We start from the raw sequence: 115,343 nt of genomic DNA, 5'->3' as shown, positions 1-115,343 counted from the left end.
ATCGCGTCAAAATGGTGCTCGATCGCGCGGACGACCAAGACCGCTATATCCCGTCGGTCGACCGGATGATGGTGTCGGCCGCCGACGTGTTCGGGGCGGATCTGGTCGGGGTGATTCTGACGGGGATGGGGCACGACGGGCGTCTCGGGATGGCCAAGATCAAACAACGGGGCGGGTTCACGATTGCGGAGTCCGAGGAAACCGCCGTGGTATTTGGTATGCCGCATGAGGCCATTCTCGAGGGGGTGGTCGACGTGGTTGCGCCGCTTCACGGGATCGTCGACCAAATTGTCAGGCACGTGACGGCGGGCGTTCGCCGATAAGGACGGGTGGCCCGCGTCTTGCGGGCTTCAACAGCCCGGTGCTATACTCCGGGCGCGCGAAAGGGTGACGGCATATGGAGAAGGACAAAGAGCCCGAGATCTTTCGTCGAGCGGATGAATTCCTGGGGGTCTTTCACAAAGGCATCGAGTTTACGAACGACCTGTTGAAGGAAAACGAGCGACTCCGGTTCGCGTTGGCACAGCTGACGGAGCAGCTCAAGGCCGCCCAAAAGGGCTCGCCGTCGACCGAGCTTTCCCGGTTGCGGCAGCAGCTCGAGGAACTGACCGCCGAACGAGAAGCCCTGCTGAACCGGTACAAGCTGGTGGAGGAGGAGAACAAGGATTTCGCCAGTCGATACGTGGAGGTCGAGGAAGAGAACAACAACTTGGCCAACTTGTACGTCGCCAGTTATCAACTGCACTCCACGATGGACCTCAAAGAGGTGTTGCGGATCGTCAGTGAGATCATTCTCAACCTGATTGGATCCGACCACTTTGCCATTCTGATCCGAGACGACGAGGAACCGGTGCTCAACGTCGTCGCCGCGGAGACGATGGACCCCAAGGTGAAGAAAATTGCGATCGGCCAGGGCACCATCGGCCGCGTCGCCCAGACCGGCGATGTCTTCGTGCAGCCCGACTTGGAGCACGCGAAGGTCGGTTCGCCGGATCATCCCATCGTGTGCATTCCGTTGAAGATACACGGCAGCATGATCGGCGTGATCGCCATCTTCGACCTGTTCGAACAGAAAAAGAAGCGGTTGACGCGGGTGGACCACGAGTTGTTTTCGATGATGGCGGGGCACGCGGCGACCGCGATCTTCAGCGCCATGCTCTACACGAGGTCCCAGCGCTCACTCTCGACCATCAAGGGTTTTCTTGGCCTGATGAAAAACAAGGCGGCCTGATCCCATGCCGTTGCCACTCGGTCGGTCCACGTGGGCTCCCCGGTTCGGGGCGCGCGAGCCACGGGCCCGCGCGGCGCGGCGACGGGCGGGTTGGCCGCGCCCCTGGTAAGGAGGAGACGGGGATGGCTGGCTACTCATTTCTGGTTGTCGAGGATTCGCCGACGATGCGGCAGCTGGTCTCGTTCAGCCTGAAACGGATCAAGGGGGCGAAGATCGTCGAGGCCACGGACGGGGTCGATGCGCTGAAGAAGCTGTCGGAACAGCCCTTTCACCTCATCGTGGCGGACATCAACATGCCGTTGATGGACGGCCTCAAGCTTCTGAGCATCGTTAGGAAGGAACCCGCGTATAACCAAATTCCCGTCATCATCGTCACCACCGAAGGGGCCGACGCGGACCGCGAAAAAGGTCTGCAACTCGGCGCGAATGCATACATTCCCAAGCCGATTCAAACGAACGCGCTGCTCAAAACCGTTCGGGAGCTGTTGAAGATCGAGGAATGAGAGCGACGGGGTGAAAGCCGCGGTCGTCGTCTTCCCGGGGTCCAACTGCGACCGAGATTGTGAACACGTGCTGGGACGCGTGGTGGGCGCTTCGGTGCGGATGGTCTGGCACCGCGAGGCCGTGCTGCCGCCCGTTGACCTCGCGGTGCTCCCCGGCGGGTTTTCCTACGGCGACTATTTGCGGACGGGCGCCTTGGCGGCCTGCTCCCCGATCATGGAAGCGGTCAGGCGGCACGCGCAGCGCGGGGGCTTGGTCCTCGGCATCTGCAACGGCTTTCAGATCCTCGTCGAGTCGGGCTTGCTCCCCGGGGCGCTGTTGCGCAACGCCTCGCTCAAGTTCATTTGTCGGACGGTCGGGGTCCGCGTCGAGCGAAGCGATACGCCGTTTACGACTCGCTACGCCGTGGGCCAAGTGCTGCGCCTCCCGATCGCTCACGCCGACGGCGCTTATTGGGCCGATCCCGTGACGTTGAGTCGCTTGAAGGACGGCGGCCAAATCGTCTTCCGCTACGCTCCGCTCGGGGGCGGAGACGCCAACCCCAACGGATCGGTCGACGCGATCGCCGGAATCTGCAACGAATCCCGTAACGTATTGGGAATGATGCCCCACCCCGAACGCGCGTCGGAGTCCGAGCTGGGTAGCCGAGACGGACGCCCGTTGTTCGAATCCGCGCTGGACGCGCTCTGCGGAGCCGCGTAGCTCCGCGTCGTCATCCATGCCGCCGGAACCCTTGCTTGCGGAACCGCTCGATCCCTCTCTCCTGGCCCGACACGGGCTCACGGCCGACGAGTACGCGAGGTTCAGGGAACGACTGGGCCGGGCGCCGACGCTGGTTGAACTCGGCATCGTCTCCGTCATGTGGAGCGAGCACTGCAGCTATAAGAGCTCGCGGGTGCACCTCAAGCGGCTGCCCACCACCGGGGAGGAGGTCGTGCAGGGGCCCGGCGAAAACGCCGGCGCCGTGGACATCGGCGACGGGCTGGCCGCGGTGTTCAAGATGGAGAGCCACAACCATCCCTCCTTCATCGAGCCCTACCAGGGCGCGGCCACCGGGGTGGGGGGTATTCTGCGCGACGTCTTTACGATGGGGGCCAGACCGATCGCGCTGTTGGACTCCTTGCGATTCGGTCCATTGGAAGAGCCGCGCAACCGCTACCTGTTCGAACGCGTGGTCGCGGGCATTGCCGGCTACGGCAACTGCGTGGGCGTCCCGACCGTCGGGGGGGAGGTGGCGATCCAGGAGTTGTATCGGTCGAATCCACTCGTCAACGTGTTTTGTCTAGGCCTCGCTCCCAAGGACCGGCTGTTCCGGGGCCGCGCCGCCGGCGTGGGCAACCCCGTGATTTATTTCGGGGCCAAGACCGGGCGCGACGGGATTCACGGCGCCACCATGGCCTCCGAGGCGTTTGGGGACGCAGCGTCCGAGAAACGCCCGATGGTACAGGTCGGCGATCCGTTCATGGAGAAACTGCTGATCGAGGCGTGTCTGGAGCTGATGAGCGAGGACCTCATCATCGGCATTCAAGACATGGGGGCCGCCGGTCTGACCAGTTCCTCGTGCGAGATGGCGGGCAGGGCCGGGACGGGGGTGGATATCGACGTGTCGCTCGTGCCGACGCGCGAGGCGGGCATGACGCCCTACGAGGTCATGCTGTCCGAATCCCAGGAGCGGATGCTGTTGGTCGCCAAGCCGGGGTGCGAAGGTCGCGTACGGTCGGTTTGCGAGAAGTGGGGACTCGACGTGGCGGTGATCGGGCGCGTCACCGACACCCGCCGTCTGGCCGTGCGCTGCGGGGAGGCGGTCGTGGCCGATCTGCCGATCGAGTTGGTGACGGACGAGGCCCCCAGCTACGACCGTGCGATCGCGCCCCCCGCGTATCTGGACGCGCTGCAGGGGCTGTCATCCGAAACACTGCCGATCCCGTCGTCATACGTCGAGACGCTGCTTTCCGTGCTCGCGTCACCGACCATTGCCAGCAAAGCGTGGGTGTACCGCCAATATGATCACATGGTGGGGACCAACACGGTCGTGCTTCCCGGCTCCGACGCCGCGGTGCTGCGGATCAAGGGCACTGAAACCGCCCTCGCAATCAGCGTCGACGGCAACAGCCGGTACTGCATGCTCAACCCCTATGTGGGCGGAATGATCGCGGTCGCGGAAGCGTGCCGCAATGTGGTGTGCAGCGGGGCGCGCCCCCTGGGCGCCACCGATTGCCTCAACTTCGGGAACCCGGAACGATCCGACGTGATGTGGCAGTTTGCCCTGGTCATCGACGGCATGGCCGAGGCCTGTCGCGCGTTCGGGGTGCCGGTCGTCAGCGGCAACGTGAGTTTCTACAACGAAACGCGGGGCATCAGCATCTATCCCACGCCGATCATCGGGGTGGTGGGAAAGGCTCCTGCCGCGCGCGTGACCACGCAAGCGTTCCAAGCGCCGGGACGCGCCGTCATCCTGCTCGGGGAGACCAAAGACGAACTGGGCGGGTCCGAGTACCTCGCCGTGATTCACCATCGCGAACAGGGCCTTCCGCCGGAATTGGTCCTCGACACGGAGCTTGCGCTGTACCGGTGCCTGCTCGAACTCACGGGTGCTGGTCTGGTAGAATCGGCTCACGACTGTTCCGAAGGGGGGCTGGCCGTGGCGCTGGTCGAGTGCTGCATCGCATCCGACGCCCCCGTGGGGGTCCAGGCGGCCCTGGGCAATCCTCAGGGCCTGCGGACCGACGCGGTGCTCTTCAGCGAAAGCCAGTCGCGAGTGCTGGTCTCGGTCAAATCCGAAGACGTCGCCCGCGTGCTCGATGCGGCCGAGCGATGGGGCGTCGTGGCGGCGCGGATCGGCGAGACAGGGGGAGATCGGCTGTCGATCACGGTTGAGGGAGAGAAGGTCGTGGACGTGGGGCTCGACGCCGTCCGCTCGGCCTGGTCGGATGGGCTCGCCCGTCAACTGGAGAGGTCCCCGTGCGTATCGACCTGACGCCCTTCGACAAGCTTCACGAAGAGTGCGGCATCTTCGGCGTGTACGGCCATCCCGAGGCGGCCAACCTCACCTACCTCGGTCTCCACGCCTTGCAACACCGCGGGCAGGAGGGCAGCGGCATCGTGTCCTCAGACGGCCGCAACTTCTACGTCGAGAAGGGTCCCGGTCTGGTCCTCGATGTGTTCGACAAGGCCCGCATGGCGAGGCTGCCCGGCCACATGGCGATCGGCCACAATCGATACTCCACCGCCGGCGGGTCGCACGAAAAGAACCTGCAACCGTTCCTGGTGAACTTCACCCGCGGTCACCTTGCGTTGGCGCACAACGGCAATCTCGTCAACGCGCAAGGGCTGCGCGGCGAGCTCGAGGCGTACGGGGCGATTTTTCAATCCACCACCGACAGCGAGGTGATCATCCACCTGATCGCTCACTCCCGACAGGATGCCATCCTCGCGCGTGTCGTGGACGCCTTGAGCAAGGTCAAAGGCGCGTTCAGTCTGTTGTTCCTCTCCTCCGAGGGGATCGTGGCGGTGCGGGACCCCTTCGGGTTCCGTCCCTTGTCGCTGGGACGACTCCGGGAAGGCTGGGTGGTGTCGTCGGAGTCGGTGGCCTTCAATCTCGTGGAAGCCGACTACGTGCGCGACATCGAGCCCGGAGAACTGGTGGTGATCAACGATCGGGGCGTCACCTCGTTCCATCCGTTTTCAGCCACGCCGCAGGCTCAGTGTGTGTTCGAACACGTCTACTTTTCCCGCCCCGACAGTCGCGTATTCGGGCACAATGTCTACTCGGTTCGCAAGCGGAACGGGATCAGGCTGGCGAAGGAGGCGCCGGTTGCGGCGGACGTCGTCATCCCGGTTCCGGATTCAGGCATTCCGGCGGCGATCGGGTTTTCCGAAGGTTCGGCGGTGCCGTTCGAAGAGGGGTTGGTCCGAAGCCACTATATCGGGAGAACCTTTATCGAGCCGCAAGACTCGATCCGGCACTTCGGGGTGCGCATCAAACTGAGTCCGATTCGTGAGGTGCTGGAAGGAAGGCGGGTGGTGGTGGTGGACGACTCGTTGGTGCGGGGCACGACGAGCCGGAAGCTGTTGAAAATGCTGCGCAGCGCGGGCGCGAAAGAGGTGCACCTGCGGATCGCCTCGCCTCCGATCATTTCGCCGTGTTTTTATGGGATCGACACGCCGACCCGCCAGGAGCTGATCGCCACCTCCCACACGGTAGAGGAGACCCGCAAGTACATCGGCGCCGACAGCCTGGCGTACCTGAGCCGCGCGGGATTGTTTGCCGCGTTTGGCTCCGAGGAGGCCGACGGAAACTCGTTTTGTGACGCCTGCTTCACCGGCCAGTACCCGGTCCCGTTTACTAAGGAAGAACTCGTTCAACTCGGGCTGTTCTGAACCGCACCCTCTCTAAAGGGTTCAAGAAGCTGAAAACTTGTATCGGTCCTTGACAGCCCGGTAAGGGCTCCGTTATGATCACGTCCGCCACGCGGGAAGTCACCGATGGGTGTTGAGAAGCGCCATTTTCACAGTCGAGAGGTCCGGGAAATCGTCGGTCTCAGCCGGAGGCAGATGCAGTACTGGGATCGTACCGGATTGGTGACCCCGGCGCATCGCACGCAGGGAGGCCATGCGCGCTACACGTTCGAGGATCTGGTCGCGTACAAAACCGCCAAGAAACTGCTCGATGCGGGCGTCTCGCTGCAGCGGATCAGGAAGGTCATGGTCAGGCTCCGCGAGATCTTGCCCACGATCAAGCGGCCGTTGGTGGAACTCACACTGGTGGCCACGGGTGACGTGGTCCTGGTCTTCTACGAACGGACCGTGTTCGAGGCCATCACGGGACAGGAATGGCTGCTGGATATCGGGGACGTCCAGCGCGATGTGGACCGCTGGCAACGACGGGTGGGCGAGATTCGCCGCTTGCGGCGGCGCTCCGCACCGGGTGCGCCGTCCCCGCCGGAGACCGCGGCCCACCAAGGCTGACCGGGCTTCATGCAGCGGCGTCTCGAAGACGTCTCCCACTTCTTCTTCGATCAACGAGGTTCCCAATCAACTCCCAAGCCCTTGTCGCGGGCGGCTGAGCACGCCGAGCGCGGGCCGCGCATCATCCACCTCGCGAGTCTGGGAGATGAGTTCACCGCGGCGATCATCGTCGCGGGCCTCGCCGTCGGTGCGACCCGCCTGGGTCGGCGGGTGCTGGTGGCAGAGACCCACGAGCAGCCCTTTGGGATCACGTTTGGCTTCGGTGTCCCCAGACGAGGGGACGGCTCGCTTGTTGTCGAAGCCGCCTCCGGCCTCTGGGTCACGCCCGTTCCGTTACTCGGGGCCAAACGCCCGGGGGTGCTCGTTGATCCGCAGGCGTCGGCCCAATGGCGGACGCGGGCTACCCAGGTCGACGTGGTACTGGTGCACGTCAACTACCGCGACGGCAGCTTACGGACCCCCGGGATGCCCATCCCGGATGAATTCTTGGTCATAGCCGGCGACGGGGAGCCGGACGCGCCGCGTCACTCCTACCGCGCGATCAAACGGGCGGTGTCGTCGAATCCTTCGGTGGAATTGGGGCTCGTCGCGATTGGTGAGCAGGACCAAAGTTCGGGGCGGGCGCGCGACACGCTCGTCCGAGCCGTGGCGACGTTTCTGGGACGGCCGTGCCCTGTGGTGGGATCGGTCCCGCGCGTTTCGGCGTTGCCCCACGCATTTATTTCAGGCGGGGTGTTGCGCGACGGGGACGACATCGCTCATGCGGTGAGGACAATCGCGCGACGCTGGACGGCCCCTGATGCCCAATCCCGCCCGCTGGCGGTCACCAGCAGCAGGTACTCCGCGAGCGCCGTGCCCGCCGGAAGCGGCCGTGCGCAGGAGCGGCTCCGCGACGGGGCCGGGTAGTGTCCACCGTGCTTTCACCCTCCACGTTGCGACTCACCGGACCGCCTGCCGTCGGGGATCTGATGGGGCTGGCCGCCGCAGGCAACCCGTTCCTGTCACGAGAAGACATCGTGGGCCGCGACGTGGTGACCGACCGAATCGGACTGCTGGTTGCCGAGCGGGCTTCCGCGACGACGCTGCTGTACCTGTGGACGCGCCCGATCGACGACGTGTCGCCGTGGATGGCGCATGCCGCACAGTGGTTCGAGCGGTATCCGGATTGGCGAAGGGCCCATGAGCTGGCTGAGGCGGTGGCTCCGATCCGTGTGGTCCTCGCGGCCCCGGACATGAAACCGAGTGTACGGGGTGCGTTCCGCCTGGTCTCCTGTCCCGTGACATTGTCCCGGTACGTGTACGGCGAGCTCGGCGGCAGGGCGGTGTTGGGGTGGGAGACGGGCACCGAAACCACCGGGCAATCGCTTGCAGGGACCGTCGCCGCCGCGCCGCATGCCGAGGGACGCGGGGAGCTTCACGATCCAGGGGACCTCACGCCGGACGAGGTGGCGTTTTTCCTCAGGGGCTGACGCGGGCCGCTGGTCGCAGCGTCGCCTCGTCAGGACACGGGAATCGCGGTCTGGTTTCCGCCCTGTCGCCTCGCCATCGCCAACATTTCGTCGGCTCGCAGCAGGAGCGCGGCTGCATCGTTTCCGTGCGTGGGGAAGCACACCCCGCCAAGGCTGGCGGTCAACTGGATGGCCTGTTGTTCAGCGACGAAGGTGTGGTCAGCCACGCGGGTACGGATCCGCTCGCCGATCTGCAGTGCGTTGTGGATTTCGGTGTTGAGTAGGAGGATCGAGAGCGTTCGCTCCTCCGCCAATCCGATCACGTCGGTTTCGCGAATGGTTTCCCGCACGATGTCGGCGACCGCACAGACGACCGCGCGGGCAATCGGGTCGTCCTGGTCGATCCTCAGGTGACAGAGGGAAAAGAAATGGGAATAGCGAATTGCGCGACGGGTCTCCATTCCCAATAGGTAGTGGTACGTCTCTTGATCAACGGGTACTGTCGCCGCCCCAAACATGGTAGGTCCTCCCTGGTCTCACCATGTGATCCGTTCGCGCCGCCCACCGCCTGGACTATCCATCGTTGTTGAGATCGTATTTTTTGATCTTGTAGAGGAGAGCTTTATAGCTGATCTGCAAAAGTTCCGCGGCGCGTTTTCTGTTCCAGTGGGTCTGGTAAAGGATATTGCGAATCAGGTCCCGTTCCGCTTGACTGGCGGCCTCCTTGCCCACGCTCTTCAATGAATACGTCGACGTGGGCGACGCGCCGCCGCTTGAAGCGACCGGTGCGGGTTTTGCCGGTGGCGTCGGCGAGGGCAAGGGCACGTCTTCTTGCGGAGGCGGCTTGGCCAGCACCACGTCCTCGTTGTCGAGCACGACGATCCGTTTGACGATGTTCTCCAGTTCCCTCACGTTTCCGGGCCAATCGTATTCGTAAAAGCGTTGAAGGGTGCTCTCCGAGAGCCGCTGGTACGTCTTGTTGTATTGGTGGTTGAATTTTTCCAGAAAGTATTCCACAAGGTATGAAATTTCCTCTTTCCGTTCCCTCAACGGCGGGAGATGAACGGAAACGACGTTGATCCGATAGAAAAGGTCCTCCCGAAACGTGCCCTCGGCCACGGCCTTCTCCAGGTTTTTGTTGGTTGCGGCGAGCACGCGCGTGTCGACTTTGACGTCTGTTTCGCCTCCGACGCGGGAGAATTCCCCGTCTTGGAGGACCTGGAGGAGCTTGGCCTGCAGGCCCGGGCTGATCTCACCGATTTCATCGAGAAAAATCGTCCCGTGATTGGCGAATTCAAACTTCCCCGGTTTTCTCCTCAGAGCTCCCGTGAATGCGCCTTTTTCGTAGCCAAAGAGCTCGCTTTCGAGCAGACCCTCCGGGAGCGCTGCGCAGAGGACCTTGATGAACGGTTTATCCTTTCGGAGTGAACGAGCATACAAAGTTCGCGCCACCAGTTCTTTCCCGGTTCCGCTTTCTCCACGAATGAGCACCTTGATGTTCGTGGGAGCGACCTGGTTGATGATCATCATGATCTCTTTCATCTTGGGACTCAGGCCCAAAAGGTGCCCATAGTCGCTCTGATTCCGGAGATCGTCGTGGCCCAGCGAGCGCTCCAACGGGCTGGAGAGCCCCGTCGCCTCCATAATCCGTTGGCTCAGGGCCGTCAGGTCAAGTGGCTCGGCAAGAACCTTGAGTTTCGGCGAGACGGCGATGGAGTTCTGCAGGGGTATATGCTCGTGACCCAGTATGAGTATGATTGCCAAATCGGACTGAAGGCGATGAAGCGCGGTGAGGAGCTCGACCAAATTCGTCGGTTTTTTGACACTATGTACGATCGCCAGCAAGGGGCGGGTGTGGCGAACCTGTTGGATCAGGTCTAGTTCGTCCGACGCGCGGGTCAGCGCCAAGCTCAACGGACTCAACAGGCCCTGGATGACACCGACCAGTTCTTCGTCAGCCCAGATCGTGACATGTCCGTGATGGATCGGGTCTATCATCGAGGACTAGGTTGGATTTTCAGCAGAAACCGCGAAGGCGATTTTCTTCATATGGTATATATTGGGGATTTTTAGGCTGACAAGTATCACTTTTGGAACGTAGCAGAGGGGTGAGAGTGTTGTCAAGGAAAAATATTTCCTGATAAAGAAAGAGCCCCCGGATACCTGGTATCCGGGGGCTCTTCGACGAGAGGAAAGAGGAAAAGCTAGCCGCCGATATTGACCATGGCTTTCAGCATCTTCTCTTCCGAGAACTTGTCGAGATCATGGGCTTGCGGCTTGATGCCCAGGACCTGGTCGAACAACAGGTCCAAGTCCTCGTCACTGCAGTTGTTCCGAAGCGCGTCGAGAAAATCAACCTCGATTGCCGAGAACAGGCACGGTCGAATCTTGCCGTCAGCAGTCAAGCGCACGCGATTACACTTCTCGCAGAAGTGATTGTCGCTGATCGCGGTGATGAATCCCACGACCCCTTTGGCCCCATCAAGGTGGTAGTTCTTGGACGGGCCGTCGGATTCTTTCTCGGTGACCGGGAGCAATTCGCCGAGCTCCCGTGAAATCCGCTCCTTGATCTCAGCCACCGGAATGTACTTGCTCCTCCAGTCCTCGTAATCATTGACCGGCATGTACTCGATGAAGCGGATATCGTAGGGCTTGTCGATCGTCATCTTGGCGAAGTCCACGGCTTCCATATCATTGACGCCATTCTGAAGCACCACGTTGATCTTTAGGGGATTGAGGCCTACGCGCTCCGCCTCTTCGATGCCTTCCCACACTTTCCAAAACACGTGTCCCCGCGTGATTTCTTCGAACTTTTTCGGATCGAGCGAGTCGAGGCTGATGTTGACGCGTTGGAGGCCCGCGTCTTTCAAGCCTTGCGCGTACTTTTTCAGTAACACCGCGTTGGTGGTGAGGGCGATTTCACGGATACCCTCGATCGCGTTGATTCCTGCGACAAAGTCCACCACCCCGTCACGGACGAGCGGTTCGCCGCCCGTGATCCGGACCTTATAAAGACCGCGTTTGGCCGCGACTCGCACCAACCGGAAGATCTCGTCGTAGGTGAGCAGGCTGTTGCGGTCCATCCACTCGAATCCCCACGCCGGCATGCAGTACGTGCACCGTAGGTTGCAGCGATCCGTGATCGAGATCCGCATATAACTGATCTTGCGGTTGAAGTTGTCGCGCAAAATGGCAAACTCTTGCTCAGACTCGCTGACGGCTGCCTGCTGAAGCGCTTTCTCGATCATGGTCCCTCCCTTGCTCTATGGGACTGGAGGCCGCGGCGGCCTCGACAGTCAATCTACGTCGACAATACGCGCCGGTGTCGGTTAAGGATGTTCGACCACCCAGACCTCGCCTTGGGTGGTTTCTTCCCGCTTCCAGATCGGTGTAATCCGCTTCAATTCATCGATGCACCACTCGCAGGCGCGGAACGCGTCTTTGCGATGTTCCGCGGCGACGACGATCAGCACGATGTTTTCGCCGGTTTCGATGCGTCCGACCCGATGGATGATGCTTGCCTCGATGATGTCATAGTCCTGGAGGGCGCGTTCGCGGATTTCGTTCAGCCGCTTTTCCGCCATTCCCGGGTAGTATTCGAAATCGATCCGGTTGATGTCGCGTCCTTTGGAGAAATCCCGGGCGGTCCCCAGGAAGGTCACAATCCCTCCCACACGTTTGGACCGCTCTTTGATTCTGTTGACCTCGTCTTCGACCGAGAAGTCGTCTTCCTGAATTCGGACCCACTCCAGAGTCGAACCGGTTTCCTTAGGGACCATTCCGCACCTCACCTCGGGTTAGAGTTGTCCGCCGGCAAATGGGGGAAGGAACGCCACCTCGTCGCCGTCGGAAATGAGCGTTTCCTCTTGGGCGATTTCTTGGTTCACCGCAACCAACGTGCGTCCTTCTCGGAGCGTGACTCGAAGCGATGGAATCTCTTGTTCGAGCCGGTCGAGAAGCTCCTTCAGCGTGGTGTGGCCGTTCACGTCAACACGCATCGTGTCTTGCCCCACCAGCTTCTTGAGAACTGCGAAAAATCTGACTGTAATCACTCGCTACTCATTCTCGGGTCTGACAACGGTTAAGCAAGTCAGATGCCACTGCAAAAGGGACTTAAAAAACGTGGATATTAGCGAAATTCCGCAAAGTCAGGTCCGGTGAATGTACCACAGTCGAGAAAAAAGAGAAAAAGTATTCCGTGCTTTTCTATCGGGCACGGTCTGTTGCTGGGGTTTGACTCGTTGTTCGAGGACTGCTATAACCGACCCGCTGTTGCTCGACGTCACTGAATAAACCTCTTTGCCAATCGGTATACCCTGTAAACCGAGCTGGCACCGATTTATTCCTGATTGCGTTGAGCAAAACCACTGGACAGGCCGTACGAGTAGACTTTCGGGTATAAGTCTTGCTTCTTTTACGTTGACCCTGTTGCGAACGGGCGAGCCAAGAGCTGCAGGAACAAATCCTTTCACCCAAGAGAGGGCAGATGGCCGAGAATGACCTCACCCACTTCAACGCCGATGGTCGGGCGCGCATGGTGGACGTCAGCGAGAAAAACGAAACGGATCGAACCGCAGTGGCCGAGGGCACCGTATACATGCTGCCCGCCACCTTTGAGCGCATTCGCGCCGGACAGATCAAGAAGGGGGATGTCTTGGCGGTCGCGCAGGTCGCCGGAATCATGGGCGCCAAACGCACCCCCGACATTATCCCCATGTGCCACCCGCTGTTGTTGACCGGCGTGGACATTTCGTTCACCGAACATTCCGAACCGAACGCCAACGGACAGAGTGCGATCACCGTGACGGCATCCGTCAAAGTTCACGGGCAAACCGGCGTGGAGATGGAAGCGCTCACCGCAGTGTCCGTCGCGCTGCTGACAATCTACGACATGTGCAAGGCCATCGACAAGGGGATGACGTTCGGCGAGGTGGGTCTCCTCAAGAAGACCGGCGGGAAATCGGGTACGTTCATCGCGCCGTCCCGCGGCGAGCGCGCCCGCGCGGCCCGGTAACGCATGGCGTCCTCGATTATCCTGGCCAACCGCCTCTCAAAGGTCTATCCCGGGGGCAAGACCGCCCTGGCCGACATGGATCTCGCGGTCTCGGAGGGGGAGATCCTGGGGTTTCTGGGGCCGAATGGCGCGGGAAAGACCTCCACCATCAAGATTCTGACCACCCTGAGTCGGCCGTCCGGCGGGAGCGCCTCCGTGGCCGGGTTTGACGTGGTCCGAGAGGGCGCCGCGGTCCGCCGAGCGATCGGATATGTGGCGCAAGAAGCCGGTGTTGATTACTTTCTGACCGGACGCGAAAATCTGACGCTGCAGGGCCGCCTCTACCACCTCGATTCCAACACCATTGCCGACCGGACCAATGAACTGCTGGAGCTTTTTGATCTGAAATCCGTGGCCGACCAACTCGTGTCTTCGTACTCGGGCGGCACCAAACGGAAACTCGACATCGCGACCGCGCTCCTGCACCACCCACGCGTGTTGTTTCTCGATGAGCCGACGTTGGGGCTTGATCTGCAGTCCCGGCACGCGCTCTGGGAGTATATTCGCCGACTGAATACGTCCCACGGAATGACCATTTTTCTGACCACGCACTACTTGGAGGAAGCCGACAAGTTGTCGCACCGCGTCGCGATCGTCGACCAGGGGGGACTCAAGGTCGTGGGGTCTCCCGACACGCTCAAAGACGGAGTCGGTGGTGACGCGATCCGCCTGACCTTTGAGTCCGGGTCCCCGAGCCCTCCGGTGTGGCAAACCCTGAAGGCTCATCCCCTGGTCAAGGACGTGGTCGCCGAGGGAGAAAGTCTCCACGTGGTCGTCAAGGAAGGCCGTGAGGCGTTGCCCAAGCTGCTGCCGGCGCTGGATGCGGTCAACGCGGGGATCCGCTCGATCACGGTGTCGCGGCCCAGCCTCGACGACGTGTTCCTCAAGTACACCGGAAAGGCGTTTGCGGCGGAGGATTCGTCCAACGGAGCGGCGTGGTGGACCAAGTGGCAGCAGGGCGGCGGGTCGTGGGGCAAGCAGTGGGCGTCTTCGGAGTCCGAGACCGCCGAATCCGGGGGCGAGCGCGACGATCAGGCGCCGCAGACGTCGCACGCCGCGTCCGAGGCCCCGGGAGCCGCAGGATCGGCCCAGAATGGCCGGGATTCCGGCAAGGGTGACTGGAAACAATGGGCGGACAAGGGCCAGGCTGGAGGACAAGGGGTTTCGCCCGAGGGGTGGTCCCAGGAGTCCTGGAAGGACAAGGCGTTACCGTGACCGCCGCATTCGCCGACACGTGGTTTCTCTTCCTCAAGTATTCGCGCATCACCCTGCGGATGCCGATGTGGACGTTGTTCGGTCTCGTCCAGCCGCTGATCTGGCTGGTGATCTTCGGTCAGCTCTTCTCGCACTTTGCTCGGATGGCCGGGTTTCCCGCCACCAGCTATCTGGACTTCTTGGCGCCCGGTATCGTGGTGATGACCGTGTTGTTCGGTTCGTCGTGGTCGGGGGTGAATCTCTTGCGGGAAATTACCTTCGGGACGATCGAAAAGATGATGGTGACGGCGGTCAACCGACCGGCGATCGTCTTGAGCCGAGTGCTCCACAACGGGGTGTTGGTGGTTTTACAGGTCGCGATCGTGCTGGCGGTGGCGGCCGCGCTGGGCGCGAACATCGACATGAGCGGTCCCAGCCTGCTCGTGTTGCTGGCGACGGTGTTCGGCATGGGACTCGGTTTCGCGAGTCTGTCCAACGGGATTGCGCTCAAGTTGCGGCGCGAGGAACCCCTCGTGGTGGCGGGCAACATGATGACGCTCCCGTTGATGTTCTTTACTTCGGCGTTTATCCCCAAAGTGTTCATGCCGGGGTGGATCGCCGCGATCGCGTCGGTCAACCCGGTTCACTACAGCGTGGAGGCTGCGCGGACCTTGCTGACGGGACAACGCTGGGACGCTGATTTCGGGCTCGCGATCGGGGTCGTGGCGGCGTTTTGCGCGGCGTCGCTTGCGTGGTCCATGTGGCTCTTTATGCGCGAACGGGCGTAAGGCGAGGACGATGGCTCCGGTTTGGTCAACGACCCTTCGCCCCGACACCATGATCGGCCAGCCCCTGGAAAAATCCGACCGCGAACGCGCCACCATGCGCGATCGCAAAGCCCTCCGGGGGAGCGTGCTGTTTTGTCGTCACGGCGCCACGGATTATCACCCGGATCGGTTCTATGAAGAGGGAGAAGGGCCGTCGCTCAATGCGGATGGATTGGCGCAAGCCGAAGCGCTTGGCCGGTGGTTCGCGCGAGGGCCGATTCCGGTTGAAGCGGTCTACGTGAGTCCGACGTTCAGAACGCGCCAAACGGTCGCTCCGGTTGAGCGGGTCCTGGGTTTGCGGGCGACGCCGCTGCCTGAAGTGGCCGAACGCAGCATGGGGCGATGGAACGGGCGGTTGGTGGACGAGGTGAAACGCCAAGACCCGGAGGAGTGGAACCGTTGGAAGGCGGACCCGCTCGGATTTGCTCCGCCGGATGGCGAATCGCTCGCCGTGTTCGGGCGTCGCGTCGACACGGCGCTGAATGACCTGATGAGCCGCCACGCCGGCGGAGGCGTTGTGATCGTCACACACGTCGGGACGATTCGCGCCGCGTTGTGTGCCGCGCTCGGGTGTCCGCTGGAGCAGGGCAAGCGGTTCGTCATCGAACCCGGCAGCGTCACGCGGGTGGATTACACGACCAGTTGGCCGAACTTGGTGTTCATGGGCATTCAACCAACGTAACGCGGGAAGACCCGCGGAGCATTCACACGAGGAGGTGTCACCATGTGTAACACGCACAGCAATGGTCATGCGCACGGAGTTCGCAGCGATTTGGACAAAGCCGCCGCCGATCTCCGTGACGATTTGGTCGAGGAACTCAAGCTCATCAACAAGTACGAGGCGCAAATCCCGGTGATCGCCAGCGAGGATTTCCCCGGCGTAGACGATGTGGTGCACGTGTTGGGGCATATCCGTGACGAGCATAAACACGCGGTGGCGACCTTGGTGGAGTTCCTCTCCAAGATGGATGCCGGGCAGAAGGCTGCCGCGGGCCACGGTCACGAAGAAGAACACGCGCACGGGTCCGACCACGGGCATCACCACTGACGGGACTCGCCGCGCGGCGGCCACCCAGAAAAGCATCGGCAGGTCCGGAGGGGCGTTCACGCGAACGCCCCTCCGTGCGACGGACGGGAGATTGGCAAGGAGGCGGGCACACGCATGGTTGACCGATTGTATTGGGGATGGTGGATGGTGGTGGCGCTGGTGATCGCCGAGGGTGCCTTGCGCGAGGCGGGGGCCGTTCCCGCGTTCACCAGGAAGTTCGATATGGACTGCAGTTACTGCCACAGCGTTCCTCCGGCATTGAACGACTTTGGCGAAGCCTTTCGCGCTCACGGGTACCGCATGGCGGGCCTGGAGGAACGCCTCCCGGAAGAACTCCGCGATCAGGTGCGGAAAGAGGAGCCTGAGGATCTCCCACCGTCGTATTGGCCGCTGAGCGCCCGGGTGGTGGCGGGGTACGGGTATACCTCGCAGGACCACCAAGACACTGACCGAGGGGAGGCGAAGATTCAGACCCGGACCTCAGGGATCGAGCGGTTCGACCTCATGATGGGTGGCCTGCTAACCGAGACGGTGAATTTCTACGTGAAGTATCTCCCCGCCGTGACGAACGTGGCGTTGGGGCCGGCGGAGGGGCAGGACGGGGAGCTGGAATCCGCCTGGATACGGTTCAACGATCTGTCGCCGGGGGGCGTCCCGCTCAATGTCAAGCTGGGAGAGTTCGAACTCGACGTGCCTCTGTCCAGTGCCCGACGGCTCTCATTGTCAGACTATCCGATCTACCGATATTTCCCGGAAGGCAGCTCGGCCGCCGACGATCCCGAGACAACGCTGGACTGGAGCGCCAGCCAGTTGGGCGCGGAAGCGTCCGGACAGGCCCCTTGGGGGCTGGCGTATTCGCTGGCCCTGATCAACGGGACCAACGGAAACGCCGACAGCAACAAGGCCTTCGACTTCTACCTGCGGGTCGCCAAACCCTTGAACGAGCACCGGGTCGGTCTGTTTACCTACCTGGGCACGGCTTCGACCGATTTTCAGTTCACGCCGGCCGGTGACCCGATCGAAGGCACGGGGCTGGCGAATCAGACCTTCTACCGGATGGGCGCGGACGGTCAGTGGCTCGCGGCGCCGCCCCTCAGACTCTTCGCGCTCGCGCTCTACGGGAGCGACAGCTCCGGGCTGTTCAACGGGAGCGATCCTCAGACCGCCACGTTTATCGGGGGATTCTTGGAGGCGCGGTACGATCTCTTGCAGGATTGGAGCACCATGCTCGTCTTTCGCTACGATATCATCCGAAATTTGGATCAGGGGGACGCGACGACCGACCAGAAGACGGGCGACCTCGACGGAACGACCGTCGCGGCGCGATACCGCATGTTTGAGACCAGCCGCTTGGCGCTCCTCTTTCACGGAGAATACAGCCACGTCAAGACCAAACTGACCAGTGTGGACGGAAACGACCAGACCGAGAACCGACTGACCCTGGCGTTCGATCTGATGCTGTAGCATATGGAGACCGGATGATGAAGTTCTCGCGATCGAGTATACTGTGCGCTATTGTCGCGGGGGCGTGGGTGACCGCGACCGCCGTGGCGGACGACGTGTCCCTGACGATCCTGAGCCCGACGGACGGTGCCGTCATCGAGACGTCAAGTATCCCGATCGAGACGCGGTTCGTGCGAGGAACGGTGGGCGATCATCTGCACATCTATGTCGACGGGAAGTTCGCGAAGACCACCAAACGGCAAACTATGACGCTGTGGGATGTGCGAGACGGGGAACGCACCATCGAAGTGCGGGCCGCGAGCCGGGAGAAGGACGAGAAGGGGGTTGAGCACAAAGAACTGGGCGTCAATGCCAGTGTCAAGGTGTTGGTCAGGACCAAAGAGGCGAAACAGGCGCCGGCCGCCTCCGGGATGATCCGGTAGGACCGGGCGCGCCGAACGCTGGCTTGATTCGCTGCTTCGTGATTGAGGAGGCGTGATGGCGAACACGAGAAAGAAGAAACCGGCTCGTCGGCAAGGCCCGGCGCGCAAGCACCAGCTAACGAAAGCGCTCGATCCGATGACGGTCGCTCGCGTGAGTTCCGCGTACTGGCACTCCAAAGTGCTCCACGTGGCGAACCGTCTGGACGTGTTTAACCGCCTGGCGGGCAAGGCCTTGTCCGCGGGTGAACTCGCCCGTGAGACCGGGGCGGACGAGCGAGGGTTGGACATCCTCTTGATCGCCGCGACTTCGTTGGGATTCCTGGAACGCCTGAGTGGGCGATACCGCAACAGCCCGCTCGCGAATACGTTTCTGGTCAAGACCAGTCCGCGGTACCAAGGCGGGATCGTCTCGATGTTCGAGAGTTGGTATCCGACGTGGGATAAGCTGTACGACGCGGTGGTCACCGGTAAGCCGCCGGTTCAGAAGCCGCACGACCAGGGAGAAGAGGCGACGCGCACCTACATCTACGGGATGCACTATCGCGGGGTGGCGCAGGCGCAACTCCTGGCGAAGAAAATTTCTCTCAAAGGCCGCTCGCACTTGGTGGATATTGCGGGTGGGCCCGGGACGTTCTCCATCATGTTCTGCAAACAGAACAAAGGATTGTCAGCCACCGTGATCGACCAGCCGCAAACGTTGGCGGTGACGAGGGAGATCATCACATCGCACGAGATGACCGGCCGCGTCCACACCAAGCCCGGCGACTACCTCAACGAGGCGTTCGGCAGCGGATATGACGCGGCATTGCTGTCGTCGATGCTCAATCAGGAATCACCCGCGGTGGTGCAAGACATCTTCCGGAAGACCCATCAGGCGCTTGCACCCGGGGGGCTCGTGATCGTGCAGGATCAAATGCTCAACGACAACAAGTCCGGCCCGGTGTTGTCGGCGATGATCGGAGTCAATCAACTACTTCATACACCCGGGGGATCCGCCCACTCGGGCCAGGAAGTCGCCGAGTGGATGGTCGCGGTAGGGTTCAGCAAGATCAGACGAGTTGCGATGCCCGCCCCGAGTCCATTCACGGTGCTCACGGGGGTGAAACCGTCGTAAGGTCCGGTTGTCCACACCACACTTGAGGGATAGGGGATGAGACGAGTCAGTCTGCGCGCTGGGTTCATGGCGCTCGGGGTGATCGCCGTCGTGTGTGCCACGGCCATCGCCGCCGAGCCCGAACTGACGGGTCTTGACGTGATGAAAAAGACCCGAGAGCTGTACTTGGCGAACGACCAGTTGTCCACGGTCACGTTGCGCAAGATCGACAAGCGGGGCGACGAGCAAAAGATCGTGACCAAACGCTACTGGAAGGCCTATGGCGGCAAGGACGGGTTCGAGAGCAAAACCCTGTTCGTCACGGAGTTCCCGCCGGATCAGCGCGGCGTCGGATTTCTGATCTGGGATTACCACAAGGCCGGTCAGGCCGACGACTTGCGCCTCTACCTGCCGAGTTTGAAGCAAGTCCGGCGCATGACGACCCGCGAGCAGGACGACGCGTTCATGGGGTCCGACCTGACGTTCGCGGACCTCGGACAGCGCGAGCTCGATGAAGACACCCACACGCTCTTGAGGACCGAGCGGTGCGGGGCGACGCCGTGTTACGTGGTCCAGAGCGTTCCCAAGGACCAGGAAAGCCTGTACGGCAAGAAACTCACGTGGGTCCCTGTCACGGACTTTACCCCGCTGCGCATCGACTACTACGACCGAAAAGGCGATCTGCTCAAAACGCAGGCGATTGAATGGCAGCGTCCCAACAACGTCTGGGCGTGGAAACGCGCCGAGGTCAAAAACGTCCAAACCTCACACAAAACTCTGTTCGAGATCAGCGATCTGCGAAACAACGTGGGGCTGAGCGACGACGAGTTTAGTGAGCGTATTCTCAAGACTGGTCCCCGTCGGTAGCGCCAGTTTTCCCCGCAGATCGCCCACGGCCGACAGGCCAGGAAAGATCCGGGCCGTGGGCGCCCGCTGTCGGCCGTCAACCGCACGCGATGATCCGTCCTCGCCGGGGAATGCCGGGGGGTATCCCGCGGTCTGGATGATGGGTCCATGAGACGAGCGATCGAATTCGTCGTCCGCCACCCCTGGTGGGTGCTGCTGGCAACGGCCGTCTTCACGTCGGTCCTGGCCGTTCAGATGCTGAAGGTGCGAATGGTCATCGATCCGAAGACCATCTTGCCCCAGCAGCACCCGTACGTCCAACTCAACAACGTGATCGAAGAGGTGTTCGGCGGAAGCCGCGTGGTGGTGGTGGGCGTCGTGCCCAAGCAGGGCGACGTCTTCACGCCGCAGCATCTGGCGACGATCAAGGCCCTCACCGAAGAAGTCAAAACGATTCCCGGCATCAAGGAGGAAAACGTCGTCAGCCTCGCGGACCGGAAGGTCAAATTCGTGACCGCCGACGGGGAATCGATCAAAGTCGAACGTCTCATGCCCGAGGTGCCGCAGACGGCCGAAGAGGCGGAGGCGTTTCGCCGTCGGGTGATGTCCAATGATTTATACGTCAACAGCCTGGTTTCGGCCGACGGGCGCGCCGCCGCGATCATCACGGACTTTCGCGAGTGGGTGCCCACCTGGAAGGAGAACCAGCAGGCGTCGGCTTCGCCGCAGGATTGGCCCAAGAATCCGGAAGACTGGGCGAGCGAGTCATGGTTCGGGGGAAGCCGCGGCGCCATCCATACCGCGTATGGGTTTCGCATCGGGGACGAGGAGATTCGCCGGGCGCTCCAGGAGGTGACCGCTCGCGTCGCGGGCGACGATGTGGACATCCATCTCGGGGGGTTGCCGGTGGCGCTGTCCTACCTGGAAGCGGATTCGAAACGCATCGTCTACCTCTTTCCGCTCTCGTTGGTGGTCATGATGGTCGTCCTCTACTGGGCGTTCCGCAGCCTGCAGGGGATGGTGCTGCCGCTGGTCACCGCCTTGATCTCGGTGGTATGGGCGCTCGGCCTCATGGGGACGTTTCGCATCCCGATGGATCCGTTCAACACCATGACGCCGATCCTGATCATGGCGATCGCCGCGGGGCACGCGATCCAGATCTTGAAACGGTACTACGAGGAACTCGCCGCGGGACGTGACAACCGTGCGGCGGTGGTGGAGGCGACCACCAAGATGGCGCCGGTGATGATCACCGCCGGGTTGGTCGCGGCGGCGAGCTTTGCCTCGTTGGTAACGTTCCATCTCAAGACGTTCCGCGCGTTCGGTCTCCTCACCGCGTTTGGCATCATCAGCGCGTTGGTGCTGGAACTCACCTTCATTCCCGCGCTGCGCTCGCTGATGCGCGCTCCGTCCGCCACCAAGGCCGCTCGCGACGGGCTGGACCGGCTGTTGGGCGGCCTGGCGGCCCTGGTGACGGGCGCCCGACGCGGATGGGTGGCCGTCGGCGTGCTGGTGGTGGCGGTGGTCGGGGCGGTGGGGGCGTCGCGGGTGGTGGTCAACAACAGCCTCAAGGAACAGTTTTTCGAATCGACCGCGCTGCGGATCGATGAACGGGCACTGAACACCCACTTCGGGGGGACCTCGACGTTTTACGTCATGGTCGAGGGCCGTCAGCCCGATGTCCTCAAACAGCCGGAGGTCGTGGCCGCCATCGGGGATCTGGAGAAACGCATCGCCCAAGTGCCGGGCGTCGGCAAGACCGAATCGTTCGTGGACTATCTGCGCAAGATGAACCGGACGTTCCACGGCGATCAGGAGGAATTCGACCGGATTCCCACGACCGAAGGAGAGGTGTCCAACTTCTTGTTCCTGTACTCCATTTCCGGCAATCCCGCGGATTTTGCGAGACTCATCGACTACCGCTATCGCCGGGCCGTGATCTGGGCCTTCCTCAAGAGCGATTCCACGGCGCTGGCCGAGCAACTCATCGCCGTGGTGGACTCCCAGCGTACGGCGTTCGATCGGTTGGGGGTCACGGTGGGAGTCGCGGGGAGTTCCCCGGTCACGGTGGCGCTCAACCGCACCATGGTGGACGGGAAGTTGCGCAACATCGTGCAGATCGGGGCGATCATCTTCGTGGCATCCGCCGTGGTGCTGCGTTCGGCGGTGGGCGCCTGTTTGGTCCTGCTGCCCTTGGGGCTCGCGGTGTTGATCAACTTCGCCGTCATGGGCTTCGGCGGCGTGACGCTCGGCATCGGCACCGCGGCGATTTCCGCGATGGCGGTCGGCATGGGCGCGGACTACGCCATCTACTTTCTCTTTCGGTTGCGGGAGGAGTACCGCTCGGCGGGCGGGTTCGGCGACCTGTCCTTGGACGGGGCGCTGCGTTCCGCGATTACGACGTCGGGCAAGGCGATCTGCTACGTGGCGGTGGCGATCTCCGCAGGGTATCTAACGCTGCCGTTTTCCGGCTACTACTTGCACATGGAAGGCGTCCTCGTGCCCATCGCCATGGCCACGAGCGCATTGGGCGCCTTGATCATTCTTCCGCTGCTGATCGCGGGGCTCCAGCCCGGCTTCATCGTCGGGTCGCGCGTCGGCAAACCGCTTGTGGCTCAAGGTTGACGGGCCCGTTCTGAGGGGCCTCCGGGTCCGGTTGATGAGCCACGTACGGCGCACGCGGACGGGTCGGTCCCTGCTGGCCGCGGCGATCGCGGTCTGCGTGGGGTGCATGGCACCTGTGGCAACCGCCCAAGACGTACCGCCTCCTCCTGCGGAAGAAGCGGGCGACATCATGAGCGAGGAACCGCAGCTCTCACCCGAGGACATCGTGGAACCAACCGACAACGCGCCGCCGGAGGGCGAGACCGTCTCCCCCACGGAGAGCGAGACCATGGCCCCCCCGGAGGGCGAGACTATCGCCCCCCCATCCCCATCGGAGAGCAGCGAGCCTGCCCCCTCAGAGCCTGTGGCGCCGGCGCAAACCGAGGAACCCCCGTTGTCTGGGGAGGCCCCGAGCCAGGTTGAACCGGCACCGGTGCAACCAATGATCCCGTTGGCGGCGCCTGATGCAGCGCCTCCAGCCGGCCCGACCGGCGACAGTACCCAGGCTGCGCAGCCCGTGGCGCCGCCTCCGCCGTCAGGGCCGCCCCCGGTTGCGCCGTCCGCCACGCCCTGGTCGTTCGCCCTTACCGCCGGGTACTACTACCCGAGGCTCGGAACCTTGAATCGCGTCCTGCAGGACACGAGTATCACGTTCATGCAGGACCCGAATTTTCTGCTCCCGCGCAACACGGAGTTTCCCTTCGAACAACGGAACCTGGCGGTTGAGGGGATTGAGGGCGGTCCGGTCTACGGGGTGGACACGTTTTACAACACCGGCGGCCCCCACTCGTTCGGGCTGTCGTTCTCCAGTTGGCGCGGTGAAACCATCGCGCAAGACACGATCAGCGTGTTGCTCCGCTCCAATATCGAGCCGGTTCCCGCCCCGCGGAGCGCGCGGTACAACCTCATTCTTGACCAGATCTTTCTCGAGTGGCGGTACCACCTGTTTCGCACGCCCGAGGGGAAGGGCCTCTATGTCAACGCCGGCCTGGTGGGAATCACGGTCGCGTACTTTACCATGGATGCGCTCGTCAACGTGATTGACCCCAATGATCAGGTACATTTCGCGTCCATCAGCTCGGACGAATCATTCGGATGGGGCTACACCACGCGGTTCGGCATTGGCGGGGACTACCCACTCACCTCGTGGCTGTCCATCGGGGGGCGAGCCAACTACGTTCTGGGAAACATCCGCGAAATGGAGGTGACGCGGCATTTCTCGGCCGGCTTCCCGCAATTCCCGGTCCCGAATCCGCTGCAGATTCGTCCTGGCGTTCCCTTGCCCCAGCTCTTCTTCACGCCGCGCGAGGGTACGACGGTCTCATACGCCACGGTGACCACGACCGGAGACATCCAAGAAGAGGCGGGAACTCAGAGGGCATTGACCCTTGAACTGTCTGGCTGGGAGGGGCTGATAGAGCTCGCCGTGCACTTTTGAGGGGGAAAAGATTTTCTCATCTTCGCCCCCAGAACGGGTTTTCTGGTCCTGTGGACGCCTCCATGAGCGGCCACTCAGATCCGAAACAGGTCATTTCCTGTGGAATTCTCGGAGGATTCGCCGTGAAATATGCTGGCCTATTCATTGCAAATGAATCTCACCCGGCGCGGTTGCCGATCCTATGAACAGGTTCAGGGAATCTACCGTTGCGGGGCTGATCAGCCTCGTCGGCGTCACGATGTTCGGGACGGTGCCCAATTCCTACGGTCAGCAAATCATCACCTTGAATTTGAGCAATCAAGCGAACGCCAATATGGCCACGTTGCGGGGATTCGACCCCACGATCATCACGGGGCCGTCCGATCCGTTTCCGGACACCTCCAACCCGTTTGCGCCGAACCCGTTCGGCGATTGCTCGAGCAGCCAGTTCGGGTGCGGGGTCCCGTCCGGCAGCAGCGCGGAGGAGATCCTTCAGAACTGCGACACGGGCGGAGCCACGAGCCCGCCGTTTTCCGTGACGTCCTGCACGCCCCTGACCTTGTCGCGGGTCAACGAGCTGGGCGTCGCGTTCCAGAGCTTGGAAAATGGGTTGTTGTCTCGACTGAGTACTGAGACCACCGCGTGCCAGGCCATCGGTCCCTCCAGCCTCGCGAATCGCTGCACCGAGATCGAGTACCGTTTTTCGCAGAACGTGGCGGAAAAAGGCCAAGCCTTCGATATGAGCTTCAGCGTCCGCTCGCTGACCGACGCGGACGGGAATCCGATCGGGAGCCAGGGGACGTATAGCCAGACGTTGGTGGAAGACGGGGTGACGTCCACGTGCGGGGGGACCTTTTCATTCGACGGAAACACCGCGGATGCGAACGGCGACGGCCGTCCGGACGGGCTGACGTTAAACGGTCCCGCGCACCAGTGCTAGAAAGGCAAACACGTTCAAGCGTTCAACAAAGGCAAACAGGTTCAATGGTTCAAGAAGTGCTTGAACATTTGAACCCCCTGAACTCTTGAACGTGTTTTCAAAAAAACCGGCTTCAACCGGGGCATAGGCCCCGTGATCTTATCGCAGGAAGGGGGGTGATCAAGAATGCGGAAGCACATGAAGCAGGGCCTCTTCCCATGGGGGGAAGGGGAACAATCAAGAAAGGTACATGCGATGGCAAAACACGGTAGATTTATGGTGTTAGGCCTGGCGGTCCTGGGGCTCGCGTTGGTGGCGACGCCTGCAATGGCCGCCAACCTGTTCACCATCAATGAGACAACTACTACTGGTGTCGCCGGCAGTGAGCTGTTCGTGCCCACGTTCGTTTCCATGGCCGACTCGACCGGAATCGGCGGCACGTTCACCACCGGCGGCATCTACATTCCCTACATGGGAACGATGACGACGTGTACGTCGCTTATCGGTAGCGATAACGGCAACTGCTCGGGCTGGGGTTCGGCGTCGATCGTGGCGTGGGCGAACGGGATCTACTACGATCCGCGGTTCGGCACGCCCTTCATCCCGCCGTCCGGCGATCACCACCGGACCGGTTATCGGATGATGATGCAACCGTCGTTCTCAGCCGGCCAGTGGAACTCGGGTTTCGCATCGTTGGCCGAAACATTCCCGTTCTTCCCTGAAGTCGGGCGGCCGGGCGCCAGCGGTGACATCGGATTGGCGATGGCCAACGCGTCGTTCGAATCCGGTCTGGTCGGGATACTGGCCTTCCTCGACGGCCATGGTGAGCCGCTCACCACCGGGAAATTCCCCCGGTACTGGCCGCACGACCGAGAGGCTTGGGTCGACACCCTGATGGTCAAGTACACCGCGGGTGGCGGGACGGTTGGCGTCGATGCCGACGCGTTCTCGCAGAGCCTGCGGTCTGCAACCGGCTTTGCGCGGAACGCCACCATGCTTCGGTGGCGCGCCATGAGCAATCTGGACGGGGCGTTTTCGGCGAATCCCACTGGGCCCTCTAACGGGTGCGGTGGCAGCGGGTGGTGCGAGTTTTACGTGACCGAGGACGGCGCCGGCAACGTGCACCTGTTTGTGGTCAAGGGTGCCGACGGCGACACGGACACGGCGGACGCCGGGGCTGTGGAAATCACGCAGTCGACGCGTCTTGACTCGATCGGGGCCGTCAATAACTTCGGCGTACTTCTCACGGTGAAGACGCTGAGCAACTTGGCGAAGCTCCCGTTCGTGATCGACGATCGGCTGGCGCAGTACTCGACGGAAGCCGGGTTGCCCGGCGACTTCGATCAGCAGCTGCTCCAGCAGTTCCGAGTGGTCAGCGGTCCGAACGTCCACTCGGAGGAAGGCGCAGATCCCTATGCGTGGGTCATTTGTGGGACCCGCGGAACCCTGTACGGTGAAGACGATTGCGCGGACAACGATCCGGACGGCAATGGCATCCCCAACGGGGCCATTGACTCGGCCGGAAACTTCTTCGCGATCGTGTACGTGCCGAACGGGGTGTACGAACTCGGCGAAAGCCCGTTCACCCGTTTCGGCCGCGATCTGAACCCGCGGCGTCTGGGCAACACCTTGTACCCGCAAGGGTACACGGACAGCCTGGATCCGGATACCACGCAGAACGCAGCTGCCTACGTGGAGTGCACTGCCCCCGGCGCTGCCCAAGACACCGTCCACCCGACCAGCACTTGCGAGTCGGATCCTGGTGCGGACGGTGCGTACGGGACGTCCGACGACGGCACGATCTACTACAAAGAGGCGCTTGAGAACGGCCTCCGCGGGTGGATCCGTGAGACCAACGGTCATACCTTCAGCTTCCTGGGGGCGGACACCGATGGCACTCACAACGGCGCCAGCCCGGCCAACTTCGGGTTGACCCAGCTCGTCGAGCAAATCGAGGTGACGCAAGGGGCTCTCCTATCCTGCTTGGGCTGCAGTCCGCATGACCTGCCCGTTGACCAGGATACGGTGACCTACACGTTCAACTGGCCCGGTCTGCCGGCGATCACGCCGTTACCGCATCCACCGGCCACCGGTACCACGGTCATTCCGGTTCTGCCGTAAGAGGACTGGAAACCGCAGCAACACAGGGGAAGCCCAGCAATGGGCTTCCCCTTTTTTTGCCCGCAACGCGCCTCTTGACGCGGTCCGGCCTGTTCCGCGGGAAGGGCGGCCCACCGGACTGGCGTCTTCTCCCCGCTGTGTTACCTTCTCCTCTTTCGTGTGAAATCCCTCTATTTTGAGGACCTTGGAACGGAATGAACCGGTCTCGGCGAGGGTCAACCGGAGGGGACGGCGGATGGTGACTGGTTGGCCATGCAAAACCTGAGCGGCGCCAGGCGCGCGCGGCTCGGGCCGGCGCCGCTGTGCGCGGTGCTGCTGGTGACCATGGCCGCAGGATGGGGAGGCTCCGCATACGCACAGGTCCAGACGGCCCAGGAAGCTGTCCAGGAAGGCGTCACGCTGTTCCAGGAGGGCCGCATTCCGGAAGCGATAGACCGGCTGCAGCGAGCCGGGGAGGCGTATCCCTCGGAGCCGTTGGTGTGGATGGTGCTCGGGCAGGTCTACGAAGCCGCCCGCCGGCCGCAGGACGCGATTCCCCTTTATCGCCGAGTCATTGAGCTGGCTCCGCAATCCGAGGACGCCACGCGCGCCGCGGCCCGCCTCGGCCAGTTGGGTCGCGATCGCGAAACCTACGAGGCTGCCCAGCGGGACTTTCAGTTCGCGGTCCAGGCGCTGACCGCCCAAGACCTCCCGACCGCCGAAGCGAATTTTCGGAAAGTGCTGGATCGCATTCCCGCTCACCTGCCGAGTCTCTTGTTTCTGGGCAACATCGCCGAGCAAGGCGGACGCGACGACGAAGCCCGGTCGCGATGGGAAGCGGCGGTGGCGATCGATCCCACGTTTTATCCCGCGCAGGTCAGCTTGGGGCGTTTGTACGAGCGGCACGGCCGAGTGGCGGACGCCGCCTCGGCGTACCGAGCGGCCGTCGACACCAAGGTCGCGCATCCCGACGTGCAGTTTGCGGCGCGCCGCCTCACCCAGGTGGGTGCCTCGCCCGAACAGGCGCTCCAGGTCCGCCAGTGGATGGAGCAGGCGGCCGACTCCGCCAGGGCCGGTCGCGCCGAGGACACCAAGCAGGCCTTCGAGCGGGTGTTGTCGGTGCTGCCGAACCACGCGGCCGCCAACTTCGGCCTGGGACTCATGACGGCCAAACGCGGCCAGACCATTGATGCGGCGCGGATGTTGAAGAACGGGTTGGAGGGAGATCCCGACTACTACCCGGCCTTGTTCCTGCTGGCCGAGATCGAAGCGGGGCAAGGACAGTTCGAACAAGCGCTGGAGCATTACAAACGGGTGGTGGAACTGGTCGGGCCGCGTCGCGAAGGGATCGAAGCCCGTCGCCGATTGCCAAGACTGGAGGAAGCGATCACCGAGCTCAAGGCTCTGAGGTTCGGCCTGGCGATCGAGGCGCGCAAGTCGTTCGACGAGGGGATCGAGGCATTTCAGACGCAAGACTATGAAGCGGCGTTCAAGGCCTTTGGCCGGGCCGCGGTGCTGGACGACAAGAACCCCTACTACGTCTTCAATCGGGGGCTGGCGGCGTTCAACCTCGGCAACAACTTGGTCGCCGCGCAGTCATTCGAGCGCGTTCTCCAATTGGCGCCCACGTTCGGCCTGGCCCACTTTTGGTTGGGTGTGATGTTCCAGACCAGCGCGGAGCAAGCGCGGGACGGCGGCAACTTGCTGGAAGCGCAGGCGGAGTACAAGGCCACCGTGGAAAAACTCGGACTGGCGATCACGCACGGTGAGGGAGCCTGGTACCTCGAGGAGGCGCAGACCCGGCGAGCGGCGAGCGAAGACTTTCTGAACCGCTTCCAGGAAGGCCAGGGGTATCTCCTGGTCGGCGGCGTGTTGGTCGTGCAGAATCGGTTGGATGAGGCGCTCGCCGTCTTCGACGCCTCGGCGAAGCGGTTCCCATACGACTACCAACCGCTTCTGAACATCGGCGCTATCCTCACCGATCGCAAAGAGTACGACCAGGCCCAGGCGGCCCTCGAACACGCGGCGAAAGTCAACCCCAAATCACCGAAACCGTATCTCCAGATGGGGTTTCTGTTCGAAGTACAAGAACGACGGGACGACGCCATCGCCGCGTACGAGAAGGTCATCGCGTTGGCGCCCGAGGCGCCCGAGCCCCACGCCTCCCTCGGGACCGTGTTGCTGCAGAGCGATCGATCCGCGGAGGCCACGCGGGAATTCGAAAAAGCCGTCGAGCTCTCAGGCGGGACGTCCACCCCCATCGTGCACTGGAACCTCGCGTTCCTGTACGGCCAGGAAGGCCGAAACTACGAGGCCCTTCGGCAGTACCGCGTCACGCGGGATCTGCTGGCCGGGCGGACCGAGCCCGAGGCGGTGGACCTGCGGCGAGCTTCAGAGGACAACATCGCCGCGTTGGAGGAGCGTCTGCGGGTGTATCGGTTCACCTTGAGGGCAACGCCCTGGGCCTACGACAGCAATATCGGTTCGGCCCGCACGAACCCCATAGGCGAGGCGTACAGCCAGATCGGCGGCACGGTCGCGTATTGGATGATCAACGAGCCTCAGCTCAGACTTCGCGGGACATTGGATCACACGCAAACGTACTACCTGCTTTTTCGCCAGGTGGTGGATACCTCTACGGGGTTGGGGGCTTCGCTGGACTACACGCTCACCCCGGTCGTCGACGTCAGCGGATCGTACCGATGGTCCTACGGCCACGGCAGCGACGGGCCCCAGGTGACGAGCCAGTCGTTCAACACGTCGGTGACCAAGCGCGGGCAGTTGCCCTCGGGGTTGACGTTGGGGTTGTCGTACGGGCTGTCGAACGGGTTGGGAGGGAGCACGACTCGAACGTCGACCTTGGGCTATTCGGTGTCGCTGAGTCAGACGCTCGGGCCGGCCGGGACACTCGCCACGAGTTTCTCGGCCTCCTCAAACGATTCCAATCGCGACGACCAGGTCAGTCAGTCCAAGAGTATCGGCTTGGTCTACAGTCGCAGGCTCTGGGGGGCGGTGGGCGCGAGCTTCACGTACAGCCTGGGCCTTCTAGATTTCGTCAATCCCACCCGCGAGACGATCGTGCGGGGTGATCAACCGGTCTCGAGTTTGGTCTTCCGCCAGGCGACGTCAAAGACCTACGGGTTGGACTTCAGCTACACGTTTCGCAACGACCTGGTCATTTCCATTGGGATGAACCTCCTTGAGAGCGAATCGAACTTTTCGCTCGACCGCTCGGAGGATCTCAACGAACTGCTCAACAATCTGGTGCAAGCGGCGGGCAGCTTCAGTAAGCGGACAATGGCGGTGTCGGTCAGCAAAACGTTCTGACCGGTGGGTCGGGTGAAGGGGGAGCGTTCGATCGGTTTCGGTGCGTTCGTCGCGGTGCTGGGAATCATGCTGGCCGCCTCGCCGACATGGGCCCAGGAGGCGGGAGACGAAGGGCCTCGGCCCTCGTGGCGGGATAACCTGACGCTCAACGGGTATCTGCGGAACGAGACCGCATTCCGCCTGAGCCAGCCCGCGGCCCTGGTCAAAGTGCTCAACATTTTTAACCTCGAGCCGCGCTACACTTTTGGCCCGCGGGCGCAGCTCAGCGCGCGGATCCGCGCGTATTACGACGTGGCGTACGACCTGGTGGACATCGACACCATCAGTCCGCGCAAAGGGCCGGAATCCGTGCTGTCCGGGGATATTGATACCCCGGAAGAGGTCAGTCGGGTCCAGATCAACAATGTCCGCGACGTGGAAATCCGAAAGTACGGGATCGAACTCAGAGAATTCTATCTGGACCTGCACTTTCGGATTCTGGACATCCGCGCCGGTCGCCAAATCGTCCGCTGGGGAGTGGTGGAGGGCGCCCGGGTTACCGATGAGATCAATCCCCTTGATTTTCATGAATTTATCCTGCGCGACGTGAACGACCGCTACATTCCGCTTTGGATGATCAAAACCGACCTGTATCTGGGCGAGACCACGCTGGAAGGCATTTGGATTCCGGATATTCGGACACACGAGCCCGCGGCTCGGGAAAGCGAGTGGGAACAATTTCGCTTCCTCGAAGGGATGGAAGTGCCCGCCAATACGGTCGAAAATAGTGAATGGGCGCTCCGCGTTTCCCGGCTGTTCGGAGGGTGGGATCTCTCTGCCAGCTATTTCTCGACCTGGGACGACTTTCCCGTGGCCTTCCGCAACGTGGAGGGGTTGGGCGTCTTCGGGGAGGACCCCACCCTCAACACCTTTCCCCGCGTCGGGCGCCTGCACATTTACGGCGCAACGCTCTCGAAAAGCCTGGGGCGTACCATCCTGAACGCCGAGGCCGCGTGGGTCGAGGGCAAGTACTTCGGCACCCGGTTGGGGCGAGTGACCGACACCCAGGGCGAGGAAGTCACCCTGTTCGGCGAGGTCCAAAAGGACTACCTGAAATACGCGGTTGGCGTCGACTTCTCTCTGTTGACGACGGAGTGGTCGTTCCAAGTGCTCCAACACCGTATCCCCGAGTGGGAGCCGGCCATGATCCCGGATCAGGTCGACACGGTGTACGGCGGATTTGCCCGGAAAGGGCTGCTACACGACCGGATGATTGTCCAGGCACTGGTCCTGTTCTTCCAGAACGACGTGGAGTGGCTGATCCGGCCGCGGATGGAGTATGCCGTGACGGAGCGGGTCAAACTCAGCACCGGCCTGGATATCCTGCTGGGCAGCATCTCCGACGCTGACCCCGGGGAGGAACCAACGCCCGGGGAATTTCATTTCGTCGGCTTTTTCAACAATCACTCTCGGGTCTATGTGGAACTACAGTACAGCTTCTGAGGGGAGAATGAGGCGCGTTGCACTGACGACACGTGTTCGCACTGCGGGCGTGATGCTGCTGGGAGGGGTGCTCGCTGCCTGCGGCAGCGAAGATTTTCCGGGCGCTCCGAGCGGCTCTGGAACTTTGAACGTTCCCTATGTAACCACGTACAATTTCGGGTTTCAGGTGCGATTTGATCCAGTCCTGGGCGTGGAAGGAAACCTTCAGATCATTTCGGGCGGCGACCTGATCAACCTGATTTCCGCGGCGAATATCACGCGACTTCCCGGCACCGGCGTCATTTCCGGAACCGTCTACGATACGACGGACACTACAGCGGGCAACGTGGTGCTGGCCGCTACCGACGTCAATGGACGCGGGATCGGCCAGTTCTTTTATAACAGCCTCGGCGGCACGCCGGACTTCGTTCAGACGCGGGGCACCACCACGTTGGGCGGATTTACGGCCTTCAACGTCGCGCCCGGCGAGGTTTTTCTCAAAGCCGTGGCCGGCGGCCGCGGCGGCACCCGCCTCCTGGCGTTTCCCGACGAAGTTTCGTTGGGCACCGTCACCATCACCCCGGTCGTGGTTCCGGTCATCGGCGTGGTCGGTCAGATTACCAACGACGCTGGCGGCGCGATTACCGGAAGCCCGATCGGGGTCGAGGTGGTCGGACAGCGCTTGAGCGAGGCCGTGAACTGTGCGGACGAGAGTCCGACTCAAGACCGCGTGGACGCCCCGGCGGTTGAGCGGGGCACCGTCGGATTTCGCTTCTGCGTGGCGTCGGAAGGGGACTACTACGCGCGGTTGAGCGGCGACTCGTTCGTCCCCACCTATCAGTTTTTCGACGCCAACAGCTCGGAGCTCACCGCGCTCCAGACCGCAGAGCTCACCGAGTTCATGACCATCCAAACCCGCGACGGACTGGACGCTGCGGCGCGCGTCGCGGGGACCACCTGGGATACCACCAAGGGAGTCTTGGCCGGCCAGGTCCGCTATGGAGCCGGCGCTCCACGGCGCAATGCGATCGTTCGCATCACCGACGACGACGGGAGGACGCTGGTCGGCCCCGGCTTAGGAGCCCTGGTGTACATGGACGAGACCGGTCGTCCGGCCATCCGCGAGTCGACCGGTCCGGGCGGGCGCTTCGTGGCGTTGAATCTGCCGATCCCCGCGTCCAAGACGATATACGTCACCACCACCGTTGAAGAGGCGACCGCGGGGGTGCCGGTTCGATACGTCAACACGTCCATCGTCCCCATGATCCCCAACGCCGTGACCTTCCACAACATCGATACCCTGCTCCTGCCCACACCGATCACCGGAGAGGACCAGTTTGCGTCCTATTTTACGGGCCCGGTGTCAGGACGCGTGATGAGGGAGGACGGGCTGGGACCCGTGGCGAACGCGCGCATCACGCCGCTCGGTGTGCCCATCGCGGAACTGCCCCCTCCGCAACAGACGCAGGTCTTCGTCGCCAGCGCCGAGGGTCGCTACTTCGTTTCGATCAATGGGAACGCGGCAGCAACCACGCCCTTGCTGCAATCGAGCACCTACCTCGTCAAAGTCGAGGGACCCACGCCGGGCGAGTACCTGCCCACGTATCAGCGCGTGACGACCGGGACATCGGAGGTCGACGCCGCGACCAACCAGTTCAGAGATCATGTCCAGAACTTGGTGGCTGTGACCAGCCAGGCGATCGATCAAATCCAGCAGAGCGTGAACCTGGCGCCGGAGGACCGGAACCCTGACCTCGGGATTCTGTTGGGAACCGCGGTCGACGTCTCCTCGGGCCAACCGGCCGGCGGGACCTCGATCCGTCTGACACCGGTGGATGGAAGCGACGCGAGCCAGGCGTCCGGGCAGACCCCTTTGATCTACTATTTCGACTTCGGCGGCGTGCCCCGCCGCGACCTCACGGCGACCACGCAGGACGGCCGATTCATCGTCTTCAATGCCCCGCTCGGCACGGTATCGCTCGATGTGACGTCGCCGGAAGACACGGGAAACGTCCTCGCGGACAGCCGCGCCGGCGGGGTCACGTACGTGACCCTCGATGTGAACAACTCGCCGCCGCGATCGGTGGACGTGTCCGGAACATTCGCTCCGCTCACCGGCCAGTCGCTAGGGAGCGGGGGAATCACCCTCAGCGTGGCGGGTGGAGACCCGCTGCCCATCCGCCAGGAGTGTCCACCGAACACGTTCGAGCGCGGCGGCGTCTGCTACAGCGATCCCGAGAACCTGCTGGGTCTCACGGGTAAGGTGGATGTTCCGTGCGATCAGCAAGAGGTGTACGGGCCCTACCGGGTGGAGCAGGACGGGTACTGCCAACTTCGCTACCAGTCCGCGTCGGCCGCAGGGCTGCTCACGGTTCCGCTGGGGTCGTGGCAGGACAATGTGCTGAAAACTTCTGGACCAGGACTCATGGACACCTATACCTTCGGCGTGCGGACCACGGATCGCGCGGTGAACGGCCTGTTTGTGGGCGCGGTGGAGACGGGCGCGATGACCGACCTGGCCAGGGCCGCGAGCGTGACCCGCGGCGACGGCACGGCCGTGATCTGGGGTCAGACCACCACCGCGAGCCTGGGCGAGGTGGATGAGAACGGCGACCCTGTGCCTTTGACGTGTGCGAACCCGGCGTGGACCGAGCTGCCTGACAACTCCGTGGTGGGATGTAACAAGATCGGGACCCCGGGTGCGTTTGTGACAGGATCCTTCAACGACGATACCTTCCGCGACCTGGCGATCATCGATACGGCGACGCAGAAGGTGACGATCTGGCTCAATACCGGGGATGAGGCGTTCGTTTTGGCCCAGGAGGTCGTGAGGGACTCAACCTGCAGGGTGGAGCAACGCGGTTGTGGGGTCGAGGGAGGACCGCTGGCGCTGCTGGTGGTCGACTATACCCGCGACGGCGTGTCGGATCTGGTCGTGCTCAACCGGGACTCCGTGAGCATCTCGCTCTTGGAGGGGCGCGGCCGGGGCCAATTCGTGTTCGGCGGAAGCCTCGTGGTCGACGACGTGGGTCGGACGCCCACCGCCATGGCCGCCGCGGATTTCAACCGCGATCAGATCCCCGATCTCATGATCACCGACGCCTCCGGCACGGTGGGATTTCTGTTGGGCACCGGAGGCGGATTCAAGACCCCGGCGCCGGGTATCGACGTGGGAGAGCAGCCTCGGGCGATCCTGTCGGGGCAATTGGATTTCGACGGCATCCCGGACCTGGTCTTCGTGAACAGCGACTCGATCTCGGTGATGCAACAAGTCGGCGTGACCAACCGGCTGACCCAATACCGTCGTCCCAGCGGGGCGACTCCTGACTTCAGCGCGGCCGCCATCGGCGACGTGGACGGCGACGGATTCAACGACGTCGTCGTGGCTGATCGCGCAGCCGGTGATCCAAAGATTTGGGTCTTCGTGAACAGCGTCATCGGCGACCAGCTGTTCCTGCCGCCCACGTCGCTCCAGGCGGGCCAGAGTCCCGCCGCGGTGGCCACGATCGACCTCAACGGCGACCGCACGCTTGATCTGGTGGTGCTGAACGGGGGCGACGGCACCGTGATGTACCTTGAGGCCGACGGTGTGGGCGGATTTAGTCTGCCGCTGCTGTTGCCGGTCGGAGGGCAGCCGGCCGCGCTGGTCATGGACGACGTCACGGGCGACGGCAAGGTCGACGCCGTGCTCGCTGATCCCGGTACGGGGTCGGGGCGGATGGTGATCCTCCCGCAAACCACCAGGCCGGTAGACGGAATTGCCGTCGCCGCGGTTCAGGCCGATGGCCAGGCGGTCGGCGACGTGGTCTACCTCGACGACCAGGGCACGGCCCCGGTTGCGACCACGGTCACCGGCCAGTCCGGCAAGTTTGCGATTTTCAACGTCCCGCCGGGTCCGATCTGGCTGCGCCTGCTCAACGGGGGACTCGGCAGTCGGTTCCTGCAGGCGTACGCGGATGCAGTGACCAATACCACATTCCCGGTGATCAAGGGACAGACCACCACCACGACCATCAGCGGGTTCACCGCTGACGCTGTGCTGCGTCCGGTCGGCGAGGTCCAGATCCGCTTCCTGGGCACCCAACGCGCCACCAGCTCCAACCCCATCGTTTACGACAGCGACGGCAACGCGGTCGGCGGGGCGAACTACGCGGCGATCGTCGAGGCGAACAGCGACTACGTCATCAAACTCAGCAAGTAGCCGCGCGTTGGAGCGGGTCGGGGAAGGCATGAGCGAACGCGTAGCTGTCGGCTCGATACGCGGTCGGCTGCCGATTCTGGTCCTGCTGCTTGCGGTGTTGGTGGCTCACGGCGGCGCTCTTCGGGCTGGTTTCCTTTACGATGATTATCACCTGATCGCGGAAAACCCCGCGGTGCTCACGCACGCCTGGGGGTTGATCTGGACCTCGTCGGAGGCCGCAAGCCGCGATCCTCAGGGTCGCGGATTTCGGCCGGCGACGCTCTCGTCCTACGCAATCGATCACGTGGTGGGTGGGGGGCGACCGGCCGTGTACCACGCGACCCAGGTCGTCCTTCACGCGGCCGTGGTCTGGCTCGTGTACCTGGTTGCGATGGCTCTGGGGTTGTCGCCAGGCTGGGCCGCGGCCAGCGCCCTCATGGCGGCGCTTCATCCCGTTCAGACCGAGGCGGTCCACTATCTGAGTGCGCGGTCCTCGGTCCTCAGCACGCTCTGGCTGCTCGCTTCGTTCTGCGCGTACCTGCGTTGGCGCGAACAGGAAACGAGCCGTCGTACGTGGCGAGCATTGAGCCTCGGATTTCTCGCCTTGGCGGTGCTCAGCAAGGAAAGCGCGGTGATGGGCCTCGTGTGGTTCGTCGCGTATGAACGTCTGGTCGCGGCCGCGACTCTGGCAGAGAGCGTTCGGCGGTTGGGTCTTCACGCCGCGACCGCGGTTCTTAGCGTCGCGCCTGCGGTCTTGGCGGTCAACCACGCAGTTTCCGGGGCGTTCGTTTCCACGGACATGGCCTTGGCCACGGGGCTGGTATTGCTCGGCCGGCACCTGTGGGACTGGGTCGTGCTGTTCGGGGTCGAACCGGTTTCTCCGCAGCCTTGGGTCGGGTGGGACCAGCCTGTGGTGTGGGGCGCCGCGGCCCTGATCGGGGGGGTGTGCGGTGTTGGGTATGCCTTCCGGCAACGGCTTCCGCTTGTTGCCTGGGGCATCGCTACGGGTGTCAGCGCTCTCCTCCCCGTGATGGCGTTGCCGTTTGTGACGAACGTGGCGTTGTTTCAGCCCCACCGCGGGTATCAGGCCACGGTGGGGCTGGCGGTGGCCGTGGTCGCCGCAGCAGAGGCCCTGGCGCGGCGCGTGCCCGCGATGGTCCGATCAGCGGCGGCGCAGCGATGGCTGCGGAAAGCGGCGTGGACGCTGGGCGGAGCGGTCGTGGTGGCGCTGGTGATCACGAACGCGCAGGCCGGACGCGCCTGGCGCGACGAAGTGGGATTCTGGACTGCGGCGGTGGATAAATATCCGAGCAAAGCGGCGTATCATCAAAGCCTGGGCGCTGCCCGGCTGCGAGCGAGTGACGCCTCGGGAGCGGTCGAGGCTTTGACCGCGGCGTCGAGGCTCGACCCGCTGCTGCCTCGGGTCGATTTCAATCTGGGATTGGGATATGCCAAACTGGGTCGGTATGCGGAAGCGGTCGCGGCCTATGAACGGGCGGTCGGGCGGGATCCCACTGACGTGAAGGCGCTCGCAAATCTTGGGGCGCTCTATGAACGCAGCGGCGCCATGGACCGCGCCGCGCGTGTTTACCGTGCGGCGCTGGCGGTCAGCCCCGGTTTGGTCGCGGTCCAGGCTCGGCTTAACGCGTTGTCCGAACCACGATGACCGCTCCACCATCAGCGTGGCGAAGTCGCGGCCGGATCAAGACGGCCGTCATTCTAATCAGTCTTGCTGCGGCTGTCGCCGTTGCGCACGGAGGAGCTATCCACGGCCAGTTTCACTACGACGACCAGTTTGTGGTCGTTGAGAACACCGCCGTGCATCGCTGGCAGCCTGCGAGCTACTTTGCGACGCCCCACGCCGTGAACGACGGCGGCCAGAAAGCGTGGGTGGGAGGCAATCGACCTCTCACGGTGCTATCGTTAGCGCTCAACTACCAAGTGGGGGGACTCGATCCTCGGGGGTATCTACTGGTCAATCTGGTCCTCCACGGCCTGATCTCGTGGCTGATCTTCCTGACTGGACGGGAGCTTCTTGGTGAGGCGCGATGGGCTGCTGTCGCAGCCGTGGTGTTTGCGCTTCACCCGGTGAACGCTGAAGCGGTCAACTACGTCACCGCGAGGTCCTCGCTTTTGGCCACGGTGTTTTCATTGGCCGCGTTCTGGGCGATGCTCCGCGATAGCAGGCGCGGGAAGGGAGTCGGGTGGCTGATGGTCGGCCTGGCGGCGTTCTGCGGCGCGATGCTCAGCAAAGAATCCGCCGTGGCGTTGGTCATTCCGATCACGGCCTACTGGTGGCTTGCCCCGCGATTCGGCGACATCGGTGGGCGTGCTACCACGCCGATTGCCAGTCGGCGGGCCATCCGGGTGGTGCTGGCAAGCAGCCTTGCCGCACTCTGTTACGTGGTGTGGTGGGAACTGATGATCGCACCTGGGGTGAGCGCAGGGCTGCCGGCTGCGCGTCCGGTCTGGACCCTGCTGGAGATCGTTGGACGCTCGCTCGCGCTTTGGTTATGGCCCTGGCCCCTGGGTCTGGAACACCCCTTGACGTTTCTTGTACGTTTCGACGCCTGGCTTGCCGTGTGGTTGGTGGTTTGCGCCGTCGGTTTGGCCGGTCTGGGTGTGCTCGCGGTCAGGCGTGCCCCATTTGTCGCGTGGTTGCTGTCGTGGGTCATCGCGGGATTCGCTCCGCTTGCACCTCTCCCTTGGCTGACCACCGTCGCGTTGCTCCAGGAACACCGATTGAGTATGCCGGCCGTGGCGTTGTCATGGCTGACCGCGGCCGCCATCAGGAGCGGGTGGGGATGGCTCGCACAGGTGCGACCGGTCGGCTGGATGATACGTTGGGCGTTGGTGGGCGTTGGGGTGATAGTGGCGGCGGGGGCGATAAGCCTTGATCGGGCACGATCGGGCGTCTGGAACGACGATCGGCGACTGTGGGAGGAAGCGGTCAGTCGGTCGCCCTACAACCCCCTAGCGAGAATGAACTTGGGCGCCGCATATATGGAAAGTGGGGAGTTTGATCGTGCGGAGGCTGAATTTCGCGCGATTGCGGCGATCGATCCCACCTACTCGCGAGCCTACTACAACCTCGGACTGCTTGCCCTCAAGCGGCACCAACACGGTATCGAGGTTGGCACGGACGCCAGGCCGCGCCTTATCGAAGCGGCCGCCGCGTTCCGGCAGGCGGTCGCCGTGAGCCCCGAGCAGGCCAATGCCCATGCGGCGTTGGGGCGGGTCGAAATCCTACTCGGGGACGTGGCGAGCGGTGAGCGGTCTTTGCGGGCGGCGTTGGCCCTCAATCCCAACCATCGGTCTGCTCTGAACGATCTTGCCAGCGTGTACATGATTCGCCGCGACTGGTCGCGCGCGCTGGAAGTGCTGACTCTCCTGCGGCAGCAGGACGATTCGCTCGACGCAGCGTATCTTCGCGGTGTCGCACTCGTGGGCCTGGGCCGCAGGCCCGAAGGTGAAGCGGTGCTGCGGAACGTCCTGACTCGTCTCGCATCGGATTCGCGGTCCGAGCTGTACCGAAACGGGATCAATCGTCTCCTGCTGGGAGGCGAGCCGTGAACGACGCTGGATCGTCGGCACCCCGTCCGTCGGGCCGCGCGGCACAAGGGGCGAGGCGTTGCCATAGCCTGGGCGGGATATTGCGCGCAGCGCCGGAAATACGTCATCCCTCCGGGCCGATTCAACGTCCGGGCTCTAGGATGAGCCATCGAAAGATAGAAAAGACAGTGGCCGCGCTCATCGTGTTGGGTACGCTCGTGTGGACCGCGCACGGCGGCGCGCTCCCGGGCGCATTTCACTACGACGATTTCTACGCGTTCGTTCAGAATCCGGCGGTCAAAACATGGCATCCGCTCCGGTATTTCACCTCCACGGACGCGGAACTCAACATGTTCAACACCGCGTCGTACCGGCCCTTGACCGTGTGGTCGTTTTCCGCGACGTATCGACTGGCCGGGATGGAGCCGTCATCCTTTTTGATCGTCAACATGGTGCTTCACGGCGGCGCGTCTTGGCTCGTGTTCCTGATCGGCCGGCTGGTGCTCGGCGACGCGCGGTGGGCATTGGTGGCGGGAGCCCTCTACGCGATTCATCCCATCAACGCGGAGGCCGTCAACTATGCGGTGACGCGTGCGTCGTTGTTGTCCACGGTCTTCTGTTTGACATCGGCCTGGGCGTTCATTCGGTACGCGGAGCACAAGGGCGGTCGGGGGTTGGTGTTCGTGGGGTTGGCCGCGTTCGCGGGCGGCCTGTTGAGCAAGGAGTCGGCGGTGGCGCTGGTCGCTCCGCTTCTGGCGTATGCGTGGCTGCGGCCGACGCCCGCCGTGGAGGAGGGCATCGCCTCGCGCGCGACCAGAGCCGCCGTGGTTTACGCGGTGCTGGCCGCACTCTACGTGGCGTTCTGGAGGGTGCTGACCTCCGGAGTAACGAATCCTCCGACGCCTTCGGTGCATCCGGCGTGGACCTTCCTGGAAATGCTGGGGCGCTCATTGGCGCTGTGGATCTGGCCCTGGCCCCTCGGGCTCGATCACCCGCTGACGTTCCTGTCGACATTCCACGACGGGCTCGCCGTTGCACTCGTCACCGGAGTCGTCGGGCTTGCCGTCGCCATTGTCTGGCTGAAGCCGCGAGCGCCGGTGGCTGCTTGGGGACTCGTGTGGGCGGTTGCCGGACTGGCCCCGCTGGCTCCGCTGCCGTGGTTGACCACGATCGGATTGTTGCAGGAACAACGCATGGGTTTTTCGGCGGCGGGCCTATCGTGGACGACGGCCGTGCTGGTACGGGAACTCTGGATGGCCGCGGGAAGGCAGCACGCTGCGAGGTGGCTCCGGGCGACAATAGCTTGCGCCGGTGTCGCGCTGACGGTCCTCGCCGTGGCGATAGACCGGGGGCGCTCCGCGGTGTGGAACGACGACCGCCGACTGTGGGCCGAAGTGGTCGAACGATCGCCGGATAACCTCGTCGCACGCATCAACCTGGGCTCGGCCTATATGATGCACCGCGAATATGAGCGCGCCAAGGCGGAGTTTGAAGAGATCCTTGCGCTGGTGCCCAGTTATCACCGCGCCTATTACAACCTCGGTCTGCTTGCGCTGCGCCAGAACCGGACGGACGAAGCGGCTGCGGCGTTCCAGCGCGCGGTCCATCTCAACCCCCAGGACGCCGACGCACAGGCGAATTTGGGGATCCTGGCGCTCCGCGCCGGCGACACCCGCACGGCGGAAGCGGTCTTTCGCATCGCGCTCGAGATCAACCCGACACAACGCGATGCCCTGAACAACTTGGCGACGATCTATCTGCAACGGCGTGAGTTCGCCCTGGCCCTCGACCTGGTGACCGAAGCCCTGCGTCGCGACCCCGAGTTTCTGGAGGCGACGTACAACCAAGGGGTGGCGCTCGCCGGTTTGGGCCGGCACGCCGAGGCCGCGGCGGTTCTGCGCGACATGCGCGGACGGTTGCCGCCCGATCCCGCCTTTGATCGGTATCGGACCGCCATCGACCATCTGCTCGCCGGAGGTGCGCCGTGACGGTGCGGCAGTGGGCGGCTGCCGCGGCGCTTGGCGGGGCGGTCGTGGCCGCGCACGGCGGGGCGGTCAAGGGCGAGTTTCACTACGACGACCTGTCCGTGGTCGTGAACAACCCCGCGGTACGGTCGTGGCAGCCATCTCGCATGTTCACGGGAGGCGACGCGGTCAATAGCGAGCGCGACGCCGCGATCTACCGACCGTTGATGGCGCTATCGCTCGCGGTGAATCACGTCGTGTCGGGGCTCGACCCGTCCGGATATTTGGCCACGAATCTCGCGCTGCATGTCCTTGCCGCATGGTTGATCGTCCTGATCGGCTACGAGGTGTGGGACGACAAACGCTGGGCGTGGTGTGCCGGGCTGGTGTTTGCGCTGCACCCGGTCAATGCCGAATCCGTCAACTACGTGACCGCGCGCTCGTCGCTGCTCTCGACGATTTTCGCGCTCGCGGCGACGTGGGCGTATATCCGGTACGTCGAATCGAAGGGCGGGCCGGCGATGGGCGTCCTCGCGCTCGCCGCATTCGTGGCGGCCATGCTGAGCAAAGAGTCGGCGGTTGTCGTGGTCGCGCCGCTGGCGGCATACGGCTGGTTTCGATCGCGCGCGTCACGCGCCCAGGCGAATCTTGCGCGCGCCCGCCGAGCCGCGCTGGCTTTCGGCGCGATGGCGGTGTTGTATGTGGCGTTTTGGCGGATCATGACGGCCGGAGGGGTCGCTGCGCCCGGGCCGCCCTCCGACCGTCCGGCGTGGACCTTCGCGGAGCTGGCGGGGCGATCGCTGGCGCTCTGGGTCTGGCCGTGGCCGTTGGGGCTGGACCATCCGCTCACGTTCCTGACGCGGTTTGACGGGGAGCTGGCCGCGGTGCTCGTGCTCGGCGCGGTGGGATTCGTCGTCGCCTTCGTCGCGCTCTCCCGGCGCGTGCCCGTCGCGGCGTGGGGCCTGTTGTGGGCGCTTGTCGGGTTGGCTCCGCTGGCGCCGCTGCCGTGGTTGACCACGGTGGCGCTGTTCCAAGAACATCGCATCGGATTTTCGGCGGCCGGTCTCTCGCTGGCCACGGCGGCATTGGCTCGCGAGATCTGGACGGGAGTCGCAAGCTGGCACGCCGCTGTGGTCATTCGACGGTTCCTCGCCGGCATCGGAGCGGTTCTCGTCGTGGCCGCCGTGGCGGTGGACCGAGCGCGTTCGGCGGTGTGGAACGATGATCGGCGACTGTGGGCTGAAGTGGTCGAACGATCGCCGGATAACCTGCTCGCGCGCATCAACCTGGGGTCGGCCTACATGATGCACCGGGAATACGGGCGCGCGAAGGCGGTGTTTGAAGAGGTCCTCGTGCTGGTTCCGAGCTATTACCGCGCCCACTACAACCTCGGCCTGCTGGCGCTTCGTCAGAACCTGACGGACGAGGCGACTGCGGCGTTCCAGCGCGCGGTCCATCTCAACCCCCAGGACGCCGACGCACAGGCGAATTTGGGGATCCTGGCGCTCCGCGCCGGCGACACCCGCACGGCGGAAGCCCTGTTTCGGATCGCACTCGATCTCAACCCGACGCAACGCGACGCCCTCAATAACCTGGCGACGATTCATCTGCAACGGCGCGAGTTCGCCGTGGCCCTCGACCTGGTGACCGCAGCCCTGCGCCGCGACCCCGAGTTTCTGGAGGCGTCGTACAACCAAGGGGTGGCGCTCGCGGGTTTGGGGCGGCACGCCGAGGCCGCTGTGGTTCTGCGCGACATGCGCGGACGGTTGCCGCCAGGTCCCGCTTTTGACCGGTATCGGACCGCCATCGACCATCTGCTCGCCGGGGGCGCGCCGTGACGATCCGTCCCTGGGTGGTGGCGGTCGGGCTGATGGCCGTGGTGGCGGCCGCACACGGCGGGGCCGCCAAAGGTGGGTTCCACTATGACGACAAGATTTCCATCACCGAAAACTTGGCGATTCGGAAATGGCAGCCCTGGTTCTACCTGACGTCCCCGCTTGCCGCGTCTTCAGAACCAGGGGTGGCGGGGTATCGCCCGCTGACCGTGGCCAGTTTCGCACTCAACTACGCGGCCGGGGGGCTCAAGCCGGCGGGATACCTGGCGGCCAATCTCCTGCTGCATTTTGTAGCGTCGTGGCTCGTGTTCGTGGTGGGGCGCCGGCTGCTTCACGATGATCGATGGGCCGCGCTGGCGGCCTTGGTGTACGCGGTCCACCCGGTGAACGCCGAAGCCGTGAACTACGCAGTGGCGCGCTCGTCGCTCTTAGCGGTGTGCGGGGCGTTGATCGCGTGCTGGGCGTTTCTGCGTCGCGAAACCGGCGGCGGACGGGCGTGGACCGTCGTGGGAGCCGCCGCGTTTCTTTCCGCTCTGTTCAGCAAAGAGTCGGCGGTCGCCGTGCTCGTACCCTTCTTCACGTACCATCTCGTGATCTCATCCCACGAGTCGGTGCCATCCTCAAGACCGTTTCCGGACACATGGCGGCGCAGCCTGGTGGCGGTGGCGCCCTACCTCGTCGTCTTCGCCGGGTACTTCGCCCTCTGGTGGAACGTGGCCGGCAGCCTGGCAGAGGAGGTCGGGCGCCCCGCGCTCTTTCCCGCATGGACCTTGCTCGAAATGATGCTCCGTTCCTTGCTGCTCTTGGTATGGCCGTACCCGCTGAGCCTGGATCACCCGTTGGTGTTTGCCACGCGGTTCCACGCGGTCACCGCGGCTTGGCTCGTTGCGGGATTCCTTGTCCTCCTCGCCGCCGTGGTCGCGTGTTGGCGTAGACAGCCGCTGGTGTCTTGGTGTCTGCTCTGGGCGGTTGCGGGATTGGCGCCGTTGGCCCCCTTGCCGTGGATGACCGTTAAAGGGTTGATGCAGGAAAATCGTCTGGCGTTTTCCGCGGTCGCGCTGGCCTGGTTGGCCGCGATCGCGGTGCGTGAGGCGCGGGCTGCATGGGGTCGCGTGGCCCCGGGATTGCAGTCTGCACTGGTTCGTCGGACCGTCGAAGGCGTCGCGATAGTGGGAGGCGTCGTGGTGTTGGCCTTGGCTGTGACCGTTGACCGCGCCAGGTCCGCGGTGTGGGCGGACGACGTGCGGTTGTGGCAGGAGGTGGTGGCGCGATCACCCGAGAGTCGCGCCGCCCACATTAATCTCGGGGTCGGGTACATGACGCGCAACGACTACGAGCGCGCCGAGGAGGCGTTTCGTCGCGCGGTGACGATCGCACCGAATGATGCGTTTCCGTATTACGTGCTGGGTACGTTGGCGTATCGCCGCGAGCAGTACGATCAGGCGAGGTGGCTGTTCCTCAAGACCGCGAGCCTCGCGCCCGAGTATGCCAAGACGTACCGGATGTTGGGGATCATCGCACTCAAGCAGAATCGAGATGACGACGCCGCGGGATTCCTTCGCCACGCGCTGGATCTCGACCCCAGGGACGCGGCGGCGTTGGCCAATTTGGGACTGTTGGCTCAGCGCGCGGGCGATGATGCGGCCGCGGCGCAGTTGTACCACGACACCTTGACGCTCGATCCCGATCAGTCGCTGGCGCGGAATAACTTGGGCACGTTGTACCTCAAACATCAACGATGGGCCGAGGCGCTCGAACAGTTCAGCGAGGTGCTCGACCGAACTCCGGACGACCACGACGCCGCACTCAACCGCGCCGTGGCGCTGTACGAGATGGGGCGACGCGAGGAGGCGCGGGCCGCGCTGGAGACCCTCCTGACCCGCCTGCCGCCGGAGCCCAGTTTTGACGCGCACCGTCGCGGCGCCACGCTCATCCTGAGCCGGCTCACCCGGTGAAGCCGATCACGCTGCTGGGGGCCGTATTTTTTCTGTCCGGCGCCGCCGGGCTGGTGTACCAGGTCGTGTGGGGGCGATTGCTGGTACTGGTGTTCGGGTCGACCACCATCGCGGTGACCACCGTGCTCGCCGTGTTCATGGGTGGCCTCGCGCTCGGCGGCGCGCTCGGCGGACGCTTCGTAGGCCGCATTCGCCGCCCGTTGGTGGCGTATGCCGCGATCGAAGTAGGGGTCGGCGCCTATGCGCTGGCGATCCCGTGGCTGCTCGCCGCCGTGGTGCCGGTGTATCAGACGCTGTGGCGACACGTGGCCGAGTCGTCGGTGCTGGTCCTGGGGGCGCGGCTGGTGTTGGTGGCGGCGATCCTCGCGATCCCCACGGTGCTCATGGGCGCAACCCTGCCGGTGATCAGCCGTGCCGCGGCGGCGGGCGCCGCATGGTTCGTCACTCGCGCGGCCGCGCTGTACGCGGCCAACACTGCCGGCGCCATCGCCGGGGCCGTAGGGACCGGGTTTGTGCTCCTGCCCGCGTTCGGCGTGCGACAAACGATCTACATCGCGGCCGGCAGCAATCTCGCAGCGGCGACCGCCGCGTGGATGCTGGCGCGTCGCGGACCGTTCGTCGAGTCGGAGGCCTCGTCACCGACGGCCGACGCATCAGCGCCCATCGCTCCCCACATCCAGCGCCGCGTCGCCCTGACGCTGGCGATCTCCGGGGCGGCCGCGTTGGTCAACGAGGTGGTGTGGTCGCGCGCGCTGAGCCTGGTACTGGGCTCCTCGGTCTACGCGTTCTCCGCCATGCTGGCCACGTTTCTCACCGGGCTCGCGTCCGGCGCCGCGTTCGGGACTTGGCTCGTTCGGCGCGTCGTGCCCCGCACGGCGCTGCTCGGGGCGGTTCAACTCGGGGTGGCCGTTGCGTCGCTGGCCACCCTGGCGCTGTTGGGCCAGTTGCCCTTTGCGTTGATCGCCGCGGTGCGTTCGCTGCGCGGGCTCGGCCCGGACGTGATGTCGGCTGCGCAGTTCGCGCTCTCGTTCCTGGTGATGTTTGCGCCGACGTTTGGGTTCGGCGTGATCTTTCCGGTCGCCCTGCACCTGGTGGCGAATGATCCCCGCGCCATCGGCGCTTCGGTGGGCCGCTTGTACGCGATCAACACGGCGGGCGCCATTGCCGGCGCCGTGCTCGCCGGGTTTGCGCTCGTCCCGTTTCTGGGAGTTCGCGCGAGCCTGCTGGCCGCGGTGGCGGCGTGTCTCTTGCTGGGCGTCTGGCTCATCGTCGGCGATCGTTCGATTCCGCGCCGGTTCGCGCTCTGGGGGTCGCTCGCGGCGGCCGCCGTGGTCGTGGTCACCGCGACCAGCCTGCCGCCGTGGAGCGCGACCCTCATGTCGTCCGGGGTGTACTGGAACCTCCCGCGGTTTCTTGCGGTCGCGGAGCGAGAGGGCGTAGACGGCGTCAAAGCCAGACTCGGCCACGGACAGGCCCTCTATGAACGCGAGGGGCTGACGGCGACGGTCGTGGTGACGCGCAGCGACGAGGAGGGACGCCTGCTGACGATCAACGGCCGCACCGAGTCCGGCGACCCGTTCATGAGGACCCAGGTCGCGATCGGCCACTGGCCGCTGTGGTTTGCGCGCTCCGCGGATCGCGTGCTCGTGATCGGGCTGGGGAGCGGCGCGACCACGGGCTCCGTGTTGCGCTACCCGGTGGGACAAGTGGACGTCGTGGAGTTGGAACGAGCCGTCATCGAGGCCTCGCGCGAGTTCGAACCCGAGAACGGCAGTCCGTTGGCGGATCCTCGCGTCCGCGTGTGGCCCGAGGACGGCCGGAATTTTCTTCTGCTCTCGCCCCATCGCTACGACGTGATCATTTCCCAGCCGTCGTTGCCCTGGGTGGCGGGAGCCGCGACGCTGTTTACCGAGGAGTTCTTCGCGCTCGCGGCGTCGCGCCTTCAACCCGGAGGCGTGTTCGGGCAATGGGTGACCGCGGACGCGATGGGACCCGAGGATCTCCGTGCCGTGCTGGCGGCGTTCGCGCGGTCATTCCCGTTTTTCGTGGTGGTGGAACCCACGCCCGGCGACGTCTTTTTCGTGGGATCGGCGTCGCCCCTGGCTCTGGATCGCGCCCGGGTGGCCGCGGCATTGTCGGAGCCCCAGACCGGACCGGATCTGGCCCGCGTCGATTTTCGCTCCGAGAACGACCTCTACGCCACGCTGGTCGGCCACCACGGAACCATCGCGAGGTTGCTCAACGGCGCGGTGCCCAATCGCGACGACAACGTGGCGGTGGAGTTTTCGGGTCCGGTCGCGTTCGCGCAGATCCTCCAGGGGCGCCGCAGCGATCCGCTGGCGTGGTTGCGGGGAGGATCGGGGCGATGAGGCCGTTAACGGCTTCGCCGCGCGGTGGCGCATGCAGCCGGCGCAGGGGATGGGTGGGTAACGCTCGTCTGGCGGAACGAAACCACCGCGGGGCGGTTTCCCGAAGTAGAGGTGGCGATGATTCTTGATCCGCCGCAGCGACGGGCGGAACAGAAACGGGTCCTGGCAACGGTGGTGCTGGTGCTTCCGTTGGTCCTCGCCATCTACGCCAACGGACTTCGGGGGCCCTTTCAGTTCGACGATCGGCATGCGATCGTGGAAAATACCGCGTTGCGCGCAGCGGTCGTTGATTCGACGTGGTGGGGGCCGCGCGCAGGGACGATAGGAGCCGGTCACTACCGGCCGCTCACGTTTGTGACTTACGCGATGAATATCCGACTCGGTGGGCTGGATCCCTTTGGATTCCATCTCGCCAATGTGGTGCTGCATTGGGCCTCGACCGCCGCCGTGATGTGGCTGCTCTGGCTCCTCCTCGGGCGGGCGGCGTCCGCCGTCGCGGGAGGGCTGGTGTTCGCGGTGACGCCGGCCAACAGCGAGGCGGTGAACTACCTGGCCGCGCGGTCGTCGCTCCTCGTTGGGCTCTGGGGCGCGGTCGCGGTCGCGTCGTTCGTCCTCTTTCGACGGTCGCAGGCCGCGGGGCGCCGGCGCGCCGCGTTGGCGGCCGGCGCCGGAGCCGTGACCGCGCTGGGATTGGGTCTGGCGAGTAAAGAGACCGCTGTGACGATCCCGCTCGCGTGGATCCTCTACGACGTCGGGTGGTCGCGCGCCGTGCCTCGCCGGGCGCTGTTCCTGCCCTACGCGGTGGTGGGCGCGCTCGGGGCGGGCTACTTTGCGACCACCGGGTACGCCCGCACGCTCTGGGCCGTGCTGTCGGGAGCGCCGACCGGGGACCGCAACGTGTGGGTCAATCTCTGGAGCCAGCTCGCGGCGTTTCCCCTGCACGTGGTGACGTTCGGTTGGCCGTTCTCGCTCACGGTCCTGCACGACGTGCCGGTTCTGGACTCGCCCTGGCGCCCCGCCGTGTTTGCGGGCGCAGGCCTGGCGCTCGCCGGGTTCGCGATGGCGCTGCGCTGGCTGGTCAGGGGTCAGGACGCCCGCAAAGCCGCGGGATTCCTGCTGCTCTGGTGGTTGGTCGCGTTGGTGCCCGCGGTGGTGTATCCGCTACACGTCATGTTTCAGGAGCACCGGGACTACCTACCCTGGATGGGGCTGGCAGGCGCGACCGGGGTGGCTGCCGGAGCGATCTGGGATGGCGCGGCGCGACGGCCGGGCGCGCGATGGGCGCTGGTCAGTGTGGGATTGGTCGCGTTGGCCCTGTCCTCCGCCGCCACGATCGCGCGGAACCCGGTGTGGACGGACGAGTTGCGGTTGTGGACCGACGCGGTGGCCAAGTCACCCGCTCATCCGGTGGTGCGGCTCAACCTCGGTAACGAATACGCGAGGCGTGGCGATGGCAACCGCGCGTTGTCCGAATACCAGGAGGCGATCCGGCTACAGCCAGACTACGGGCTCGCCTACCACAACATCGGCTTGTTGCACGCTGGGCGCGGCGAGTACGTCGAGGCGCGGACGGCCCTGGAACAGGCGGTGGCGTTGACGCCGGATGCCGCCGAGCCGCTCGCGGCGCTGGGGACTGTGTACGACAAGCTGGGCGACGCGGCGCGCGCCGAAGCCGCGCTCACCGCGGCCGGAGCCGCCTTGCAGCGACGGCCTCACCCCCCGGCCGCGCGCCTTGCAGTGGCCGATGCGTTGGCCAAGAGCGCGCGGCCAGGGGAGGCCGCCGCGCACTACCAGGCGGTGCTCGCCCAGGAGCGGTCGCAGCCCTCGTTCCTCTCCGCCAAGGCCTATCTGGGGCTCGGGTATCTTGCCGAGCGCGCGGGACGTCCCGACGAGGCGCTCGCGGCCTATGCCAAGGCCCTCGAAATCAACCCTCGGTTGAACGACGCGCTGTTCAACTCCGCCAACGTGCTGTTGGCCGCGGGGCGGTATCCCGAGGCGACCGCTGCCTACGAACGGGTGCTGTCCAATACCCCGTCGTTCTTCCCGGCGCGGTTCAACCTCGGCCGTCTCTACGAGCGCGACGGGCGGCGTAGCGAGGCCGACCGCGAATACCAGGCGTTTCTTCGTGACGCACCCCCGGGACCGGCCTATGCCGCCGCCCGCGAGTACGCCGCCTCGCGCGTCGCGTCTGGGAGCCGGCTGAACGAACCGTCGGGAGGGGTCCCGTGACGCCGGCAGACCTCCCGCCGCTGGCTTCGGTCATCGTCGTCAACTGGAACGGAGAGAGATGGCTCGGCCCGTGCCTCGACTCGCTGCTCGAACAGAGCTATCCGCGGCTCGAGATCATCGTGGTGGACAATGCGTCAACCGATGGGTCGCTGGGGTTACTCCGCGAGCGATACGGCGGTAAGATCCGTCTCGTCCTCAACAAGGAAAATCTCGGGTTCACGGGAGGGAACAACGCGGGAATCGCCGTGGCGACCGGCGTCTATGTGCTCCTGATCAATAACGACGCGGTCGCCGATCCCGGGTGGGCGGCCGCGCTCGTGCGTGAGGCGGAAGCGGACCCTCTGATCGGAATGTGTGCGTCGAAAATCGTGTTGTTCGACGATCCGACCGTGATCGACAGCGTGGGGCTGCTCTTGGCCCGCGACGGCTTGGGCCGCGGTCGCGGCCGCTTGGAGCGCGATGACGGCCGGTTCGATCGTGCGGTGGACGTCCTGATCCCGAGCGCCTGCGCCGCCCTTTATCGCCGGACCATGCTCGATGGGATCGGGCTGTTCGACGAGCAGTTTTTCATGTACTGCGAAGATGTGGATCTGGGCCTGCGCGGCCGTGTGGCCGGATGGCGCTGTCGCTATGTCCCGGACGCGGTAGTGCGGCATCACTACTCCAAGTCCGCGGGCGGTTATTCTCCTCGCAAGATCTTTCTCGTGGAGCGCAACCGCGTCTGGGTGATGCTCAAATCGTTCCCGTGGCTCCTGGTCGCGGCGTCCCTTCCCTGGACCGCGGTGCGCCTGTGGTGGCACTCGTACGCCGCGTGGCAGGGTCGCGGCGGCGCGGGGCGAGCCGTGGAGGGCGTGCGCCCGCACGCGTTGGTGGCCACGGTCCTGCGCGCGTACCTTGCGGCGCTGGCCGGCGCGGTGGCGGTGCTGCGGCGGCGCCGGGTCCGGACCTCGGTCGTGGAGTTTTTGCGATGGCTCCGCTATCATGGAACCTCCGCGCGCGACGTGGCGATGACGGAGTAAACAAACGGCGTTCAAGTGGGTCAAATGTTCAAATCGTTTACCTTGAACTCTTGAACGGGCTTGAACCTGTTTTGAGGTTAACGTGTATCGTGGCCGTAGCATAGGGGTCGTGATCCCCGCGTACAACGCCGAGCGCTCGATCCGCAAGGTGATCGAGGGCATCCCGTCGTGGGTCGACCGGATCATCGTGGTGGACGACGCGAGCCGGGACAACACGTATCGCGAGGCCCAAAGCTTCCCGGCGACGAACCTCGTGGTCCTCCGCCACGACGTCAACCAAGGGGTGGGTGGGGCCACGATGACGGGGTTTCAACGGGTTTTGGACGAGGGGCTCAAAATCGCGGTCAAGATGGACGCGGACGGGCAGATGGATCCGACGTACCTCCCCACGCTGCTGGACGCGGTCACTGTCCAGGGATACGACTACGCGAAAGGGAACCGATTTCTGCATTCGGCAGAGCTCTCGTCAATGCCGCGATACCGGCTCTTCGGGAATTTTGTCCTCACGTTCCTGACCAAGCTCACGTCCGGCTACTGGAACGTGTTCGACCCTCAGAACGGCTACTTGGCGATTCGGCGGGAGCCGCTCAGCCGGCTGAACTTCGGGCGGATTGCGAAGCGCTACTTTTTCGAGAACGACATCCTGATCCACCTCAACATCCTCAACTACCGCGTCAAGGACGTGCCGATTCCCGCGCTCTACGGCAGCGAGGTGTCGCACCTAAGGGTGTCACACGTGCTCTGGTCATTCCCGGCGTATCTATTTCGTCGGTACTGGTATCGTATATACGAGAAGTACGTGCTGCGGGATTTTTCCCCGATTGCGGTGTTTCTTTTCCTGGGATTGCTGTTCTTCTTTTGGGGCATGGGATTCGGGCTCTACACGTGGTGGCGCTCCGCCACCACTGGTGAGATCGCGACCACCGGGACCGTCATGCTGAGCGTGCTGCCGTTTCTGATAGGATTCGAGTTGCTGCTCCAGGGCGTGATTCTGGACATCCAGGCCACGCCGAAATGACCAGGTCGAGGAGGACGGGGCGGGCGCGTCCGGACGACTCCGTTGTTGCTCTCATGATGCGGTCGCCGCGCATTGCAGGCGGTCGGACCCACCCGGATCCGGGTCGCGCTGGGGCATGGTGGCTCGAGCATCCGAGAACGGGAATTGCCGGTGTCGCCCTGCTTGCGACGATTCTGAGCTGTTACCCGGTGGTGTTCTTTGGCAAGAGCTTCGTGTCGCCGAACAATTCGGCTGTCACCTATCTCTTGTATCCCACGTTCCCGACCCTTCCCGGATATCAGAGTACCGAGGTGGACAACTCGGGCGGCTCCGATCTCGGAGCCATGATGTGGCAGACTCGCTCTTATTCGGCCATCGAGGGCCGCACCTTGCTTGAACATGCCGAATTTCCGTTGTGGAATCGGTACAACTCGTCGGGAACCCCGCTACTAGGCCAGGGTATCTCAATGCTCGGTGACCCGTTGCACCTCATCGTGCTGTCGGCTGGCGGAGCGGCTTGGGCGTGGGATCTCAAGTTCGTGGTCGCCAAGTACCTGTTTGCCTTAGGTGTGGGTCTGATGGTGTTTGCGGCCACGCGCCATGTGGGGGCGTCCCTGCTGATGGCGTTCTCGGCGGTGTTTATCGGTTTCTTTGCCTACCGCTTCAACCACCCCGCCTTTTTTAGTCTCTGTTACGCGCCCTGGATTCTCTATTGTTGGCTCGAGATTGCGCACGCCTCATCAAACCGCTCCAGCATGCGATGGCTCTGCGGTCTCGTAGTGGCAAATTGGATGGAGATCGCTAGCGGCACAGTCAAAGAGGCATACATGCTGTTTGTGTTCTTAAATCTCTGTGGAGTTCTCATCTGGTTTTTCGCGGAAAGCGATCGTCGTATAAAGGTGAAGCAGGGTTTCCAGATTGCCTGTGTGGGCGCGTTGTTTGTCCTGATCAGCGCGCCCATGTGGTTGACGTTCTTGGATTTGCTCGCCCAGTCCTACACGAGCTACAACGCGCCGTCGGTGCGACAGATTTCCCCGGGCCTCATCGTCGGCCTCTTCGACAACGTCTTCTACCGTGAGCTCATGCAATTCAATCCGTCGGCCAATTTCTTCGTTTTGCTCGGGATGGTTTGGTCGTTGGTCCGGTTCAGCGACCTCCGCCGGGAGCGGACCTACCTCGCCGTCGGGGCAAGCGCACTGATCTCCTTTGCCCTTGCATTTGGTCTGGTACCGCCAGGGGTCATCGTAAGCGTGCCGTTCTTAGCCAACGTGACACACGTCGGCAACACCTTTTCCTGCATCCTGATCATCCATCTGTTCGTGCTCGCCGGTTTCGGCCTGGTCGCCCTGGAGGACCGTCTCAAGCGTGAAGGCTGGTGGCGAGATTGGATGGCGAGTCTCTTGATCGTCGGAGTGCTTCTCGGGGTGTTCTTCGGGGCTTCCTCCAGGGTGCCGAAGAGCACCTGGTTTTACGGCTACAGCGCGTCGCTCGCGGCGGCGGTCATCGTGCTCCCCCTTCTCGCGAGGATGATCGCGCTCGGCAGCGCGGCATCCGTGGCCGCGGTGCTGGCGGCGATAGTCGTTCTGGTCGCCGTGCATTGGCGGCACGGTATGCACCTGAGCACCGGGATGACTTCAATCGACGACCACGTGATGAACCCTCAGGTTCGTGTGGACCTCCAGGCGCGGTCGCCAGCCGTGGACTTGATCGCCGCGGACCGGAGTCAGCCGTTTAGGGTCGTGGGATTGTGGCCAACCCTCTATTCCGGCTATCAGGGCGCCATCGGCCTAGAGAGCATTTACGGTGCCGACCCCCTGATCAACCCCTATTACCGGGAATTCATCCATGCGTCGGGGATGGAAGAAATCTGGGATTGGCAGCTGGTTGTCCGTGGTGAGACGCTCGATCGGTTGAAGCCGCTGTACGACTTCCTCAACGTCAAATACTACTTGGGGCCCCTCCCACCAGCGAATTCGCCTTCGGGAACGTTGGATCTCAGAGTCTACCGGAGCGATGCGGTATGGCCGCGCGCGTTCTTCACCACCCGCCTGCTCCGGTACGCGATTGCCTCGGAGTTTCCCGATCTCGTCAGGAAGGCCGACGGGACGCCGTTTGCGGCAATTCAAGACGCGGACCGTCAAGCCAGCCCTGAATGGGACGCGCTGTTAGGCGCTCCGGCTCAGGTGGTTCCTGCGGGCGAATATCGCTTGACGCCCAATACGACCGAATTCACGATCGACGCCCCGACCAAGGGGATAGTGGTCCTTCACGAAGGATATTGGAAGGACGACTTCGAAGCCACGCTAAACGGCAAGGCCGTCCGCTACTTTCGAGTGAATCATGCCTTTAAGGGCGTGTTGGTGGATCGACCTGGGACATACACCGTCAGGTTCAGCTATTGGCCCGACAAACTGACAGAGTCGCTCTGGATGTCCGGAGCGGGTATTGCTTTGCTTACTATTTTGGTCATCTGGCGCAGCAGGTCCGCCAGGGATTCCTAGCGGTCCATCTGCTGAGGAATGACTTCTTCGCACCCGGGGTTGGGGGGTGCGGAAGGAAGGCATCGTGGGAACAATGATTTCCTCATGAGTACTTGTTTATGAACGCGTTTGTGTCTGGTGGGGCGGGTTTCATCGGGAGCCACCTTGTTGCGAGATTGCTGAGCCTAGAATCCTGCGCACAGGTGACCATCTACGATAACTTTTCTTCCGGAAAAATGTGGCACTTGGGAAATCTTGTCGGTCATCCGGCTATGACGGTTGTCAACGCTGATATCAAAGATTTGGCGAAGCTAACGGAGGCGATGACCGGGTCCGATGTGGTATTTCACCTCGCCTCGAATCCCGACATCTCGAAGGCGATAACTCGTCCCGACATCGATTTTTGGGAGGGAACCTATCTGACGCAGAACATTCTTGAAGCGATGCGTGTCAATGGTATTAAGAGGCTCCTGTACACATCGGGAAGCGGGGTGTATGGAGAAGTTGGCTCGGTCCCGGTCGCTGAGGACTATGGGCCGCTCCTGCCGATTTCAACATATGCCGCCAGTAAGCTCGCCGGGGAAGCCTTGATCTGTAGCTACTGCCATATGTTCGACATGCACGCACGAGCATTTCGATTCGCCAACGTTGTTGGGCCGAGGCAAACGCACGGAGTCGTCTACGATTTTATTCGTCGACTGCGCCAGGATCCGACTTTGCTGCGAATCCTTGGCGACGGATCGCAAAGCAAATCATACATCCATGTGGATGATGTTCTCGACGCGGTATTCCTCCAGAACCTGCACTCGACAGGAACTGCTTACGATTGTTTCAACATCGCAACGGATGACTATATAACCGTAAGGGATATTGCGGACCTGGTGGTGCGGGAGATGGGGTTCGCTCCTGACCAAGTGCGATACGAGTTTACAGGGGGCGATCGGGGATGGAAGGGCGACGTCCCAATTGTGCGTTTTGACCTCGCAAAGATCCATCGGCTCGGGTGGCACGCGCGCTATTCCTCTCGTGAGGCGTTACGTCGTGCGATTAATGCGCAGCTTCAGGAGCCAGCATGAAACCCCATGCCGAGTTTGATCAATTTGCGAAGGACTATGATCGCCATCTCAGTTGGCTTCGGCTGACCGGAGAGAATAAGGACTATTACGCGTCGGGACGGGTTCAGTGGCTTTCAAGGGCACTCGCGGCGTTGGGAGTGACCCCCAGGCTTGTGATGGATTTTGGATGCGGTACCGGCGGAAGCGTGGCGCCCCTATTCGACTTGCTGGGATCGGAGAGCGTCGTGGGAGTCGATGTGTCGCCCGCGTCTCTGGACGTTGCGCGGGCAACACATCCAACTCGTGGAACGTTTCTTCATGTCGACAACTACGAGCCGCAAGGGACACTCGACCTCATTCATACGAGCTGTGCATTTCATCATATTCCGCCCAGTGAACGGGAGGGCGCGGCTACTTACCTATACCGGGCCCTCCGCGATGGTGGGGTGCTTGCCTTCTGGGAAAACAATCCTTGGAATCCCATTGTTCGTTTCGCCATGGCGCACGCCGCCATTGATCGGAATGCCGTACCGATCAATCCACGCGCGGCCCAGCGCTTACTGCGATCCGTGGGGTTCAAAGTTTTGTATACGGATTTTGCATTTTTCTTCCCCCGGGCGCTTCAGATCCTCCGAGGGCTTGAATCCGGCATGGCGTTTGTGCCACTCGGAGCGCAATATTGCGTATTCGCCAGGAAACCGTCTGTGAGTGCCAGTCAGGGTATGTGATGGAGGCTATTCTTCAAACGATGGGCGACGGTGACAGGGGCAAGCTGTTGACGGCAGATGGCTATATCCCTCCGGAGTCTCCAGAGATTAGCGTGGTTGTGCCTGCCCTTAATGAAGAGCTCACGGTGGGGGAGTTTGTCGACTGGTGCAAGGAGGGGCTCAAGAAGGCGGGTGTCGTGGGCCAAATCTTGATCGTGGACAGCTCGACGGACAGAACGACCGAGATCGCGCTCGCTCACGGGGCGGAAGTCTTAAAGGTCCCGAAACGCGGTTTGGGAAGAGCATATATCGACGCGATTCCATTCATTCGAGGGCGATACATCCTGATGGGTGATGCAGACCTTACGTATGACTTTCGAGAAATGGATCTGTTCGTGGAGAAGTTCCGAAGTGGTTATGAGTTTATCATGGGATCGCGATTCAAGGGAACAATCGAAAAGGGGGCGATGCCCAAGCTGCATCGCTATTTCGGCACTCCATTGACAACATGGATTTTGAACCGAATCTATGGCAGCAAGTTTTCTGATATTCATTGTGGGATGCGTGGAGCTACGCGCGAAGCCTTCGCCCGCATCAACCTTCAATCCCAGTCCTGGGAATACGCGTCGGAGATGGTTCTGAAAGCCGCACGTCTCAAACTGAATTTGACCGAGGTTCCGGTCAAGTTCTACAAGGACCGTGAGGGCCGTGTCAGCCATCACCGGCGATCGAGTATCTTCTCCCCATGGATTGCCGGATGGATCAATCTCAAAGTCATGTTGGTCTACTCGCCGGACTCGTTCCTCCTGAAGCCTGGATTTGTCCTGTTCGTCCTCGGGACTCTTCTTAGTTTTAGTCTCGTTGGCGGGCCATATAGTGTCGGAGCAATAGGGTTCAATCTACACTGGATGCTTCTAGGAGTGACCTGCGCGACTCTGGGATATAGCTGCGTTCAAATCGGTCTTCTTGCGAGGATGATACACAACCTTCGACCAGTCTTGGGTTCGCGAGTCAAGAGATTTTGGCCCTACGATCTGGGGATTGCCATATCAGCAATTCTTGCGCTCTCCGGGGTGGGGCTCAACCGTGCCTTGATTCAGCAATATCTTGCTCATGGATTGCGCCTTACAGAAATGTCCTACCAGGGGATCTTCGGATTACTGCTGATCATCATCGGTTTTCAAACCTTTTGTTTCACGCTGCTGATCGAGATGGTAAGGCGCGTGTCGTCGAAAACATAGTGGTTATGGAGATGGCAAAGCGAGACCCATACGGCCGACACGGTCTTACATGGGTAGACCGTGTCGGAGTGTTCCTTTCGCGGCGCGCGATCCTTAAGCACATGCCCAGAGCTCATGAGTTGGACATACTGGACTTGGGATGTGGCTATAGAGCGAGCCACTTGACCTCGCTCCGGGATATTCGCGGAAGACTCGTCGGGATAGATTTTCAGATCTGTCCAGAACTTAAAGGCGATTCCCGGTTTAGCTTTCTGGAGGGATCGGTTGAACAGGGAATTGTCAAACTGGAGGCTGAGTCGTTTGACCTCGTCCTTTTCATTTCGGCACTAGAGCATGTGTGGGAACCGGTGCAGGTCCTCGGTGAATGCCAGCGCGTCATGAGACCGGGAGGTGTACTTCTGGTAAATGTCCCAACCTGGCGCGGGAAGGTCTTTCTCGAAGTCTCCGCATTTAAGTTGGGCACGAGTCCAAAGGCTGAAATGGACGATCACAAAATGTACTACGACAAAAGAGACCTATGGCCATTGTTGGTAAGGGCTGGATTCAGGCCTAGTGACATTGTTCTGCGGTACCACAAGTTCGGACTCAATTTGTTCGCGGTTGTCAGGAAACCGCCGCGGAACCTTCAGGGCGATGAGATCGTTGCGGAATCGAGATGAGTCCCCTGCGATAATTTGGAGCGGTACTGGTGGTGCCCGGCGTAAATGGGGCGCTCCGGAATCATCGTCAGAGCGTGCGTGGGAGAAGTTTCAAAATGTCTAAGCGACTGGAGAGGAGCGGTGGGGGACAATGGCCAAAGCAGGTTCCGGTTCTCACGCCCGAGCAATCCAGGATCGCGGATGACTGGATGGAATATTTCTTTCAAGTTAACAAGAACAGATTTTCGGGGGTGATTGACTTCGGCCACAAGTTTGTCGCTCGGAATAGTCGCCCAGGTTTCGTGCGGACGCTGGAAATCGGAGCAGGTCTTGGGGATCAGCTTGCATATGAGGAATTGGATGAGAAGCAGATGGAGCAATATGTGTCCGTTGAGCTACGCAAGAGCATGGCTGGTGTGTTGCAGCGGCGATGGCCAAAAGCGAAGACGATCATTGCTGATTGCCAGGAGCGGCTTCCGTACCCTGATGGCCACTTCGACCGGATTCTGGCCATTCATGTTCTGGAGCACCTCCCGAACCTCCCTGCGTTTCTCGCTGAAGCTGATCGTCTTCTAGACAGACCTTACGGGCAGCTCCTCGTGGTGATTCCTTGCGAAGGTGGCTTGGGCTATTCACTTGGGAGGCGGGTCACCTCGCAGAGGATGTTCGAAAAACGATACAACCGGTCGTATAGACCCTTCATCGAGGCGGAGCATGTCAATAGCGCGCGCGAGGTTCTTCACGAGTTGCGTGGAACGTTTTCTGTTGAGAAAATCTCCTGGTACCCGGTCCAGTTGCCATCGATTCACCTCAATCTGTGCGTCGGCCTTGTTTTGAGACCATACGCAAAGTGACGGTCAGGATTTGTTGTTAATCTATGGAGCCGAGATCGTCTTCGAGGATCCGATATAACGGCCTGGGTGGCCTGAGAGCGAATTGGCGCGAGTCGAAGCCTTTGGTGGGATGTCTATAAAGACTTGCTGTTGAGGACTACTGGGAAGCTATGGGATCGATAGATTGTCTTGCAATCAGGGGCCTCTGAATTGGACCTTCAAAAACCATTCGTTTGGCAACGGTCGAGGGCTGACGGCTCGCGGACTGGGGGGAGTAGTCTCTCTATGACCTTTGCCAGGTTAGTACCGTGTCAGCGGGGTAAGGCGACTTGCAGGAAGTTTCGCGGTAGGCGTTCGGTTGTGAGGTTCTCAAGATGATTATCACCCGTAGCCCCCTACGCATTACTCTGGGTGGGGGCGGTACCGATTTACCGTCATATTACCACCAACACGGCGGATTCTTGATCGCTGCGGCGATTGACAAATACGTTTATGTTACGGTTACGCGACCGTTCAACCCCGGTGTCTTCCTGAAGTATTCGAAGCTTGAACACGTCGAGCACCTGGAGGAGATACAACACCCCACTATTCGTGAGGCGATCCGGATGTTGGGCTTCGAGCCGCTGCAATTGGAGATCACGACACTCGCTGACATTCCGGCCGGCACCGGCTTAGGGTCGTCGGGGAGCTTCACCACCGCGCTGCTGAAGGCGCTGTACGCCCATCGTCGCGGGCTGGTGCATCCCAGCGAGTTGGCCCGACTGGCGTGCGAGATTGAGATCAATCGACTCCAGGAACCGGTCGGCAAGCAGGATCAATACATCGCGGCGTACGGAGGGGTTACCTGCTTCACGTTCCAGCCCGACGAAACGGTGGTGGCCGAACCGCTGCGCATTGGTTCCGAGACGCTCTTCGATCTGGAAGATAACCTCCTGCTGTTCTTTACCGGTTTCTCACGCAGCGCGGGAAGCATTCTGAAGGATCAACACGAACGCACAAAGCAATCCGACCAGGATATGCTCGCGAATCTTCACTACGTGAAGGAACTCGGGCTGCGCAGCAAGGACGCGCTCGAGAGCGGCAAGCCCGCGCTCTTCGGCGAACTGATGCACGAGCATTGGGAGCACAAGAAGAGACGCTCCGGCGGGATGAGCAACCCGCAGATCGACGAGTGGTACCAGCTTGGCCGTGCCAACGGCGCCATCGGTGGGAAACTGGTCGGTGCAGGTGGCGGTGGGTTTCTCATGTTCTACGCCGAGGACCGCAATCGGCTGCGCCACGCGATGGCGCGTGCGGGACTGGACGAAGTGCGTTTTCGCTTCGATTTCGAAGGGACGAAGGTCATCCTGGCGTGACCCTCCCCGTTGCCGTCTTGGCTGGAGGACTGGCGACTCGCCTGAGACCCCTGACCGAGCGCATCCCCAAAGCATTGGTGGATGTGGCGGGCAAGCCCTTCGTCGAGCATCAGTTGGATCTGCTGCGGCGGCACGGCGTGAATCGCGTGGTTCTGTGCGTCGGTCATCTCGGTGAGATGGTGGAAGCCGCCGTGGGAGACGGGAGCCGATGGGGAATCACTGTGCGGTATGCGTACGACGGGGAGAGGCCGTTGGGAACGGGGGGAGCCCTGCGCCAGGCGTTGCCGCTGCTGGGCGAGAGGTTCCTGGTGCTGTACGGCGACTCTTATCTGGACTGCGACTACGCCGCCGTTGAGGCCGCGTTCATCGCGAGCGGAAAACTGGGCTTGATGACCGTGTTTCGGAACGCCGATCGATGGGATCGCAGCAACGTCGTTTTTCGAGATGGCCGCATCGTGCGTCACGACAAGCGGAACCCTGCCCCGGACATGTCGTACATCGATTACGGCCTGGGAGCATTGCAGGCCAAGGCCTTCGACGCCTTTCCTGCGGGCGCAATCGACCTGTCGGCAATCTACGAAGGGTTGATCGCCCGTAATGAGCTGGCGGGTTTCGAGGCGACGCAACGTTTCTATGAGGTCGGATCGCCGTCCGGTCTCGAGGAGACCCGGCGCTACCTATCAGCCAGGGAGCGACCGCGATGACGTACGCGCAACACCACCTGACCGAAGCGGGCAAGATCATCACGATGCTGGATGTCGCCGCGATCGAGCGAATGGCCGATCTTCTGGCCGACCTGCGCGATCACAACGGCCGGCTGTTCTTCCTCGGCGTGGGGGGGAGCGCGGGAAATGCATCCCACGCGGTCAACGACTTCCGCAAGATCGTCGGCATCGAGGCCTATACGCCAACCGACAACGTGTCGGAGTTGACGGCTCGCACCAACGACGACGGATGGGCGAGCGTCTTCGTCGAATGGCTGAAGGTGAGCCGCCTGCAGGCCAAGGATATGCTCTTTGTCTTGTCCGTCGGCGGGGGCAATCTTGAGAAGAACATCAGTCCGAATCTGGTGACGGCCTTGCAGTACGCCAAGCAGGTCGGCGCTCGCGTGGTGGGTGTGGTCGGGCGGGATGGCGGGTATACTGCAAAGGTGGCCGATGCCTGCGTCATCATCCCGACCGTCAATCCCGAGACCGTCACCCCGCACTCCGAGGCGTTCCAGGCGGTCATTTGGCATTTGCTGGTGTCCCACCCCGCCCTCAAGGCGACCCAAACCAAATGGGAATCCACGGCCCGATGAGCCATCGGGCCGTGTTCCTGGATCGTGACGGGGTGCTTAACCGTGCCTTCGTGCGAAACGGGAAACCGTATCCCCCATCCTCGCTCGCAGAGTTGGAGATCTTGCCGGGCGTGCCCGAAGCTCTCGCGCTGCTCCGCGCGGAGGGATTTCAACTCGTGGTGGTGACCAACCAGCCCGACGTCGCCCGCGGAACGCAGACGCGAGAAACGGTCGAGCTGCTTCACGCCGCGCTTCGTGCGAGGCTCCCGCTCGATCGGGTTCTGGTCTGTTACCACGACGACGCCGACCAGTGCGAGTGTCGGAAGCCGGCGCCGGGGTTGTTGCTCGAAGCCGCCCGCGACTTGGGACTGAGCTTGGCGTCGTGCTTCATGGTGGGTGATCGGTGGCGCGATATTGAAGCTGGTCGGCGCGCAGGATGCACCAACGTCTTCGTCGATCACGGGTACGCGGAGCCGCGACCAAAAGACTTTCACGTCCGCGTTGCATCCTTGGCCGAAGCGTCGGAGTGGATACGGACGGCATCCTCACTGAGGGAGGTTCCATGAAAGCGATTGGTGATCTACGGGTCAAGATCTTCGCCGACGGCGCGGACAAGGCCGGCATGCTCGATATGTACGCCAAGCCTTACATCCAGGGATTCACCACCAACCCCACGTTGATGCGTAAGGCCGGGATCTCCGACTACCGCGCCTTCGCGAAGGACATCTTGCAGGCAATTCCAGATCGGCCGATTTCATTCGAGGTCTTTTCAGATGAGTTCGCCGAGATGGAACGGCAGGCGATGGAAATCGCCGGGTGGGGAAAATCGGTCTACGTCAAGATCCCGGTGACAAATACTCGGCGCGAGTCTGCCTATCCCCTGATTGGGCGCCTCTCCCGCTCAGGCGTGAAGCTGAACGTCACCGCGCTGATGACCTTGGATCAGGTTCGTGATGTGGCGGCGCAGATGGCGCCGGGCACGCCTTCCTGCATCTCCGTCTTCGCGGGGCGCGTGGCGGACACGGGACGCGACCCGGTGCCGCTGATGGCCGCGGCGGTGGAATTGCTCAAACCGATTCCCGACGCCGAGTTGATCTGGGCGAGTCCTCGTGAGTTGCTGAATATTTTCCAGGCCGATGCCATCGGTTGCCACATCATCACGGTGACCAACGATATTTTGAAGAAGCTGTCGTTGGTGGGGCACGATCTGAGGGACTTTTCGCTCGACACGGTCAAGATGTTCTATCAAGACGCTCAGCAGGCCGGGTTCCGTCTGTAACCGCAGCGGGCTCCGACCATGCCGGTTGACTACGACCTTCCCGCCGAGGGAATGATCTATCAGCGGGATCAGTACGCGAAAGGCGGGGTGGGCCGGCGCTACTGGGACTACCGGGACGCGCGCATCCTGCGGCATCTGCCCCGCTGCGGGCTAATCCTCGACGCGGGGTGCGGGGAGGGAATCACGCTGGAGCGCTTGGTTCGAGAGCGCGGGGAACGCCGCCTCCTTGGCGTGGACCGATCCGAAGAAAACCGGCAGATCTGCGTGCGCCACGGGCTTCCGGTGATCGGGGGGAGCGTGTTCGAGCTGGGCATCCGGAGCAACAGCGTGGACGCGTGTCTCTTTCTGGAGGTGATCGAGCACCTCGACCATCCCGAGGCAGCGCTCCGGGAATTCGCCCGCGTGCTGAAGGTCGGCGGCTTACTGTTGGTCCTGTTTCCCAACGATCTGGTATTCGCCCTGGCTCGGCTCGCCACCGGCAAGTGGCGGGAAGCCCTCTACGATCCGGGGCACGTCAAGCAGTGGACGCCACGCGAGATGCGGCGCGCCCTCGCGGCAGCCGGGTTTACGGTGGTGGCGGAGGAGAGCCTCCCTTTTCGGTTTTGGCCCATCAGCCTCCACCATTTGGTCGTGGCGAAGCGCCGGGCAGATTGACAGGTGTCCAGCGGGTTTCTATGATGGCTCGAACGCGACCGGACGGGAGACTTCCATTGTGAAAGCACTCATCACCGCAGGCGGCAAAGGGACGCGCCTGCGTCCCATCACGCACACCTCCAACAAACACCTCATCCCGATTGCCAACAAGCCGATGATCGCGTACGCCCTGGAAGCGGTGGCGGACGCTGGCATCCGGGAGGTGGGCATCGTCATCAACCCCGACACCGGCGAGGAGATCCGGCAGGCGCTCGGCGGGGGCGAAGGATGGGGGCTCAAGCTGACATACGTGATGCAGGACGCGCCGCGCGGGCTGGCGCACGTGGTGCGCGTGGCGCAGGACTTCATCGGCAACGACCCCTTCGTGTTCTACTTGGGCGACAACGTGATCGTGGGCGGGATCCGGCAGTTCATCGAAGAGTTTTCGCGCGCGGGGGACCACTGCCGGCTCGTGTTCGCCCGCGTGCGGGACCCGGAGCGGTTCGGCGTGCCGGAATTGCGCAACGGGAAACTGGTCGGCGTCCAAGAGAAGCCCGCTCAACCCAAGAGCGACTTCGCGGTCACCGGGATTTACCTGTACGATCGCCATATCTTCGAGGCCGTCAACGCGATCACCCCGAGCGCGCGCGGCGAACTGGAGATTTCGGATGCCCACCAATACCTGCTGGAACGCGGGTACCGAGTCGGGTACTCCGAGATCACGGGGTGGTGGAAGGATACCGGAAAGCCCGAGGATCTCCTGGAGGCGAATCGGCTCGCGCTCGACAAGATCCGCGAGCAGCCTGAGGCCTTCCGGCCCGGCCAGGTGGACGCCAAGTCCGACATCGCGGGCAAGGTGATCCTGGAGCCCGGCGCGACCGTGATCGCCAGCCAGATTCGCGGCCCCGCGGTCATCGGGCCGGGCACCGTGATCGAGAATTCCTACGTCGGGCCGTTCACGTCGATCGGTGCGGACTGTGTGCTGCGCAACAGCGAAGTCGAGTACAGCATCGTGTTGGAGCGGTGTCGCATCGTCGACGTCCACACCCGGATCGAACGCAGCCTGTTGGGCCGCGAGGTCGAGCTCCTGCGGTGCGTCACCAAACCGATGACCCAGAAATTCATCGTCGGCGATCAGAGCCGCATCGAGCTCACGTGAGGCTACTTGCCAGGGCCGCGGGTGCGGATTCATCGGCGGCCAATTCATCGGGAATATCCTCCGCGCGCCGGCCGATCCGGTCGTCAAGTTCGACGCGCTGACTTAGAGCGGACATGAGGATTTTTCTCACCGGCGCGACGGGCCAGTTGGGGATCGCTCTCCGACACGTGTTGCGCGACCAGGATCTGGTTGCGCCGTCCGAGGCCGAAGCGGACATCACCGACGCGTCGATCGTCGCGCGGATCGCGGATGCGCGGCCCGAGGTCGTGATCCACGCCGCGGCGTACACCGATGTGGACGGCGCTGAATCGAATCCCGATCGGGCCTACGCGGTCAACGCCGACGGGACCCGCAACGTGGCGCAGGGCGCAGCCAAGGTCGGGGCGCGCCTGGTGGCGATCTCGACCGACTACGTGTACGACGGGACCAAGACCACGCCCTACCGTGAGGAGGACCCGGTGGCGCCGCGCTCCGCGTACGGCGCGAGCAAACTGGCGGGCGAGCGCGAAGCGCTGCTCGCCAAACCCGACGCCGTGATCCTGCGCACCGCGTGGCTGTACGGCGAGGGCAAGAACTTCGTGCGCACGATCCTCAGGCTCGCATCCGAGCGGGACGAACTGCGCGTAGTGAGCGATCAGGTCGGCTCGCCCACTGCGGCCGACGACCTCGCTGCGGCCATCCGGTCGTTGCTCGACACTCGGGCTGCCGGCATCTATCACGCGGTCAATAGCGGCTCGTGCTCTTGGCACGAGTTCGCGGTCACGATTCTGGATTTGGCGGGGTACAACCGCCGGGTCGTGCCCATTGCGAGCACCGAGCTGGCACGGCCTGCGCCGCGGCCGGCCTATTCGATCCTCGATTGCACCAAGCTGGCCAGGCTGGGGATTCGCTTGCGCCCGTGGCAAGCGGCGCTCGCGGACTACCTGCGCGCCCAACCGTCCGGCGCGTGAGCCAACGGTGCGGCCGGTCTGCGTCAAGGGCGGAGGCGGGCTCACGGCGTGTTTTGCGTGCGCGGTCCTGGTGTGGGCCGGGGGCTCGCTCGCGCGCGCGGCCGAGATCGCTGAGGCGCCGCTCATCATTCACCAGATCGCGCCTGACCCGGTTGATCCCGACCGGTTCTACGCCATCACCAGCAACATGGGCGTGCTCACCAGCCGCGACGGCGGCCGCCAATGGTCCCACGCGAACCGCGGGCTGCGCAGCTTCACCCACCACGCGCTGATCGCGGTCCTGCCAACGCAAGCCGGCCAGCCGATCCTGCTCGCAGGGGGCTGGGGAGGGGGCGTCTCGATCAGCCGAGACCGCGCTGCGACGTGGAACGAGGTGACCGGCGATCTGGCCAACACCGCGGTGGACGCGCTGGCGGTGGATCCGTCGGACGCCTCGCAGTGGTTCGCGGCCACGTCCACCGGGGTGTTTCGATCCGCGGACGGGGGCGGGCACTGGGAGCCGTTCAGCGAGGGGCTTCCTCCGTTGTCCGAAGCCGTGGGATACAAATCGCTCGCCGTCGAACCGCGACCCAGCGGACGCATCTGGCTGGGCACCGAGGGCGGGCTGTTTCGACGGGGCCTCGGCGCGTCCCGGTGGGCTGCGGACCCTGATCTGGGGTCCGCGCGCGTCACCACCGTGGTGCACGACCCGCGGAACAGCCGGGTCTACGTGGGCACCATCAAACAAGGGATCTACGTGGGCTCGGGCCGCGGCTGGCAGCGCGTCGGCGACCCCGGATGGTTCGTGAGTCGCATCGTGGTTCATCCCCGGGCCGCGTCGCGCGTCTACGCGGCGACCCGCGGCGCGGGGGTCTTCGTGTCGGACGACGCGGGAGCCGTCTGGGCCACGTTGGGCAAGGGCCTGGCCGACGCGGACGTGCGAAGTCTCGCGGTCCACCCCGCGAAACCCTCCCGGCTGGCGGCGGGCACGACCGCGTCCGGGATCTACTATTCCCACGACGGCGGGGCGTCATGGCGCGCCGCCGGCCGCGTCCAACGCCTTACCATGTCGCAGATGATCGCGATGCTCACGCCGGCCGCGCCTCGTCCCGACGCCCCGCCGGTTCCAGCGGCCTTTGCGAAGTGCAATCGCTGTCACGGCTGGACCGACGGGCGACTCAACGCGAAACACACGTATTGGCGCGTGCCGCCGAACGTCCGCAACTGGGGACCCACGGTGGACCGCATGGCCGCTCGCGCGGAGTTGACGGGCGAAGAACGCATGGACCTCACCCGTTTCCTGACCGCATACAGCGGAGCGGCCGCGCCGTGACCGCGGTTCGGTGGCCGGTGGTCGTCACCGTCGCGATCCTGGCGGGCTGCGCGAGCGCTCCGGTGTCGGACACGACCGCCCGGTCGATCATCACGTCGCGCTGCGGCGCCTGCCACGGCGTGACCCTGGATGCCCGCTGCGTGGCCGGGGACTGCGCGGGCCGCAGCCATGCCATTGAACCCAGACCGTGGACGCTGGTGCTGAGTTGGATGCAGGCCATGGGCTGCCCGCTCAGCGCGTCGGAACGCGCCTCGCTCGAAGAGTACTTGATGAGCCGTTACCCCAAGGTCTCGACCATGGAGTGGGAACCGTTGGAGCCGGTGCCCGCGGGGTGGAACGTGGTGGCGCTCAAACCGTTTCGGGATCGGCTGTACGCCGGCATCGAGGGAGCCGGCACCGCGCTCCGATTGGAAGGCCGATCCTGGCGTCCCGTCTTGACGACCGAGGCGTACACCGTGTATGGGTTGGTGTCGTTTCGCGATCGCCTCTTTGCCGGCACGAATCAACCGCGAGCCGAGGTGTGGAGCAGCGCGGACGGCGCGCAGTGGTCGCACGAGGCAACCCTGCCGGCGGAGGAACGCGGCGTCATCGCGCTCGGGGTGTTCGGCGACGCGTTGTACGCGGGCACCACGCGCGGTCGCGTGTACCGGACCACCGACGGCCGGGCCTGGTCCCCGGCAGGCGCGTTGCTGTCGGGCGCGGACAACCAGTTCCCGAACTGGGTGCGGTTTCTCATCCCGTTTGAGGGGAGTCTGTACGCCGGGGTCGAAGGGGCCGGGGTGTTTCGGAGCCCTGACGGCGCCGCTTGGGAGATGGTGCGGTTCCCGTCCGAACCGCGAGTCGGGGTGCGAGCCGCGGTTGCGGCGGGCGCGTTTCTCTACGTGGGGACCACGACCGGTGGAGCCGTGTGGCGCACACGCGACGGCGAGACGTGGGAGCGGGTGTTGGCGGCGGGCGAGTCATCGGGTGTACGCGGGGAGTACGTGGCCTCGCTCGTCGAGGCCGCAGGCGTCCTCTACGCGGCGGTGAACGGACGGGTGCAACGCAGCTCCGACGGGTCGTCGTGGCACGAGGTCGGAGAGCTCACGCCGTTTACGGTGGAAGCGATGCAGGAGTTCGGCGGCGCGCTCTACGCGGGAACCGCGCTGCCTCCGCGCGCCTGGGTGTACCGCAGTCCCCTGTCCGCTCCGGCCGAACGCTCCGGGCCCGGCGCGCCGCGATGAAAGTGCATTGCGAGCGTACTCCTCGCGGCTTGCGGCGGGGTGAGCGAGCAAAACGGAGATCGTGCTTCTTCACCTCCGCAATAGGACTCGCGGCGTGGCTCACCGCGTGTTCGGGCGTGACCCTGCAACCCGGCGCCTCGCGCGAAGCGCCCACGCGCCGGGCCATCGTGGTGACGCAGGTTGCGCTGCACGCGGAGAGGCCGGACACGGTGCTCGCGCTCACGAACTTCAGCGTGGGCCTGCTCAAGAGCGAGGACGCGGGGCGGCATTGGGAGACGGCCAATCGCGGCATACGGAGCTACTCGCTCTACCGGCTGGTGCTCGATCCGCGCAATCCCGATGTGGTGTACGTGGGGGCGGGGGGAGGCGGGCTCTACAAAAGCGTGGACGGAGCGCGATCCTTCGTGGAAAAGAACGACGGGCTGGCCAACACCAATGTCGGGTCGATCGTCCTGCATCCGGAGCATCCCGATCAGGTGTACGTCGTGACCTCGACCGGCGTGTTCATCAGCCGGGACGGGGCGAACACGTGGACGGCGTGGAATCAGGGGGACGACTTTACGCAGAGCCAGCAGTTCCAGGACCTGGTCATTCTTCCCGGTGATCGCGAGACGGCATTGCTGGCGTCCGGTCGCGGCGTGTGGAGACGGCGCGCTACCGAACCCGCGTGGGCGCCGGCTTCCAGCGACCTGACGGGGCGAGCCATCACCGTGCTGACGCGACATCCCGACGGCCGCCGGGTCTTCGCGGCCGCGCTGCGCGACGGGAAAACGCTGCAGGGCGGCGGCCTGTTCGTGAGCGAGGATGCCGGGGCCACGTGGACCCGGTGGGATCAAGACGAGCGGCTCTCGCTCGAGTGGGTTCGGCAGGTGTGGTTCGATCCCGGGGGGCGGTTGGCGTATGCGGCCACCTCGACGTCGGGTGTGCTGCGCAGTACGGACGGCGGGCGGACGTGGGAGCGACGCAGCCACGGGCTCGCGACGCCCGACGTGCGTGCGTTGGCGGTGGATGTTCACCGGCCCCAGCGGGTGTACGCCGGCACCTATGGGAGCGGGGTCTTCGTCTCCCAGGACGGAGGCGCCGGCTGGCGGCCGCTCGACCGGGTTCCGACGCTGGACGCGGATACGATCATTGCGGCGCTGAAGGCCCCTGATCCGACGCGCCGAGCGGTGGGGTTGATTCCTCCTCCGGCGTTTTCGAAGTGTAACGGCTGTCATGGCTGGACGGACCCCGAGCTGAATCAGGCGCCGCGAAGCTTCTGGCTCGTGCCCGCGAACCGGCGGGACTGGGGACCGACCGTGCACCGCATGGCGCCGATTGCGGGTCTCTCACCCAGCGAGGAAGACGAAGTGGAGGAGTTCCTGAACGCCTATTCGTCGCAGAGACAACCGTGACCCGCGTGGCGTCAGTGCCGAGCAGGACGTGGATGCTCGCCGGGTGGGCGGGGGCGGTGTTGCTCTCCGCGTGTGCGGCCCACACGCCCGTGTTGTACGTCGCGGACCGCCAGGCGGACAGCGTGGTGGTGGTCGACCCCGAGACTCGGAAAGTGCTCGCTCGGATCCCCGACATCCCGCGTCCGGCGGACCTGACGGTGTCGCCGGACGGGGGAACCGTCTATGTCGGCGGAGAAGGTCGAATGGTGACGGCGATCCGCTTGCCCGGGCGCAACCTGGATCGGCTGGAGGCGGGTGCGGTGCCGCAGGCCGTGGACGTGTCCCCGGACGGGAGGGCCCTGTTCGTCGCGAACGCCAAAGATAAGACGCTGTCGGTCATCTCCGTCAAGACCGGCGCCTTACTGGCGCGGGCCCGTGTCGGTGCGTTGCCGATCGCGGTGGCTGCGATTCCCCGCCGGCCCGCGGTCTACGTCGTGAACTATTTCTCGGGGACCGTCTCGGTGGTCTCCACCGCCTCGTATCTGGTCGTTGCAACGATTCCGGTCGGCATGTTTCCCGTCGACATCGCGCTGTCCACGGACGGGCGCTTTGCGTACGTCACGAACCAGAGGCCGGGAGCGGTTTCGGTGATCGACGTGGCGCGCGACACCGTCGTGGCCACGGTGGCGGTCGGCCTCAACCCGGTCGGGATCGCGTCGGCGCCGGACGGAGGCACCGTGTATGTGGCGAACAGCGGGGCCGACACGGTGTCGGTCGTCTCGACCGCGACCGATCGCGAGGAGGCGGTGGTTCCGGTGGGACCGTCGCCGTGGCGCGTCAGCGTGGCGCCCGACGGTCGCCGCGTGTACGTCACCCATCGCGAAACGGACCGCATCGCCGTGATCGACTCCGAATCGCGTCAGGTCGTGGCGTGGCTGGAGACGGGCGCCGCCGAGGGTTTGATGGGGATCGTTGTTGCCCCGCGTTGACGCCATCGCCCGGGCGCTGCCCTGGCCCTTGCTCGCGCTGGCAAGCCTCGTCGGCTGCGCCGGACTCGGCCCGGGGGGGAAACCCGGGGACGGTGAAGACGCGCTGCGGATCGGGTCGGAGCTGGTGCTGTCGTCGCGGGCCGCCGACGAGGAGGAGGACCCGGTGCCGTCGTGGAACGGACAACGCTTTCTCGTGGTGTGGCAGACCACGCGCCGGGGGCCGAGCGACGTGTACGGCACGTGGGTGAGTCCCGATCACACCGTTGCGCCGCGCGACGGGTTTCCGATCGGGCAAGGGCCGTCCGACACGCTATTTCCCGACGTGACGTGGGGCGGCGACGTCCACCTCGTCCTGTGGCAAGACCTGCGCAGCCGGCGCAACTGGGAGATCTACGGCACGCGCGTCCGGGCCGACGGGACCGTCCTTGACCCCGACGGGTTGGCGATCGGCGTCGGATCGGGCAATCGCCGCCATCCGCGCGTGGCGTGGAGCGGCCGGGTGTTTCTGGCGGTCTGGATGCAGGAGCGATCAGGGGCCGGTTGGGACATCGTGGCGGCGCGGATCGCGCCGGACGGTCGGGTGCTCGACCCCGAGGGGCTGGTGGTGGGCGGGGGAGACCGGGATCAGACGCGTCCTGCCGTAGCGTGGAACGGCCGCGCCTTCGTGGTGGCGTGGATGGACGCGCGGCGCGGTGAAACCGACATCTCCGCCGCGCGGGTGGATGACGAGGGGCGTGTGTTGGACCCTGAACGCATCGCGGTCTCGCTCGCCGACGGGGAACAGGGGTATCCGGCGGTGGGCGGACTCCGTGGATCCGGCGACAGCCTGGTGGTGTGGGTCGACAAACGAGCCGGGGACACCTTTGCCCTCTACGGAACCACGCTGACCCGGGATGGGGAGGTTACAGAGCCAGGCGGCATACCCCTGTCCTCCGCGCCTCGGTTCCACATGTTTCCCGCGGTGTCGTGCCGGACCGACGATTGCCTGGTGGTGTGGGAAGAAGGGCACCCGTCGTCGAGCGTCGCCACGACCAGGATCACCGACGTGATACGGGACGTGCGGGCGTTGCGGTGGGCGCGCGGCCGGAAGCCGCTCGCCTTCACCGTGGTCCCGGATTCAAAGGGCAACCACTTTACCACCGTGGCGGCTGGCGGTGCTGGCTATCTCGTGGCCTGGAAGGACTACCGGACGGGACGCGCCGAATCTCTGGCCCGGCTCATCGAGCTTCGGTAATGACCGCACATCCGGTGGCCCGAATCTGGGCGTCCGTGGCGGCCGCACTGGGTGCGGCGACGATCCTGGTCGAGGTCGCCTCCGCCGAACCGCTGCTGATCAATCAGATCGCGGTGGCGCCGTCGACCCCGTCGGTGCTCTATGCCGCGGGCCGTCCCGTCGGCATCCTGAAGAGCACGGACCGGGGCCGCACCTGGCTACCTGCGCGCGACGGCATCCTCAACACCAGTGCGTACCACGTGGTGATCCATCCGAAAGACGCCGACGTGGCTTATGTCGGCACGTTCGGCGGCGGCGTCTTTCGCACGCGAAACGGCGGACGATCGTGGGACGCGGTGAGCCACGGGCTCGGGAACACCAATATTCACGCCTTGGCCCTCGATTCCTCGCAGCCCGAACGTTTGGTCGCGTCCACGTCCACCGGCGACGTCTTCCAGACCGTGGACGGCGGCGGCCGTTGGACCCCGTACGGGGAGGGATTGCCCGCCATGGAAGGGGAGGTCTTGGCCGCATTGTTGGTTCGTTCGGGCACGGCCTGGTTGGGACAGGGCACGCTCTTTGCGCGCACTGGGCGGGATGCGGCGTGGCGGGCGACTGGACAGGATCTCAGCCACGCGGCGATCTCGGCGCTGGTCGAGGACGCGCAAGGACGTTTCTACGCCGGCACGCGCCGCCAAGGACTGTTTCGGTCGGATGATCGAGGCCGTAGCTGGGCGCCGCTCGGCAAGGAGTTTGAACGGGGGTGGGTGCGGCTGGTGTTGGCCGGGCCCGCGGGCACGAAACGGTTGTGGGTCAGCGTGTTGCGCCGGGGTTTGTTTCGCAGCAACGACAACGGGGCGACCTGGATGAAGGTGGGGGACGGAATCCCGCCGAAAGATGACGTCGAAGCCTTGGCGGTTGCCCCGACCGATCCTGACCGGCTGTACGCGGGGACGCACGACCACGGGTTGTTCTTGTCGCTCGACGGCGGGCTCCGGTTTCAGCCTCCCGAGCGTGTCTCGCAGGAGCCCGTGGCGAATATCATCGCCTCGTTGGTCGATCGACCCGTGCGCCGGGACCCGGCTTCCACCCCAGCGCCACCGCCTGCGTTCCAGAAGTGTGCGGGGTGTCACGGGTGGACCGATCCGCTGCTGAGCCGGAAACCGACCTACTGGCGGGTAGCTCCGAATCAGCGGGACTGGGCGCCCACGGTCGCTCGGATGGCCCCAGGCGCCGGCCTGACGCCGGACGAACAGCGAGAAGTCGTTGAGTTCCTGACGCGTTACACCACTCTTCCGCGCTAGGCCGCCGTCGCGTTGATGGGTGTCCGATTTCCCGGGTGGATGGTCATGGGGCTGGTCGCGTGTTCAGCCGTCTCGCCCCCGCCCGCGGAATCCCCAACGGGGGACGAGACCATGGGCCGGCTCCGCGCCATGATGGAAACGGCCCGTCCGTCTCCGGTCATCGCGATCGAAGCGGGATGGTTTCTCATGGGATCCCCGCAACTGCCGCCGACGTCGGGTTTGCGAACCCCATACGACAACACCGAAATCCCGCAACGCCGGATCTGGCTCGACCGCTACGTGATCGACCGCGAGGAGGTCAGCGTGGCGAACTACCTGCGGTGGGTCCTCGATGATCTCGGGGGACAGCCCGCGGATCTCCAGTGGCTCGACGGCGCCACCGCTGGTAATGGGGTAACCGACGCCGGCGCGCTTCCGGTTGTCTCCGTCACGTGGTATGAGGCGAACGAGTATTGTCGCTCGCGCGGAGCGCGGCTGCCCACTGAAGCCGAGTGGGAGAAAGCCGCACGGGGAGACGATGGCCGGTTGTTCCCGTGGGGCGACGATCCGCCGGATCACATCCGCGCGGTGTACGCTCGAGCGGTGAGCCCGCCCAAGCCGCCGATGGCCGCGACCGCGACGTTTGAGGCCGGGCAAAGTCCCTACGGTGTGCTCCACATGGCCGGCAACGCGGCCGAGTGGGTTGCGGATTGGAACGGGATCGACTGGTATCGCGGCATGCCGGATCGAAACCCCCAGGGCCCGCCCGTTGGACGCTACAAAGTGGTCCGGGGCGGGTCGTGGCGAAGCGATCCGGTGATGCTCAGAACCGCAACGCGAAGCGCGGCGAGCCCGGACGCACGCCGGGACACCATCGGCTTTCGCTGCGCCGCCTCTCTGGGAGCCCGTCCATGAGTGGTCATCTGCTGCGTTGGCGCGCATGGGGGTGTGGCATTGGGTTGCTATTCGCTTTTCCTCGGGTTATTTTTACCGTTGAGACGACGCATGAGGAATCACATGACCAGCATGACAAAGAAGGTTGCAGGGGCGGCTCTCGCCGCGCTGGCGGTGGGGTGGACCGCAGGGGCAGCCGTTGCGTGGTCGTATGAAATGGCCGACGTCGCGAACGGGGGCACGATCACCGGAACCGTCAGGTTGCGGGGGGATGTGCCCGAGCCCCGCGTATTTCCGATGGTGCTCTACCCGTTCGGGGATTTTTGCAAGAAGATCTCGGACGGCGAGGGCCACGTGGTGCTCAAGGAGTTCAACGTGGATTCCGGCGGGGGCCTCCAGGACGCGGTGGTGGCGGTCCTGAACGTCCAGCGCGGGAAGCCGTTCAAGTCGCGCGACACGGAGCTATTGACCGTGAACTGTATGTTTCACCCGGCCGATGTGCCGGAGAGCGAGCAGTTTGAACTCCACGACGGCCGGTTGACGCACGTCCATCCGCTGGTCACGGTCATGCGGGACGACTCGTGGTTGTCGGTGACGAACCGCGATCCGATCATGCACGCGGCGCAGGTGTATCAGGCGGAAAAGGGCAACCGGGTGCTGAGTTTTCCCATCCCGGTTTCGTACAAGGCTCACAGCGGCTACGTGGACCTCGAGCGCGGCAAGCGGATTGTCCAGATCATCTGCGGCATGCACGAGTACATGCAGACCTGGGCGTGGGTGGCCGAGAACCCGTACTTCGCCAAGGCGCGCAAGGATGGGACGTTCGCCATCGAGAATCTGTCGCCCGGGACGTACTTGGTCGCGGCCTGGCATCCGCACATGGATCCGCTCGTCAAACAAGTCACGGTGCCGGCCAACGGGACCGTCGCCCTCGACTTTGAGCTGGATGCGGCCCAGGTGGTGCGTCCGATCTACGAAACCCAAGCCCAGTTCCGAATCCCGCCGGAACGAGATCCCAACGTCGACCTCCAGGGCTGCGAGGGACCCTACTGCGTCCGCAGGCCGCACGCGCACCACGGCGAATAACGCCCGCGGCCTGGGTTCGTCAGATCCAAGCCGCCAATCGTTCCCACCCGTCACTTTTTGCTTGACAGCCGCTGGTGAATCCAAGTATAAGGAAGCGCTTTTACCTCCGTCGAAAGAAGTAAGCCTTTCGGCTGACCCTGAGGAACAAAGGCTGCCGTCACCCGTAAGCGTAGTTTCATGCCCATCCCCCTCCCTTCTTTTGAAGTAATCCCGTCATCAGCAGGTCACGGTGTGAGAACTCTTCCGCGGCGCGTCTTTCACAGGGTTTCGAGAGGGACTTCCGGCTTGTGTACTGCACTCCGAGCCATGGCGAGTAGCTACGATGTTTGACCGGTGCAAGAACTGGGAAAAGGGGAGGTCTGGTATGGACAGGTTAGGGCGAGTTCTCTGGGCGTTGGGTTTGGGGGTGGTTTTGCTGGTCGGTCAACCGGCCGGGTTGCTGGCGGGTTCGGATGTCGAGGGTGCCCATCACGACCACGACGCCGCTGCCGTGGCGGAGCCGGCAAATGCGGGGTGGGAGGAGAAGTTGAGGGCCCAGATCGAGCGCGAGGACGCGGCCGAGGGACGGGCCGGGCACCGCGATCGGGTCGACGCCGCCATGAAAAAGCTCATGGAAGAGATCGCCAAGGGCAGCGAAGGCCATGCCCAGCACAGCGGCGGTGACGGAGCGTTCGGCGGCATGAGCATGATGCAGCAGATGGACCGGAGCTTCTTTCTGGGGCCCACCGCTGTCAGCGAAAGCGTGACCAGCGGGGGCGCGTGCCCGAAAGAGGCCCCGGTGAAGGACTACGACATTTCCGCCATCAACGTGGAAATCACGCTGAACCAGTGGCTGGACTACCATCCCGGGTACATGTACGTGCTCACCGAGAACGTGGACAAGGTCCGCCAGGAGGAAAAGACCAATCAAGCGGCTCGGGAAAAGGCCGGGTATGATCCGGGCGCGGTGTCGGCCGGACTGCAGACCGACTTGATCCAGCCGTTGAACATCCGAGCCAATCAGGGCGACTGCGTGCGCATCACCTTGCGAAACAAGCTGGACGGCGAGGACGTGAGCCTTCATATCCACGGGTCCAGCACCATCGTGAAGGCGACCGGCGCAGCGGCCACCATCGCCAATCCCGACTCAACGGTCAAAGAGGGTGAGAGCCAGGTGTTCGAATGGTACGTCCGTCCGACCGAGCAAGAGGGAGCGCACGCCTTTCACAGTCACGTCGGGCGTGACCAGGCAAGCCTCGGGATGATCGGCACCTTCATGGTGGAGCCGATGGGTTCCCGCTACCTCGACCCGCTCACCGGGAAAGAGACGAAGAGCGGGTGGCAGGTCATGATCGACGACCCCAAGGGGCCGGACTTCCGTGAATTCGTCATCATCTATCACGAAATCGGCGACGAGTCGTTCCGTCCGCTCAATCGCAGCGGCGAGACGATTCCGCAACGCGATCCCAACACCGACGCGTACCGTCCGTCGGCGCGCGCGATCAACTACCGCAGCGAACCGTTCGGGGTGAACAACCTCGCGCTGCAAGAGAAGTACTTCCATCATGAGGACGAGTCGCTGTCCTATAGTTCGTACACCTTCGGAGACGTTCCCACGACGATTCCGCGGTCGTATATGGGCGATCCGGTCAAGTTCCGCCTGGTGCACGGCGGCGGCGAGGTGTTTCACTCCCACCACCCTCACGGCGGCACGATCCGTTGGCTCCGACAGCCCAAAGCCGACGGAAAGGAGTCGTTCTTGCTCACGGCCGCGCAAGACGGTCCGGTGAAGTATCCCGAAGTCAGGACGACCTCGGACCGCGTGGACGTGCAGGTGATCGGTCCGTCCGAGGTGCTCGATCTGCAGACCGAGTGCGGGTCTGGCCTGTGCCAGCAACTGGCCGGAGACTTTCTGTTCCACTGCCACGTGGCGCACCACTATGTCGCCGGGATGTGGGGGTATTGGCGGGTGTACAACACCTTGCAGACCGGCAACTATCCCAACGTCAGCACGGACATCATGCCTCCCTTGCAAGAACTTCCGGATCGCAAGGGGCGCATGAAGTTACCCGTGACGTCGGACAAATTGGTGGGCAAGACCGCGGATTGGTACGACAAGAAGTGGAATATCACCGCTGCCAAGACGGACTGGTCCAAGCCGACGCCGGACGTGTCGGTCAAGGACTGGGTGAAGATGATGGTCCCTCCGGCCGGTCAGCCCGGGCATACCGCTGACGAGAAGGGGCAAATCACGGCCTACGACGCGACCGTCTGGGATTGGACGTGGGACGGGAACAAGGCGCTGGGCGAACCCGAGGCGACCGGGACGTTCGATTTCCCGAAGTACAAGTCGCCGATGCCTGGGAAGCGGCCGCCCATTCTGTTCGAGGAAAAGACCGGCAAACTGGCCTGGCCGCACTTCAAACCCCACTTCGGCAAACGCGTGCCGTTTGCGCGCCATCATGGCCCGGCCCCGTGGCTCGAACCAATCCACATGGCCAAGGAGAACGGCGCGCTGTCGACCGATCCCGGCGGCAAAGGCGCGGTCGGCGAGGAAACCAACCAGCCGGCCAAACCCGGAGAACACGGCCGGTGGAGCCTCTGTCCCGAGAACGCGGGACGCAAGCAGTACACGATCCACTTCATCCAGACGCCGATTCAACTCAGCAAAGGAATCGGTAAGCAGAAGCCGGTGGTGGATCCCAACGGCCTGCTCTACGTCCTTCACGAGGAGGAGGCCGCGGTGCGGGCCAACCCCGCCGGGGACAAGACGATTCCGCTGGTGTACCGCGCGAGCGTGTACGACTGCGTGGACGTCATCCTGAAGAGCGAGTGGCAGGACAACGACACCACGAACTTCCAGATGTCGAAGATCAACATCCACCCGCACTTCATTCAGTTCGACAACCAAGCCTCGGACGGCGTGATTACCGGCTTCTCGTACGAGCAGGCGGTCCGTCCGTTCACGCAGATGAAGAAGGAGAAGCACAAGGGCCTCCCGACGCCCATGAACGCGGTGCTGACCGAGGACGTCAAAGCCGGGGCCACCAGCATCAAGATCAAGATGGCGGATGGGGCCACGCCGTTCCACGTCGGCAGCGACTTGATGATCGGGGCGGACGAAGTCAAGACCTCGGAGATCCTCTGGGTCAAGGACATCAAGGGCGATACGGTCACGTTCACCGAACCGTTGCGATTCGACCACAAGAAGAACGAGATCGCGACGGTGGAATTCGTCCGGTATCGGATGTGGGTCGACGCGGACATCGGAACCGTGTTCTGGCACGACCACGCGTTCGGCGCCACGACCTGGCCGCACGGCGGCGTGGGGGCGATGATCGTGGAGCCGGTGGGCGCGACGTACCACGATCCCAAGACCGGGGAGCCCATTCGCAGCGGCCCGGTCGCGGACATCCGTTCGACCGAACCCATCGGATACGGCGTGAACGGGAGCTTCCGCGAACTGGTGGTCATGCCGCACGACACGGTTCCCACCACGGCTCAGGTGGTCTCGGAAGGCAACCCGCCCGGCCAGACGTTACAGGTGGCGATCGACGCCGGCCAGACGCTGTCGTTCCAGATGCCGTACGACTTGGACCCCGTCGCAGCGGTCAAGTTGAACGGCGGCACGCACACCACCGGAGGCGGATTCAATTTCCGAGCCGAGTCCGTGGCGCGGCGGCTCAAGAACAACCCTGACCCGTCGTTGATCTTTTCGAGCAAGGCCCACCAAGACCCGAGCACGCCCATGCTGCGCGCGTACCTGGGCGACACCATGGTGTTTCGGTTGCTCCACACCCTGATGAACGAAAGCCACACGTGGCACTTGGCGGGTCACGCGTTCCGCACCGAGCGATACGCGGAGAAATCGGACCTGCGAAACGCCCACCACGTTGGGATTGCGGAGCGGTATGACCTCGTCACGAAGGCCGGCGGGGCTCAACAGATCGCGGGCGATTACCTGCACTACAACGGGCGCGCGTCGCATTTGTCGGAAGGGAGCTGGGGCATCATCCGGGTCTTGGATAAGGCGACTCCTGACCTGCAAAAGCTGCCCGGCCGCTCCGACATCCCCGAGTCTGCGAAGTCTGTCTGTCCGGCGGACGCTCCGGTCAAGACCTTCAACGTGATCGCGGCGGACCGGGCCTTGAAGTTCAACCCCAAGGCCGCCGACGTGATCGAGGTGGACTTCGACCGGAAACTGCAAGTCGCCAACCCGCAAGGCAAGATCTATATGCTCGAGGGTGAAAAGACGAAGGTGGCGACCGGCGGCGAGCAGCCCATGCCGTTGACCCTGCACGTCAACGTCGGGGATTGCGTGAAGGTCAAACTCAAGAACGAGATGAAGGGCAGCCGCGCGTCGTTCAGCGCGGACATGCTGGCGTTCGATCCCAAGGATTCTCACGGCGCCAACGTCGGGAACAACCCCGGCGACCAAACCGTGGGACCCGGTCAGAGCCGCACCTATACGTTTTACGCGCATCCCCAGTATGGGGAGACGGCCGCCCTGGTGTGGGATTGGGGGAATTTCGTGAACAACGTTCGGGACGGCCTGTTCGGCGCCATCGTGGTCGGCCCGCGTGGTTCGAAGTACCGCGACTCCAAGACCGGGGAAGACGTCACGCTCAAGAACGCCTGGCAGGTGGACGTGCTCGTCGATCGGTCCCTTCCCGAGAACAAGGGGCGGTCCGACTATCGCGACGCGTCGTTGTTCTTCCAGGATGAAGACAACATCATCGGCACCTCGTTCATGCCCTACATTCAGCAGATCGCAGGGTTGACCGGGGTCAATTACCGGGTGGAGCCGTGGGCGTACCGCGAGGAAAACGGCTGCGAGTACGGCAACATGTTCACCGCCTGCGTGGCCGACGAAACGGAACCGGCCACGCCGACCATCCGAGCGCACGCAGGGGATCCGGTTCGCATCCGGGTGTTCGGCGCGTTCAACGAACAGAACCAGATCTTCAGCCTGGAGGGCCACGAGTGGCCGTTCAAGCCGGACATGCCCGGCGCGGACATGCTCAGCAGCCTGCAGTTCGGAGGGTCCGAGTACCTCGACGTGTATTTGAAAGAAGGCGCCGGTGGGCCGTTCGCCATTCCCGGCGTGTATGTCTGGCAGAATCATCGGATGCCGTACGCCCAGGCCGGGCAATGGGGATATCTCAGCGTACTGCCGGTCGGCGACAAGAGGATTCTGTCGTTGAACAGCGGCGGAACCGGCGGGCAGACCGCCGAGGTCCCGGCGATTGATCAGCCCGAAGAGTTGTCCGAAGTGAAACCGGAGCCCACTGGACCGGTCTCGATGCTTCGGAAGTGACCGTGGCAGTTTGGTAGGGGAACGTGAAGATCGGGGCAGGATGCCCTTGGCACCTGCCCCGATCTTCGTCTATCTGGTCCCTGGTCGGATCTGACAAAGGGTGTTGTGGTGAACATCTCACTAAAGCAACTGGCAGGCGTGGTCGCGCTCCTTGGCGTGTTCGTGGGATTGCCCCAGGCGTTTGGTTACGAGCCACTTCCCGTCGTCACCGGTGGGGCGATCACGGGGAAGGTGGTGTTGAAGGGCGAGGTTCCCGAGCCCAGAGTGTTTCCGCTCGTGTTGTATCCGTTCGGTCCCTTTTGTCGAAAGATTTCGGACGGGCGAGGCCACATCCTCCTCGAGGAGTTTCTAGTCGCGTCGGACGGAGGACTCCAAGATGCCGTGGTCGCGGTCCAGGGAGTCACAAGGGGAAAACCGTTCGCGCCGATCAAGAACGATTACGTCGTGGTGGATTGTATGTTCCATCCCGCCGACGTCCAGGACGACGAGCAGTTCGCGGTTGGGAAAGAAGGGAGGCTGCGTCACGAACACCCGCTGGTGACCGTGATGCAAAACGACCAGCCCATCACGGTCGTCAATCGGGATCCGATCATCCACAACAGCCAGATCTTCCAGAGCGAACGGGGGAACATCGTGTTGAACTTCCCGCTGCCCGTCTCCACCGAACCGCGCGGGGGGATCGTGCATCTGGAGAAAGGGAAGCGGATCGCGCAGATGATTTGCGGGATGCACGAGTTCATGCAGAGTTGGGGCTACGTGGTCGACAATCCCTATTATGCCAAGACCCGGAGAGGGGGAGAGTTCTCGATCGACCAATTACCGCCCGGGACCTACCGCGTCACTGCCTGGCACCCCCATCTCAAGCCCATTGAGCGTGAGATCACGATCAGGGAAGGGGAGTCGATCGCGCTCACGTTTGAATTCGACGGTCGCGAAGTGATACGACCGCTGTACGAGCGCCAGGAGAAGTTTCGAATCGGCCCCGAAGCGAGACCCCACGATCACCTCGAGCAGTGTGAACCTCCGTACTGCGACCCGGTGAGTGGTGTCCGGCGCTGAGGAGTATTTCCATGACGATCAAAGGATGGTTGGGACCAGGCGTCGCCGCGACGTTGTTGTCGGTGCTGGCGATGGTCGCCCCTGCCGTCGAGGTGAGGGCCTATCAAGAGATCGAGGTCACGGACGGAGGCGTCATTGAAGGGCGGGTGTTCCTCGACGGCCAAGCTCCGCCCGCGCGGATTTTCCACCTGATCTTCTCGCCAAACATCGAGCTCTGTCGCTCGATCTCGGACGGGAAGGGCAACCGCCTGCTCAAGGAATTCCACGTTGACGGCGAAGGAGGATTCGAGGGCGTGGTCGTTGCGGTGGTCGGCGTGGCCAAAGGGAAGCGGTTCGACTACACCCCTGAACTGCGGTTGAGGAATTGTCGCATCGGGCCGTTTGTAACGCCGGTTCGCAACGCCCATCCGATCGTGATTCGGAACGAGGATCCGATCACCCACGACGTTCAAGCGTATTCCATGGCCGACGAATACACCTTTGCGATGTTCAACAAGCCGACGGTCCCGGAGAGCACGGCGGAGAAGAAGATCCGGATGCGAAAAGGCCATTACCTGTTCAAAACCCAGTGCGGAGTGCACGACTTCATGCAGTCCTGGGGAATAGCCGTGGGCAATCCGTATTTCGCCGTGACGACCGCGGATGGTCGCTTCAAGATCTCGGATGTTCCTCCCGGCGTCTACGACGTCGTGGCGTGGCATCCCCACATGAAAGTCCAGGCGCAACAAGTGGCCGTCCCGCCCTCAGGCGGTGTCGGTGTGGATTTTCGGTTCGATGTGGCGGAGGTGAACATCCCTCTCCACGATCTCCAAACGTCATACCGGCTCCAGACCGCGCTCCAACCGCATCACTTGGTCCCGCCATCCGTCGAACTTCAGACGCCCTAACCGGCTGCTGAAAAAGTCCGTCTGCTGCGTTAAATCTGAGGGAGCCTCGGCCGCCTCACCGTCTCGGCGGCGCTCGTAACTTGGCGCCACTTCTTCGTGGCGCCACTCGCCTCACGTACGACCCAGTACGCTCCGGTTTCCTCCTCCCTTGCGGCTTTGCAGCCGGAACTTTTTGAGCAGCCGGCTGCCCTCCCTCTTCCGTTTTTCAGTATCCTGCGAGGCGCCGTCCAAGAAAGGCCATCTGAACGGCTCAACTGTCCGAAGACTCGGACACGCTCCTGCTTGTCGCTGATCTCACTCGAGGTAGGTCGGCCGGCGCTGGGCTTCGCCGGTGAGACGGCGGTACAACTCGTGAAACGCCTCGGTCGTGAGCGTCGGATCTCTGAGCTGTTCAAGTCCTTCCGGGCTGATCGGGATCTGGGACGCCTCGTCGAACGCCGAGGTCCCGATCGCCACGTGGCTCGGGAAAAACCGGTATTGGGGGAGGAGGAATTCGACGCCGCCGTTGTAGGCCACGGCGAGGCGGATCGCGAGCTGGGCGACGGGCGCTGGGACGTCACGACCGATCGCGATATTCTTCGGCGGATGTCCCAACCGGAAGACTTGCGTTCTTAGGCGCGTGACGGACAGGGCCTCGAAATCCCGTTTGATCGCGGGGATGTCGTCACGGTGGTCGGGGGACAGGAAGACTTCGACCAGGATCCCTTTCGGAGCAGCGTCGGGTTGGGCGGTCGTGCCCTCGCTGAGCGCGCGGTCATAGCCTCCCAGAGCGGACACCAACCCCACTATGGCGACGAGCGGCGTGACGCGACCGTTCCGACCCATGTTCCCTCCCTGTCCCAGGAAATAGCCGTGCGGCATTATACCACCCGGTTTTTTGTCTTGAGAAGCGGCGCGTGGTAAGGTGTTCGTGTGACCTTGATGGAGAGCCAGCCGATGGTGCGCAGACTCTGCCGGGGATTGTTCGTCGGGATCGCGCTGTTTGCCGTGCCGTTCGGAGTCGCCGGGGCAACGCCGCAGCCCCGAGAGGTTCCGGCGAACGTCGCCATCCACGATCTGGTGGCGGATCCCGATCGCTACGACGGCAAGCGCGTGGTGGTGACCGGAGTGGTCAGTTCCATCGCGTTCGAGCAGGGGCGGCGAGGGAGCGAGTACGCGGTCATCATGCTGGAGGAAACCGTAACGATCGGTCCGCCGACCGCGTATGCCGTGAAGGTGATCAGCCTGACCATGCCGAGGGTCAGACAGTGCCAACCCGCCTTGGTTCAAGGGGTCTACCATCGCCAAGGCAAACAGGCCGGACGTCCGTATGAGTTCTTCATCGATGCGGACGCCGTTCTGGAGAGCGACCCCTCCGAATCGGGCCGTGCTCCCAGCGAGTGCGACGAGAAGCTGTGACCGGTCGATAGTTCAGGGTCCTGCCGGCCGTCGACGGGCTGGCGGGCATCTACCAGCCTCCGACCCGGTGAGTCATACACCCCGAGTCAGGCGCGTTCAAACGCCCGGGTGGGGTTACTGGAAGGCCCCCATCTTGCGGAACTTTTCGTAGCGGGCGAGCAGCAACTCGTCGGCGGAGCGATCGGACAGTTCGGTCAAGTGACGGGTGAGCGAACGCTTGATGGCGGCCGCGGTCTCCGCTGGCTGGCGGTGAGCGCAGCCGGCCGGTTCTGAGACAATCTCGTCGATGACGCCCATGGTCATCAGGTCTTTGGCCGTCATCTTGAGCGCTTCGGCTGCCTCGGCCGCCTTCTCCGGACTCTTCCACAGAATCGCGGCGCAACCCTCAGGGCTGATGACCGAGTAAATCGAATACTCAAGCATGAGGATGCGGTCGGCCACACCGAGCGCGAGCGCACCGCCGCTCCCTCCCTCGCCGATCACGACCGCGATGATGGGTGTTCGCAGCTCCGCCATCAGCCGCAGGCTGGCGGCAATGGCCTCGGATTGTCCGCGCTCTTCGGCGCCGACCCCGGGGTAGGCGCCGGGCGTGTCGATGAAGGTGATGACGGGGCGCTTGAAGCGCTCGGCGAGCCGCATCAATCGCTGCGCTTTGCGATACCCCTCCGGGTGCGGCATTCCGAAATTCCGTTTGATGCGCTCCCGGACGTTCCGGCCCTTCTGGTGGCCGATGACGATGACCGGCGAGCCGTCGAGACGCCCCACACCGCCCACCACGGCGGCGTCGTCGGCGAACAACCGGTCGCCGTGCAGCTCGACGAAATCCTGGATGAGAAACCCGAGGTAGTCGAGGGTGGTGGGACGGTTGGCGTGGCGCGCGATCTGAAGCGTCTGCATCGGGGTCAGCCGCCCGTAGATGTCGCGCCGAAGTTGCTGGGCTCGCTTGTGCAGCTTCTGGATCTCCTCCTGGGATTTCGGCTGGTCTTTCGACAACCCCTTGAGGCGCTCGATTTTCTCCTCGATCTCGGCGAGCGGACGCTCGAAATCCAGATACTCGCTCATGGGGTCGCCCGCGACGGCATCGTGCGGCGGGTCCGCGCCGAAGAGACCGGGCGTGAGGGGGCGCGATACGGATCGCTGCGGACCGCCGCGGTCCCCTTGCCGAGTCCGGACTCGATCTCGTCGATCAGGGCGCGGGTGGGGTTCACGCGCAGCCCGTCGTCCGCGACGATGGTCGATTCGCGGCGGGATTGGCGCAGCAGCACCCGGAGCCACACCGGATACGAACCGCGGTGGCGTTCCAGGGTGTCTTTGAGCTGTCTAAGCCCGTCACGACTCACGCCGTCGTCGACCACGATCTCCAGGTAGCCTCCCGCCCGCTGGCGCGCGGATTCCAGCGACACGATCCGCGTGGCCTTCAGTTTGATCCCTTTGTCTCCTTTGTCCAGTGTTCCGTCGATCAGCAGCGGTTGATCGGACGCCAACAGCTCGGCGGATGCCGCGTAGAGGTCGGGGAAGACGATCGTTTCCACGCTGCCGCCAAGGTCCTCCACCCGCACGTAGGCCATGCGGTCGCCCTTTTTCGTGGTGGTGACCTTCTGGCTCGCCAGCACGCCCCACACGCGCACGTCGTCTCCGTCGCCCGCGTCGGCCAGGCGATCGGTCGGCGTGACTCCCAGCCGCTCGGCGTCGGGCGCGTAGGGGGCCAGCGGATGGCTCGTGATATAGAATCCCAGCGTCTCCTTCTCGCATCGAGCGAGCGTCGTGTCGTCCCACTCCGGCATGACCGGTTCCGGCGCGGTATCCGCCGGCTCGTGTTCCGTCGACGACCCGAACAATGCGACCTGACCGCTTCGCCGTTCGTCTTGCGATGCCGCAGCGGCCTCCATGGTCCGGTCCAACACCTGCATGAGTTGCGCGCGGCGCGCGCCGGTCGACGCGAAGGACCCGCACTTGATCAAGCTCTCGATCACCCGGCGGTTGACTTTTCGCAGATCCACCTCGCGGCAGAAGTGCGCCAGGGATCGGAACCGGCCGTGGGTGCGCCGCGCTTCGAGGACCGACTCGATCGCGCTGGCCCCGACGTTCTTGATGGCGACCAACCCGAACCGGATCGCGCTGCCCGCAATCGTAAACCCCTCGTTGCTCTCGTTGACGTCGGGCGGCAGGATGGCGATGCCCATGGTGCGACACTCGCCGATGTATTGCACGATCTTGTCCTCATTGCCCATTTCACTGGTCAGCAGCGCGGCCATGAACTCGAGCGGGTGATGGGTTTTGAGGTACGCGGTCTGATACGTGATGAGCGCGTACGCAGCGCTGTGGCTCTTGTTGAACCCGTAACCGGCGAAGTAGGCCATGAGGTCGAAGATCTTCTCGGCTTTCTTGGCGTCCACCCCGTTCTTCGCCGCGCCCGCGATGAAGAGCGCCTTCTGCTTGTCCATTTCTTCGGGAAGCTTCTTGCCCATCGCGCGGCGCAGCAAGTCCGCGTCACCCAGGGAAAACCCGGCCAGGTGATTGGCGATCTTCATCACCTGCTCCTGGTAGACGATGACGCCGTACGTTTCTCTGAGCAAGTCCTCCAACTCGGGAATCTCGTATTGGATCTTGGTCTGCCCGCGCTTGCGTTTGATGAAATCATCCAGCATCCCGCTGCCGATCGGGCCGGGACGGTACAATGCGAGGATCGCGATCAAGTCCTCGAACCGCTCCGGGCGCATCTTGACCAAGAGATCGCGCATGCCCCCGCTCTCCAACTGGAAGATGCCGGTGGTCTGGCCCGTTCCCAGGAGCTCGTAGGTCTTGGCGTCGTCGAGCGGGATGTCGGCGGAGCCGAGCGGAGGCTGCTCCGGCCGTCGGGCGTTGATCATCTTGACCGCGTGATCGATGACGGTCAGTGTGCGCAGCCCCAGGAAGTCGAACTTCACCAGCCCGATCTTCTCGATCTCGGTCATCGCGAACTGGGTGACGACTTCACCGTTGACCCCCCGATACAAGGGGACGTGCTCCGTCAGCGGTTCTTTGGAAATGACGACCCCCGCCGCGTGGGTGGAGGCGTGCCGGGCGAGCCCTTCGAGCGACTTGGCCAGCGCGATCAATTCGCCGATCTTCGGATCCGTGTCCGCGAGCTCTTTGAGCCGGGGCTCCTCGGCGAGCGCGTCCTCCAGCGAAATATTCAACGTGTTGGGCACGAGCTTGGCGACCTTGTCCACCTCGGCGTATGGGATGTCCAACACGCGCCCCACGTCCCGGATCGCGGCCTTGGCCGCCATGGTGCCGAAGGTGATGATTTGCGCGACGTGGTCGGCCCCGTATTTCTGAGTCACGTATTGGATCACCTCCCCCCGCCGATCCATGCAGAAATCCATGTCGATGTCGGGGAGGCTCACGCGCTCGGGGTTCAGGAACCGCTCGAAGATGAGGCCGTAACGGATCGGGTCGATATCGGTGATCTGCAGCGCGTATGCGGCCAAGCTGCCGGCCGCTGAGCCGCGCCCGGGACCCACCGGAATTCCGTGCGTGCGGGCGAAGTTGATGATGTCCCACACGATCAGAAAGTACCCGGCGTATCCCATCGCCGTGATCATGGCCAGCTCATCGCGCAGCCGTATTTCGTACGCCGCGGCGGTCGCCGGATCGTGATGGATGCGGGCGAGGCGTTCCCGAAGCCCCGCGACGGCCAACCGCTCCAAATGCGCGTCGCGCGTCACGCCGTCGGGGACGGCGTAATGCGGGAGGTGAAACGTCTCCAGGTCGAGGACGAGGTTGCACCGCTCCGCGATCGACAGGGTCTGCCGAACCGCGTCGGGTAATTCGTGGAACAGGCTCGTCATGTCCTCGGGCGACTTGACGTAGAGTTCCTCGGTCGAGAACCGCATGCGATTCGGGTCCTGTCGCGTCTTGCCGGTTTGCAGGCAGAGCAACACGTCGTGCGCCTTGGCGTCGTGACGTTCGAGGTAGTGACAATCGTTGGTGGCGACCAGCGGGATGGTGAGCCGGCGGCTGATTTCGACCAGGTCGCGGTTCACCCGCGTCTGTTGTTCGAGCCCGTTTTCCTGGACCTCGATGAAGAAATTGTCCTTGCCGAAGATGTCCTGATACGTGCCCGCGGCTTGGAGGGCTTCTTCTCGCAGGCCTTGGTTGAGCAGAAAGGGAATCTCGCCGCGAAGGCATCCGCTGGTGGCGAGCAGGCCCTTGCTGTGGCGCGCCAACAGCTCCTTGTCGACCCGCGGTTTATAGTAGAAGCCCTCGAGGTGGGCGAGGCTCACGAGCTTCATCAGGTTCTTGTAGCCGACCTCGTCCGCGGCCAAGACGATCAGATGGTAATACGGGGTCTGTTGGCCCGCGCCCTTGGTCTCGAACGAGTCGTCCTGCTCGCCGGCGCCGTCTTTGGTAAAGCGGCTTTGCGGCGCCAGGTACATTTCGCACCCGATGATGGGTTTGACCCCCGCTTTCCTTGCGGCGAGATAAAACTCGATCGCTCCGAAGAGATTGCCGTGGTCGGTCATCGCGATCGCCGGCATCTTGAACGCCGCGGCTTGCCGAACGAGGCGGTCGATGCGATTGGCGCCGTCGAGCAAGCTGTATTGGGTATGGACGTGGAGGTGAACGAACTGGGGGCGGGGCACGCGGTCCTCAAGCGTTGACGGGTCGTTATTGTATCGGGTCGTGCCGGAGAGGTCAACCTGAGAACCGAACGCGACAGAGGGCGCTGGTTCCCGTCATATGCGAGCAAAATGGAAAAAAAATACCGAATTTCGCCCTGAAGCCGAGTCCTGGAGGAGATTCCGATGGCCAGGTCGCTTCTTAACAACCAATCTTCTTTGAAATTCATGCATCTCGGTACCGAGTTTTTGCCGAATCAGATTTGGAGGGTGGTACGGCTGTTGCATTTTTAAACTCCCCCGATCCGAAGAAATGTTTCGGACACCCATGATCCCCGGGGGGGTCTGTCGATCCGGTGAGAAGTGGAGGGCTTCTCACCCCATCGGAGGACCACCCCGGGGAAGGGGCGTGTAACTTGCCCTGTCCGACCGCCTGTGTTATCGTCCCCCGCCGTGACCCCGTGTGAGACCAATCGTGCGGTGGCTCGTGCGTTCATCCGTATGGCCCAGTTGCTCGAGCGCCAGGGCGACAACCCCTATCGTGTGCGGGCGTATCGTCGCGGCGCCGGCTCGGTGTGGGCCTGCCACGAACCGATCGAGCGAGTGGCTTCGCAGGGGCGACTCCAGTCGCTTGCCGGCATTGGTCCTGAGCTGGCCTCTAAGATCAACGAGATCCTCGAGACCGGCACGTTCGCGACGTACGAGGCGCAGGTCCGCCAGGCCGACCCCGAGGTGCAGGCGTTGATCCAGGACGGCCTGCCGCCCGAGGTGGCGCTGTTGGTCGATGCGTACCGCCGACGCGGGGCGATCGACGAACTGCGGGGACTGGCTGCCTCGCATCTGCTGCGGAGTCTTCCCGGCGTGACACGGGCCTCCGAGCGCCAGATTTTGGAATGGATCGACCGCGCCGGCTCCACCCTCGACCGCGGTGCCGCCAGGGTGCCAACCGGGCCGTGACACGGGTCCGGCTTCTTGCCGCGCCGGACGGGGGTGTGATACCGTGAGTGCGGTCCACTGAGGGAATCCGTGGCCTGGTTTCAGAAAAAGGACAAGCGCGAGGCGGACGACGACGGCGAGGGCGACAAGCGGGGCAAACCCTCGGCGGAAGGTCTGTGGGTCAAGTGCAATCATTGCCGGGAGATCATTTACCGCAAGGAGCTCGAGCGAAACCTGCGGGTCTGTCCCAAATGTGACTACCACTTTCCGATCACGGTCGATGAGCGTATTGCCCTCCTGCTGGACGAAGGCAGCTTCAAAGAATGGGACGGGGACCTCGCTCCGACCGACCCGCTCGGGTTCCGCGACACCCAGAAGTACCGCGATCGGCTGAAGGCGGCGCAGGAACAAACCGGGCGCCGCGATGCCCTGATCAGCGGGACCGGGACCATCGAAGGTCAGACCGTTGCCCTCTGCGTCTTTCACTTCGGGTTTATGGGAGGCAGCATGGGCTCGGTCGTGGGCGAGCGGATCGTCCGAGCGGCGGAGCGCGCGGAAGGGAGCCGGCTCGCCCTTATCGTGGTCACGGCCTCTGGCGGGGCGCGCATGCAGGAGGGGATCCTGTCGCTGATGCAGATGGCCAAGACGTCGGCCGCAGTCGGCCGGCTGCAGCGCGCCGGACTGCCCTATATTTCCATCTTGACCGATCCCACCTACGGGGGCGTATCGGCCAGCGTCGCGACGCTGGGGGACATCATCCTGGCCGAACCCAAGGCGCTGATCGGGTTTGCGGGGCCGCGGGTCATCGAGCAAACCATCAAACAACAGTTGCCCGCCGGCTTCCAGCGCGCGGAGTTTCTCCTCGATCACGGGATGATCGACCGGATCGTCGAGCGCAAGAAGATGAAGGCGACGCTCGCCTCGCTCCTCTCCTGCCTGTAGAGCAGCCCGTCCATGAACGGCCATCTGCTGCGTTGCCGCTGCGCTTCCGGTGCTCACGTACGCACACAGTACGCTGCGCTCCGGTTCTCGCGGCGCCTTGCATCTGGCGCGTTCCTGAACGGGCTCGTTTGCAGAATCTAGGACATCTGACCGCATGAGTTACGCTGACACGATCGAGTTCCTCTATCAACTGCAGTGGCATGGGATGCGGATGGATCTGACGCCGGTCTCGCGGCTGCTCGATGCGGTGGGGCGGCCCCACGAGCGTTTCGCCGTCGTGCACGTGGGGGGCACGAACGGAAAGGGATCTACGGCGGCCATGCTGGCGTCGATCCTGCGGGAGGCCGGGTACTCGGTGGGGCTGTACACCTCGCCGCATCTGGTGGACTTCACCGAGCGGATCAGGATCAATGGGCGTCCCATCGATGCCTCGGACGTGGTGGCGCTCGCCGAGGTGCTGCGGGCTGGGATGCCCCATGATGTGGATCCGACGTTTTTTGAGTTCACGACCGCCATGGCGTTTCTGGCTTTTGCCGAGGCTCGCGTCGACATCGCGGTGATCGAAGTCGGGATGGGGGGGCGGCTGGACGCGACCAACGTGGTCCGGCCCGTCGTGTCGGTCATCACCAACGTCGACTTGGACCACGAGCGGTATCTAGGCGACACGGTCGGTGCCATTGCGGAAGAGAAGGCCGGCATCATCAAGCCCGGCGTTCCGCTGGTCACGGCGACCGTGCATGATGAGGCGCTTGCGGTATTGTCCGCACGCGCCGCGGAACGTCGTTCGCCCTTGACCGTGATCGGCCGCCACGTGCGGGCGGAGGGGGCCTCGCCGGCCGCGTTCGCATACCACGGTCTGACCACCCGCGTCGACGGTCTCGCCTGTTCGCTCTTGGGGCGTCATCAACTGACCAACGCAGCCTCGGCGCTGGCGGCGGTGGAGCACGCAAGGGCGCGGGGTGTGCGCATTCAGGTGGAAGCGATCCGGCGTGGACTGGCCGGCGTTCGGTGGGAAGGGCGGCTGGAGGTGATCAAATCCTCTCCGCGGATCGTGGTGGACGGGGCCCACAACGCCGCCGGAGCCGCGGCACTGGCCCAGTTCCTGGAGGGAGAACGCGCGGCCGGACGGATCCGTCGCCTCGTGGTGGTATTCGGCATCCTGGCTGATAAGGATCTGCACGCGATCATCGAGCCGGTGGGCTCGCTAGCCGACGAGGTCGTGCTGACCGAACCCGCGTACCACCGCGCGGCTCCGGTGGAAACTCTGCTCGAGGCGGCGTCCTCCCTTGCCGCGCCCGTTCGCGTGGCGCCCAGCGTGGCGAGCGCGTTGGAGGTGGTTGAGGCGCGCTTGGCACCCGACGACTGGTGCGTGGTTACCGGGTCGCTGTACACGGTGGGGGAAGTGAAGGCGATTTACCAGGGGCGAGGCCAGCTCTCGGTGCTGCGCGGGTAGGAGCCTGTCCATGAGCGGCCATCTGCGGCGTTGCCGGCTGTGCTCCGGTCCTCACGTACGACACAGTACGCTCCGGTCCGGTGCTCGCCGGCGCCTTGCGACCTACCTTCGAGGACTACAATGCTGGAAGTCCCCGAAGGGGGCATATGGCGCGCTCCTGAACAGGCTCCAAACCCGGAATACTCGGACCGTTTTCTGGTGAGGTTGCGCGCTGCGCGTCGGGCGATCCTCGTCGCCACCAGCTTTTTACTGCTCACCCTCGTCCCTCTGCCGTCGGCGGCGCAAGTCCCGGAGCTCGGCGAGCTCAAACGGCTGCAGGAGTCCTTCCAGACCCGTGGGGTTGCCGTTGAAATTTCGGCCGACGAGATGTCCTATTCGCGCGAGCAGGACGTCGTCACCGGGGAGGGCCACGTCCGCCTCAGCCAAGGGACGCTGTCGCTCGAAGCCGATCGCGCCCTGTTATACCGTCGGACCGGGCGCGTGACGGCAACCGGATCTCTCCGTGCGCGCGACGGAGACGACACCTTCCAGGCTGATTCTCTTGATCTCGATCTGACGACGAGGAGCGGGGTCATGACCAACGGCCGGTTCTTCCTCGCTCGCGACCACTACTTTATTACCGGAACCAGGATCGAACGACGGGCGGACGAGAGTTATGTGTTGGAAACCGCCACCATCACGTCCTGCGATGACTCCTCCGAACCCGGCGGTCGGACGCCGTGGAAAATCAAGGCGCGAAAGCTTCGGGTCGAACCCGAGCAGTATCTCACGGCGCGCGACGTGGTGTTCAGCGTGTTCGACGTGCCGGTGATCTACCTCCCGTACATTCTGTGGCCGGTCAAGACCGAGCGCCAGTCCGGGCTGCTGGCTCCAAGCTTGGGGTACAGCACTGCCGAAGGGGTGAAGATCCGCCAGCCGCTCTATATCACCCTGGGTCACAGCCAGGACCTGACAGTGACGCTCGACGAGCGGACGCAGCGCGGAACCGGAGTGGAACTGGAGTACCGCTACAAACTCAGCAGACGCTCCCAAGGTGTGGTGGAGGTCGATTTTTTTCGCGACGACGAGTTGGACCTGGCTCGCCGTCGCGTGGCGATGTCCCAGGTGATCCAGTTCAATGAACGCTTGGAGCTCCGGCTGGCCGGTGAGTATCTGAGCGACGACACCATCCTGAGGGACCTGGCATCGGACACCGCTGATCGCACGAAGCAATTCGTGGAGTCCAACCTGTTCCTGAGCTACCGCGACGCCATCCAATCAGCAACCGGGCTGGTGCGTTTCACGAGGGACTTGGCGAATCCTACCGCCGATGAAACGCAGCTTCTACCCCAGATCGTCTATCGGTTGCCGAGTCTCCGTGTCGCGCGCGCCCCGCTCTTTGTCTCTGCGGAGGGTTCTTACACCAACTTCTGGAGGTACTTCGAAAACGGCGAGGGAACCACCCAGCGGTACGACGCGTTCTCCGTGGCCGTCTGGCGGCAGGACGTCCCCCTGGGGGTGGTGCTCACGCCGCGTGTGGGAGTCCGCGAGACCGCATATCGACAGCAGGACGAGTCTCTGGGGGGAGACGTCACCCGCACCCTCGGCATCGCCGGGCTCGGTGCGGCGTCGCAACTGCGCCGCGTGTTCGCTCCGGATCGGGCCGCAGCGTTGGTTCACACGCTGGAACCGGCGTTGTTGTACACCTATATCGGAAATCCGCACGCGGTCCCGTACCCTCAGTTCGACGAAATCGATTCGATCCAAGAGCAGAATCTGGTGACCGCGACGCTCACGAACCGACTGGTCGCACCGGGTCGCGGGGCGTCGGAGGACGATTGGGAACCCCTCTGGGTGCGATTCACGCAGACCTATCGCCTGGCATACCGACCAGCGGGGGAGGCCTGGTCGGCGTTACGCGGCGAGGCCGCGTTCCGCTCGCGGCGGGTCTTTCAGCTCGACATCGACGCCTTCTTCGACCACGCGTTGAAGACGTTGACGGTCTTTGACACCGAGCTCCACGCTCGCGATCCGCGCTACGGCGATATTGCCGTGGGCCATCGCTCGACGCGGCCCGACGTTCCGCTGGCCCAGAAAGGGGACATCCTGGATCCCCTCGCGCTGGGAGGCCTCGTCACCGACCCCCATCCCGAGATCGACTACTACACCATCTCGGCCCGCGCCTACCTCCCGCTGGGTTTTGAGATCGCCAACAAGACGTACTACAACCGCCAGACCGGGAAGTACACTGAAATCGCCTATGGGCTTCAATACCGGGCGCAGTGTTGGAGTATCACGTTCACCTACCAGGATTTTCCCGACAAAAATGAATTTTCCGTCACGGTGACCCTGCTCGGAGCGACCAGCGTCACCTCCAACGTCATGTCTGACCTGTTCGGCCCTCAACCCACGCGCTGATCCGTCGGGGTTTACCGCGCCGCCGACCAGCGCCCGTGGTTTGCGAGGGCGGCCTTGAGCGCGGCGAGGAGAATGTCGGCCCGCCGCTCGATCGGCAACCTCGTCGACGGGGTCTCCAGGGTGAGGCACGTCGCGATCCCGGCGCGAAAACTGTAGAGTGCCTGCGGCCAGCCGTCAGAAGGCGCGGCCGGCAGCGTGCCGGGATCGAATCTGATGACGCCGCGCTTGGCCGGGAACCCTTCGATGAGCGGGCGCGGGTCGATGGCGACGAACGACGTGACCGCCTCGACCACGTGGTCTCCGACGTACGGCGGCCCCTCGGCGAGCTCGTAGAGGTAGAACCCCTCCCCATCGCTGTCTTCGTGGAGCTCGATCGCGGCATCAAATGCCCCGTGCACGCCGTCCGGCGCGATGCGGGCCTTGATCCACGCCGTCTCCGACGGCGGATGGACCTGATCGAACGTCCGGTTGAGGTCGATGCCGTCGCCGTTCGTGCGGTGATTTCGGGTGAACCCCGTCGGGTTCGCGCACGGGAAGATGGTGACGTCAAACGGTGCCAGGAGAGGCGCCCACTCCCGGGGAGTTTCGAGCAACTGCGTGACCGCTTCTACCCCGGCGGGTTCGTCGCCGTGGATACCGGCGGTAATGGCCACCCGGCGGGGCGTTCGATCAGGGTCGGTGGATGAGATCCGGACCGAGAGTAAGGGCAGCGGTGCGGGGGGTGGCCCGACCGAGCCGAGCACCTCGATCAAGAGGCCCGGCCACCGGGACGCCGCATCCAGCCATCGGGTGTGCCACGCGTCATAGGACCGCGCCGCGTGAGCATCCGGCGCGGGTTCGTTCACGCCTCGCCGATCAGGGTGAGCACGCCGGTGTAGTTGTGCAGGCACGAGCCGTCGGCGGTGGGCCCGATTTCGGCGTAGGTAAAGAAGCCAATGACCGGAAGATCCGCGAACTGGCGGCGAATGATCTCCAGATCGACGTTGGCGTGTCCGTACAGAGCCGTTCCGCGGCCGCAGCAGTTGAAATACACCCCGAAGCCAGGTGGCCGTCCCGAGCACACCCTGGACAGCTCCTCCACCATATTCTCCATGTCGCGACGGGCGTTGGCCGCGTCGCGGACCGTGAAGGAAACCACCTGACCTTCTCGTACCGGCGAGCCCGCGAGCAGAGAGCCCTCGTGCGGGTCCACCCCGTGGATGTTGCGGACGTAGTACTCTCCGGGGAGCAAACACGTCTGACTCGGGTCGCACGGGAATCCCAGCAGGATCATGCTTGCCGCGGTGCGTAGGTCCGTGATGGCCCATTCGCGAAGGAGGTAAGTAAAGACTTCGTAGGCGGGGCGCCCGCCCAGCTCATAGATCACGTTGCCTTCGGCGCGCGTGACGAGCAGCGGGTCCGCGACCGGATGACAGGCGATCGTGTGCCCGATCGCACGGCTCACCCCTCCGGAAAAGAGCGCGCCGCAAACCGAGTCCGAAGCCACCTCGGTGCCGCACCACTGGTAGGTATGCATGTGCGTGCCGTTCTCAGAAGCCCCACCACCCACGGCCGCCACGCCGGGCCACGTCCGGCGAAGCCCGTCGAGAAACGGGCCGGCCTGCAGCGTGAGGGTGTCGGGGAACAGCATCAGGAGGTCACGCGAGGACCTGGTGTTGGCCAACATGCCCGACATCCGCCTGGCGGCGAGCCCTCCCTGTTGGCGAAGCGAGCGGATCAGGAACGGGGTCGCCATCACCGTGTCCGAGGCGAGAACCAAGACCGCGATCGCGGGCTCATCCTCCACTTCGCCGTCGGACGTCACGATCCCCATGGCGCTGCACCCGACCACGTGACGCGTGCGGGTGATTTCCGCGATGCGTTCGAGCATCCGAGGATAGAGGGCGGCGTGGGGGATCGTGGCAAAAACGAGCGCGAAGTCGGCCTGGAACAGACCGGCTCGGGCCATGGCTTCTCGCGCCGCGGCGGTGGCCGCGGAGATGGTGGACTTGTCGATCGAGGCGCCGACGCCAGCTTTGAGCATTACGGTCCGGGACGGAAAGCCCTATCCTAGCAGGTCGGATTCGAGTCTGGCAACGCGACCCGCCCGGTGGTGCTCGCTCGCCGCGCCCAGTTGACAGGACGGAGGCGTTTCTGGTAAATAGACTGACCAGTCGGTTTTATATCCTGTCGTGCGATGATCAGGACGGACATCAGCGAGAAAGGTGAGCGCACGCGGCGGCGAATCATCGATACCGCTCGCGTACTGTTCCACGCCCGTGGATACACCAATACCAGCATGGACGACATCGTGAGGAAGTCCCGCGTAACCAAAGGCAACCTCTACTACTATTTTTCGAGTAAGGAAGCCCTTGGGCACGCGGTGGTGGACGAGACGATCGCGGAACAGTTTGAGGCCGGGCCGGTGCCGACCGACGGCGACCCGGTGCGGCAAATTATCGCCATGTTTCACCGCTCCGAGCGAGCATTGGCTGAGGAGCGGTGCAAGGGCGGGTGTCTGTTCGGCAACTTGGCTTTGGAGGTCTCGGATCTGCATGACGGGCTGCGCCGGAAGCTGGATCGAGCGTTTTCCGCGTGGGAAGAGCGCGTCGCGACCGTATTGGAGTCCGGCGTTCGGGACGGCGTTCTGACTCCCGATCTCGATCCGAAAGCCACGGCCCGGTTCCTGGTGGCGACGTTGGAGGGCGGGATCCTGCTCGCCAAGGTGAAACGAAACGTGGCTGCCCTGAAGGCGTGCACCGCTATGGTGGAGCGTCTGCTGGGGAGCCTGAGGGCGTAGAACACGTATCAGCAGGCGGGAATGACAGAAGCGAAAGATCGCGGTGTCGCGCGCCGGTTTGCACGGCACTGCTCAGCAAAGGCGGGAAGGAGGTGAGAGATATGGAATGCGTTCGGTGCCAGGGATTGATGGTGCCGGATCGTTTCGTCGATCTGGTGGAGAGCGGCGAGGCGGAATTCGGCGGATGGCGGTGTCTGGCGTGCGGAAACATTACTGATCCGGTGATCGTGGCTAACCGCCAACACCGGCCCGCGCCCAAGAGACCTTTGCGCAAGCGCGCGTTTGCGGCGTAAGCCCACCGTGTGGACATGGGGAGGCTGGGGGAGACTGGTCACGCCGGTCGACCCTGGACACACGCTGCGCCGACCGGGTAGAGTGCGGCGCGGGACATTGGAGGCACCCGGGAGGCACCCGCAGGTCTTCACCGAGGAGGGATGCGATGGCCGGAAAGAAGAACGTGGTGTTCGGGTTCTTTTACCTGGTTCTCACGGCGCTGCTCGGACCGTACATGATCGTGACCTACACGGAGCCGCAGCAACTGGCCGCGCAGGCCAACGCCGCCGCCGTCGGTGAGCTGAACCGGTCGGTCGAGGCCGGGATCGATGGGCAGGTGGCCCAGGCGCAGACCGACGCGATCTTGGCGCTCAACCGAAAACTTCAGGCCGGCGAACCAATCGAGGCGATCAAGGGCGGGCCGCACGCGCACGGGAACCTCGAGGCCTTGCTGAACATCGCGGTGGGGATCGTTCTTGGCTTCCTGGTCGTGGGATCCGTCTTCAAAGAGATCATTAGTTGGCTCTTCATCGGCGGAGCCGTTTTTCACTCCGGCATGCTGTATCTCGGAACCGTTTTGGGCCAAGGATGGGCGTGGGCCGTCCTCAACACCGCCGCCGGCCCGCTGATGCTCTTGGCCGGCCTGTTGTTGGCCGGTGTCGCGAGCCTCAAGGGGTTTGAGGCGCAGGGAGCGCGCTGAACGCGAAGCATGATGCACGCCGTCGTCGTCGCGCACACGGGCGGGCCGGAGGTCTTGGTCTGGCGTGAGGTTCCTGTACCGGAACCGGGACCGGGCGAGGTGCGGGTACGACACAGCGCGGTCGGCCTGAACTTTATCGACGTCTACCATCGCCGCGGCCTCTACCCGTTACCGTCCTTTCCCACCGTGTTGGGGGTGGAGGCGGCGGGCAGGGTCGAGGCCGTTGGAGCCGAGGTCAGCGAGCCAGCGGTCGGGGACCGTGTGGTCTACGCGGGTGGCCCGACCGGCGCGTACAGCGAAGCGCGCGTGCTCCCCGCTGAGCGACTCATCAAACTGCCGGACGCAATCGACGATCAACGCGCTGCGGCGATGATGCTCAAGGGCATGACCGCCGAGTACTTGTTGCGGCGGACGTTTCGAGTGGAGCCCGGCCAAACGGTGCTCATTCACGCCGCGGCCGGAGGGGTCGGGGTGATTGCGTGCCAGTGGGCCAAAGCTCTCGGTGCCACCGTGATCGGTACGGTGGGAACCGAGGAGAAGGCCAAGCTCGCCGCCGAACACGGGTGCGACCACCCGATCGTGACGTCCCGCGAGGATTTCGTCGAACGGGTCAAGACGATCACCCGCGGGCGGGGCGTTCCGGTCGTCTACGACTCGGTCGGCAAGGACACCCTGATGCGATCGCTCGACTGTCTGGCCCCTCGCGGGATGATGGTGAGCTTTGGTCAGGCCTCGGGCATGGTGCCGCCGTTGGACATCACGGTGTTGTCCGCCAAAGGCTCGCTGTATCTCACCCGTCCCACCCTCTTCCACTACACGGCCACGCGGGCGGAGCTCCAAACCAGCGCCGCCGCGTTGTTTGACGCGGTTCTGAAGGGCGCGGTGCGCATTACGGTCGGACAGACGTACCCATTGCGCGACGCCGCGCGGGCGCACGCGGACCTGGAAGCGCGCCGCACGGTGGGATCAACGGTGCTCATCCCGTGAACCCGGCCGGCGGGCTTGCTTTCAGAGACCCCCGCCGATATACTGGCCAGCGATTTTCGACACCGCGAGGCCTGCACCGTGGAGGTTGAGGTAGCCCACCATTCGGGATTCTGTTACGGGGTCAAGGAGGCGATCAAGCTCGCCACCGAAACCGCCGAAGGATCGGACCGGCCCACCGTGACCCTGGGCCCATTGATCCACAACCCGCAGGAAATCGACCGGCTCAATCGTGAGTACGGAATCGAGCGCATCGATTCGCTCGACGGACTGACCGACGCGAACGTGGTCATCCGGGCCCACGGCGTGCCGCCCGAGTACTTCGATCGCGCGGCGGCGCAGGACCTCACCGTCGTCGACGCCACGTGTCGGTTCGTCACCGACGTCCAAAATGCGGCGGTCGACTATTGCCGGAAGGGCTACCCGTTGTACGTGGTGGGAGAACCGCGCCACCCTGAGATCATCGGCATCCTGGGGCACGCGAAACGGGCGTACCCGGACGCGGAGATTCATGTCGTCGAGCAGGTGGAGGAGATTCTCGCTCGGAATCCCGAACGGGCGGCGGTGGTGTTCCAGACCACGCACGACTACGCCAAGTACAAGCTCCTGGAGCGGCACATCAAGGAGCGAAAGCTGCCGTGGAAGATCAAGAACACGATCTGCGGCGCGACCAAGAGCAATCAGTACTCCGCCGACGAGCTCGCCAGACGGGTGGACATCATGATCGTCATCGGCGGCAAAAACAGCGGCAACACCCGTCGCCTGATGGAATTGTGCGAGAGCCATACGCAGGCTCGGCACGTCGAGACCGCGGAGGAACTGAACCCCGCGTGGTTCTCCGGCGTCAACAAAGTCGGCGTCACGGCGGGAGCCTCTACTCCGCAATGGGTCGTGGACCAGGTGGTGGAAGCCATCGAGGCGCTGTAGCAGCCGGTTCGGGATCGGCCATCTGCTGCGTTGTCGCTGCGCTTGCTTCGCCAAGCGAGAGGAATGGGCCTCTGACAGCGCCGCAAAGCGGCGCGAAGCGCTTTCCGGTCCTCACGTACGACCCAGTGCTTCGCCAAGCGAGAGGAGTACGGCATCGACAGCGCCAGAGGACGGCGCGAAGCGCTTTACGCTGCGGTCCGGTTCTCGCTCCGCCTTGCATCTCGCCGATCCCGAACCGGCTTCTGTCCGACTACATTCGGACGAACTGGTAGCACCCACAACCTCACGTCATGCTGAGGTCCCTATCCAGAACGACGCGCGTTGCGCTGGTCGCGGCAGGGCTTGTCGCAGGAATCCTACTCACGCTCACGTTGCTCAAGTCGCCGGTGATCTTTGGTCTGCGGGAGGACATGAAGCGGGCGATTCCGCATCAGACCGTTCCATCGGGCGTGGGTGGCCTTTCCGCCGAGGAGTGCGGGGCGTGCCACCGCGAGATCTACGAGGAGTGGAAAACCTCGATTCACGCGCAGGCATTCACCGACCCCTTTTTTCAAGCCTACTGGCGCAAGGATCGGCACATTTGGGTGTGTCTGAACTGCCACGCGCCGTTGCAAAACCAACAACCCACGGTGGTCACGGGGCTCCGCTACGGGCGCATCAATCGGCCCGAAGAGCACGTCAATCCGAACTATGACGAGTCCCTCCAGCACGAGGGGATCACCTGTGCCGTTTGCCACGTGCGCGAAGGCGTCATGATGGGGCCGTTCGACGACGCGGTGGCGCCCCATCCGACCAAGTACGACCCCCGCTACCGCAGCACGGACATTTGCTATACCTGCCACGCGGTGCCGTCGGATCGCTTCCAGTTCTACAATGGAGGCCCCTGCGCCACGTTTATGGAGTACGAGGCGGGGCCGTACAAGGCCAAGGGCTACATCTGTCAAGACTGCCACATGCCCGAGGTCGAGCGGGTCATGGCGGACGGCGGTCCGGTGCGCAAGGGGAGGCGTCACCTCTGGCGGGGCGGGCACGATCCTGAGCAGCTCAAGCGGGCTTTCACCGCAGCGCTGACCGCTGATACGCCGCGCCTGCAGGGAGGCCAGCGGACGCGGTGGACGCTCAGTATGACCAACAGCGGCGCGGGGCACATGTTGCCCACCGGCGATCCGGATCGTTATTTTCTGACCGAAATCGAGGTCCGCGATCGGACGGGTCGTGTGGTGGCCTCACGCAGCCACACCATTCGGCGGTGGATCATCTGGTGGCCGGTGATCTACGAGTACCGCGATACGCGGATTCCTCCGCTGGCGTCCCGTGACCTGACGCTGGACTATACCGTGCCGAAAGCGGACGAGGGACTGACGATTACGGCCCGGGTGTCGTACCGCTTTATGACGGATCGGCAGTATCAGCGCCTGAAGACCAAATACGGTCTCGACGTCGACAAGACGTACGCGTTCACGCTGTACGAGCAGACCGTGCCGCTACGAGCCGGCGAAACCGTGCCTCAGGTCGCACAGGCAACAGACATGGCGTCGTGCACGACGTCCGACCACGGCGCAGGATAGATGGTTCCGGTGAAGATGCTTTCCTGTCACCGGAGTGGTTGGCAGGAGGGTAACGACTGTTCAGGAAGGTCAGATGCAAGGCGCCGGGAGAACCGCACCGCAGCGTACCGGTTCGTACGTGAGGCGAGTGGCGCCACGAAGAAGTGGCGCCAAGCCACGAGCGCCGCCGAGTCGGTGAGGCGGCCGTGGAACCGAAGAGCGGCAACGCCGCAGATGACCTTCCTGGACAGTCGCTAGCGGATCTTGGTGCGGCCGGCGAAACCCGACGTGTAGTCGTGGAAGTAGGCGATTTCTGGCTCCGGATACTTCCAGCAATAGTACCCCTCGCCGTTGTCGAAATCGACGAGCCAGAGGCCTTTGACCTCGCAGCCGAGCTCTATGACTTTTCTGGCCCACTCCCGCACCACACCGGCGTATTCCCCCTCAAGCTCTTGCCGTCTGGGGGTGTCGCCCTTGATGGCGAGCAGCTGGGCCTCCACGATCGCGGCGTCGGTTACGGCTCGCTCGGTGAGCCTGCGGACTTCGGGAAACAGCTCCAGCGCTTGGTCGTAACTAAAGATTTTCGGGGATGGTTCTTCGGATTGCATCGTTTGCAGCCCCTAGACTCGGCGAGCCTAACACAGGATTTCGGGCTGCGGCAAGGCCTTAGCCCGGACTATTCCTGAACCTTCTACTGCACCCGCGGATACGCCGCTGCAACGGGCGGTGCTACGCCATGTGCAAGGAGCCAACCGCCCATCGCACGCGCCTGACGGCGCATGCACATTCTCGTCGCTCAGTCGGTCAACGTACTGAACCGAGTACGCCTCCCTTCTTCCCGACTCCAAGCGCCCGTTGCTACGCCATGTGTAGGGTGCCCAATAGTCCGTTGCCTGCGCCTGCGGCGCAAGCACATTTCGCTGGCGTCTGCGCGGGTTCGTAACGAACGTTCAGGAATAGTCCGGGCTAGCCGCGACGGCTGCGCCGACACTGGATGACCCCGTCCACGCCCTCGATGTTCTGAAAAACCTTGGCGAGGTGAGCGGTGTCTCGCACCTCGACGACGAATTGAAACACGGCCTTCTTTTCATCGGTCGTGGTCACTTCGGCGTGGCTGATGTTTGCGTCGGCGGCGGTGATGGCGGAAGAAATCTTGGCCAACATGCCGGGACGGTCCTGCGTAATCACGGAGATCTTCACGGGATGGGTGGCGACGTCTTTCACGTCCCAGTCGACCTCGACCAACCGATCGCGGTCGTAATCCAGCTCGTCCACGTTGGGACAGTCCGCGGTGTGGATCGAGAGCCCGCGCCCGCGGGTGATGAATCCCAGGATCTTATCCCCCGGCACCGGATTGCAGCACTTGGCGAGGTTAATCATGATGTCGTTGACGCCTTTGATCGTGACGCCGCGTCCCTGTTTTCCGATCGATGTCAGGAGTTTGTCTTTCAGCCCTTCCTTGAGAGCCGGCTCCGGGAGGAGGCGGTTGATGACGTGGTTGAGCGACACGCGGCCGTAACTCAGCGCGACCAGCAGATCGTCGACCGAGGCCAACCCGCTGTCGCTCGCGACTTTGTTGAGGACCTCGGATTTGAATACTTCGACCGGGCTCAGGTGACTTCGCCGCAGTTCGCGCTCGAGCAGGCGTCGGCCGATCTCCAGACTCTGTTTCCGTTCTTCGACCTTGATCCAGTGCTTGATGCGCGTTTTGGCCTTGGGCGTCTTGGCGATCTTGAGCCAGTCTTTGGACGGAACTTGATTCGGGGAGGTCAGAACTTCCACCGTGTCCCCGCTCTTGAGCACGGTCTTGAGCGGAGCAAGCTTGCCGTTGACCTTGGCGCCGGTGCAGCGGTGGCCCACCTCGGTGTGGACCGCGTAGGCCAAGTCGATCGGGGTGGCGCCTTTGACCAACTCGATCACGTCTCCCTTCGGAGTGAAGACGTAGATTTCGTCCGAAAAGAGGTCCATCTTGATCGAGTTGAGGAACTGCCGATTGTCGGTCAGGTCCTGCTGCCATTCCACCAGCTGCCGCAGCCAGGCGAACAACCGGTTGTCCTTCTCGTCGATTTGTCCCTGGTCCTTGTACCGCCAGTGCGCCGCGATCCCTTCTTCCGCGATCCGGTGCATCTCCTCGGTGCGGATCTGGAACTCCACGTGCTCGCCCTGTGGGCCGATCACGGTGGTATGCAGCGATTGATAGAGGTTGGACTTGGGGACGCCGATGTAGTCTTTGAACCGCCCGGGGACCGGCTTCCAGAGGGAGTGGATCATTCCCAGGATACCGTAGCAGGCGATTTTGGTGTCGGTGACGATCCGGATACCGATGAGATCGTAGACCTCCTCGAACGGGATTTCGCGGCGCTCCATCTTGGAGTAGATCCCGTAGAAATGTTTGGGGCGTCCGAACACCTCGCCGGTGAATCCGTATTCCGCCATCGCCGCTTTGACCTTTGCGATCACCGTGTCCACGTAGCGTTGCCGCTCGACGATTTGTTTGGCCACCTTGGAGGCGAGCGTTTGGTACGCTTCCGGTCGCAGGTACCGGAAGCAGAGGTCTTCGAGTTCGTTCTTCATCCACCCGATCCCGAGGCGATTGGCCAGGGGCGCGTAGATTTCCAGCGTTTCGCGCGCAATGCGCTGTTGTTTGTCCGGCCGCAACACTCCCAACGTCCGCATATTGTGGAGGCGATCGGCCAGTTTGATCAGGATCACCCGGATGTCCTCCGCCATGGAGAGGACCATCTTGCGGAAGTTTTCCGCCTGTTTTTCCTCGTGGCTCTTGAAGCGGATCTTCCCGATCTTGGTGACCCCGTCCACGAGCCGCAGCACGTCCGCGCCGAACTCCTGCTCGATGGTCTCGCGCGGGAGGAGCGTGTCCTCGATCGTATCGTGCAAGAGTCCCGCCACGATGGAGGGAACATCCATCTTCAACGCGGTGAGAATTTCCGCGACCGCGAGCGGGTGAAACACGTACGGTTCGCCGGATTTGCGGGTTTGCCCCTCGTGGGCCTTGGCCGAGGCATGGTACGCGCGCACCAGCACATCAATCGAGGCTTGCGGATTGTAAGCCTTGACCTTGGCGACGATGTCCTCGATCGAGACCTTGGTCGGTTCGACCGGCTGGGAAAGCAGCCCGGGCTCAGGAATCATACTTCCATTATATAGATCGCGCGGGGTGGAGTCGAACCAGGCACCTCAGCGGATCGCCGGGACGTCGCCCTGGGGCGAAAACGGACGTTAGACGCGTGGATCGCTGGGGCGCAGGTCCTTCAGGCGGAGCTGGATGCGGTCCTGACCTTGCCAGGTCTCGATGCGTGCGGAGTACGCCAGGTCGATGGGACTCGGATCGGCCGGCAGCAAGTGTCCCAGGCCGAAGCCGATGGCGTCGAAGGTCGCGGCGGTCGAATGGCGGACCAGCAGTTTGAGGTGGTTGTTCCCCACGATGCGGGCGCCGCGCGGCGCGCAGCCTATGGTGGTGAGGAGCGGCTCGGGGTTGCCCATGCCGAACGGCGCGAGCGTGGCGAGCTCGCCAACCAGGGGAAAAGTGACGTCGGCCAACCCGATTTCGTCGTCCAGCGCAAGAGTCGGCTGCGCCGCCTCCGGAGCGAGTCTCGCGGCGACCACGGCTTCGAACCGCTCACGAAACTCGGGAATTCGCTCCACGCGGATCGTGAGCCCCGCCGCGGCGGCGTGTCCGCCGAAGCCCTCGAACAAGGATCGGCACTCCTCCAGCGCCTGGGTGAGGTGGAACCCGGGGATGCTCCGGCCCGACCCCTTGGCGCGGCCGTCCGGGGCGATCGCGATCACGATGGTGGGACGATGCCAGCGATCGACCACCCTGGAGGCGATGATGCCGATCACGCCGGGGTGCCAGGCCTCGTCCGCGATCACGATCGAGCGCGCGCGGTCCAGGGAAATTTCGCGTTCCACCTTGGCGACGGCGCCATCGAGCATGGTTTCCTCGATGCGCCGTCGTTCCTGGTTGGCCGCGTCCAGCTCTCGGGCCGCCTTCATCGCAGTGTCCGCGTCCGTGGTCGTCAGCAGGATCACCCCGGGATGCGCCGCCGCCAGCCGTCCAGCGGCGTTGATCCGCGGACCCAACTGAAAGCCCACGGTGCCCGCGTCCACCGATCTGCGCGAGATGCCGCAGACTTCCTTGAGCGCGGCCACCCCCACGCGGCGCCCCGAGGAGAGCGCGCGCAATCCCTCCACCACCAGGTACCGGTTCTCGCCCCGCAGCGGCGCCACGTCCGCGACGGTTCCCAGCGCCACCAGGTCCAGCACGGACTCGAGTCGCGCGTCGACGCTCGGCAGGCTGCGTCGACGGCCCAGCAAGGCCTGCGCGACCTTGAACGCAATCCCGGCCGCGCACAATACCTTTTCCGGGTACGACGAACCAGGGAGGTGGGGGTTGAGGAGGGCATACGCGGGAGGAATGCGATCCTGCGGCTCGTGGTGGTCGGTCACGATGACGTCGATGCCGAAACCGTTGGCCAACTCGATCGGAGCGTGCGCCGTGGTGCCGCAGTCCGCCGTGATCAGCAGGGAGACGCCTTGCTCGCGCGCGGCCCGCACCCCGGCTTCGGTGAGGCCGTAGCCTTCGGTGAGGCGGTGGGGAATGCGGTAGCTCACCGACGCTCCAAGCCAGGAGAACAGCTCCAGGTAGAGCGCCGTGGCCGTGACGCCGTCGACGTCGTAGTCCCCGGCGATCATGATTCGCTCGCGCGAGCCGACGGCGCGTTCGATACGGTGGATCGCGCGGTCCATGTCCGTGAGCAGATAAGGATCGTGCAGGTCGGCGGCAGAGGGGGCCAGAAAGCGCCGCGCAGCCTCGACCGTATCGATCTGACGATTCGCGAGAATGCGGGCCGTGGTGCGTCGGATGCCAAGGCCGCGCGCGAGGGCGGCGACCACGTCCGGGTTGTGGGGGCGCTGCTGCCAGCGCTTTCTCATGCGGTCCGTCCCTGACTCGCGTTGGCGTCACCATACGCGTGCAGGGGCGGTGCTGTCAACGCCGCGCGCGCCGATTATAATGTCGGATGTCGAACGCGACACCGAGCAGGAGGCAGCCATGAGCGAACGGATCGCAAATCTCATCGGCGGGCAATGGCGGCCCGCGGTATCCGGAGAGACCTTGGAGAGTCGCAATCCCGCGGACAACCAAGAAGTCGTTGCCGTGGCTCCCGCGTCATCGGTTGCGGACGTGGACGCCGCGGTGGCGGCCGCCAAGGCCGCGTTTCCGCGGTGGCGTGCCGTGCCCGCGCCCAAACGTGGGGAACTCCTGTTTCGCGCCGCCGAGCGGCTGGCGGTCGAGAAGGAGGCCCTCGCGCAGATCGTCACCCGCGAGATGGGGAAAGTCCTCGCCGAAGCCAGGGGAGACGTCCAAGAGGCCATCGACATGACGTACTACATGGCGGGCGAGGGGCGTCGACTTGCGGGCGAGACCGTGCCGTCCGAGTTGCCCGACAAGGACGCCAAGAGCATACGCGTGCCGTTGGGCGTCTGCGGCCTGATCACCCCCTGGAACTTTCCGGTGGCGATCCCGTCGTGGAAGATCACCCCCGCGCTGGTGGCCGGGAATACCGTGGTCCTCAAACCCTCGGTCTTCACACCCTTGTGCGCGACGCGGTTCGTCGAGATCCTCCAGAACGCCGGGTTGCCTCCCGGCGTCTTGAACCTGGTGCACGGCCACGGCGAGGGCGTGGGCGACGCGTTGGTCGGGCATCCCGACGTGGCGGTCGTCTCGTTCACCGGCTCGTCGGCGGTCGGAGAGAAGGTGGAGGCGGTCTGCGGCCGACTGCACCGTCCGGTCTGCACCGAGACCGGCGGCAAGAATCCCCTGATCGTGATGGACGACGCGGATCTGGATCTGGCGATCGAAGGTGCGATCTGGGGCGGGTTCGGGACCAGCGGCCAACGCTGCACCGCGGCGAGCCGCGTGATCGTCCACCAGAGGGTGTACGACGCGTTTCTGTCGCGATTCGTGCAGGCGGCCAAGCGGCTGCGACTGGGCCCGGGGCTCGATACGCAGACCGACGTGGGGCCCGTGATCAACGCGGCGCAACAACGCACCGTGCTGGAGTACATCGAGATCGGCAAGAAGGAAGGGGCGAAGCTGCTGTGCGGCGGCCACGCCGCAACCGACGGGCCGCTGGCGAGGGGGCACTTCATCGCGCCGACGATATTCGGCGAGGTGACGCCCACCATGCGGATCGCGCAGGAGGAGATCTTCGGTCCCGTCGTCTCCGTGATCAAGGCGCGAGACCTCGGGCACGCGATCGAGATCGCCAACGGAGTGGCCTACGGTCTGTCCAGCGCGATCTACACCCGAGACGTGAACAACAGCGCGATTGCGGAGCGCGATCTGGATACCGGCATCGTGTACATCAACGCCTCCACCATCGGGGCCGAGATTCAGTTGCCCTTCGGGGGGACGAAAAGAACCGGCCTCGGCCCGCGTGAAGCCGGCGGTCGGGGCGGCGCGTTGGAACTCTACACCAAGTGGAAGGTGATTTATCGAGACTACTCCGGCAAGCTGCAAAAGGCGCAGATCGATACGTGAGCCTGTCCGGGGAACGGGACGCGTTGCCCATCTCTGAAGTCCTCCCCGCGCTGCAGGACGCGCTCGGCAGCGGGACCGTCGCGGTCCTGCAAGCCCCGCCGGGCGCCGGAAAGACCACCCACGTTCCATTGGCCCTCCTGGATGCTCCGTGGCTCAGGACACGGTCCATCCTGATGTTGGAGCCTCGTCGGTTGGCCGCTCGGGCCGCCGCCATCCGCATGGCGCAACTTTTGGGCGAGGTCGTGGGGCAGACCGTGGGGTACCGCATTCGCTTCGAGGCCAAGGTGTCGACCTCCACCCGGGTGGAGGTGCTGACCGAAGGAATCCTGACGCGCCGGCTTCAAACCGATCCCGGGCTCGAGGGCGTGGGGCTGGTGATCTTCGATGAGTTCCATGAACGCCACCTGCACGCGGACCTGGCGCTGGCGTTGTGTCTGGACAGCCAGCGAACCGTGCGCGAGGATCTTCGGCTCCTGGTGATGTCCGCCACGTTGGACAGCGACGCCGTGGCAGGGCTGTTGGGCGGGGCGCCCCTCATCACCGCACGCGGACGACAATTCCCGGTGGACGTCCGATACGCCGCTTCCGATCCCGACGGTCATGTGCCCGACGTGGTGTCGCAGGCGACACTCCGCGCGCTGGAACACGACCGGGGTGATGTGCTGGCGTTCCTGCCCGGCGCGTGGGAAATCCGGCGCACGCAGCACCTCCTGGAGTCGGCGGTGAAGGGCCGGTCCGTGGACGTGTGTCCGCTCTACGGCGATCTTCCCTGGGAAGCGCAGCACCTGGCGATACGGCCCACCAAAGGCGGGCGGCGCAGGGCGGTGCTGGCCACACCCATCGCCGAGACCAGTCTGACCATCGAAGGCGTCGGCGTGGTGATCGATTCGGGTTTCGTGCGCGTTCCCGAGTTCGATGCGCGCACAGGGTTGACGCGCCTGACCACCAAACGCGTCTCGCGGGCATCAGCCGAGCAGCGCGCGGGCCGCGCGGGTCGACTCGGTCCCGGCGTGTGTTACCGCCTGTGGACCGAAGCGACCCAGCGCGGACTCGCGATCCGGCCGATCCCGGAGATCCGGGTCGCGGATCTCGCGCCGCTGGCGCTGGAACTGGCGCTCTGGGGCGTGCGCGACCCCGCGAAACTCTCTTGGTTGGATCCGCCGCCGGGCGGCGCGCTGGCGCAGGCAAGGGAGATGCTCACACAACTCGGGGCTCTGGATGAACGGGGCGTCATCACTGCTGCCGGTCGAGCCATGGCCGCGTTCCCGGTGCATCCACGCCTGGCCCATATGATCGCCGAGGCCGATGTCCGGGGCCGGGGCGGTTTGGCGTGTGATCTGGCGGCCCTCGTGTCGGAACGCGACGTGCTGCGAGGTGACGCGCAGCGGTCGTGTGATCTGGTGGAGCGTTGGGACGCGTTACGTGCATTCCGCGGCAAGGGACGAGGCGGGAGGGCGGGGTCCAAGGCTGAGCCGGACGCGTGCCGGCGGGTTGAGCAAGTCGCGAGCCAGTTCCGCCGGCTGTTGCGGGTCGAGACAAGTGAGGAGGTCGACCCAAACGCGGTCGGAGAGCTCCTCGCGTTCGCTTACCCGGATCGGGTCGCGCAGCAGCGCACGCCTGGAGACATCCGATACGTCCTGGCCTCGGGCCGCGCCGCCCGCTTGCCGGCCTCCGAGCACCGCCTGCGGCCTCCCTACCTGGTCGCCGCGAGCCTGGACGCGGGTGAGATCGAGGGCACGATTTATCTGGCCGCGGCGATGGACCTCGATGCGATCCGGTTCGCAATGGCCTCGCGGCTTCAGACCACGGACGTCATCCGCTGGGATGCTCGGCTGCAACGGGTCGTGGCCCGTCGCGACGTGCGGTTGGGGGAGTTGGTCATCGAGAGCGCGCCCTTGACCGCCCCTGATCCCGACCGCCTGCGTCGCGCGATGCTGGAAGGCATACGGGATCTGGGAGTGGCTGCGCTGCCGTGGACGGCCGAGACACGGGACTGGCAGGCGCGGGTATTGTCCCTGCGGCATTGGTATCCGGACGAGGCCTGGCCCGACGTGTCCGATGCCGCGCTGCAAGACACGCTCGAGGAGTGGCTGGGGCCGTACCTTGACGGATTGACGCGCCGTGAACACCTGGATCGTATCGACCTGCTCGCCGCGCTGAATGCGCGCCTTGATTGGAAGCACCGGCAACGGTTGGAGGAGGGCGCGCCCACCCACGTCACGGCCCCGAGCGGATCTCGCCTGCGATTGGCGTACCGGCCCGGCGAATCCCCGGTCCTCGCCGTCAAACTCCAAGAGATGTTCGGTTTGGCGGATACCCCACGCGTGGCGTGGGGCCGAGTGCCGATCACGCTCCATCTCCTGTCGCCGGCGCGTCGGCCCATCCAGGTCACGCAGGATCTTCGCGGTTTTTGGGAGCGGACCTACGCCGAGGTGAAGAAGGAATTGAGAGGCCGGTACCCCAAACATCCCTGGCCGGACGATCCGTGGAACGCCGTGCCCACCGCCCGCGTCAAGCGAAGGGACGCACGATGAGGCGGGATCAGCGAGCCGATCTGGCCGTGGCCGCAATCCTGATTACCGTCACGTCGGCGGTGTTCTCGCCGGTGTTGAGCCACCAGTTCATTCTGTTCGACGACACGAGCTATGTCACCGAGAACGCGGTGGTGGGGGCCGGCTTGACCTGGCAGGGCGTGCGGTGGGCCTTTACCACGACATTCACCGGCAACTGGCATCCCCTCACCTGGCTGTCGCACATGGCGGACGTCCAGCTCTTCGGGATGGTTCCGAGGTGGCACCACGCGATGAACGTGGTCCTGCACCTCGTCAACACGCTGCTGCTGTTTGTGGTGCTCCGAACGATGACCGGCGCGTTCTGGCGCAGCGCCGCGGTTGCGGCGTTGTTCGCGCTGCACCCGCTGCACGTGGAGTCCGTGGCGTGGGTCGCGGAGCGAAAGGACGTGCTCAGCGCCCTGTTTTGGATGTTGGCGATGGCTGCCTACGTGCGGTACGTCCGTGATCCCCGAGCGGCTCGGTACGCCTTGGTGGCGCTGGCCTTGCTCCTTGGATTGTTGGCCAAACCCATGGTCGTTACCCTGCCGTTTGTCCTGCTCTTACTCGACTATTGGCCGCTTGAGCGACTCGGCCGCTCGTCCATTTCATGGGCGACGGTTCGCCCGTTGATCTGGGAAAAGATCCCGTTGTTCGCGTTGGCGCTCACGGTTAGCGCGGCGACGCTTTACGCTCAGCGCGCCGGAGGAAACGTGGCGGACGTGGAGCATCTCTCCCTGGCCACGCGAGTGTCCAACACGTTCGTCGCGTACCTCGCCTATCTTGAAAAAACGCTCTGGCCTCGCGGTCTTGCCGCGTTTTATCCGCATCCCGCGACCACGCCGGGCGGACTCTCCTGGTGGGAGGTGTCGATTGCCGTGGCGGTCGTGCTCGCGATCAGCGGTCTGGTCCTCCGGGAGGCTGTGCGCCGGCGATACCTGCTCGTGGGCTGGTTGTGGTTTCTCGGAACGTTGGTCCCGGTGATCGGTATGGTCCAGATCGGCCAGCAGGGAATAGCTGACCGGTATACGTATATCCCCCTCATCGGATTGTTCATCGCCGCGGTGTGGGGTCTTTCGGATCTGGTCGGAGCCGAGCCGTGGCGTCGCCGGGCACTGGGTGTGGTCGGCGCCGGCGTTTTGGCAATGGCCTCCGTCGTCACCTGGACCCAAGTCGGGTACTGGCGAGACACGGTGACGTTGTTCGAACACGCGGTGCGGGTGACCGGCAGCAATCGTGTCGCGCACCTTCAACTCGGCGCCGCGTACGCCCGGCAGGGTCGGTATGACGATGCGGCGGCGCAGTACCGGGCGGCGCTGGCGATCAAGGCGAATTCGGTGGAGGCCAACAACAACCTCGGGATCGTGCTGGCGCAGGCGGGCAGGCCCGATGACGCCGCGGCGTCGTTTCGGGCTGCGCTGAACATCAGTCCGAACGATGTGCGCCTTCACGCCAATCTAGCCCGCGCGCTTCGGCAGATGGGGGCTGTGTCAGAGGCGGTTGAACATTATCGCGACGCGGTGCGGCTCGACCCCCTTGGGTGGGACGTGGCGATGAACCTGGCGTGGATCCTGGCGACCGACGCCGACGCAGCGGTACGAAGGTCCGACGAGGCCATCGTGTTGGCCGAGGGGGCCAATCGCCGGACCGGGCGCTCGCACCCCAGGGTTCTGGACACGCTGGCTGCGGCCTACGCCGCAGCCGGGCGATACGAGGAAGCGGCGGAGACGGCGCAACGAGCCCTAAGCGCCGCGCTCGGAGCCGGAGATCAGCGGTTCGCCGCGGACATCGGTGGACGCATCAGGTTGTATCAAACACGCCAGCCGTATCGGGTGGTCCGGACGCCCCCGTAACGGAGGGACCTAGGGTCCGGTTTTTCTTGCGTAGACCTCGATCGTCGCGCCTCGTTTGACCCACGACGTCACCCAACAGAACGGGACCGCCCAGAGGGTCAACGGGATGGTCAGAACCGCGGTGAGGGCCAGATCAAGCAGGTCGCGGGTGTCGGCCCGTCTTAGGATCGAACCGATCGATCGGCGGCGCATCAGCAGGTCGAAGAGCAGGTTCTGGTTCCGACAGCCGACATTGAGCGCGCTCTGTACGGCGCCAAAGGCGTCGTATTCGAACGAGTAGTGTCCGACCCACGCGATCGTGAAGCCGTGTTGCCGCAAGAGGGGGTGCAACGAGTCGAAGGAATAGTGGATAAGGTGACGCGGGACGTCCAAGTGAAACCAGCGCGCCTTGAAGATCCGAGCCTGGGCGCCCGCGATGTTGGGGACCGCGATGACCAGGGTGCCGCCCGTGGTCAAGACGCGTGACGCACGCTGCAACGCCTCGTGCGGAGCGGGCAGATGTTCGAATACGTGCCAGAACGTCACCACGTCGAACGACGCGTCCGGGTAATCGGTCTGCTCCCAATCGCACGTCGACACGTCGAGACGGGCCCCGGCCCACAGTTGCTGGTAGCCCGGAACCGGCCGCTCTACTCCCGCCACCCGCCATCCTGCGGCGCGCATGGCCGCAAGGAATCCGCCGCGCCCGCATCCCACGTCGAGGATCGCCCCCGGCTTGTCGGTGCGCAGGAGGCGCAACACGCGACGTCGACGCAACCAGTTGGTGATGGGTTCAAATGCGCTCTGGCGCTGGCCGTAGTATTCGGAATAGGCCTCTGAGGCGTCGCCCGGTGACACCGCGGTCTGGACCAGGCCGCACCGGTCGCATTCGACGACCGGAAACGATCGGCGGCTGATGTAGTCCGTGCCAACGTAGAGCAGCCGGTCGGCGGTGTGCCCGCACGCGGCGCAGGGGACGCGCTTAGCCGGCGTCTGCGTGTCGGTCATCGGCGGACGCGAGCGCCCGGGGTCCATTGCCGCCTACAATAGCACAATCGCGGAGTCTAGACGCCGATAAGGCTCCCCCAGTAATCCTTCAAGCACAACTTGAAGTTATCAGGGAGGCTTCGCTTGCTGTTGACGAGAAAAATTCGATGGTTGACGTGGTACAACTCGCGGCGCAGCCGCGTGACGGGAAAGCGGGTGCGACCACGCGCACCGTGGTGGGCGCGTAGCTCGGCCTCGAACAGCGGCGCGAGCTTGTCGGTCATGCGCAGCTCGGTGTCCACGAAGTACACGGCCAGGTGCGGGGCCACCTGACGGACGCGATTGAAGAACGCGGCCACGTCGTGCTGATAGATGTGTTTGGGCGGGGACGCGGTCATCTCCACGTAAACCAACTCGTGCTCGACCCGCGCCAGCAAGTCGTAATCACCCCCGGGTTCCCGGCCCTTGACCCGCACACCCCACAAGGTTTCGCACGAGAACTCCTCTTCAAACAGCTTGGCGACGAACCACTCCAGGGTTTCGCCGAAGCTGCGGGGGGAGAACAGGAGACGCTGACCGTGCTCCCAGGGCTCGATCAGCCCGACCTCGGACAGAAACGCGAGGTGGCTCCTGATCGTCGCCGGCGAGCAGAACCGCGTGAGCCGGTCGGGCTCGGTCCCGGGCCTGGCAATGAGATCGCGCAGGACCAGGCGAAACGAGTATCGCTTGAGGCGTTGGAAATACGCTTCGATCTGCGTCGGTTCCCGCGGTCGGATAACGGCTCTGCGCCCGACGAGCCGAAACGGCTCCAGCCCCCGCCGCCTGAGCATCGTGCGCAGGTTCCACTCGGGGGCTCGCGGCTCCGGCGGGGTCAATCCAAACTCGTCTCGATCCTCGGCCGAGGTGCGCTGTGGCACCGTGGTCCTTTTGGCCACTGATCCCATCCCCTCAGCGCAGGCGATCAGCCGCGCCACGCGTCATTACGATACGCCTCTAACGATCCAAAAGTCTCGCACTGGGACATGGGCTGCTTCGCCGTGTGGGATGCCCCGACCTTGACCCGCGGATCGGCCTGCGTTTATCCTCGCGGGGCTTGCTGCGAATTGGCGGTGTCTGGGTTGCCGAAGGGACGAGTGGGACGGTGAGACTTTTGTTGTGGCTGTTGATAGCGGTCCTGGCGCTGACCGTTGTCCCCGCGCGTGCCCAGGACGAGCCCGCCAACGCCGTCGGCGCATCGGCTTCGTACGTCACGCCAAAAGACCTGGAGCAAGGGGTCGGTATGGGAGTCACGCTGACCCACGTGATCGCGACCCTCCTGTCTGTGGAGTTCGGGGTTGAACGCTACACGTTCGACGACCGCGACCCCGGTCTCGGGGTCGTAACAGGCAAAGTCCGCGAAACGCCGCTGCTGGTCACCGCGCAGATTCGGCCGCAATTCGAGTGGAATCCCTACCTTGGATTCGGCGCGGGTTATTACCTCATGTCGTACGATCAGACGAGCGAGGGCACGACCCTCTGTGACTGTGAATTGACGGTTGACAACGCCGTGGTGGTTCACTTCGCCGCAGGGTTTGACGTGCCCGTCGACGATCAACTCACGTTGACGATTGATGTCCGGTCGGCATCCGGCGAAGCGGACGCGACGTCGCGGAGCCTGTCGTCCGGCGTCTCGGTCAGCGATCAGGTGAAACTCGATTACCTGAAGATCGGGATCGGGCTGAAATACTGGTTCTAAGACGATGCCGTGCCCATGGCTGAACCGAGCTGGGGTGTTCACCGTTATACGTTCACCGTTATCAGAAACACTGAAAGCCGGGGAAACTGGAATCCACGGGACGATTCTGTTACAACTCTAAACGTTTTCACGAGCGGACGACTCGCCTGCGGGAGGTTCGGCGCGGACGAGAGTCCACACATCAGAGGTAAGGAGACGCGTATGAGAATTTTCGTCGGCAATTTGTCCCGTGACGTCAGTGACCAGGACTTGATGGCGGCATTCGAGTCGTTCGGCAGCGTGGACTCGGCTACAGTGGTCAAGGACAAGTTTACGGGAGAGTCACGAGGCTTCGGCTTCGTGGAAATGCCCGCCGGTGCGGAAGCGCAGGCCGCGATCAGTGGAATGAACGGGAAAGACCTAAAGGGCAGGGCCATCAACGTCAATGAGGCGCGTCCCCGCGAAGACCGGGGCGGGGGTGGCCGCCCTGGCGGCGGACGATCCGGAGGGGG

Annotated in this window: 90 protein-coding genes (1 of these 90 running past the window's edge); 75 read left to right on the top strand and 15 right to left on the bottom strand. The window is 63.9% G+C overall.

The window, feature by feature from the left end; genetic code table 11:
* The 9 genes from cheB to AB1451_05365 all read left to right on the top strand — a co-directional run.
* Window positions 1-323 carry the 3' end of a chemotaxis-specific protein-glutamate methyltransferase CheB gene (gene cheB, locus AB1451_05405; GenBank protein MEW6682350.1) on the top strand. 766 nt of this gene lie to the left of the window's left edge, so 323 of the gene's 1,089 nt are visible here — the last part of the coding sequence; the start codon falls outside the window, past its left edge; it ends in the stop codon at window positions 321-323.
* 74 nt (window positions 324-397) lie between these two features.
* On the top strand, window positions 398-1,231 hold the full coding sequence (locus AB1451_05400) for a GAF domain-containing protein (protein MEW6682349.1): 834 nt from the start codon (window positions 398-400) through the stop codon (window positions 1,229-1,231).
* A 122-nt stretch (window positions 1,232-1,353) separates the two neighbouring features.
* Window positions 1,354-1,734: a response regulator gene (locus AB1451_05395; GenBank protein ID MEW6682348.1), complete on the top strand. Its 381-nt coding sequence runs from the start codon at window positions 1,354-1,356 to the stop codon at window positions 1,732-1,734.
* 10 nt (window positions 1,735-1,744) lie between these two features.
* A complete protein-coding gene (gene purQ / locus AB1451_05390) occupies window positions 1,745-2,434 on the top strand; it encodes a phosphoribosylformylglycinamidine synthase subunit PurQ (GenBank protein ID MEW6682347.1) in 690 nt (229 codons plus the stop codon).
* 16 nt (window positions 2,435-2,450) lie between these two features.
* On the top strand, window positions 2,451-4,709 hold the full coding sequence (purL, locus tag AB1451_05385; GenBank protein MEW6682346.1) for a phosphoribosylformylglycinamidine synthase subunit PurL: 2,259 nt from the start codon (window positions 2,451-2,453) through the stop codon (window positions 4,707-4,709).
* Window positions 4,694-6,112, top strand: coding sequence for an amidophosphoribosyltransferase (gene purF / locus AB1451_05380; protein ID MEW6682345.1), 1,419 nt, complete (start codon window positions 4,694-4,696; stop codon window positions 6,110-6,112). The genes purL and purF overlap by 16 nt, the downstream gene beginning before the upstream one ends.
* Before the next feature lie 105 nt (window positions 6,113-6,217).
* Window positions 6,218-6,700, top strand: a complete 483-nt coding sequence (locus tag AB1451_05375) for a MerR family transcriptional regulator (protein ID MEW6682344.1) — start codon at window positions 6,218-6,220, stop codon at window positions 6,698-6,700.
* A 9-nt stretch (window positions 6,701-6,709) separates the two neighbouring features.
* Window positions 6,710-7,606, top strand: coding sequence for a hypothetical protein (locus AB1451_05370; GenBank protein MEW6682343.1), 897 nt, complete (start codon window positions 6,710-6,712; stop codon window positions 7,604-7,606).
* Window positions 7,606-8,169: a hypothetical protein gene (locus AB1451_05365; GenBank protein ID MEW6682342.1), complete on the top strand. Its 564-nt coding sequence runs from the start codon at window positions 7,606-7,608 to the stop codon at window positions 8,167-8,169. Before AB1451_05370 ends, AB1451_05365 begins: the two co-directional genes overlap by 1 nt.
* 29 nt (window positions 8,170-8,198) lie before the next feature.
* On the opposite strand, the gene AB1451_05360 is transcribed toward AB1451_05365, so the two are convergent.
* From AB1451_05360 to AB1451_05340, 5 genes are all read right to left on the bottom strand, one after another.
* A complete protein-coding gene (locus AB1451_05360; protein MEW6682341.1) occupies window positions 8,199-8,666 on the bottom strand; it encodes a diguanylate cyclase in 468 nt (155 codons plus the stop codon).
* 55 nt (window positions 8,667-8,721) lie between these two features.
* Window positions 8,722-10,146: a sigma-54 dependent transcriptional regulator gene (locus AB1451_05355; protein MEW6682340.1), complete on the bottom strand. Its 1,425-nt coding sequence runs from the start codon at window positions 10,144-10,146 to the stop codon at window positions 8,722-8,724.
* 206 nt (window positions 10,147-10,352) lie between these two features.
* Window positions 10,353-11,396: a GTP 3',8-cyclase MoaA gene (moaA, locus tag AB1451_05350; GenBank protein MEW6682339.1), complete on the bottom strand. Its 1,044-nt coding sequence runs from the start codon at window positions 11,394-11,396 to the stop codon at window positions 10,353-10,355.
* A gap of 81 nt (window positions 11,397-11,477) precedes the next feature.
* Window positions 11,478-11,927, bottom strand: a complete 450-nt coding sequence (locus tag AB1451_05345; protein MEW6682338.1) for a molybdenum cofactor biosynthesis protein MoaE — start codon at window positions 11,925-11,927, stop codon at window positions 11,478-11,480.
* An 18-nt stretch (window positions 11,928-11,945) separates the two neighbouring features.
* Window positions 11,946-12,200: a MoaD/ThiS family protein gene (locus AB1451_05340; protein MEW6682337.1), complete on the bottom strand. Its 255-nt coding sequence runs from the start codon at window positions 12,198-12,200 to the stop codon at window positions 11,946-11,948.
* Window positions 12,201-12,634: 434 nt separating this feature from the next.
* Between AB1451_05340 and moaC the strand changes: the two genes are divergently transcribed.
* From moaC to AB1451_05090, 50 genes are all read left to right on the top strand, one after another.
* Window positions 12,635-13,162: a cyclic pyranopterin monophosphate synthase MoaC gene (gene moaC / locus AB1451_05335; GenBank protein ID MEW6682336.1), complete on the top strand. Its 528-nt coding sequence runs from the start codon at window positions 12,635-12,637 to the stop codon at window positions 13,160-13,162.
* 3 nt (window positions 13,163-13,165) lie between these two features.
* Window positions 13,166-14,416, top strand: a complete 1,251-nt coding sequence (locus AB1451_05330) for an ATP-binding cassette domain-containing protein (protein MEW6682335.1) — start codon at window positions 13,166-13,168, stop codon at window positions 14,414-14,416.
* Window positions 14,413-15,183 (top strand): ABC transporter permease, encoded by a 771-nt coding sequence (locus AB1451_05325; GenBank protein MEW6682334.1) that lies wholly within the window; start codon window positions 14,413-14,415, stop codon window positions 15,181-15,183. Before AB1451_05330 ends, AB1451_05325 begins: the two co-directional genes overlap by 4 nt.
* Window positions 15,184-15,193: 10 nt before the next feature.
* Window positions 15,194-15,904 (top strand): histidine phosphatase family protein, encoded by a 711-nt coding sequence (locus AB1451_05320; protein ID MEW6682333.1) that lies wholly within the window; start codon window positions 15,194-15,196, stop codon window positions 15,902-15,904.
* Between the two features lie 42 nt (window positions 15,905-15,946).
* On the top strand, window positions 15,947-16,270 hold the full coding sequence (locus AB1451_05315) for a hypothetical protein (protein MEW6682332.1): 324 nt from the start codon (window positions 15,947-15,949) through the stop codon (window positions 16,268-16,270).
* 114 nt (window positions 16,271-16,384) lie between these two features.
* Window positions 16,385-17,734 (top strand): hypothetical protein, encoded by a 1,350-nt coding sequence (locus AB1451_05310; protein ID MEW6682331.1) that lies wholly within the window; start codon window positions 16,385-16,387, stop codon window positions 17,732-17,734.
* A 14-nt stretch (window positions 17,735-17,748) separates the two neighbouring features.
* Window positions 17,749-18,156: a hypothetical protein gene (locus AB1451_05305; GenBank protein MEW6682330.1), complete on the top strand. Its 408-nt coding sequence runs from the start codon at window positions 17,749-17,751 to the stop codon at window positions 18,154-18,156.
* A 55-nt stretch (window positions 18,157-18,211) separates the two neighbouring features.
* Window positions 18,212-19,270 carry a methyltransferase dimerization domain-containing protein gene (locus AB1451_05300; protein MEW6682329.1) on the top strand — a complete coding sequence of 353 codons (1,059 nt, stop codon included), beginning with the start codon at window positions 18,212-18,214 and terminating at the stop codon, window positions 19,268-19,270.
* A 36-nt stretch (window positions 19,271-19,306) separates the two neighbouring features.
* A complete protein-coding gene (locus AB1451_05295) occupies window positions 19,307-20,116 on the top strand; it encodes an outer membrane lipoprotein-sorting protein (protein MEW6682328.1) in 810 nt (269 codons plus the stop codon).
* Between the two features lie 147 nt (window positions 20,117-20,263).
* Window positions 20,264-22,720 carry an MMPL family transporter gene (locus AB1451_05290; protein MEW6682327.1) on the top strand — a complete coding sequence of 819 codons (2,457 nt, stop codon included), beginning with the start codon at window positions 20,264-20,266 and terminating at the stop codon, window positions 22,718-22,720.
* A 34-nt stretch (window positions 22,721-22,754) separates the two neighbouring features.
* Window positions 22,755-24,137 carry a hypothetical protein gene (locus AB1451_05285; protein ID MEW6682326.1) on the top strand — a complete coding sequence of 461 codons (1,383 nt, stop codon included), beginning with the start codon at window positions 22,755-22,757 and terminating at the stop codon, window positions 24,135-24,137.
* A 181-nt stretch (window positions 24,138-24,318) separates the two neighbouring features.
* Entirely contained in the window at window positions 24,319-25,056 is a 738-nt protein-coding gene (locus AB1451_05280; GenBank protein MEW6682325.1) for a hypothetical protein, read from the top strand.
* A gap of 234 nt (window positions 25,057-25,290) precedes the next feature.
* On the top strand, window positions 25,291-27,156 hold the full coding sequence (locus AB1451_05275) for a hypothetical protein (GenBank protein ID MEW6682324.1): 1,866 nt from the start codon (window positions 25,291-25,293) through the stop codon (window positions 27,154-27,156).
* Between the two features lie 252 nt (window positions 27,157-27,408).
* The gene (locus tag AB1451_05270; GenBank protein ID MEW6682323.1) at window positions 27,409-30,462 is read left to right on the top strand and encodes a tetratricopeptide repeat protein; all 3,054 of its coding nucleotides are present in this window, start codon (window positions 27,409-27,411) and stop codon (window positions 30,460-30,462) included.
* A 3-nt stretch (window positions 30,463-30,465) separates the two neighbouring features.
* A complete protein-coding gene (locus AB1451_05265) occupies window positions 30,466-31,944 on the top strand; it encodes a DUF1302 family protein (protein ID MEW6682322.1) in 1,479 nt (492 codons plus the stop codon).
* A gap of 7 nt (window positions 31,945-31,951) precedes the next feature.
* The gene (locus AB1451_05260; GenBank protein MEW6682321.1) at window positions 31,952-36,124 is read left to right on the top strand and encodes a VCBS repeat-containing protein; all 4,173 of its coding nucleotides are present in this window, start codon (window positions 31,952-31,954) and stop codon (window positions 36,122-36,124) included.
* Between the two features lie 28 nt (window positions 36,125-36,152).
* Entirely contained in the window at window positions 36,153-37,769 is a 1,617-nt protein-coding gene (locus AB1451_05255; protein MEW6682320.1) for a tetratricopeptide repeat protein, read from the top strand.
* Window positions 37,766-39,676 (top strand): tetratricopeptide repeat protein, encoded by a 1,911-nt coding sequence (locus AB1451_05250; protein MEW6682319.1) that lies wholly within the window; start codon window positions 37,766-37,768, stop codon window positions 39,674-39,676. The genes AB1451_05255 and AB1451_05250 overlap by 4 nt, the downstream gene beginning before the upstream one ends.
* A gap of 140 nt (window positions 39,677-39,816) precedes the next feature.
* Entirely contained in the window at window positions 39,817-41,643 is a 1,827-nt protein-coding gene (locus tag AB1451_05245) for a tetratricopeptide repeat protein (GenBank protein MEW6682318.1), read from the top strand.
* Window positions 41,640-43,457 (top strand): tetratricopeptide repeat protein, encoded by a 1,818-nt coding sequence (locus AB1451_05240; protein ID MEW6682317.1) that lies wholly within the window; start codon window positions 41,640-41,642, stop codon window positions 43,455-43,457. Before AB1451_05245 ends, AB1451_05240 begins: the two co-directional genes overlap by 4 nt.
* Entirely contained in the window at window positions 43,454-45,409 is a 1,956-nt protein-coding gene (locus AB1451_05235; GenBank protein ID MEW6682316.1) for a tetratricopeptide repeat protein, read from the top strand. Before AB1451_05240 ends, AB1451_05235 begins: the two co-directional genes overlap by 4 nt.
* Window positions 45,406-47,778 (top strand): fused MFS/spermidine synthase, encoded by a 2,373-nt coding sequence (locus tag AB1451_05230; protein MEW6682315.1) that lies wholly within the window; start codon window positions 45,406-45,408, stop codon window positions 47,776-47,778. The genes AB1451_05235 and AB1451_05230 overlap by 4 nt, the downstream gene beginning before the upstream one ends.
* Before the next feature lie 24 nt (window positions 47,779-47,802).
* Window positions 47,803-50,007 (top strand): tetratricopeptide repeat protein, encoded by a 2,205-nt coding sequence (locus AB1451_05225; GenBank protein ID MEW6682314.1) that lies wholly within the window; start codon window positions 47,803-47,805, stop codon window positions 50,005-50,007.
* Window positions 50,004-51,026, top strand: a complete 1,023-nt coding sequence (locus AB1451_05220) for a glycosyltransferase family 2 protein (GenBank protein ID MEW6682313.1) — start codon at window positions 50,004-50,006, stop codon at window positions 51,024-51,026. The genes AB1451_05225 and AB1451_05220 overlap by 4 nt, the downstream gene beginning before the upstream one ends.
* 82 nt (window positions 51,027-51,108) lie before the next feature.
* Complete coding sequence (locus AB1451_05215) at window positions 51,109-52,044, top strand: glycosyltransferase family 2 protein (protein ID MEW6682312.1); 936 nt, start codon at window positions 51,109-51,111, stop codon at window positions 52,042-52,044.
* Between the two features lie 53 nt (window positions 52,045-52,097).
* A complete protein-coding gene (locus tag AB1451_05210; GenBank protein ID MEW6682311.1) occupies window positions 52,098-54,524 on the top strand; it encodes a hypothetical protein in 2,427 nt (808 codons plus the stop codon).
* Between the two features lie 98 nt (window positions 54,525-54,622).
* Window positions 54,623-55,579, top strand: coding sequence for an NAD-dependent epimerase/dehydratase family protein (locus AB1451_05205; GenBank protein ID MEW6682310.1), 957 nt, complete (start codon window positions 54,623-54,625; stop codon window positions 55,577-55,579).
* Complete coding sequence (locus AB1451_05200) at window positions 55,576-56,286, top strand: class I SAM-dependent methyltransferase (GenBank protein MEW6682309.1); 711 nt, start codon at window positions 55,576-55,578, stop codon at window positions 56,284-56,286. The genes AB1451_05205 and AB1451_05200 overlap by 4 nt, the downstream gene beginning before the upstream one ends.
* On the top strand, window positions 56,286-57,506 hold the full coding sequence (locus AB1451_05195; protein ID MEW6682308.1) for a glycosyltransferase family 2 protein: 1,221 nt from the start codon (window positions 56,286-56,288) through the stop codon (window positions 57,504-57,506). The genes AB1451_05200 and AB1451_05195 overlap by 1 nt, the downstream gene beginning before the upstream one ends.
* 5 nt (window positions 57,507-57,511) lie before the next feature.
* Window positions 57,512-58,165 carry a methyltransferase domain-containing protein gene (locus AB1451_05190; protein ID MEW6682307.1) on the top strand — a complete coding sequence of 218 codons (654 nt, stop codon included), beginning with the start codon at window positions 57,512-57,514 and terminating at the stop codon, window positions 58,163-58,165.
* Window positions 58,166-58,260: 95 nt separating this feature from the next.
* Complete coding sequence (locus AB1451_05185) at window positions 58,261-58,998, top strand: class I SAM-dependent methyltransferase (GenBank protein MEW6682306.1); 738 nt, start codon at window positions 58,261-58,263, stop codon at window positions 58,996-58,998.
* A 353-nt stretch (window positions 58,999-59,351) separates the two neighbouring features.
* The gene (locus AB1451_05180) at window positions 59,352-60,332 is read left to right on the top strand and encodes a galactokinase (protein MEW6682305.1); all 981 of its coding nucleotides are present in this window, start codon (window positions 59,352-59,354) and stop codon (window positions 60,330-60,332) included.
* Window positions 60,329-61,036 (top strand): nucleotidyltransferase family protein, encoded by a 708-nt coding sequence (locus AB1451_05175; protein ID MEW6682304.1) that lies wholly within the window; start codon window positions 60,329-60,331, stop codon window positions 61,034-61,036. Before AB1451_05180 ends, AB1451_05175 begins: the two co-directional genes overlap by 4 nt.
* On the top strand, window positions 61,033-61,632 hold the full coding sequence (locus tag AB1451_05170; protein MEW6682303.1) for an SIS domain-containing protein: 600 nt from the start codon (window positions 61,033-61,035) through the stop codon (window positions 61,630-61,632). The genes AB1451_05175 and AB1451_05170 overlap by 4 nt, the downstream gene beginning before the upstream one ends.
* Window positions 61,629-62,177, top strand: coding sequence for an HAD family hydrolase (locus AB1451_05165; protein MEW6682302.1), 549 nt, complete (start codon window positions 61,629-61,631; stop codon window positions 62,175-62,177). The genes AB1451_05170 and AB1451_05165 overlap by 4 nt, the downstream gene beginning before the upstream one ends.
* Complete coding sequence (locus AB1451_05160; protein ID MEW6682301.1) at window positions 62,174-62,890, top strand: transaldolase; 717 nt, start codon at window positions 62,174-62,176, stop codon at window positions 62,888-62,890. The genes AB1451_05165 and AB1451_05160 overlap by 4 nt, the downstream gene beginning before the upstream one ends.
* 18 nt (window positions 62,891-62,908) lie before the next feature.
* Window positions 62,909-63,544 carry a class I SAM-dependent methyltransferase gene (locus tag AB1451_05155; protein ID MEW6682300.1) on the top strand — a complete coding sequence of 212 codons (636 nt, stop codon included), beginning with the start codon at window positions 62,909-62,911 and terminating at the stop codon, window positions 63,542-63,544.
* Between the two features lie 58 nt (window positions 63,545-63,602).
* Complete coding sequence (locus AB1451_05150) at window positions 63,603-64,682, top strand: glucose-1-phosphate thymidylyltransferase (protein ID MEW6682299.1); 1,080 nt, start codon at window positions 63,603-63,605, stop codon at window positions 64,680-64,682.
* A 113-nt stretch (window positions 64,683-64,795) separates the two neighbouring features.
* Window positions 64,796-65,632: a dTDP-4-dehydrorhamnose reductase gene (rfbD, locus tag AB1451_05145; protein MEW6682298.1), complete on the top strand. Its 837-nt coding sequence runs from the start codon at window positions 64,796-64,798 to the stop codon at window positions 65,630-65,632.
* A gap of 7 nt (window positions 65,633-65,639) precedes the next feature.
* Window positions 65,640-66,944: a hypothetical protein gene (locus AB1451_05140; protein MEW6682297.1), complete on the top strand. Its 1,305-nt coding sequence runs from the start codon at window positions 65,640-65,642 to the stop codon at window positions 66,942-66,944.
* Complete coding sequence (locus AB1451_05135; protein MEW6682296.1) at window positions 66,941-68,167, top strand: hypothetical protein; 1,227 nt, start codon at window positions 66,941-66,943, stop codon at window positions 68,165-68,167. Before AB1451_05140 ends, AB1451_05135 begins: the two co-directional genes overlap by 4 nt.
* A gap of 116 nt (window positions 68,168-68,283) precedes the next feature.
* Entirely contained in the window at window positions 68,284-69,561 is a 1,278-nt protein-coding gene (locus tag AB1451_05130) for a hypothetical protein (GenBank protein ID MEW6682295.1), read from the top strand.
* 32 nt (window positions 69,562-69,593) lie between these two features.
* The gene (locus tag AB1451_05125; protein MEW6682294.1) at window positions 69,594-70,529 is read left to right on the top strand and encodes a cytochrome D1 domain-containing protein; all 936 of its coding nucleotides are present in this window, start codon (window positions 69,594-69,596) and stop codon (window positions 70,527-70,529) included.
* Window positions 70,516-71,763 carry a hypothetical protein gene (locus AB1451_05120; protein ID MEW6682293.1) on the top strand — a complete coding sequence of 416 codons (1,248 nt, stop codon included), beginning with the start codon at window positions 70,516-70,518 and terminating at the stop codon, window positions 71,761-71,763. The genes AB1451_05125 and AB1451_05120 overlap by 14 nt, the downstream gene beginning before the upstream one ends.
* A complete protein-coding gene (locus AB1451_05115) occupies window positions 71,763-73,046 on the top strand; it encodes a hypothetical protein (GenBank protein ID MEW6682292.1) in 1,284 nt (427 codons plus the stop codon). The genes AB1451_05120 and AB1451_05115 overlap by 1 nt, the downstream gene beginning before the upstream one ends.
* Before the next feature lie 15 nt (window positions 73,047-73,061).
* Window positions 73,062-73,940, top strand: coding sequence for an SUMF1/EgtB/PvdO family nonheme iron enzyme (locus tag AB1451_05110; GenBank protein ID MEW6682291.1), 879 nt, complete (start codon window positions 73,062-73,064; stop codon window positions 73,938-73,940).
* Between the two features lie 102 nt (window positions 73,941-74,042).
* A complete protein-coding gene (locus AB1451_05105; protein ID MEW6682290.1) occupies window positions 74,043-75,005 on the top strand; it encodes a carboxypeptidase-like regulatory domain-containing protein in 963 nt (320 codons plus the stop codon).
* Between the two features lie 364 nt (window positions 75,006-75,369).
* Complete coding sequence (locus tag AB1451_05100; GenBank protein MEW6682289.1) at window positions 75,370-80,301, top strand: multicopper oxidase domain-containing protein; 4,932 nt, start codon at window positions 75,370-75,372, stop codon at window positions 80,299-80,301.
* Between the two features lie 108 nt (window positions 80,302-80,409).
* Window positions 80,410-81,360 carry a carboxypeptidase-like regulatory domain-containing protein gene (locus AB1451_05095; protein MEW6682288.1) on the top strand — a complete coding sequence of 317 codons (951 nt, stop codon included), beginning with the start codon at window positions 80,410-80,412 and terminating at the stop codon, window positions 81,358-81,360.
* An 11-nt stretch (window positions 81,361-81,371) separates the two neighbouring features.
* Complete coding sequence (locus AB1451_05090) at window positions 81,372-82,247, top strand: carboxypeptidase-like regulatory domain-containing protein (protein MEW6682287.1); 876 nt, start codon at window positions 81,372-81,374, stop codon at window positions 82,245-82,247.
* Window positions 82,248-82,541: 294 nt separating this feature from the next.
* Here AB1451_05090 and AB1451_05085 read toward each other — a convergent pair whose 3' ends face one another.
* Window positions 82,542-83,072 carry a hypothetical protein gene (locus AB1451_05085; protein ID MEW6682286.1) on the bottom strand — a complete coding sequence of 177 codons (531 nt, stop codon included), beginning with the start codon at window positions 83,070-83,072 and terminating at the stop codon, window positions 82,542-82,544.
* A gap of 87 nt (window positions 83,073-83,159) precedes the next feature.
* Here AB1451_05085 and AB1451_05080 point away from each other — a divergent pair, with 87 nt between their 5' ends.
* Window positions 83,160-83,645: a hypothetical protein gene (locus AB1451_05080; protein ID MEW6682285.1), complete on the top strand. Its 486-nt coding sequence runs from the start codon at window positions 83,160-83,162 to the stop codon at window positions 83,643-83,645.
* A gap of 114 nt (window positions 83,646-83,759) precedes the next feature.
* On the opposite strand, the gene AB1451_05075 is transcribed toward AB1451_05080, so the two are convergent.
* Together AB1451_05075 and dnaE are read right to left on the bottom strand one after the other, a co-directional pair.
* Window positions 83,760-84,707 (bottom strand): acetyl-CoA carboxylase carboxyltransferase subunit alpha, encoded by a 948-nt coding sequence (locus AB1451_05075; GenBank protein MEW6682284.1) that lies wholly within the window; start codon window positions 84,705-84,707, stop codon window positions 83,760-83,762.
* Window positions 84,704-88,273 (bottom strand): DNA polymerase III subunit alpha, encoded by a 3,570-nt coding sequence (gene dnaE / locus AB1451_05070; protein ID MEW6682283.1) that lies wholly within the window; start codon window positions 88,271-88,273, stop codon window positions 84,704-84,706. Before dnaE ends, AB1451_05075 begins: the two co-directional genes overlap by 4 nt.
* A gap of 456 nt (window positions 88,274-88,729) precedes the next feature.
* Between dnaE and AB1451_05065 the strand changes: the two genes are divergently transcribed.
* From AB1451_05065 to lptD, 4 genes are all read left to right on the top strand, one after another.
* On the top strand, window positions 88,730-89,206 hold the full coding sequence (locus AB1451_05065) for a histidinol-phosphatase (protein MEW6682282.1): 477 nt from the start codon (window positions 88,730-88,732) through the stop codon (window positions 89,204-89,206).
* A 69-nt stretch (window positions 89,207-89,275) separates the two neighbouring features.
* Entirely contained in the window at window positions 89,276-90,127 is an 852-nt protein-coding gene (gene accD / locus AB1451_05060; GenBank protein ID MEW6682281.1) for an acetyl-CoA carboxylase, carboxyltransferase subunit beta, read from the top strand.
* A 154-nt stretch (window positions 90,128-90,281) separates the two neighbouring features.
* A complete protein-coding gene (locus AB1451_05055) occupies window positions 90,282-91,580 on the top strand; it encodes a folylpolyglutamate synthase/dihydrofolate synthase family protein (GenBank protein MEW6682280.1) in 1,299 nt (432 codons plus the stop codon).
* A 198-nt stretch (window positions 91,581-91,778) separates the two neighbouring features.
* The gene (gene lptD, locus AB1451_05050) at window positions 91,779-93,977 is read left to right on the top strand and encodes an LPS assembly protein LptD (protein ID MEW6682279.1); all 2,199 of its coding nucleotides are present in this window, start codon (window positions 91,779-91,781) and stop codon (window positions 93,975-93,977) included.
* 11 nt (window positions 93,978-93,988) lie between these two features.
* Here the strand turns inward: lptD and AB1451_05045 are convergent, their stop codons facing one another.
* The gene (locus tag AB1451_05045) at window positions 93,989-94,822 is read right to left on the bottom strand and encodes a M14 family metallocarboxypeptidase (protein MEW6682278.1); all 834 of its coding nucleotides are present in this window, start codon (window positions 94,820-94,822) and stop codon (window positions 93,989-93,991) included.
* Window positions 94,819-96,000 (bottom strand): FIST N-terminal domain-containing protein, encoded by a 1,182-nt coding sequence (locus tag AB1451_05040; GenBank protein MEW6682277.1) that lies wholly within the window; start codon window positions 95,998-96,000, stop codon window positions 94,819-94,821. Before AB1451_05040 ends, AB1451_05045 begins: the two co-directional genes overlap by 4 nt.
* Before the next feature lie 153 nt (window positions 96,001-96,153).
* On the opposite strand from AB1451_05040, the gene AB1451_05035 reads away from it, so the two are divergent.
* The 6 genes from AB1451_05035 (at window position 96,154) to AB1451_05010 (ending at window position 101,208) form a co-directional block, all read left to right on the top strand.
* Entirely contained in the window at window positions 96,154-96,756 is a 603-nt protein-coding gene (locus AB1451_05035) for a TetR family transcriptional regulator C-terminal domain-containing protein (protein MEW6682276.1), read from the top strand.
* Between the two features lie 101 nt (window positions 96,757-96,857).
* Window positions 96,858-97,049 carry a hypothetical protein gene (locus AB1451_05030; protein MEW6682275.1) on the top strand — a complete coding sequence of 64 codons (192 nt, stop codon included), beginning with the start codon at window positions 96,858-96,860 and terminating at the stop codon, window positions 97,047-97,049.
* A 146-nt stretch (window positions 97,050-97,195) separates the two neighbouring features.
* Window positions 97,196-97,729, top strand: a complete 534-nt coding sequence (locus AB1451_05025) for a hypothetical protein (GenBank protein MEW6682274.1) — start codon at window positions 97,196-97,198, stop codon at window positions 97,727-97,729.
* A gap of 9 nt (window positions 97,730-97,738) precedes the next feature.
* A complete protein-coding gene (locus AB1451_05020) occupies window positions 97,739-98,716 on the top strand; it encodes a quinone oxidoreductase (GenBank protein ID MEW6682273.1) in 978 nt (325 codons plus the stop codon).
* 78 nt (window positions 98,717-98,794) lie between these two features.
* Window positions 98,795-99,640: a 4-hydroxy-3-methylbut-2-enyl diphosphate reductase gene (ispH, locus tag AB1451_05015; protein MEW6682272.1), complete on the top strand. Its 846-nt coding sequence runs from the start codon at window positions 98,795-98,797 to the stop codon at window positions 99,638-99,640.
* A 290-nt stretch (window positions 99,641-99,930) separates the two neighbouring features.
* Window positions 99,931-101,208, top strand: a complete 1,278-nt coding sequence (locus AB1451_05010; GenBank protein MEW6682271.1) for a hypothetical protein — start codon at window positions 99,931-99,933, stop codon at window positions 101,206-101,208.
* Window positions 101,209-101,441: 233 nt separating this feature from the next.
* Here the strand turns inward: AB1451_05010 and AB1451_05005 are convergent, their stop codons facing one another.
* The 3 genes from AB1451_05005 to recJ form a co-directional block, all read right to left on the bottom strand.
* Window positions 101,442-101,795, bottom strand: coding sequence for a DUF2203 domain-containing protein (locus AB1451_05005; protein ID MEW6682270.1), 354 nt, complete (start codon window positions 101,793-101,795; stop codon window positions 101,442-101,444).
* 358 nt (window positions 101,796-102,153) lie between these two features.
* Window positions 102,154-104,337 carry a bifunctional (p)ppGpp synthetase/guanosine-3',5'-bis(diphosphate) 3'-pyrophosphohydrolase gene (locus tag AB1451_05000; protein ID MEW6682269.1) on the bottom strand — a complete coding sequence of 728 codons (2,184 nt, stop codon included), beginning with the start codon at window positions 104,335-104,337 and terminating at the stop codon, window positions 102,154-102,156.
* An 87-nt stretch (window positions 104,338-104,424) separates the two neighbouring features.
* Complete coding sequence (recJ, locus tag AB1451_04995; GenBank protein MEW6682268.1) at window positions 104,425-106,140, bottom strand: single-stranded-DNA-specific exonuclease RecJ; 1,716 nt, start codon at window positions 106,138-106,140, stop codon at window positions 104,425-104,427.
* A 118-nt stretch (window positions 106,141-106,258) separates the two neighbouring features.
* Here recJ and AB1451_04990 point away from each other — a divergent pair, with 118 nt between their 5' ends.
* The 3 genes from AB1451_04990 to AB1451_04980 are packed head-to-tail and all read left to right on the top strand — an operon-like array spanning window position 106,259 to window position 112,151.
* Window positions 106,259-107,749 (top strand): aldehyde dehydrogenase family protein, encoded by a 1,491-nt coding sequence (locus AB1451_04990; protein ID MEW6682267.1) that lies wholly within the window; start codon window positions 106,259-106,261, stop codon window positions 107,747-107,749.
* Entirely contained in the window at window positions 107,746-110,283 is a 2,538-nt protein-coding gene (gene hrpB / locus AB1451_04985) for an ATP-dependent helicase HrpB (protein ID MEW6682266.1), read from the top strand. Before AB1451_04990 ends, hrpB begins: the two co-directional genes overlap by 4 nt.
* On the top strand, window positions 110,280-112,151 hold the full coding sequence (locus AB1451_04980) for a tetratricopeptide repeat protein (protein ID MEW6682265.1): 1,872 nt from the start codon (window positions 110,280-110,282) through the stop codon (window positions 112,149-112,151). Before hrpB ends, AB1451_04980 begins: the two co-directional genes overlap by 4 nt.
* A 9-nt stretch (window positions 112,152-112,160) precedes the next feature.
* Here the strand turns inward: AB1451_04980 and AB1451_04975 are convergent, their stop codons facing one another.
* Entirely contained in the window at window positions 112,161-113,138 is a 978-nt protein-coding gene (locus AB1451_04975; protein MEW6682264.1) for a class I SAM-dependent methyltransferase, read from the bottom strand.
* A gap of 56 nt (window positions 113,139-113,194) precedes the next feature.
* Window positions 113,195-114,034, bottom strand: coding sequence for a hypothetical protein (locus tag AB1451_04970; protein MEW6682263.1), 840 nt, complete (start codon window positions 114,032-114,034; stop codon window positions 113,195-113,197).
* A gap of 224 nt (window positions 114,035-114,258) precedes the next feature.
* Between AB1451_04970 and AB1451_04965 the strand changes: the two genes are divergently transcribed.
* Both AB1451_04965 and AB1451_04960 read left to right on the top strand, forming a co-directional pair.
* Window positions 114,259-114,852: an OmpW family outer membrane protein gene (locus tag AB1451_04965; protein MEW6682262.1), complete on the top strand. Its 594-nt coding sequence runs from the start codon at window positions 114,259-114,261 to the stop codon at window positions 114,850-114,852.
* Window positions 114,853-115,053: 201 nt separating this feature from the next.
* A partial coding sequence (locus AB1451_04960) for an RNA-binding protein (protein ID MEW6682261.1) occupies window positions 115,054-115,343 on the top strand: 290 nt, incomplete at its 3' end.

It is taken from the genome of Nitrospirota bacterium, assembly GCA_040757335.1.
Taxonomy (GTDB): domain Bacteria; phylum Nitrospirota; class Nitrospiria; order 2-01-FULL-66-17; family 2-01-FULL-66-17; genus JBFLXB01.
This window is presented reverse-complemented; position numbering and strand designations above follow the sequence as displayed.

What these genes read in the sequence shown, in the direction of transcription:
- AB1451_05400 (MEW6682349.1), top strand. Translation starts at nt 398, where the DNA reads ATGGAGAAGGACAAAGAGCCCGAGATCTTTCGTCGAGCGGATGAATTC.
- AB1451_05395 (MEW6682348.1), top strand. Translation starts at nt 1,354, where the DNA reads ATGGCTGGCTACTCATTTCTGGTTGTCGAGGATTCGCCGACGATGCGG.
- purL (MEW6682346.1), top strand. Translation starts at nt 2,451, where the DNA reads ATGCCGCCGGAACCCTTGCTTGCGGAACCGCTCGATCCCTCTCTCCTG.
- AB1451_05375 (MEW6682344.1), top strand. Translation starts at nt 6,218, where the DNA reads ATGGGTGTTGAGAAGCGCCATTTTCACAGTCGAGAGGTCCGGGAAATC.
- AB1451_05370 (MEW6682343.1), top strand. Translation starts at nt 6,710, where the DNA reads ATGCAGCGGCGTCTCGAAGACGTCTCCCACTTCTTCTTCGATCAACGA.
- AB1451_05360 (MEW6682341.1), bottom strand. Translation starts at nt 8,666, where the DNA reads ATGTTTGGGGCGGCGACAGTACCCGTTGATCAAGAGACGTACCACTAC.
- AB1451_05355 (MEW6682340.1), bottom strand. Translation starts at nt 10,146, where the DNA reads ATGATAGACCCGATCCATCACGGACATGTCACGATCTGGGCTGACGAA.
- moaA (MEW6682339.1), bottom strand. Translation starts at nt 11,396, where the DNA reads ATGATCGAGAAAGCGCTTCAGCAGGCAGCCGTCAGCGAGTCTGAGCAA.
- AB1451_05345 (MEW6682338.1), bottom strand. Translation starts at nt 11,927, where the DNA reads ATGGTCCCTAAGGAAACCGGTTCGACTCTGGAGTGGGTCCGAATTCAG.
- moaC (MEW6682336.1), top strand. Translation starts at nt 12,635, where the DNA reads ATGGCCGAGAATGACCTCACCCACTTCAACGCCGATGGTCGGGCGCGC.
- AB1451_05330 (MEW6682335.1), top strand. Translation starts at nt 13,166, where the DNA reads ATGGCGTCCTCGATTATCCTGGCCAACCGCCTCTCAAAGGTCTATCCC.
- AB1451_05320 (MEW6682333.1), top strand. Translation starts at nt 15,194, where the DNA reads ATGGCTCCGGTTTGGTCAACGACCCTTCGCCCCGACACCATGATCGGC.
- AB1451_05315 (MEW6682332.1), top strand. Translation starts at nt 15,947, where the DNA reads ATGTGTAACACGCACAGCAATGGTCATGCGCACGGAGTTCGCAGCGAT.
- AB1451_05310 (MEW6682331.1), top strand. Translation starts at nt 16,385, where the DNA reads ATGGTTGACCGATTGTATTGGGGATGGTGGATGGTGGTGGCGCTGGTG.
- AB1451_05305 (MEW6682330.1), top strand. Translation starts at nt 17,749, where the DNA reads ATGATGAAGTTCTCGCGATCGAGTATACTGTGCGCTATTGTCGCGGGG.
- AB1451_05300 (MEW6682329.1), top strand. Translation starts at nt 18,212, where the DNA reads ATGGCGAACACGAGAAAGAAGAAACCGGCTCGTCGGCAAGGCCCGGCG.
- AB1451_05295 (MEW6682328.1), top strand. Translation starts at nt 19,307, where the DNA reads ATGAGACGAGTCAGTCTGCGCGCTGGGTTCATGGCGCTCGGGGTGATC.
- AB1451_05290 (MEW6682327.1), top strand. Translation starts at nt 20,264, where the DNA reads ATGAGACGAGCGATCGAATTCGTCGTCCGCCACCCCTGGTGGGTGCTG.
- AB1451_05285 (MEW6682326.1), top strand. Translation starts at nt 22,755, where the DNA reads ATGAGCCACGTACGGCGCACGCGGACGGGTCGGTCCCTGCTGGCCGCG.
- AB1451_05280 (MEW6682325.1), top strand. Translation starts at nt 24,319, where the DNA reads ATGAACAGGTTCAGGGAATCTACCGTTGCGGGGCTGATCAGCCTCGTC.
- AB1451_05275 (MEW6682324.1), top strand. Translation starts at nt 25,291, where the DNA reads ATGGCAAAACACGGTAGATTTATGGTGTTAGGCCTGGCGGTCCTGGGG.
- AB1451_05270 (MEW6682323.1), top strand. Translation starts at nt 27,409, where the DNA reads ATGCAAAACCTGAGCGGCGCCAGGCGCGCGCGGCTCGGGCCGGCGCCG.
- AB1451_05260 (MEW6682321.1), top strand. Translation starts at nt 31,952, where the DNA reads ATGAGGCGCGTTGCACTGACGACACGTGTTCGCACTGCGGGCGTGATG.
- AB1451_05255 (MEW6682320.1), top strand. Translation starts at nt 36,153, where the DNA reads ATGAGCGAACGCGTAGCTGTCGGCTCGATACGCGGTCGGCTGCCGATT.
- AB1451_05250 (MEW6682319.1), top strand. Translation starts at nt 37,766, where the DNA reads ATGACCGCTCCACCATCAGCGTGGCGAAGTCGCGGCCGGATCAAGACG.
- AB1451_05245 (MEW6682318.1), top strand. Translation starts at nt 39,817, where the DNA reads ATGAGCCATCGAAAGATAGAAAAGACAGTGGCCGCGCTCATCGTGTTG.
- AB1451_05210 (MEW6682311.1), top strand. Translation starts at nt 52,098, where the DNA reads ATGATGCGGTCGCCGCGCATTGCAGGCGGTCGGACCCACCCGGATCCG.
- AB1451_05205 (MEW6682310.1), top strand. Translation starts at nt 54,623, where the DNA reads ATGAACGCGTTTGTGTCTGGTGGGGCGGGTTTCATCGGGAGCCACCTT.
- AB1451_05200 (MEW6682309.1), top strand. Translation starts at nt 55,576, where the DNA reads ATGAAACCCCATGCCGAGTTTGATCAATTTGCGAAGGACTATGATCGC.
- AB1451_05195 (MEW6682308.1), top strand. Translation starts at nt 56,286, where the DNA reads ATGGAGGCTATTCTTCAAACGATGGGCGACGGTGACAGGGGCAAGCTG.
- AB1451_05190 (MEW6682307.1), top strand. Translation starts at nt 57,512, where the DNA reads ATGGAGATGGCAAAGCGAGACCCATACGGCCGACACGGTCTTACATGG.
- AB1451_05185 (MEW6682306.1), top strand. Translation starts at nt 58,261, where the DNA reads ATGTCTAAGCGACTGGAGAGGAGCGGTGGGGGACAATGGCCAAAGCAG.
- AB1451_05180 (MEW6682305.1), top strand. Translation starts at nt 59,352, where the DNA reads ATGATTATCACCCGTAGCCCCCTACGCATTACTCTGGGTGGGGGCGGT.
- AB1451_05170 (MEW6682303.1), top strand. Translation starts at nt 61,033, where the DNA reads ATGACGTACGCGCAACACCACCTGACCGAAGCGGGCAAGATCATCACG.
- AB1451_05165 (MEW6682302.1), top strand. Translation starts at nt 61,629, where the DNA reads ATGAGCCATCGGGCCGTGTTCCTGGATCGTGACGGGGTGCTTAACCGT.
- AB1451_05160 (MEW6682301.1), top strand. Translation starts at nt 62,174, where the DNA reads ATGAAAGCGATTGGTGATCTACGGGTCAAGATCTTCGCCGACGGCGCG.
- AB1451_05155 (MEW6682300.1), top strand. Translation starts at nt 62,909, where the DNA reads ATGCCGGTTGACTACGACCTTCCCGCCGAGGGAATGATCTATCAGCGG.
- rfbD (MEW6682298.1), top strand. Translation starts at nt 64,796, where the DNA reads ATGAGGATTTTTCTCACCGGCGCGACGGGCCAGTTGGGGATCGCTCTC.
- AB1451_05125 (MEW6682294.1), top strand. Translation starts at nt 69,594, where the DNA reads ATGCTCGCCGGGTGGGCGGGGGCGGTGTTGCTCTCCGCGTGTGCGGCC.
- AB1451_05115 (MEW6682292.1), top strand. Translation starts at nt 71,763, where the DNA reads ATGACCGCACATCCGGTGGCCCGAATCTGGGCGTCCGTGGCGGCCGCA.
- AB1451_05110 (MEW6682291.1), top strand. Translation starts at nt 73,062, where the DNA reads ATGGGTGTCCGATTTCCCGGGTGGATGGTCATGGGGCTGGTCGCGTGT.
- AB1451_05105 (MEW6682290.1), top strand. Translation starts at nt 74,043, where the DNA reads ATGACCAGCATGACAAAGAAGGTTGCAGGGGCGGCTCTCGCCGCGCTG.
- AB1451_05100 (MEW6682289.1), top strand. Translation starts at nt 75,370, where the DNA reads ATGGACAGGTTAGGGCGAGTTCTCTGGGCGTTGGGTTTGGGGGTGGTT.
- AB1451_05090 (MEW6682287.1), top strand. Translation starts at nt 81,372, where the DNA reads ATGACGATCAAAGGATGGTTGGGACCAGGCGTCGCCGCGACGTTGTTG.
- AB1451_05085 (MEW6682286.1), bottom strand. Translation starts at nt 83,072, where the DNA reads ATGGGTCGGAACGGTCGCGTCACGCCGCTCGTCGCCATAGTGGGGTTG.
- AB1451_05075 (MEW6682284.1), bottom strand. Translation starts at nt 84,707, where the DNA reads ATGAGCGAGTATCTGGATTTCGAGCGTCCGCTCGCCGAGATCGAGGAG.
- AB1451_05055 (MEW6682280.1), top strand. Translation starts at nt 90,282, where the DNA reads ATGAGTTACGCTGACACGATCGAGTTCCTCTATCAACTGCAGTGGCAT.
- AB1451_05040 (MEW6682277.1), bottom strand. Translation starts at nt 96,000, where the DNA reads ATGCTCAAAGCTGGCGTCGGCGCCTCGATCGACAAGTCCACCATCTCC.
- AB1451_05035 (MEW6682276.1), top strand. Translation starts at nt 96,154, where the DNA reads ATGATCAGGACGGACATCAGCGAGAAAGGTGAGCGCACGCGGCGGCGA.
- AB1451_05030 (MEW6682275.1), top strand. Translation starts at nt 96,858, where the DNA reads ATGGAATGCGTTCGGTGCCAGGGATTGATGGTGCCGGATCGTTTCGTC.
- AB1451_05025 (MEW6682274.1), top strand. Translation starts at nt 97,196, where the DNA reads ATGGCCGGAAAGAAGAACGTGGTGTTCGGGTTCTTTTACCTGGTTCTC.
- AB1451_05020 (MEW6682273.1), top strand. Translation starts at nt 97,739, where the DNA reads ATGATGCACGCCGTCGTCGTCGCGCACACGGGCGGGCCGGAGGTCTTG.
- AB1451_05010 (MEW6682271.1), top strand. Translation starts at nt 99,931, where the DNA reads ATGCTGAGGTCCCTATCCAGAACGACGCGCGTTGCGCTGGTCGCGGCA.
- AB1451_05005 (MEW6682270.1), bottom strand. Translation starts at nt 101,795, where the DNA reads ATGCAATCCGAAGAACCATCCCCGAAAATCTTTAGTTACGACCAAGCG.
- AB1451_05000 (MEW6682269.1), bottom strand. Translation starts at nt 104,337, where the DNA reads ATGATTCCTGAGCCCGGGCTGCTTTCCCAGCCGGTCGAACCGACCAAG.
- recJ (MEW6682268.1), bottom strand. Translation starts at nt 106,140, where the DNA reads ATGAGAAAGCGCTGGCAGCAGCGCCCCCACAACCCGGACGTGGTCGCC.
- AB1451_04990 (MEW6682267.1), top strand. Translation starts at nt 106,259, where the DNA reads ATGAGCGAACGGATCGCAAATCTCATCGGCGGGCAATGGCGGCCCGCG.
- AB1451_04980 (MEW6682265.1), top strand. Translation starts at nt 110,280, where the DNA reads ATGAGGCGGGATCAGCGAGCCGATCTGGCCGTGGCCGCAATCCTGATT.
- AB1451_04975 (MEW6682264.1), bottom strand. Translation starts at nt 113,138, where the DNA reads ATGACCGACACGCAGACGCCGGCTAAGCGCGTCCCCTGCGCCGCGTGC.